Raw genomic sequence first — 89629 nt, 5'->3', positions numbered from 1 at the left:
GATCGGTTTTTACATTATCATTGTGTGGCACTCCTAGATCAAATTACAAGCGCCAGTAATTACAAACCTAAGATGAATGTTTATACCATTGTGGTATTAACCTCTGGCGATAAACATAAAACTGATATATTAATCAATGATTTTAAACCCAGAAAACTGGATCACAGCACTGTTTCAGAAACTGAGCATAAAATTGTGTACCTCTGCCCTAAATATGTAAACGATAAAACCCCTGAACCCTATCAAGAATGGTTACGGCTGATTAATGATAGCTTAGATGAACACATTGAAGAAACAGATTATCAAAACGATACTATTCAAAAAATATTTCCATTGATAGAAAAGAACACCATTAGCCCACAAGATGCTGCACGGATGATAGATGAATATTCTGATGAGCAATACTTAAGTGATGAATGTCATAAAGCAATGAGAGAAGGGTTGAAAGAAGGGGTAAAAGAAGGATTAAAAGAAGGATTAAAAGAAGGATTGAAAGAAGGACTGAAAGAAGGGTTGAAACAAGAAAAAATAGAAAATGCTAAAGCCATGATAACAGAAGGGCTTGATGGGTCATTAATTTCAAAAATAACAGGCATTTCTGAACAAGAATTACAGAACTTATAAAAATAACGGGGGCAGAGTAAAAAAAGAGGTCTGTTAAAAAGTGAGGTAGATTGTAACATTCTATAGAATAAGCATTTATAGTATAATAACGCCTTGATGGATGACATTATTGCTTATCCACCCACCATGTATTGTACAACAGGCCTCCTCCAAATGATTGACGTTGCTCCCCTACGCTACGGCGTTATCTTTAAAAAGTCTTCTCTAAACCCGCCATCTTTACCGCATTTGTTAAAGATATTCTCGGGCTTGAAATCGAAATTGAAAAAGTAGAAACCGAAAAATCATTTTCGCCAGTCATAGGTCATGTCGATAGCCGTTTTGATTTATATGCCGAAGATAAAAAAAATCATCTCATCATTGACATACAACACCGACGCTATCAAGATCACTATGATCGGTTTTTACATTATCATTGTGTGGCACTCCTAGATCAAATTACAAGCGCCAGTAATTACAAACCTAAGATGAATGTTTATACCATTGTGGTATTAACCTCTGGCGATAAACATAAAACTGATATATTAATCAATGATTTTAAACCCAGAAAACTGGATCACAGCACTGTTTCAGAAACTGAGCATAAAATTGTGTACCTCTGCCCTAAATATGTAAACGATAAAACCCCTGAACCCTATCAAGAATGGTTACGGCTGATTAATGATAGCTTAGATGAACACATTGAAGAAACAGATTATCAAAACGATACTATTCAAAAAATATTTCCATTGATAGAAAAGAACACCATTAGCCCACAAGATGCTGCACGGATGATAGATGAATATTCTGATGAGCAATACTTAAGTGATGAATGTCATAAAGCAATGAGAGAAGGGTTGAAAGAAGGGGTAAAAGAAGGATTAAAAGAAGGATTAAAAGAAGGATTAAAAGAAGGACTGAAAGAAGGACTGAAAGAAGGACTGAAAGAAGGACTGAAAGAAGGGTTGAAACAAGAAAAAATAGAAAATGCTAAAGCCATGATAACAGAAGGGCTTGATGGGTCATTAATTTCAAAAATAACAGGCATTTCTGAACAAGAATTACAGAACTTATAAAAATAACGGGGGGCAGAGTAAAAAAGAGGTCTGTTAAAAAGTGAGGTAGATTGTAACATTCTATAGAATAAGCATTTATAGTATAATAACGCCTTGATGGATGACATTATTGCTTATCCACCCACCATGTATTGTACAACAGGCCTCCTCCAAATGATTGACGTTGCTCCCCTACGCTACGGCGTTATCTTTAAAAAGTCTTCTCTAAACCCGCCATCTTTACCACATTTGTTAAAGATATTCTCGGGCTTGAAATCGAAATTGAAAAAGTAGAAACCGAAAAATCATTTTCGCCAGTCATAGGTCATGTCGATAGCCGTTTTGATTTATATGCCGAAGATAAAAAAAATCATCTCATCATTGACATACAACACCGACGCTATCAAGATCACTATGATCGGTTTTTACATTATCATTGTGTGGCACTCCTAGATCAAATTACAAGCGCCAGTAATTACAAACCTAAGATGAATGTTTATACCATTGTGGTATTAACCTCTGGCGATAAACATAAAACTGATATATTAATCAATGATTTTAAACCCAGAAAACTGGATCACAGCACTGTTTCAGAAACTGAGCATAAAATTGTGTACCTCTGCCCTAAATATGTAAACGATAAAACCCCTGAACCCTATCAAGAATGGTTACGGCTGATTAATGATAGCTTAGATGAACACATTGAAGAAACAGATTATCAAAACGATACTATTCAAAAAATATTTCCATTGATAGAAAAGAACACCATTAGCCCACAAGATGCTGCACGGATGATAGATGAATATTCTGATGAGCAATACTTAAGTGATGAATGTCATAAAGCAATGAGAGAAGGGTTGAAAGAAGGGGTAAAAGAAGGATTAAAAGAAGGATTAAAAGAAGGACTGAAAGAAGGACTGAAAGAAGGGTTGAAACAAGAAAAAATAGAAAATGCTAAAGCCATGATAACAGAAGGGCTTGATGGGTCATTAATTTCAAAAATAACAGGCATTTCTGAACAAGAATTACAGAACTTATAAAAATAACGGGGGCAGAGTAAAAAAAGAGGTCTGTTAAAAGTGAGGTAGATTGTAACATTCTATAGAATAAGCATTTATAGTATAATAACGCCTTGATGGATGACATTATTGCTTATCCACCCACCATGTATTGTACAACAGGCCTCCTCCAAATGATTGACGTTGCTCCCCTACGCTACGGCGTTATCTTTAAAAAAGTCTTCTCTAAACCCGCCATCTTTACCGCATTTGTTAAAGATATTCTCGGGCTTGAAATCGAAATTGAAAAAGTAGAAACCGAAAAATCATTTTCGCCAGTCATAGGTCATGTCGATAGCCGTTTTGATTTATATGCCGAAGATAAAAAAAATCATCTCATCATTGACATACAACACCGACGCTATCAAGATCACTATGATCGGTTTTTACATTATCATTGTGTGGCACTCCTAGATCAAATTACAAGCGCCAGTAATTACAAACCTAAGATGAATGTTTATACCATTGTGGTATTAACCTCTGGCGATAAACATAAAACTGATATATTAATCAATGATTTTAAACCCAGAAAACTGGATCACAGCACTGTTTCAGAAACTGAGCATAAAATTGTGTACCTCTGCCCTAAATATGTAAACGATAAAACCCCTGAACCCTATCAAGAATGGTTACGGCTGATTAATGATAGCTTAGATGAACACATTGAAGAAACAGATTATCAAAACGATACTATTCAAAAAATATTTCCATTGATAGAAAAGAACACCATTAGCCCACAAGATGCTGCACGGATGATAGATGAATATTCTGATGAGCAATACTTAAGTGATGAATGTCATAAAGCAATGAGAGAAGGGTTGAAAGAAGGGGTAAAAGAAGGATTAAAAGAAGGATTAAAAGAAGGATTAAAAGAAGGATTAAAAGAAGGACTGAAAGAAGGGTTGAAACAAGAAAAAATAGAAAATGCTAAAGCCATGATAACAGAAGGGCTTGATGGGTCATTAATTTCAAAAATAACAGGCATTTCTGAACAAGAATTACAGAACTTATAAAAATAACGGGGGGCAGAGTAAAAAAAGAGGTCTGTTAAAAAGTGAGGTAGATTGTAACATTCTATAGAATAAGCATTTATAGTATAATAACGCCTTGATGGATGACATTATTGCTTATCCACCCACCATGTATTGTACAACAGGCCTCCTCCAAATGATTGACGTTGCTCCCCTACGCTACGGCGTTATCTTTAAAAAAGTCTTCTCTAAACCCGCCATCTTTACCGCATTTGTTAAAGATATTCTCGGGCTTGAAATCGAAATTGAAAAAGTAGAAACCGAAAAATCATTTTCGCCAGTCATAGGTCATGTCGATAGCCGTTTTGATTTATATGCCGAAGATAAAAAAAATCATCTCATCATTGACATACAACACCGACGCTATCAAGATCACTATGATCGGTTTTTACATTATCATTGTGTGGCACTCCTAGATCAAATTACAAGCGCCAGTAATTACAAACCTAAGATGAATGTTTATACCATTGTGGTATTAACCTCTGGCGATAAACATAAAACTGATATATTAATCAATGATTTTAAACCCAGAAAACTGGATCACAGCACTGTTTCAGAAACTGAGCATAAAATTGTGTACCTCTGCCCTAAATATGTAAACGATAAAACCCCTGAACCCTATCAAGAATGGTTACGGCTGATTAATGATAGCTTAGATGAACACATTGAAGAAACAGATTATCAAAACGATACTATTCAAAAAATATTTCCATTGATAGAAAAGAACACCATTAGCCCACAAGATGCTGCACGGATGATAGATGAATATTCTGATGAGCAATACTTAAGTGATGAATGTCATAAAGCAATGAGAGAAGGGTTGAAAGAAGGGGTGCAACAAGAAAAAATAGAAAATGCTAAAGCCATGATAACAGAAGGGCTTGATGGGTCATTAATTTCAAAAATAACAGGTTTTTCTGAACAAGAATTACAGAACTTATAAAAATAACGGGGGGCAGAGTAAAAAAAAGAGGTCTGTTAAAGTGAGGTAGATTGTAACATTCTATAGAATAAGTATTTATAGTATAATAACGCCTTGATGGATGACATTATTGCTTATCCACCCACCATGTATTGTACAACAGGCCTCCTCCAAATGATTGACGTTGCTCCCCTACGCTACGGCGTTATCTTTAAAAAAGTCTTCTCTAAACCCGCCATCTTTACCGCATTTGTTAAAGATATTCTCGGGCTTGAAATCGAAATTGAAAAAGTAGAAACCGAAAAATCATTTTCGCCAGTCATAGGTCATGTCGATAGCCGTTTTGATTTATATGCCGAAGATAAAAAAAATCATCTCATCATTGACATACAACACCGACGCTATCAAGATCACTATGATCGGTTTTTACATTATCATTGTGTGGCACTCCTAGATCAAATTACAAGCGCCAGTAATTACAAACCTAAGATGAATGTTTATACCATTGTGGTATTAACCTCTGGCGATAAACATAAAACCGATATATTAATCAATGATTTTAAACCCAGAAAACTGGATCACAGCACTGTTTCAGAAACTGAGCATAAAATTGTGTACCTCTGCCCTAAATATGTAAACGATAAAACCCCTGAACCCTATCAAGAATGGTTACGGCTGATTAATGATAGCTTAGATGAACACATTGAAGAAACAGATTATCAAAACGATACTATTCAAAAAATATTTCCATTGATAGAAAAGAACACCATTAGCCCACAAGATGCTGCACGGATGATAGATGAATATTCTGATGAGCAATACTTAAGTGATGAATGTCATAAAGCAATGAGAGAAGGGTTGAAAGAAGGGGTAAAAGAAGGATTAAAAGAAGGATTAAAAGAAGGATTAAAAGAAGGACTGAAAGAAGGGTTGAAACAAGAAAAAATAGAAAATGCTAAAGCTATGATAAAAGAAGGGCTTGATGGGTCATTAATTTCTAAAATAACAGGTTTTTCTGAACAAGAATTACAGAACTTATAAAAATAACGGGGGGCAGAGTAAAAAAAGAGGTCTGTTAAAGTGAGGTAGATTGTAACATTCTATAGAATAAGCATTTATAGTATAATAACGCCTTGATGGATGACATTATTGCTTATCCACCCACCATGTATTGTACAACAGGCCTCCTCCAAATGATTGACGTTGCTCCCCTACGCTACGGCGTTATCTTTAAAAAGTCTTCTCTAAACCCGCCATCTTTACCGCATTTGTTAAAGATATTCTCGGGCTTGAAATCGAAATTGAAAAAGTAGAAACCGAAAAATCATTTTCGCCAGTCATAGGTCATGTCGATAGCCGTTTTGATTTATATGCCGAAGATAAAAAAAATCATCTCATCATTGACATACAACACCGACGCTATCAAGATCACTATGATCGGTTTTTACATTATCATTGTGTGGCACTCCTAGATCAAATTACAAGCGCCAGTAATTACAAACCTAAGATGAATGTTTATACCATTGTGGTATTAACCTCTGGCGATAAACATAAAACTGATATATTAATCAATGATTTTAAACCCAGAAAACTGGATCACAGCACTGTTTCAGAAACTGAGCATAAAATTGTGTACCTCTGCCCTAAATATGTAAACGATAAAACCCCTGAACCCTATCAAGAATGGTTACGGCTGATTAATGATAGCTTAGATGAACACATTGAAGAAACAGATTATCAAAACGATACTATTCAAAAAATATTTCCATTGATAGAAAAGAACACCATTAGCCCACAAGATGCTGCACGGATGATAGATGAATATTCTGATGAGCAATACTTAAGTGATGAATGTCATAAAGCAATGAGAGAAGGGTTGAAAGAAGGATTAAAAGAAGGACTGAAAGAAGGGTTGAAACAAGAAAAAATAGAAAATGCTAAAGCTATGATAAAAGAAGGGCTTGATGGGTCATTAATTTCTAAAATAACAGGTTTTTCTGAACAAGAATTACAGAACTTATAAAAATAACGGGGGGCAGAGTAAAAAAAGAGGTCTGTTAAAGTGAGGTAGATTGTAACATTCTATAGAATAAGCATTTATAGTATAATAACGCCTTGATGGATGACATTATTGCTTATCCACCCACCATGTATTGTACAACAGGCCTCCTCCAAATGATTGACGTTGCTCCCCTACGCTACGGCGTTATCTTTAAAAAAGTCTTCTCTAAACCCGCCATCTTTACCGCATTTGTTAAAGATATTCTCGGGCTTGAAATCGAAATTGAAAAAGTAGAAACCGAAAAATCATTTTCGCCAGTCATAGGTCATGTCGATAGCCGTTTTGATTTATATGCCGAAGATAAAAAAAATCATCTCATCATTGACATACAACACCGACGCTATCAAGATCACTATGATCGGTTTTTACATTATCATTGTGTGGCACTCCTAGATCAAATTACAAGCGCCAGTAATTACAAACCTAAGATGAATGTTTATACCATTGTGGTATTAACCTCTGGCGATAAACATAAAACTGATATATTAATCAATGATTTTAAACCCAGAAAACTGGATCACAGCACTGTTTCAGAAACTGAGCATAAAATTGTGTACCTCTGCCCTAAATATGTAAACGATAAAACCCCTGAACCCTATCAAGAATGGTTACGGCTGATTAATGATAGCTTAGATGAACACATTGAAGAAACAGATTATCAAAACGATACTATTCAAAAAATATTTCCATTGATAGAAAAGAACACCATTAGCCCACAAGATGCTGCACGGATGATAGATGAATATTCTGATGAGCAATACTTAAGTGATGAATGTCATAAAGCAATGAGAGAAGGCGTGCAACAAGAAAAAATAGAAAATGCTAAAGCCATGATAACAGAAGGGCTTGATCTATCATTAATTTCTAAAATAACAGGCATTTCTGAACAAGAATTACAGAGCCTGTAATATTAAAGTATCAGAACTAACGTTGCTGTTCTAACGCATTAGTCCAATAACGTTAGCTATTGGCGAGCATGAAATAAAAGGTTCATTGTAACTACTCAGGTAGTTGTGTAGCCCGTATGTAGCTTGCGGAATACGGGGAGGGGTACTGTTATTCGTTAGGACGCTTTTAAAAATATCATAAAAAATTTTGCCAGACATCCCGTATTCCTCAAGCTACATACGGGCTACAGTAAATAATAACCTGAGTAGTTACGTTACATTAACAGCTGATGGACTCCTCTTGGGAACAAACTATTTATTACCCACTCGCCTCAATTTTTAAAATCATCAGGATTTAAAAAACTATTTTTTGCCGGTTGGCTATCATCTCTGTCAGGGTAATCCTGAGTAAAATGAAGCCCTCTACTTTCTTTACGCTGTAGAGCGCACCGCACAATTAATTCGGCAACAATCACCAAGTTTCGTAATTCTAACAAATCACTACTAATTTTAAAATGGGTGTAGTATTCATTAATTTCTTCTTTTAATAACTCAATCCGCCGCATGGCACGGTGTAAGCGTTTATCGGTTCGCACAATGCCTACATAATCCCACATAAAACGCCGTAATTCATCCCAATTATGCGAGATAACGACCTCCTCATCGGAGTCCGTTACTTGTGATTCATCCCATTTAGGAAGCTTGGTATTAAGATCGGTTAAGGTCGGTAATTGCTTTAAAATAGCGACTGAAGCGCGTTCTGCAAACACCAAACATTCTAATAACGAATTACTCGCCATTCGATTGGCCCCATGTAACCCCGTACAGGCCACCTCACCAATCGCATAAAGCCGAGGGATATTTGTTTGAGCATCCGCATTCGTTACTACGCCGCCACAGGTATAATGCGCCGCTGGGACGACAGGAATCGGTTGCTTGCAAATATCAATCTCTAATTTTAAACAGTGACTGTAAATTGTCGGAAAATGCTGTTTAATAAAGTCAGAGGGTTTATGGCTAATATCTAAATAAACACAGGCTATTCCATGTGTTTTCATTTCATTATCAATTGCCCTTGCGACAATATCACGCGGAGCAAGTTCGGCACGGGCATCATAGTGTTGCATGAAACGTTGACCATTCGGTAAGATAAGGAACGCTCCTTCACCGCGTACCGCCTCACTAATTAAAAAGGAACGAGCATTAGGATGATAAAGACAGGTCGGGTGAAACTGCATAAATTCCATATTACTAATATGACAGCCTAATCGCCATGCTAAAGCAATGCCATCGCCCGTTGAAATATGGGGGTTAGTTGAATAAAGGTAGACCTTGCTTGCTCCACCTGTAGCTAAAACCACAATTCGCGCTGCAATCGCCTTGACCTGCTGATTTTGGGTATCTAAAACATACGCGCCTAAAATACGCGTCTCTTCGGATTTTTTACCTTTATCGGCGGTAATTAAATCAATGGCATTATGATATTCTAAAATTTCAATATTTGAATGTTCACGCGCTCGTTTGATTAACGATAACGACATTGCTTTTCCAGTCGCATCGGTGGCATGAACAATGCGCCGATGAGAATGGCCACCTTCACGGTTTAAATGTAACTCCCCTGATATTTTTTCAGTAAACGCGACCCCTTGTTGCCGTAACCAATCAATACTTTGTTTCCCCTGAGAGACGGTTAATTTTACAATGTCTTTATTACAAAGTCCGCCGCCTGCATTTAAGGTGTCTTCAATATGGGAGTTAAGAGAGTCACTTTTATCCAAAACCGCTGAAATCCCTCCTTGGGCGTAATAGGTACTGCCAGAGATTAAAGAGAACTTAGAAAGAACGGCAACCCGTGTATTATCAGCAAGTTTGAGCGCAAGACTTAAACCTGCCGCACCACTGCCTATAATTAGGACATCAAAAGAATTAGAATTAAACATAGATTAATATAGAAACATTGAAAGTTACGGTGGCTTAATCCGCTTTGTTTAGAGATAATAACGCTTTTTTAAATGATAGCAATTATTTTTATAGAACTTACGCGAATAAAGCGTGTCTATCTCAACATAAAAACGACTGTGTGAAGAATCAATCGAATATAAATAAAATTTTTGATAATGACCTCGTTAAAAAGGTTCAAGAGGGCGATAAATCGGCTTACGACTTATTGGTTATAAAATATCAGCACCGTATCATCCAGTTAGTGAATCGCTATATTAAAGATCCCAGCGAAGCGCAAGATGTTGCTCAAGAAACGTTTATTAAAGCCTACCGCGCGTTAGCTAATTTTAGGGGCGATAGTGCCTTTTATACGTGGCTTTATCGAATCGCTATAAATACGGCTAAGAATTATTTATTATCACGCTCACGTCGTTATAGCGATTATCAGGTGGATGTGCAAGAGGCTGAACAAATCGAAAATGCGCAACAATTACAAGGAATGGATACCCCTGAATCATTACTTATGAATGATGATATTGTGCAAACTATTGAGGCGACTATTGAGGAGCTTCCCGAAGAAATGCGTGTGGCGATTATATTAAGAGAATTTGAAGGGATGAGTTACGACGAAATTGCACAAACAATGGAATGTCCTGTTGGAACAATCCGCTCACGTATTTTTAGGGCGCGTGAAGCGATTGATAAAAAATTAACCCCATTGCTTGATAACGAAAGGTGAGTGTCTATGGATGAAAATGTAAATCAAAAAATATCCTGTTTTATGGATGATGAATTGGATGGTGATGAGGCCTTGAAGTTGTTAAAAAAAATTCAATTAGAGCCTGAATTAAGACATAAATTTAATGATTACCAACGCGTTTCTTACGCACTGAGTTCGAAAAAAAATTTACCGATTAATGATAATTTTTTAGACACGATTCAACAGGGAATTTCAAATGAACCGTTATATTTCCCCTCGGTTAATCATAAGCCCCCCTCTAAAAAAACGTACGGCTCTTATCTTGCCTTAGCGGCCTCCGTTGCCTTAATTGCATTATTGCTATCAAAATTTGTTAATCCTACGTTATTAGACGATACACCTATTTCCCCTACCGTAATAGCGGATATCAGTGAAGCAGATTCACTACCTAAGCCCATTAATTCGCAGGATACGCCTATTTCTCCCCCTGTCATAGCGGCGATCAGCAAAGCAGATAATCAATTAGCGTCATTATCTAAGCCCGTAAATTCGCAGGAGACGCGCTTTAATGATTATTTACAAGCTCACAATACCCGTTTTTATACCCAAGGAAGCGTCAACTTTCAGCCTTATGCTCAAACCGTCAGTTATAGGCAGGATTAAGGTGTTTAAAGTTTGGTTCTGGTTGACCGTGTTATTCGCAACGCCTGTCTACGCAATTGAAAAACCGCCGACAGCCATTGAGTGGCTGACTCAAATGCAACACTCCATGCAATCTCTGAATTATCAAGGGACGGTTGTTTTTTTTAAAAATAATAAATTAGACAGTATGAGCTATTTTCATGCGGTCAATAAGGGACAGGAACAAGAATATTTACTGTCATTAAATTCGCCGATGCGGGAAATACTTAGAAATGAAGGCAATGTCAGTTGTATTTTTAAAGACTCAAAAAAAGTAGAAATTAATCACCTACCGAATAACCGTTCATTTATTATAGATTTACCCGAAAATTTTCAACACCAAGCGGCCTATTATGAGTTTGAATTAAAAAATCAGGCTAAAGTTGCTGGGCTGACGGCTCAAGTTATTGTTATTAAGCCAAAAGATGAATTGCGCTATCTGCGGAAAATTTGGGTTGATCAACAACATTTTATCCCTTTAAAAGCAGAAGTGTATAATCACGCAGGCGCAATAATAGAACAGGTGATGTTTACCGAATTAAAGGTGAAAAAAAACTTACCGTTCGTCAGTCTTAATATCGTATCGGATCATTTAAAAGTCAAACATATTCATCAGTCACATTTACAGACAAGGGATCAATCAAAATTTGTTATTAATAATATTCCCCAAGGTTTTGAGGAAGTTTTTTTTATGCAAATGAAGATGCACGGCTCTAATCAAGCGGTTGAACATTTATTATTAAGCGATGGTTTTTCATCGGTTTCTATTTATCAAGAAATATCTGAAGAAATGATTCCAGCAGGTATTCAATCCGCAGGGTCTATTAACTCGTTGGTTAAGAAAATTAAGGGGTTTCAGTTTGTCGTTATCGGTGATGTTCCCGTAAAAACAATTCAATTAATTGCGGAAGGCATTCGCTTAAAGACTCCTTAAAATAAGGGATAAAGGATTAATAACGTCCGAAAGTCGCCTACAAAATAAAAATAAATTTTGTAGGCTGGGTTAGCTTATTTTTCTTGAAAAATAACATAACCCAGCAATCATTTGCTTGCTTTTAAATAACTATGAACAGGAATGGCGTTTGTTCCTCACTCCAACTTATCGTGCTAAGGGGTATAAATTCCCACATAGCCACCTGAACCTGCAACAGCAATTCGTCCATCGGTTAAGAACTGACAACGGCTCACGGTTTGCGCGCTAATTCCAGAATCCGTAATATTTTTAAAATTAATTCCCCCATCGGTTGACAGCAAAACAAGCCCTGTTCCACTACTGAGTGGTTGTTTTTCCCCGACAGCAACAACGTTATTCCCTTGGGATAATGTGGTGAGACCAGACAACTATCAGCTTGAGCGCATTCTGCGGCGGCCCATAACTGCGGAGGATTAAAGCATAATATCGCGGTAGAACACGCGATAACGTATTGTAATTTAGTCATAATCAATCTCCATTAAATTAAATTAAAATGAATTTTGATTTTAAGGCTAATTTAAGAAAACATGCAACTGATAGTATTATTTTTTTTGTAATTTGGGAACAGCCGCTAATAATTTTTGACTGTACGGATGTTGGGGGGCCTTTAAAACTTGTTTAACAAGCCCCTGTTCGACAATTTTTCCTTGATACATGACCGCGACTTCATCTGCAATTTCAGCAACCACCGCTAAATCGTGGGTAATAAATAAATAACTAAGGCCCTGTTGTTGCTGTAATGATTTTAATAAATTAATAATTTGTGCCTGTACGGAGACATCTAAGGCACTGGTCGGTTCATCACAAATAATTAGTTTGGGTTCAACCGCTAATGATCGGGCAATACAAATACGTTGGCGTTGCCCACCTGAAAATTCATGGGGGTAACGGAGTGCAGAGGATTCGGGTAATTCGACTTGGTGCAGTAACGTACTGACTTTATGATGAATAGCGGATGGGCTACATTGAGGGTGTAAGGCTTTAATTCCTTCAGCAATAATATCACCGACGAGCATTCTAGGATTCATTGATGCAAAGGGGTCTTGAAAAATAATTTGAATTTCAGCGCGTGTTCGGCGTAATGCCTCTCCCTTTAATTCATGGATGTATTTATTTCCTAATAAAACCTCACCGCCTGAATTTGGAATTAAATTTAATAGTGCTTTAGCTAAGGTGGTTTTTCCACAGCCTGATTCGCCGACTAAGGCCAATGTTTTACCGTGTTGCAATTCAAAGCTAACGCCATCAACGGCACGCACAGCATCCACAACCCGTTTGAAAAAACCTTTATGAATCGGGTAATAGACTTTAAAATTTGAAACCGTTAATAGGGGCGGTTGAGCGGGACGGGACGTTTGTAAACAATGATCTAATGACGGTAATACGGCGAGTAATTTTTGCGTATAAGGATGCTGAGGGTGGTTAAATAATTGTTGATTGGTCGCTATTTCAACAATTTTACCTTGCTGCATAACGGCAACGGTGTCAGCAATAGTCGAGACTAAGGCTAAGTCATGACTAATGAGCCATAACGCCATGCCTGTTTGTTGTTGAATGGATTTTAAGAGTTGTAAGATTTGCGCTTGAATCGTGACATCTAATGCGGTTGTCGGCTCATCTGCAATTAATAAATCAGGTTTTGCCGCTAATGCAATGGCAATCATCACCCGTTGTCGCTGTCCACCTGATAATTGATGGGGGTAATCTAATTGCCTCTGTTGCGGGTTTGGCATTTCGACTTGGTTGAGTAATTCTAAGACACGCGTTTTAATTTCAGTGTTGGATAGGGCAAAATGAATTGTTAATACTTCTGAAATTTGGTCGCCAATGGTCATGACGGGGTTAAGGGCGGACAGGGGGTCTTGAAAAATAAGCCCGATACGAGAGCCGCGTATTTTACAAAAATCTAGTTCAGAAAGCATGAGTAGATCTTGCTGTTGCAATAGGATCGTATCGGCTTCTAAATGGACATTTGCGGGTAATAAACGTAATATTGACAGAGCGGTCAGTGATTTTCCAGACCCCGATTCACCAACTAGCGCAAAGGTTTCTCCGTGTGTAATTTCAAAGTTAATGGAGTCAACCACTTTAGTGTTTTTAAACGAAAGGGTTAAATTTTTGACACTCAGTAGCGTGTTTGACATAACTTTTAGGCAATAACGGTTTTATTGGGTTCTATGCGTATTCTCGTGCTAATAAAAGGGCATTGATAAGCACGGCAACCTCGTTAGCTTTGCGGACATCGACATGAATTACGGGCGATGAATTACCGCACTGCTGTAAGTAAGATTGGTAATTTTCAATACTGGGTGTGTTCACTTCATCATAATGCGTAACGCCTATAATAGCGGGATTTTTAGTTAAAAAATTTGCATTTAAATTTAAATAGTAATCCAGCTCATCAAACGGATTTTTATGGGTATTATTAATTAAGATAATAATGCCTAACGCCCCTTGGCAAAGGGTTGCACTCATAAAACTAAAACGCCGATCACCGAGGGTTCCGTATAAGTCTAGTTTTTCACTATTAGGTAGATAGAGCTGTCCGTAATCCATGGTGGAGCTTATGGCTTCTGACGTGTTTTTAGTGGTATTACCAATAGCACTAATGGTATTGATCGCAGTCGATTTACCTGCAGCGATGCTCCCTGTGAACACTATTTTAGTCAGCTCAACTGTATTCATTAATTTGCAGTGTTTAAGGATAGTGTGTCAAAAATACACTGACGTAATTGTCGTAATTTATCAGAGGCAGGGGTAGACTTTATAGTAAGTTGTTGACTGTGATCAATAAGCCCTAACATGTCACAGGCATTATGAAAATTAATGACATCGGTTAATTTTTTTTCAGTATGATCTGCAATTTTGTTTAGGTCAACGGCATTACGGTTCATAAAGGAGGTAATGGCTAAATAATTTTTAGAGGTCGTGATGTATGAAATATCAGGCCAAAACTTCAAATTAACGATGTTATTATTCTTATGGTTTTCCATCAAGCGCCCTTGTGATGGAATGATTGTTGAATACCATAATAAATCATTTAAAGGCATTCTTCCTATTTTTTTTACAGATTGGTTCAGTATTGTTTCGGATATTATTTTAACGTCAATATCCTCAGGGGACATTAAAAATAAACGTGTTAATTCAGATATTTTAAGTTGACAAAAATAACTCTTCTGTTGAGGATATAAAAAAATATCAATATTACACGTGGTTTGACAATGATATATTTCGCCAGTTTGTATACATTTTTGTATGATCCCCAGAAAATAATCTTTGGGTACAAAACATTCATATTCATTTGCGTTATTTTGAAAAGGCTGTTTAGGAGCCACTTTTTTAATAACTTTATCTTCAATTTTCTTTTTAGATGCCTGCTCAGGTTTAGGAATAATTTCAGGTTTAGGTGTACTTGTTGCGTCACTTTTGTCAACAGATGGAGGGGTGACTGTTCTAAGCTTTATTGCAACTTGGTCAAGTAATGAAATTAAGAGTGAGCGTTGGGGTGGTTTATCTGTGTCCGTTAATAACTTCCAGTTGACATCCAAATTCTTTGAATTTATACCATAGGCAATAAGGAGTGCATTGGGGTGAGATAATTGAATTTTATTCCATTGTTCCTGCGTTATATTGGGTGGGCTGCATACAAAAATTATACTTGCAACCTCCTTATCAACAATGTTCCACGTATCGTTAAGGCTCATTTCAGATAAGACTAATATTGCCGTAAATGCAGCTTGTTGTCTAGCATTAAAATCAAAAAGTGCAAGTGTCGTATTTTTTAACATAATAAATTATTATCCGTAGCATTATTTGTTATGAAATTAATCCGCAGGAGAATTGTAAATTGTTTGGATTCATAACAGAACCTTATTAAAAAGAAGGTATTTAGCCTAAATAGACGTGAATTGTCAAGGTTATTTGTGTCATACTTTCTTGTAATATTGTATTTTATAGACAAATTTAAAAAAAATAAGCTTAGTGATAGGATTAATAATCAAATTGATATTAGATTTTTATTAGGTACAGGATAAAAATAGTGTATATAATAAATTGCTTATAAATCAATTAAATACTTGGTTTAAGATCTGTTTTTAATTTTGGTTTACCCTTAAATTTTATGTGCAGAGGAAAATTTATCTTAGGTTAAATTAAACCTCTCGTTTGATTGCCCGCTTATTATTCATCATGAACAGACAAATCTATCCTTTACTGATCGCTCAATTTTTATCCGCTTTTGCTGATAATGCTATTTTATTTACGGTCATTGCCATGGTAATGCAGTCAAATGAGCTAGCTACTTGGTATATTCCTGCTTTGCAAAGCGTTTTTTTAATTGCCTTTGTTGTTTTAGCCCCATGGGTGGGTGCATTTGCCGATAATTATGCTAAACCGAAAATTTTAATTATTGCTAATTTAATTAAGGCATTAGGGGCGGTATTGCTCCTCATTAATATTGAGCCTTTAATCGCCTATTGCCTTGTTGGAGCGGGGGCTGCACTTTATAGTCCTGCTAAATATGGCATTTTACCAGAAATTGTAGACCATGACTTACTTGTAAGGGCGAATAGTTGGATTGAAGGTTCAACTATTTTTGCAATTCTTTTGGGAATGATTGTGGGGGCAAAGGTCGCGGATTATTCAATTTACTGGGCCTTAATCGGGACGATTGCTTTATTTATCTGTTCTGCGGCGATTACTTTATTATTGCCGACAACGATAGCAAAAAAAAGAAACGTCTGGCTCAAAAATAATTCAATTTGGGCAGCAAATTGGCACTTTTTTTGATACCACGCGTTCACGTTTTGCTGTTTTGAGTGCGTCTTTATTTTGGGCGGCTGCGGCAACCGTTCGGGTGATATTAATTGCATGGGCCCCTTTAATCTTGATGACTAAAAATGCCACAGAGATTGCGGAATTAACCTTATTTTTAGCCATCGGTATTATTATAGGCTCGGCGGTTGTGCCTAAACTTATTCCCTTAGAACAATTACGCCGCGCTCGAATTCCAGCCTATTTTATGGGTATTTTTATTATAGGGCTGAGTTTTATGGATACGGTATGGGGTGCGAGAGGATTATTACTCTTAATTGGCATTACGGGCGGACTCTTCATTGTTCCGATTAATGCGGCTTTACAAGAAATTGGGCAGCAAAGTATTGGGAGTGGGGGCGCGGTTGCCTTACAAAACTTTTTCCAAAATGTAGCGATGTTATTAGCGGTAGGCACTTATACTTATGCCGTTACTTTACAGGTTAGCCCTGTGACCGCTATGTTAATTCTTGGGGGGTTAGTCTTTACAGCGACGTTTGTTATTTCATTAAAACTCCCTAAAAACCAATCATAAATAGACTCCCTCTCATAAACTTTATTTATCCCTATGAAACTTGTTGATACCCTTATTTACGCACGTTGGATTGTTCCTGTTACGCCGAATACAAAAACCTTAGAACATCACTGTTTAGTCATTGATAAAGGGCGTATTGTTGATTTATTACCCAGTAAGGTTGCAGAACAGACCTATACCGCTCAAATGGTTGAAAAACTGGAAGATCACGCGCTTATTCCTGGGCTGATTAATTGTCATACCCATGCCCCGATGAATTTAATGCGCGGTATTGCCGATGATTTACCGTTAATGGAATGGTTAGAAAAACATATTTGGCCCTTAGAACAAAAATGGATGAGTGAAGAATTTGTCAGGGATGGAACCGACTTAGCGATTGCTGAAATGTTACGAGGGGGGACGACCTGTTTCAATGATATGTATTTTTTCCCCGAAGTTACGGCGCATCAAGCGATTAAATACGGTATTCGTGCGAGTATTGGGTTAATTTCAATTGATTTTCCCAGTGCATGGGCAGAAAACAGCGAGATGTATTTAGAAAAAGGTCTCGCATTGCACCAATCATTAGTCAATGATCCTTTAGTACGGACTGCGTTTGCCCCTCATGCCCCCTATACGGTGTCGGATGAGCCTTTAAGAAAAATTCGTACACTGGCCGGTCAGCTCAACATTCCAATTCACATGCACGTTCATGAAACAGAGTTTGAGGTGCATCAACAGCAACAACAAACCCAGCAAACCCCGTTGGAACGCTTGGATCAATTAGGTTTATTAACGCCTAATTTTATCGCCGTTCACATGACGCAATTGTCCGAAGAAGAAGCGCATCATTATGCGACGACAGGGGCGCATATTGTTCATTGCCCTGAATCCAATTTAAAACTGGGGAGTGGATTTTGTCCTATTAGTCTCGCCTTATCCGCAGGGATTAATGTCGCTTTAGGCACCGATGGGGCCGCGAGTAATAATGATTTAGATATGTTGGGTGAAATGCGAACCGCCGCGCTATTAGCCAAAGGGGGTACACGAGATGCCAGTAATATTCCTGCCATCACGGCGTTAACAATGGCGACTTTAAATGGTGCAAAAGCATTGGGTCTTGAGGATGAAATAGGTTCGTTAGCAATTGGAAAATCAGCTGATGTAGTTGCGATCAAATTAGATGAATTAGAAACACAGCCCTTATATGATGTGGTTTCCCATATTGTTTATGCGTGTTCACGTCAACAAGTAACGGATGTATGGGTCGCAGGAAAACAACTTTTGAAACAACGACAGTTAACGACTTTGGATATTAACGAATTAAAAGCGAAATTACCCGAATGGCAACAACGGCTTTCCGCATTTAAGTAATTCAGGCTCAATAGGTTAGGGGAGGGTGTTTTTAAATTTAAACGGTTTGTCGCGATAATTTTTATAAGAGACTTATAAAACATGGGGGTTTTACCCTGAATAAATATCAACTCCATGGCTACCATTAATACGCATATCAATTTATACTGAGCGCATTATTATAGAAAATAACATGCTTTGGAGAAAAAAATGAGTGCGACGCTTTCAAATATGATGCCTTTAGGCACAACCGCTCCCCATTTCGAATTACTTGATCCTATCAGCTCTGTAACGCGTAGCCTGCCTTCATTAAAGGGAAAAACAGGAACCGTGGTTATTTTTATGTGTAATCATTGCCCTTATGTTATTCATATTAAGCAACAACTTATTGATATTTCAATGGCTTATGCTAAAAAAGGCATTAATACGATTGCGATTAATGCGAATGACATGGCCAACTACCCACAAGATGCTCCTGATAAAATGGTCACCTTAATGGCGCAATGGGGACATCCTTTTGCGGCCTATCTCTATGATGAATCACAAAAGACAGCTAAAGCCTATCAAGCCGCTTGCACCCCTGATATTTATTTATTTGATGAAACACTGGCTTGTGTCTATCGGGGGCGTTTGGATGCATCAACCCCTAAAAATGATGAGCCTTTAACAGGACATGATTTACGCACGGCTTTAGATAATTTACTCGCTAAAACGCCCATTCCTGACACTCAAATACCCAGTATGGGCTGTAATATTAAGTGGAAATAAAAAGAATAATTGGGAGGTTATTACTTATATTCGCTACACATTGCTAACTGGTTAACTGGTTAGTATTCACATAATTATAATAAAAATAACGTATTTTCATGGCTATTTATGAAAGTATAGATTTGGAGATTTGCATGAATATTGAGGTTTTTAAAACCATAGGACCGAAGTTTGCGATTACAGGCGGGGTTATTGCGGTAATAGCCTATTTTATAAATATTGAGTCATTTCAAACTATTGCGCCCATTTTAGGGATTGCAGGATTAGGGTTTGCTTTTTTTATTTATAAAACAATTCTAGCGTACTCGGCAGGAACAGAAAAAATGAAAGCTATCGCGGAGTTAATCCACGAAGGTGCGATGGTCTTTCTAAAAGCCGAATACAAAATTTTATCTGTTTTTGTTGCCGTGGTCGCATTGCTATTATATATATTCATTAGTCATGCAACGGCTTATGCTTTTTTAGCAGGGGCTATTTCCTCGATGTCGGCAGGCTTTTTTGGTATGGAAGCGGCTACCCGCGCGAATGTTAGAACCTCAAGTGCGGCGAATACCGAGGGAATGGGCGCGGCACTGATGATCGCCTTTGGCGGGGGATCCGTCATGGGATTATCCGTTGCCTCATTAGGTTTACTGGGTATTGGCACTGTTTTTATGTTTATTGACCCCAGTAATATGGAAAGCTATAAAATGCTGAATGGTTTTGCTATGGGCGCCTCTTCAATTGCCTTGTTTGCTCGAATTGGGGGCGGTATTTATACTAAAGCTGCGGATGTTGGTGCAGATTTAGTGGGTAAAGTTGAAGCGGGTATTCCAGAGGATGATCCACGAAATCCTGCAACGATTGCTGATAATGTCGGTGATAACGTCGGTGATACCGCAGGCATGGGCGCGGATATTTTTGAATCTTATGTCGGGTCTGTTATTGCAACGGTTGCTATTGCGGCCTCAGCCACTAATTTTGTTGAAGCTGATATGCAAATTAACGCGATAGCGTTACCTCTTGCCTTTATCGTGGTCGGTTTAATTGCCTCTGCAATGGGCGTTGTTGCGATGCAAAAAATTAAGGATTATAACCCCGCTCATGCGTTAGAAGCGGTTACATGGATTGCCGCAGGATTATTTTTATTATTTGCTTTCCCTATCGTTATTTCGGCAGGCATACAATTTGATTTAGGTGATCGAACTACCTCTGTTTTAGGGCCTTTCTACGCAGTTCTAAGTGGTGTGTTGGTCGGCGTTTTTATTGGTCGCGTGACGGATTACTATACGTCAAAAGCTCCTGTTGAAGCCATTGCACAAGCGTCTAAATTTGGACCTGCAACGAATATTATCGCAGGACTCGGAATTGGAATGCGCTCAGTTGTATTGCCTATCATCGGTATTTCAGCAGCCATTTTATTAGCTTATGAGTCAGCGGGCTTATATGGTATTGGGATTGCGGCAGTCGGTATGTTAGCCACCACAGGCGTTACCATGTCGGTTGATGGTTATGGTCCGATTGCTGATAATGCAGGCGGTATTAGCGAAATGGCCGAATTAGGTGAAGAAACGCGTAAAATTACCGATTCATTAGATGCTATTGGTAATACAACGGCGGCTGTAGGTAAAGGTTTTGCCATCGGTTCAGCGGCATTAACGGCCTTAGCGTTATTTTCAGCCTATGCAGCGGCGGCAGGTTTAGAGTCGATTGACTTATTAAACCCATTAGTCGTAGTTGGTTTATTTATTGGCGGCGCGGTGCCTTTCTTAGTTGCTGCAATGACGATGGATTCTGTTGGTAAAGCAGCTCAAGATATGGTCGAAGAAGTTCGTCGCCAATTTCGTGAAATTACAGGTTTAATGGAAGGAAAGGCAAAACCTGATTCAAGTCGTTGTATTGAAATTTCAACAAAAGCCTCGTTACGTGAAATGATTTTACCAAGTGTTGTAACCATTGTAACGCCTGTTTTTGTCGGCTTTATTTTAGGTGAAGAAGCACTCGGTGGCTTATTAGCGGGTTCATTATTAGCGGGTGTCTTAATGGCCCTGTTTATGGCAAATGCGGGCGGTGCTTGGGATAATGCGAAAAAGCTTATTGAAGGCGGCGCGCATGGTGGTAAAGGTTCCGATGTTCATAAAGCCGCTGTATGTGGTGATACGGTTGGCGACCCTTTTAAAGATACTTCAGGCCCTGCATTAAACATTGTGGTTAAATTAATGGCGGTGGTTTCATTAGTTATTGCACCGTTATTATAATCGTAGATCAAGGGATAAAAATTTCATAACATTCGAAATTTTAGTGTAGGCGGGTTAGATTTTTTTGCGATAAAAAAATATAACCTAGCCTACAAATCCACTCACTTATTTTAGATCATTGTAGGGATTAAAAAACCCTACCTTTAAAAACTACAAACTTCCCTGTTCAGCCATTTTCATAAACTGACTATCAAAGCGTAATTTAATATTACGTTTAGATCCTAGCACTGTTTTATCTGGAAATAAAATACCGACAAAATCAACACTGGCCGCGCCTTGTCCAAATAAACCTTTATCAAAGCTAAATTTTCGTACATGCTCCATTGTTTGTTTGATTTGTTGATTTTCAGCAATCATTACCGCTTGCTTAGGATCAGGAAATAATTTAGTGGTTTTTAGTTGTGATTTAAACTCGGCAACGGTTGCCCCTGATGATTTTGCCATGTAAGTAATCGCCGCGTCCGCCTTTTTACCCCCAGCGGTTAAATGGCCTAAAGTTTCATACCAAGCCCCTACAAGTGCCTTTTTAAAACGTTCATCCGTATCGGTTCTAACCACCATTAAATCTAAAATTTCTCCTGGTGTTTTAGACGAATCAAATAATAACGTCGCCTCTTTGGTATTACGCACTTGTTGTAACGGTGGATTCCACGTTACGGTTACCGCATCAGGCGTTGTAATAAAGATGGAGGCAATATCGGCATCGGAGGTGTTGACTAATTTTACATCCCGCTCCGATAAACCTGCACTGTCTAAAGCGCGTGCTAATAAGTAATGTGAAACGGATAATTCAACGAGCATAATTTCACGCCCTTTTAAAGCCGCTAAACTGTTTATGCCTTTGGCGACAATACCATCATTGCCATTACTGTAATCACCAATAATTAACGCAGTTGAGTCAACCCCACCGACACTAGGAATGGTCAACGCATCCATATTTGTCATCGTACACGCATCATATTGGCCTGCGGTATATAGGTTAATGGATTCAACATAATCATTGATTAAGGTCATTTCAATTTCGATACCGTATTTATCGGCCCATTTTTTTAAAATACCTTGATTATCGGCATAGCCCCAAGCTTCCCAGCCTGTGTAATGAGACCAGCAGGCTTTAAATTTATCGGCTGAAAATGCGGTTGTTGAAACCATTGAGAGGCTTAATAATAAAATTAAACTCGAAAATAATTGACGCATGGGTGACTCCATTATTTGGGTAAAGTTAAGAACGCTCTAAAAGAGTACGTTTTATTTTTTTAATCGTTAATAACATCCAAGCCATAGTAGTGTTCTACTTGTTGACTGCTTTCCATTTTATTAATAATTTCTTGTGATTTTGCCGCAAACTCATCCATTTCTAAAATAGTGGAGGCCATTTTAGGTAGGGCGGCTTGACGAAAGGTAGAAATATCTTTGTACGTGGTTTGAATATCATCAAATGCTTTCTTTAAAACATCCATTGATAATTGAGCAGAGGAGGCTTGTTTATGTATTTCAACGCCTTGAGTTTTTAATTTTTCAGCGGTGGCCCCAATTAATTTATCGGTGGTTTTATTAACCGCCTCAATTTTTTCTAACACAATTTTTTGATTGGCTAAGGCCAAAGACAGTGTTATCGCAATTTGTAAGGCGTTAATGGTTACGCCTAACGTTCTGGAAACGCCTCGAATCAATTCTTTATTATTACGTTTAATAATTTCAATGGTTAATACCGCTTGTTGAGCAACCGCTAATTGCTGTTGTAAATCCATGATTCGTTGTCGTAAAGGAAACATAATTTCCTCTTTAATAAAAATGACTTGAGGGTCATCAGAGGGCAGTTCATTATCGACTTTATCGGTTAACCCCCGATCAACCATTTCGGCAAAAGTGACCGCTTTTTTTAATTTTTCAGCTAAATCGCCCATATATTGCTGGTCATCATTTAAGGTAATGACATCGCGTTTTAATTGATCGCGCCCCTTTTTCTAAACTGTTGACAATATCGCTAATAACGGTATTAGCGGATTGATAGCGTGAAAAATATTCTTCGATCGGAGTGCCGATAAAAGGGAGGGAGGACAGTAGACGACGTAGCCAGCCCATAGAAAAATCAATGTTATTAGGGTCAAGCTCTTCAACCGTGGTGCGTAAATCAATTAATGAACTCGCAACAGGCCCGCCATCATCCCCTGTTTTTGAGAGGACATGAATGGATTGTTTAAGCATATCCGAACGCCTTGCAGCCATTTTTTGGAGTTCAATTCCAATGGTTTCAACGGCGGCAACACTGTTATTTTTTCTTTAATATTATGAGGTTTAATGCCTAATAATTGTTCAACCGAGGCTTGTGCGCGTTGTTGTAGCTCACTATTTTCATCATGAAACGGTTGATTAAGCTGTAATTCATTTTTAACGCGATTGGTATCAAAGACCATTAAGGGCAGGGCGGTTTCAGTTTTGACGGCACTCATAAGCTTTATTCTCCAACTAGTAAGGGATTAGCGTGCATATTGATCGGTACGTTCTGAAAGATGGCGTAACGCTTCCATTGCACTATCAAGGTCAAGATCCGCTCGTCCTTTATTCATTTGTACCGAGGCAATTTTAGCACTGACTTCATCAAGTTCGGTTAAGGCACGTTCATTGGCTAAAATAATCTCAGTGGTACGTTGTTGCTGTTGTTTATATAATGTTAAACGTCTTGTTAAGATGGCTTTTTCTTTTTTTGCCGAGCGGCTGTTATCGGCTTCTAAACTCGCAAGTCGTTGATTTAAATGAACCGTATCTACCGCACTAATGCTTTTAAGTGTTAAAAACACATTGTCCAAATTATCTAAAACAGCTAAATAAACTTGTTCGGCCATGCTCAAATAACGGGCATAGGTCATTTCTGTTGGCGATAATTTAGTACCAAGAATTTCTTCAAAATTTTGGTATTTATTGGCGAGTAACGTTAACTGTTTCATTCCTATGTGACTATCAACTGTATCTACTTTAAATCTCAGGGTAAAGATAAAATTTCTAAAATAGATTTGACAACATATCATAAAAGAACGAACATTTACATACTTTGAATATCCACGACCTACAGGCTGAAACTAACGCCATTTATCAAGAAATCGCTCAAATGGAAAGTAGCGAAGCGCAGGATATTGTCAAAAAAATATTCAATCTTATTGAACGCTTAGCCAGTGATAAATTGTCTTTAGAAACTGAATTACAGCAACTTCGTGACGAGGTTAATCGCTTGAAAGGTGAGCAGGGAAAGCCTGATATCAAACCCAATAAAAATAATAAGGGTGATGATATTTCATCCGAAGACGAACGTAAAAAAGCACAAGTTGACGCGCAAAAAGAAACTAATAACGACACTGAAAATACGGACTCGGATAAGAAAAAACGCCGCCGTAAACCCAAGATCCCACGAGTTAAAATCGACCAAACGCTAAAATGCCTACTCGACAAAACTGGCTTGCCTAGCGACTTAGTATCTAAAGGCTTTGCGGAAGTGGTGATTCAAGACATTGTCATCAAAACCAATAATATTAAGTATCTCCGTGAGATTTTTTATTCACCTTCTGAAAATAAGTATTACCGCGCCCAATTGCCTGAAGGCGTTCGAGGTCAGGGCGAATTTGGTATTGGAATTCGTAGCTTGATTCCCATGCTTAAGATGATGGGCGTGACCGAAAAACCCATGGTCGGTTTTTTTGAAAATATTGGCATTGTGGTGTCGCCGACTTATGTTTCTCAGCAATGGACAGGCGGTTATGACTGGGCGCATCAGGAAAAAAGCGAACTTTATCGCAGCGGTATTCTCAACAGTGATTACGGGCAGATTGATGATACCAGTGCGCGAGTCAACGGTGATAACCACTATTGTCAGGTGGTCTGCAACGACTTGTTTACCGCTTATTTCACCACCAAACACAAAAACCGTTTATCGGTTCTGGACGTGCTGACCGATTATGCGCCACGCCATTATATCTACAATCAACAGGCTCAATCCTTGCTTGACGAGTTCAAGTTAGCTGATAAAGCACGGGCAAAAGTTGATGCTCAAATACCTGTCAATACAGTGATGAATGAAGCGCAATTTAAGTTGCACTTAGCGATCTTAAATACCTTAGGCGTGAGACAGGTAGCGCATGTCACCGAAGCTTGTGCCATTGCCTATTATCAGCAACAAACGGATTTTCCTGTTATTGAAACCTTGCTTGCAGACGATGCGCCGCAATTCAAATTACTGACGGAACATTTGGGGTTATGCTGGGTTCACGATGCTCGCCACTACAAAAACTCCGTCCAATTCTGGAAATACATCAGCAAGCATTAGCCGATTTTCGAGGGCACTATTGGGAGTATTATAAGGAGTTGCTTAACTATCAAAAAAATCCCTGCCCCGATAAAAAGGCATGGTTGTTAACGCGATTTAATGAATTGTTTGCAACCACAAGCGATTATGAAGACCTCAATGATCGCATCGCCAAAACACTGGCGAAAAAGACTGAATTATTGCGAGTTTTGGAGCTTCCACAATTACCACTCCATAACAATGCAGCCGAACTTGGCGCAAGAAGACAAGCGCGTGCGCGAGACATAAGCTTCCAGACTCGAAATGAGAAAGGCACGAAAATCAAAGACAGTTTTATGAGTCTTGCTGAAACGGCTAAAAAACTAGCCGTGAGTTTTTATGATTATGTTTATGACCGAGTTAGTGGTGAATTCAAAATGCCGTCTATGGCGAATCTTATCGCTCAAAAAGCGCAAAGTTTGCAGGTCTGATATTTGTTTTACCCTGAAATTTAAAGTAGATACTATCAACTTGTTGTAATTCCTTTTTAAGTTTAGTCAATTTTTGTTTTTTTTCTCGCTTTAAACGTGCATGAACTTTAGAAAAATAGGCATGAAAATAAACATCACGGCGAGCAAAGAATTGAAAAAACCAATTACCGATTGAAATAACCGTTAGGGTGCTTGATGCAATCAACGGTAAGCTGCCTAAGTTAAAGACAACACCCGAAGCAATGGCAAGAACGCCTGCCACTGCGGAGTATAAAACGAATGGATGTTGGAGTGAATTGGCTAACACGGCTTGATTCACCGCTTGTTGAGAGAGAGGATTGGGTTTCATTAAAATTTATCCGCGACTAAAATAAGTTCAACTCGAGGGAGGCGATAATGATAAGCACGTCGGCTTTCAGCAGGATATTGTGTTAACGGCTGTTCGCCTCCATAGCCGATGGCTTTCATTCGTTGTGCTGGAATGTCATGGGTAATCCTTAAATAACGGGCAACCGCGTCGGCTCTATCCTGTGATAGGATTTTATTTAAGCTCGTGTCGCCGCGTACGGAGGTATGACCTTTCACTAAAATTCTAAAATTAGGGTAATGTTTCAATGTTTTTCCCGCGACATCTAATTGCATTTTATCATTCAAGGTTAAATGATCGGCCCCACTGGCAAAAATAACGGGTCTGATTTTAAGTTTGCCTACATGCTGTAAATTTTGCCATTGCTCGTCCGTAAGCGGCGTAAACTGATGGGTTTCTAGGGCAACCATTACATTCGGTAAGCCTAATTTTTGGTAAACCTCGGCAATAAAGTGACTGCTTATAATGCGATAAGGGTCGTTATTAATTAAAGGGGAGGTGGTTATTGAACCATAATCTATAAAGATAGCAATACTGGCATGAATGGTTTCAATGAGTTCTTGCTCAGGCAAGCCATTAACGGCAACGGTTCCAAACCATTTGTGTGCATTTTCAGTTAATCCTTGCCATTGCACGCCTTTTAATAATGATTTAACGGCTTTGTCTTCTAATTTAGTTAGCTCTTTGACATCGGTTAATAATTCACTTTGATTATCACGATAGTATTTGAGGGTATGAAAATATTCGGTGAGTAAAAGGCTAATGACATCAGGTTTATTCTGGATCATTTCTTTACCTGCCATTAACACATCAACAATGAGTTGTTGCGTTTGCTCGGTACTGAGTAATAAATGAATACCTGTTTGAGCTAGGGCTTTAGATACATCAGGTTGCCACAGAACGGCCGCATCTACGTCTTTATTCAGTAAGCGTTGTAAGGCATCTTCAGACCCTCGGGTTAAAACAGGCCAGTTTTGACGTTGTTTTAAATGATTAATATCAAAATGAACGGCGATGGTTTTGAGTAGGTAATCGGAAGGTGAATTGGGCGTAAAGGCAATTTTTGCGGTTTTATTTTTGCGTAAATCGTCCAGTGTTGCAATTTTATCGGTCCAAGCTAATAAGGCATCACCGCCTTTAGATTCATCTAATACGGCGATAATAGTCCCAGGGTATTGCGTTTTTTGACCATTGATTAAATAGCTATCCACGGTGGCGACCGCCATATCTAAGGATCCCGTATTTAAGGCCTCGAGGCGTTGTTCATAATCGCCTTGGTCTTCAATGCATTCCAGTAGATAGCCTTGTTGGTAAAGACGGCGTTTCATGACAGGGGAGCATAAGGGGAAATAGCCAATCCAGTTGTCGATCCCGATGGTTATTTTGCCTTTGCTAGAACCTGCATCGGTTAATGAAAATAGTTTATTATCTTGCCACTGTGTATGGACGACTTTTGCAATGATAAGGCTTAAAACACCTACAATGAGAAGTCCTAGGGCAAATTTAGTATGTCCTTTCATTCGTCTAACCTAGCGTTTACGTTAATTTTAGATCAATGGGTTATGTTTTTACCGCGGCGATAACGGAGATTTCAACCAGTAATTCATCACGGGCTAAACTCGCCTCGACACAGGCGCGAGCGGGTGAATAGTCTTCAGCAACCCAGTTATCCCAAACGGCATTCATGTCGGCAAAATAGCGCATGTCTTTGATATAGAGGGTGGCTGATAAGATATGTTTTTTATCGCTGCCTGCCTCCTTTAGTAACGTGTCTACTTTTTCCAGCATGGTGCGGGTTTGTTCGCTAATATCGGCGGTTGAATCTTTTGCGACTTGTCCACATAAATAGATCGTTTGATTATGGATGACTATTTTACTCATTCGTCGTCGTTCTGTACCGAGTCGGGTTATATTCATTGTTTTCCTATTTATGCTGGTTTTTTTAAGGGCGTTTATTTTATCAGGAAAGAGAGGGACTTGATTTGAAAAAATTGAAAAAGGTTTAGGGGTTACGTAGGGTGGCTTAGCCTACCCTACGTAACTGATGTTGAAGCTGAAAATTTTGATAAGTTGTAAAGCGCGAGGATTTTTGTATTACGCAAGTTTGATACAGACTACTTGCTAATTATTATGTAATTCTTCTCGAATTGTTTTTTTTATTAACTCAGATAAAGTTAAACCTTGTGAAAATTGGCGTAAAGCATCATTCATCAGTGTTTGATAATTTCCGCCCATTATTTCTGCACGGGCTTTGAAAATGGCTAGGGTATCATTATCAACTCGCATGGTTATTTTAGATTTTTTGTCGTGTTGCGCTTGTAGTTTTGCCAATGCTGGAATTTTTTCAATAGGTTTTGCCTCTTCAAAATCCATGGCTTGGTAGTTGTCGAATAGTGGATCAGAATTGTTGTTCATAGCGTTTTTTTTGTGATTGGTTTGCTTTCCATGCAGAGATTAGGCGAATGGTTTCAGCGCGTAATGTCCAAACAACGATTAATACTCGTGCTTTTGCCCCCATTCCTAAGCTTATAAAACGCTGTTCATTGATGATGTCTTTATCTTCATGGGTTAAGGTGTATGGGTCGAGTAAAACGGCTTTGGCTTCTTCAAAAGTGACTCCTTCGTGTTTAATCGGATTAACAGTCGCTTTTCTAGGATCAAATTCAATTTTCATACTTTATTCTATGGCTAATTGTATAAACCAGCAAGCTTAAATAATAGAAAACAGAAGAAAGGAAAGATTCATTATTTAGCAGTTTTTGTTTCTGACTCCCAAAATTCTAAACCGTCCCCACCTAATTCTTTTGCTAGGTCTTCCAATGCTTCTAATGCTTGAGCATTGCTTATTTTTTTGCGATTTTATATACTTTTCGCCAAGTGTTTAAAGCGTGCTGATTATTTCCATTTTGTTGATAAATATGAGCTAGATTAAATAAACTAGCACATTCACCTGCCTTATCGCCAATGTCTTGGTGGATTTTCAGCGAGTTTTCTAAATAGCATAACGCGGTGTCGTAGTCGCCTTGAGTATTATAAATTTGCGAGATGTTATTCAGCGTAGTCCCTTCACCCGATTTATCGCCAATGTCTTGGTGGATTTTCAGCGAGTTTTCTAAATAGCGTAACGCGGTGTCGTAGTCGCCTCTCACTTGGTAAATCTGTGAAATATTATTTAAAGTTAAAGTCACCCTTTCATTTTTTTTATCCGCTAACTCTCAGCAAAGGTTTAAGTTTTGTTGGTAACATTCCAATGCCTTATCGTAATCAGCTAATGAATTGTACAATTGACCTAAACGATTAAGTAAGTTACGACGGGTTTTACTATCGTCTGCTTCTAATTTGGCCAACAAGTTTTTAAGGTTAATAATCCAGCGTTGTTTTTCCTCTAACGATAATTCACCCACAAACTTTTCATTTGCTGAGTCCCATGTTTGCAGAGCTAAGGAATGAGAACTAAATAATACCCGAAACTTAAAATATATTTTTACCATGAAGAACATGAAGAAAAATCATTAAAACTTCATGTTCTTCATCAATACTTCGGACAGTTTTAAAAAAGATAGCGGTCTTAATTTTATAAGGCATTGATTTTAAAGTGTTTTATATTTACGAGATGTGTTGGTAAATTCTTTTTAAATCAATGGGTTACAAAAACTGTCCGAACTATTGTCATGATTTATATGTTTTATTGCGTAAACCAATGTGTAGTTTCGGGTATTATTAAAATGGCGTTCCTAAATCATCCGTTACATTTTGGGTTTGAACACCGAGCCAACCTTGCGTTACCTGTCCTTTGTTTTTAAGTTGTTCCACAACCTGCATCACAATATTAATGGGAATCGCAAAGGATAACCCCTGATACCCCCCCTGAATGACTGTATATTTGTGAATTGATTCCGATGACATTGCCTTGTAAATTAAATAACGGGCCGCCTGAATTTCCAGGGTTAATGATGACATCCGATTGAATAAAAGGAATCTTATTATGGGTTGATAATTGCCGATTTTTTCCACTAATGATCCCAGCGGTGACGGATTGCTCCAGTCCATAAGGCGAGCCAATAGCCACAACCCATTCCCCTACGTTTAAGGTATCCGCATGACCAAGCGTCACCACGGGTAAGTGTTCAGCTTGTATTTTTAATAAGGCAATATCGATTTTTTGATCGCCCCCGATTAATGTAGCAATAAATTCACGTTGATTTTTGAGCTTGACAACGATAACAGAGGCTTTATTAATGACGTGATAATTAGTCACAATATGGCCTTGCTGAGAAATAATAAATCCCGACCCAATGGTATTAGCCATTAACGCATTATTTTGTTGCAGGGGCGTTTGAGTCAGGTTGACATTCTGCTGTGTGGTGATATTCACGACACTATTACCTTTGTTTTTTACCATTTCAGTAAAATCAGGTAATGCCTTTGAATCTAAGGGGATTAGAATCAAAAAACAGTAAAAAAACAGGGGTATTTTGGGCATGATGATTCCTATCGTGATCGTTTAAAACGGGTCACGATTACGTCAGTAAATAAATCAATATTAAGTGACTTAACAATAAAGTGGCCGTTACTGATTTCCAAAATAACAACAGATTACGCGCGATGATGGGCAGATTTTTCTCGGCACGTAAAAACTGAGCATTGGGTTTGCTTAGATCATTAATAAAGCCAGAATGAAGCGTTCCTCGCCCCCCCTAAATGATGCTTAAGCGTAGTGTGATAGAGCGTCCCTAAAATATTTTCATCGTAGACTCGCATAATCAATACTGACGACAAACGCGGTCGTTTTTCTCATAATGAGGGTGTATATTTGCGGTAAATTTTTAAGTTTAAACATATTTTTTACTATAGAACCATAACAGTGGTTATAATTCTGTCATTTTATTGATTTACTTATCAACAATGCCCGTTCAATTTAAGACCATTGGAATTATCGGTAAACCCAGTGATTCAAGTATTGCAAAAACTTTAATGACGTTATTTCAGTTTTTAAAACAACAACACTATCAAATTATTGTTGCAAAAAACAGTGCGCCATTTATTGATGATCCCTCTATTGATGCTTATCCCATCGAAACATTAGGGGCCCATTGTGATTTGATGATTGCCGCAGGAGGCGATGGGACTTTTTTATTAGCCGCCCGTTGGAGTGCCGTTTACAATGTTCCGCTCATTGGGATTAATTTAGGCCGTATTGGTTTTTTGGTGGATATATCGCCTAAAAAAATGTGTGACTATTTAACCGAAATACTCTTAGGTAATTACAAAGAAGAACGTCGTTATTTTTTGCAAACTCAAATTGTTCGTGATGCGCATATTATTCATGAAGAAACCGCGTTGAATGAAGTGGTTATCCATCGGTGGATAACCCCAAGTATGATTGAGATTGTCACTCACGTTGACGGTAAATTTCTTAATTCACAACGTTCCGATGGTTTGGTTGTTTCTACGCCAACAGGGTCAACAGCCTACGCACTTTCGGCAGGTGGGCCTATTTTACATCCGAGCTTGAGTGCGTTTGTTTTAGTCCCTTTAAACCCTCACACCTTATCAAATTGCCCTATTGTGGTGAATGATGATTGTAAAATTGAAATTAGTTTTTGTCAGTCAAAACAAATTAATGCTCAAGTAACCTGTGATTATCTTGATATTCCCGAGGTCCGCATGAGTGATAAAATTTTAATCAGTAAATCGTCGATGTCTATTAAAATGTTACACCCTCAAGACTATGATTTTTTTGATATATTACGCAAAAAACTTCACTGGAGCAGTGGTCATCAAATTTAAAAAAATGGAATAATAGTCAGGCTATTTACGATTTTTTCGGTGAATTTTTTCTAACTTGGTTTTAATTCGTTGGCGTTTTAAGGCGGATAAATAATCTACAAATAACGTGCCTTTTAAATGATCCATTTCATGTTGAATGCAGACAGCTAACAAGCCCTCAGCCTCTAATTCATAAGGCTGTCCTTCGCGATCTAGGGCTTTAATTTTAATCCGTTCAGCCCGTTGAACTATTTCAAAAAAATTAGGCACGGATAAACAGCCTTCCTCGGATTCTTCAATACCTTCTTTTTCAATGATTTCAGGGTTAATAAGGCATAAACAGGTATCCTTATTTTCACTAATATCAATAACAATTAACCGTAGATGATGATTGATTTGTGTTGCGGCAAGACCTATTCCTTCCGCTTCATACATGGTTTCAGTCATATCATCGACAAGTTTTTTAATTTTTTTATCTACTTTTTTGATAACCGCTGCTTTTTTGCGTAAACGCTCATCAGGGAACTCAAGAATAGGTAAGATGGCCACCAATTTCTCCATAATTATTTTAATACTAGTATTCTATCTGAATTCATCTAGACTTTACATCCAGATATTATCAAATTGAAGAACAATCGAGTTAAACAATGGCATTTTTAAAAAAATTAACAGGTCTAGCAGGGCTACTTTTAAGTCTTACTGTGATCGCAGGTGAAGACCCTGACCTCAAGACGAAAAAAAATACGAAAAAAAATACGAATGCCTCGACAGGCAACTTGTCCAAGCAATCGTCAAAATCATTAACCCCGCGTAATGTTTATCGACGCGAGTTGAAATTATACCCACGTACTCGTATTGAAGACATTGAGGAGGCATTGAAAAAAATCCCTGCTGACGCGATTATGCAGTTTTTAAGTACCCCGAAGGTTGTCAATGATGATGAAATTAATGCCGCGCCCTATGTGATTGATTTTGCAGGTGAACATCTTATTGGGGGAGCTGGAACGCGAGTTTATGTTCGTTCGATATTAACCCCAACAACGCTGGATTATGCGGTGTATCGTAAAGGCGACGCTTATATTAATCCTGACACGAAAGAGTTATTAGGCTATGAAGCCCTTTATATTGCCAGTGCTACGTTACAACGAGAGGGTGATCCTGCTACGTTAATGATAACGAAATCGACGCAAGAAGTGCGACGAGGGGATCGTTTAATGGAGGCGACTAAGCGGCCATCGGAACTTAATTACTTTCCCGAATACCCTAAAAAAATAATAAAGGGAACGATTATTAGTGTCTTAGACGGGGTCTCCCAAATTGGAAAATATAATATTGTCGTTATTGATAAAGGCACGGTTGATGGTTTAAAAGTAGGGCATGTTTTAGATATTTATCAGCGGGGCCGTCTTATTACTGATACGATTAATCAAGAACGTGATGATTCCGTTGTTCAATTGCCTGACGAATTAGCGGGTGCCTTAATGATTTTTCGTAATTTTAAACGAGTGAGTTACGCCTTGATATTAAGAGCAACGCAGGCTATTCATATTTTGGATAAAATTAAAACGCCTGTTGATGACTCCTTAGACTAATAATTCATTTATGAAACACTGGCTTGCATTATTACGCGTCTCTGGCGTGGGGTGTCGTACGTTTTTAAAAATTCTCGATCATTGTCCGCCTGAGGCTGTTTTTTCAGAATCAACACAAGCCCTTACGGCATTAGGCCTTAATAATAAAGTGATTAAAGGGATTCAAAACCCTGACTGGACGCGTGTTGATAATGATTTAGCGTGGCTATCTCAAGAAAATAATCATCTTCTAACTTTAGACAATCCTTTTTATCCGCAGCAACTCAAAGAAATTTCAGACCCCCCGCCCTTATTATTTTTACGCGGTCAAAAGCAATTACTCTCAACGCCTCAAATTGCTATTGTGGGGAGTCGAAACCCCTCTATTGAGGGCAAGCGAATTGCCTTTGATTTCGCCTATAGTCTTGCTAACCAAGGATTTACCATTAATAGCGGTTTAGCCTTGGGAATTGATGCGTGCAGTCACCAAGGGGCCTTAAAAGCCACAGGTAATACAATCGCGGTGGCAGGGACGGGGCTTGACCGTGTTTATCCTGCCGCGCATAAATCACTGGCAACCGAAATTGTAACGTCAGGGGCGATGATTTCAGAATTTCCACTGGGTACAAATGCGATTGCCAGTAATTTTCCACGACGTAATCGGATTATTAGTGGGTTATGTTTAGGATTATTGGTCGTTGAGGCGGCTAAAAAAAGTGGTTCATTAATTAGTGCGCGGTTAGCTTTAGAGCAAAATCGGGATGTTTTTGCTATTCCAGGTTCAATTAATAACCCCTTAGCGAAAGGCTGTAATAGTTTAATTCGAGAAGGCGCAAAACTAGTCGAAACAACGGATGATATTTTACAAGAGCTAAATCAATACAATCAACAACATAGCATTTCTAAGTCAACAAATAATCAATCAGAACTTGACCTAGCCCAGCAAAATCTATTGAATCTTATTATGTTTAGTCCCACATCGGTGGATATTTTAGTTGAGGAAAGTGGCTATTCTGCTGATGTTATCTCTTCAATGTTGCTGATTTTAGAACTACAAGGGCATATTAGTGCCGCACCGGGTGGGGGATATTTAAAAACACACTAACTTAAACCAATACAAAAATAAATTATGTTTGATGTACTCATTTATATATTTGAGAATTATTTAGAAGATAATGTGGATTTATTTCCCAATAGTCACGCCATTAGAGATGAATTACTCCAAGCAGGCTTTGCGTTGCCGAATGTTAATTTAGCCTTTGCATGGTTAGAATCCTTAAATGAAAATGATAAGCGTGAATGTGAAACACAAGCCTTTAGAATTTTTTCTGAATCTGAAAAAAGACATTTGGACTTAGACTGTCGTAATTTATTAATTTTTCTGGAACACACGGGTATTTTATCACCAGATCATCGAGAAACAGTGATTGATCGAGCCTTGGTTTTAGAAAATGAGGTAATTTACTTAGATGAGCTGAAATGGATTGTATTAATGATACTTCTGACTCAATCTGATGATGAAGTTGCCTATTCGAGAATGGAAGACATCGTTTACGATTTATCCCCTGCCTATTTACATTAAAACTGTAGAGTTTAAAACATAATGAGTAAAAACCTAGTTATTGTAGAATCGCCTGCAAAAGCCAAAACAATTGAAAAATACTTAGGAAAAGATTTTCATGTCTTAGCCTCTTACGGTCATGTTCGTGATCTCGTGCCTAAAGAGGGGGCCGTTGATCCTGAAAATAATTTTGCAATGAAATATCAGTTGATAGAACGTAATCAACGGCATGTTCAAGAAATTATTAAAGCCCTTAAAAAAGCTGATACCCTGTATCTAGCAACCGATCCTGATAGGGAAGGGGAGGCTATTTCATGGCATTTGTTGGAATTATTAAAAGAGAAAAAAATACTTAAAAATAAACCCGTTCATCGGGTTGTTTTTCATGAAATTACTAAAAAAGCCGTGACAGAAGCGATTGCCAATCCTTCTGAATTAGGGATTGATTTAGTCAATGCGCAACAAGCACGGCGCGCATTAGATTATTTAGTGGGGTTTAATTTATCGCCCTTATTATGGAAAAAAATTCGTCGTGGGCTTTCGGCGGGTCGTGTCCAAAGTCCTGCGTTGCGGATGATTGTTGAACGGGCTATTGAAATTGAATCCTTTAAAAACCGCGAATATTGGACCATTGATGCTCATGTTACCGCTGAAAAACAAACGTTTAAAGCTAAACTGACGTATCTGGACCGTAAAAAATTATCGCAGTTTTCAATTACGGCGGCTCCCCAAGCTAATGACGCACAGCAGCACTTAATAGAGGCGGCAGACGGTCAATTAACGGTTGCAAAGATTGAAAAGAAACAACGTAAACGTAACCCATCCCCGCCTTTTACCACATCGACCCTGCAACAAGAAGCGGCGCGTAAATTAGGGTTTACCACGAAACGCACGATGATTGTGGCTCAGCAACTGTATGAAGGGATTGAGGTCGATGGCGAAACAGCAGGGCTTATCACCTATATGCGAACGGATTCGGTTAATCTAGCGGCAGAGGCGATCACTGAAATTCGTGAGTTGATCGCCGACACTTATGGCAGTGAAAATGTGCCTAAAGAGCCTCGACAATTTAAAACAAAATCTAAAAATGCACAAGAGGCGCATGAAGCCGTACGCCCTACGTCGGTAAACCAGCAACCAAGCCAAATTAAATCGTCTCTAAGTCCCGAACAGTATAAGCTTTACACGTTAATTTGGAAGCGAACCATTGCGTGTCAAATGACTCATGCGACTTTAAATTTAATGGCCATTGATTTTCATTGTGGGACAGAAACTAATATTTTTAGGGCGACTGGATCTACGATTGCTAAACCTGGGTTTATGGCGGTCTATTTAGAAGGCTTGGATGATGATAAAGAAGATGATGATAAGGAGTATTTTTTACCGTCGTTTAATCAAGGCGATAAAATTCCTTTAAATGAAATCGTAGCCAATCAACATTTTACGGAGCCACCGCCTCGTTACAGTGAAGCCAGTTTAGTTAAATCATTAGAAGAACATGGCATTGGTCGTCCTTCAACCTATGCGGCAATTATTTCAACACTCCAAAATCGTGAGTATGTGACGTTAGAAACAAAGCGTTTTTACCCAACCGATGTCGGGCGTATTGTTAATAAATTTTTAACCGAGCATTTTACTAAATATGTCGATTATAATTTTACCGCTAATTTAGAAGATGAGTTGGATGCAGTTTCGCGAGGTGAAAAAGATTGGGTGCCTTTAATGACCGATTTTTGGCAGCCTTTTAAAGATTTGGTTAAAGAAAAAGATGAAACGGTACAGCGTAAAGATGTAACGCAAGAAGCCTTAGATGAAAAATGCCCAGAATGCAGTCATCCCTTATCTATTCGCTTAGGTCGAAATGGACGTTTTATTGGGTGTACTAACTACCCAGAGTGTTCTTATACGCGCAATCTTAATGATGATGGTTCCGAATCAAGTCAACCTGAAGTTGTTGAAGGTCGAAAATGTCCGACGTGTGATTCGGATTTGATTATTAAAACAGGACGTTATGGGAAGTTTATTGGCTGTAGTAGTTATCCCGATTGCAAACATATCGAACCTTTAGAAAAGCCTGAAGATACAGGGATTGAATGTCCTGAATGTCATAAGGGAAATATTTTAAAACGCAAAGCCCGTTCTGGGAAAATATTTTATTCGTGTGAAAAATACCCCAAATGTAAATACGCACTTTGGAATCCTCCGCTTAAAGAAGCCTGTCCTGATTGTCAATGGCCTATTCTGACGCTTAAAACTACGAAGCGTCGAGGTGAAGAAAAAGTGTGTCCTCAAAAAGTCTGTAAATATGTAACGCCTTATGAGGGGAATTTGGATGAAATTAAGAAAGATGAAGGGGAATCATAACGTTTTAAACAGAAACCTGTGATATTAAGCTGCGCTATCTAAGTAGCGTAGCTTATTAAAAATCGGCTGTTAAGCGAAAATAATAAAACCCACCATTATAACCGTAGGGTGAGGACGTTAAAAGTTGCCCATTTAAAGCATTGCGACTGGGCTGACTATCCAACAGATTATGTACACCAACAGCGACATTAAAATTAGAATGTACTTGATAGCTTAAATCTATATCGGCTAACCATTGACTCTTTAAACGCTGCGCTTCTTCAGAAAACGCGCCCGCTTTAATCAGTTTAATAACACCATCAAACCCCCTGCTTTTGTAATGCGCCATTAAAATTAAACTTTCATTCGGCTGACCAAATTCTAATCGCTCTCGTTCTTTTTCAGAAAAAGACAGGTTATTTCCAGCCGCATCTAAAATAATACGGGATTGAATAGGCCCATCAACTCTATTTTTATTGTAATGATAACGCGCACTTAGTTTTAAATGACCCTTATTTTTAAAATCTAACTCATAATTAGCTCGTAAATCCACGCCTTGCGTTTCAGTATCAATCGCATTAATAAAACCACGCGCAGCCCATAAACCATAAGGTTCTAAAGCAGGGGTTATTTCAGGTGCATTAACAATACTAATATTATCGGACAAAATAATTCGATCAATAATTTGTGTATAAAAATAATCCACACTGACTGAAAAATTTTCAGTGGGTTTATAAATGAATCCCATCGTGAAGTTTTTCGATGTTTCAGGTTTTAACAGTCTTGCGTCTAATGCATTTGCAAGCGGTGAACCCAATGCTATCGTTGCTACTGAATTAATTTCACCGCCATCTATCAAGGAAGACGTTGAATTAAAAAAGGATTGTTGTAATGAAGGTGCGCGAAATCCAGTACTTACTGAGCCGCGTAACAAAATTGAGTCCACTACTTGATACCCCAAGGAAAACTTCCCATTCAAAGTCGAACCAAAATCACTATAATATTCATAACGTCCCGCTAATCCTACCGAGATGCTATCATAAAACTGTGTGTTTAAATCAATATAAGTGGCAAAATTATGTCGATCTTTTTGTGTCGCATTTTCTTGACTAAATCCTGGAAACCCCTGTACTCCTGCCATCGTAGTTTGCCCTGTATTAGGCCCATCTAAAACAGGTACGCCACCGTCACGATAAGAGTCTTCTTCCCCTGCATTTATTTCAAACATTTCATAACGCCACTCAAAACCTGTCGCTATTTTAATAGGCGAGTCCAGTCCTAAATCAACCGATTTAAACAAATCTAAATTGGTCACATGCTGTCTAACACCCAACCCGCCCGCATCAAATGTTGTAGGACTCTTAATCCCTAATGAAGTATTAAGTGAATTGTTAAGAGTATAATCAATATGATTTCCTCCAACAGTATGACTTAAATCCCAATTTAAATTAAAATTTGTTTCGCCTTTCACTCCAACCGTTGCATTATAATCAAAAATAGTCGGTGAAATTAAAGGTAAAAAACCGTTAGGATAAATACTTCTCACATTTCTATTATCTAAAGGACGTCTAAAAAATGCACTTGATTCACTTTCACGATAATTGGTTGTCCCCTGAAGATAAACGATAATATCATCAGATAAAGGCAATTCTGAATTAAGTGCAAATAAAAAATTCTGAGTATTAGGGTCGCCTCTTCGATCATGGCTACCAACTTAAGACGGGACAAAATAAAGAACTAACTGCGATATTCTTGTATCATAGGTTAATGACTAAAAAAACAGAACAACACAGAAAATACGCGCAGCTAGTCACGCAATTATCGCTGAAATTACAACAACAGGCAAGCAAACTGTTCGTAACTTAGCTTCAATTGTTGGTCGCTCAAAAAGCAGTGTGCATCGTCATCGTCAAGCGCAAACAAAGCGAAATCGACATCCTGAATCATCATTATGGGAAACCGAGGCAGGTAGTTCTTGGCAAAGATTAATGGTGTTTTCCGCCTTGTATGTCTTTGGATTAAAGGCAGGCGTAGGTGCAGAGACTTTATCGCTGTTTTTTAAAATGATACGGATTGACACCCATGTGGGCGTATCACCCGACGCACTGCGGACTCAAATCAATAAAATGGAAGTCTTATTGCCTGCAGTTTCAGCAAGAATGCGAAAAAAGTGTGAAAAAACAAACACGTAAAGTTGTTGCTGGGCTGGATGAGACTTTTTTCGGCAACTTTATGATTTTAGTTTTAATGGACTTACGTTCTGGCTATCTTTTGTTGGAAGATATTAGCGATGATAGGTGCTACGATACTTGGTATAAAAAGGTTTCGCCACGATTAGAATCATTAGGCATTGAGGTTAATCATGCGATTAGTGATCGCGCTAAGGCGTTGATAAAAATGGCAGTGACGGGGTTTAAGTGCGAATCGGGGGCAGATATTTTTCATGCTCAACAAGATATGAGTCGCTGGTTAGGCGCGAAAATCGGCAGGCGTGCAGCAAGGGCTGAAAAACAGCGGCAAGCAGCGCAAACCGCAGAGTCTACTGTTTCTAAAACGGCAACGATGCAGAAAATTATTGGACTTAAAACAACACGGATAACGGCTGAAAAAGAGCTTGAAGAAGCCAAAAAAATACAAACAGATTATCACGAAAACTTACAAGGGATTGCGGATGAAGTTCATCCTTTTTCACTCAATGATAGTCGTAGAAACGATGCGGAACAGGTTGAGAAGTTGCTAGAGTTAAGAGCGCGAGCCTTTGAAAAAATAGCGGAAAAACAAGGGATTAACGATCATAAAGGCGTGATGAAAAAGTTTCGTAATCAAATAAAACCGTTAGCGGTATCCATCAGTTTTTGGTGGCTTTGGGTACGCGAAACCTTGCAAAATTTGGGGCTTGATGCGGATACCGAATATTGGTTGACCACAACATTATTACCCGTTGTTTATTGGCATCAGAAAATGGAACAAACTAAAAGCCGCAGGTCAAAGGAAAACTATCGAAAAGCTTGGGAAACCGCGTCTGATAAGCTCAAATCAGACCCATTTAGTGCAAAGTTATCAATCAGTGAAATGCAGCGATGGCTAACATTGGCGGAGCATATGGCAAGGCAGTTTCAACGCAGTTCATCTGCGGTGGAAGGGCGAAATGGCTGTTTATCGCAAATGTATCGCAATGGGCGAGGTTTGAATAAAAAGCGATTAAACGCGTTGACGGTCATTCATAACTACGGAATCAAACGTGAGGATGGCACAACCGCCGCCATGCGTTTATTTGATACCGAGTTTCCAGACTTGTTTTCATGGCTACTGAATGAAATGGGCGAGTTACCGCTTCCTAGAAATAGTCGAAAGCGTGTGTTTTCTAACCCTTTGAAATTGCTGGATGTCCCGTCTTAAATTGGTAGCCTCGATCATTTTGTGTCGGAGGGTTATTATTCCTAATATCCCCCTCAAAGTATTGTTGACGGGTATCTGAAAGGGTACGGTTTGTTGGATTACGATCGCGTAATTCTGCGGTCAAATCAATAAAACCATCTAAGGGTAAGCCTATTCCATAATGAATATCCGTTTGATACAATTCGCCATCACTTTGATACGTTTGCCCCACAGTCGAACTTATTCGGCGTTCTTCTCCACCAGATTTAAGAATGATATTAAGAATTCCTGCAATAGCATCTGAGCCATATTGAGCCGCTGCTCCATCTCTGAGTACTTCAATACGTGCGATAGAAGCTAAAGGAATTGTATTTAAATCACTTCCCGTTGATCCGCGCCCTATTGTGCCGTTGACATGCAATAAACTGCTATTATGAACACGTTTACCATTGATTAAGACTAAAACTTGGTCAGGAGACATTCCTCTTAAGGTGAAAGGACGAATATGATCACTTCCATCACGAATAAAGGGACGTGGAAAATTAAACCCTGGAATAAAACGTTGTAACACTTTACTCAGTTCGGTATAACCCGAATGTTTAATTTCTTCAGCGGTGATGACATCAACAGGGACTTTAGCTTCCAGTAAATCAACCGCCTTTCCACGACTGCCTATACTGGCTTGAGCATCCATTTCCATGTTTAATAAGTCAGCAAGTGAGGTTTCTTCAAGGGGTGGGGTAGGGGGCTTATCTTGTGCAATAGGTGATGTACTGACTAAATAAGTTAAGGATAAGATAACTTTAATAAAAACTAATTTTTTCATTAAAACAACTCAAAAATCAGCCGCTAAACGGGCATAATAAAATCCACCGTTATAACCGTAAGGCGCGCTTCGTGGAAATTCACCATCTTCACTATTACGTTCTGGGTCGGTATTAAATAAATTATGAACGCCGATGGCCACATTGAAATTAGAATGAATTTGATAGGCTAAATCTATATCGGTCAGCCATTGACTATCAGGACGTTCTTTTTGATCAGAAAAGGCCCCAGCTTTAATTAATTTAACTACGCCATCAAAGTTACCTTGCTTATAATGCGCCATTAAGATTAAGTTATCATTAGGTTGACCGAGTTCTAAACGTTCTTTATCTCGATCACTGAGAAAAATACCCGCCCCTTCTTTGCCTAAAATCGCGGGTGAACGGACATCACCTATAATCTTATTGTTATTATAATGATAACCGACGGTGAATTTTAAGTCGCCGTTCTCTTGTAAATCTAAATGGTAATTTGCACGCAAATCAACCCCTTGCGTTTCCGTATCAATCGCATTGCTAAAAAAACGGGAAGGGATTAACGCTAAAATATCGTTATCTATGGAGGTGCTAGAGGAAATATTACGGGAGAAAATAATTCTATTTTTTATTTTGGTGTAAAAATAATCGGCACTCAATGAAAAATTAACGGTGGGTTGATAAATAAAACCGAGGGTAAAATGTTCTGATTCTTCGGCTTCTAAAGAACTTGCCCCTAATTCTTTCGCGACGGATGAGTTAACCCCTAAAATTTCAGCGCGATTGAGACTGCCATTTAAATTGGTTAATGTTGAGGTATGATTAAAATAAGATTGCTGCAGTGAAGGCGCGCGAAAGCCCGTACTTACGGAGCTTCGTAACAAAAGGTGATCATGAATTTGATAGCCAAGTGAAAACTTCCCATTGAGGCTAGAACCAAAATCACTAAAATATTCATACCGTCCTGAAAGATTGAGTGACCATTTATCGGCTAATTCAATCCCTAAATCTAAATAGGTTGCAAAATTGTGTCTATCTCGGTCGAGTACATTCTCTTCTCTAAAACCACCAAACCCTTGCGCACCTGATGAGGCACTATTACCGGCATTAGGCCCATCTAAAATAGGAACATCCCCTTGAATATAGGAAGAGGCTTCGCCCGCATTAATTGCAAAATTTTCATAACGCCATTCAAAACCACCTGCTAATTTGATGGGTTTTTTTAGCCCTAAATTGATGTTTTTAAATAAATCTAAGGTCGTTGTATGTTGCCTAGAACTGAGTCCGCCCGAATCAAATGTTCGTGGACTCTTTGTTCCTAACGAGGTATTGAGTGAATTTTTAACATAATAATCTAACTGGTTTCCACCGACAGTATGACTTAAGTCCCATTTTAGACCGTTGTCTATTTCACCTTTTATACCCGTTGTTGTGGTGTAGTTCATCATCTCAGGGGCGATAATCGGTAGAAAACCATTAGGATAAATGCCTCTAACATTTCGGTTATCCGCAGGTCGTCTAAAAAAAGCCCCCGCCTCACTTTTACGGTAATCCATAGTGGCATGAAGATAAATGATAATATCATCGGATAAAGGCAATTCAGAATTAAGCGCAAATAAAAAGTCTTGTGTATCGGGGTCGCCAAAGCGGTTATTTTGATGGATAGGGTCGTTATTTCTAACATCGTCGTCAAAGTATTGCTGCCGACCATCAATTAAGGCATGATTGGTTCGACTACGATCTCGAAATTCAGCGGTTGCATTAACAAAACCATCCAAAGGCAATGAAATACCATAGTGAATATCGGTTTGGTAAAGTGCGCCATCACCTGAATAGGTTTGACCCATTGTTGTGGTTAGGCGATGCTCTTCACTGCCTGTTTTAAGGATAATATTAATAATGCCCGCAATCGCATCCGACCCATATTGAGCCGCTGCGCCGCCTCTTAATACTTCGACGCGTTCAATGGAACGTAACGGAATGGTATTTAAATCAACGCCTGTTGATCCACGTCCAATGGTGCCGTTCACATGCAATAAACTACTGCTATGAACACGTTTACCATTGATGAGGACTAAAACTTGGTCGGGTGCCATGCCCCTCAACGTAAACGGGCGAATATGATCGGTGCCATCATCATTGGCGGGGCGTGGAAAATTAAACCCAGGGATAAACCGTTGTAACACTTTGCTTAACTCGGTATAACCTGAATGATTAATTTGTTCTGCGGTGACAACATCAACAGGAACGTTCGTTTTTAACAAATCAACCGAGTTTCCACGATTACCCATGGTTGTTTTAAGATCGGTTTCTATGTTTAAGAGTGCTTCTAACGAGGTATTATCTAGTGACTGTTTTAAATTAGGGGCCGTTTTTTCTTCAGCAGCCGATGCGATTACTAGACTTTGTATAACAAGACTCAGTACAACAACGACTAATTTTCTCATAGAACCGATACCTATTTAATAACGTTAGCAATGGCCAGTAGTTTGGAACTTATTTTTAAACCCTGACTAATAGCCGCCTGATTATTAATTTTAAGGCGCACTCTTTGAGCTTGCATATAAAATTGAATAATTCCCTTTTTTCCTGTAAACCCACGCGTTTCACTAATGGTTAATATAGGCTTGTCTTTAACAAAATTGAGTATTTTAGAGACCGCTTTACGTTTTGAAATACTGATAAATAATAAATGGCAGTTAGGGATATTTTCAATATTATTAAAATAATAAATTTTGACTGGCTTGTCTTTGATTGATTTTTCAGTATAGAGTGATTGTAAAAAACCTTTAAAAGTATCCTCACCCAAAACACATAAATTAAACGTCTTACTTTCAGGTTGGATTGCCATAGAGGGCCAAGTAACATAATTAGATAAACGCCCTAAATACATGGCTTTATGATGTTCTCGGTCGACTGCATAAGTAGGTAATGGAAGGCAAAAAATAGGCAACCACAGAACCCACAAGCAAAACACCTTATAAAGGGTTTTTTGCTTAACTCGTGTCTTCAAGAATAAACTCGTTATCCACCACTTATGCACAATTAATCTCTATAAGTCAATCAAATAATAAATAATAGCGAAAATTTAAGAAACAGTCGGTACTTTAATAGCATAACCTCAGGAATAAAAATTAAATTTAAGCTCTGTTTAAATGACCATCTTAAGGTAGAATAAAAAATAGGTAAGTGCATACTTCACCTTTCAGCGTTGCATAATATAAGACTAGAGGATAAGAGCTGCAAAGCATTGCACTTTTACACTAATGATTCACTATTACACCATCTTAAGTTGATAGCCTCTCTATGCCATAGCCACTTAACCTTTACATCCTATCATACACAACTTTAATAAAAAATTAAATAATCTTTTATCGTTTAAATTTTATCAATGGTATTATTAAGCGCATTCTTAATTTTTTTAATCGCAAGCCTTAAGGTATTATTTTTTGGAAAAAATAAATGATCAAGAAATTTTCTGATATTTCAATTCGCACTAAATTAGTTCTCATTTTAAGTTTAACCGCAATAATAGCCTTATTTATTGCAAGTAGTGTCCTCTTTTATACCAGTATTGAAGCGGTTAAAAGAAATGAAATTGAAAATATAAAACAACTTGCGGAGGTCAGTAGTTTTAATATCACCGCTTCGATTGATTTTGGTGATGAAGAAACGGCTTATAAAGTGTTGTCATCACTGGCGGTTAATCCCAGTATTATGTCCGCGTTAATTTACAATTCAAGTAATGAGGTTTTTGTCAAGTATTTTCATGATAAAATTAACCTTGATCAACAACAACAATTAACAAACGCATCACAAGCACAGCTACTTAACTATAATAAAACTGATCTTCCAGCGGAAGAAACTTTATATTTTTGGAAAAATTTTGATGTCATTGTTCCCATTAAAAATCAAACGGAAATCATTGGGCTATTACACATTACGGCTGATACTTATTACTTTAGAGAAAAAGTTAAAAAACTGGGCTATTCCCTATTAATTGTTATTAGTATTACCTTACTGATTATTTTTATCTTTGCTACGTTTATTCAGCGCATTTTTTCAAACCCTCTTTACGCGCTATTAAATATTATGAAAAAAGTATCGGATAATAGCGATTATAATCTGTCTAAAGAAATGCAACGTAATGATGAATATGGTGCATTATTTACGGGTTTCAGTACGATGATGGAAGAAATAAAAACCATTGAGAAAGAATTAATCATTGAAAAAGATAAGGCGAATCAAGCCAATCAAACAAAAAGTAATTTTTTAGCGAATATGAGTCATGAAATTCGTACCCCTATGAGTGCAATTATTGGTTTAAGTGAACTGGCTTTAAAAACGGATATTGACCCTAAGTTACATGATTTTTTGTCTAAAATAAACAGTTCTGCTTCAGATTTGCTGGGGATTATTAATGATATTTTAGATTTTTCTAAAATTGAAGCAGGCATGTTAGCTATTGAATCGAAAGGGTTTAATTTATCTTCTGAAGTTATTGATAACGCACTTAATTTAAGTAATAATCGTGCTTTAGAAAAAAACATCAACCTATACTGTACTATTAGCCCTAATGTTCCTCAATTTTTAGTGGGTGACTCTCTACGTTTAAGACAGGTATTAATCAATTTAATCAGTAATGCGATAAAATTTACAGAACAAGGGGAAGTTATTGTCACCATTAAAAAAGGCAATAGTACCGGTAAAAGGGTTGAATTGATTTTTAATATTCAAGACTCTGGCATCGGCATTACGCCTGAACAAATAAAAAAATTATTTAAACCCTTTACACAAGCGGATAGCTCAACGACTCGCCACTTTGGGGGTACAGGATTAGGACTGGCTATTTGTAAGCAACTGACTGGATTAATGGGCGGTCATATTTCTGTAGAAAGTGACCTCGGTATTGGAAGCATTTTTACTTTTACCGTAAACTTAGGTTTTCAAGATGAACAATCACCTATTATTGTCAAACCTCAAAAAGAAACAACACTTAAACCTGAAAAAATTAATATTTTAGAAAATAGTTCTATTTTATTAGCTGAAGATAATAAAATTAATCAATTAGTGGCCACTGAGTTTTTAAAAGCGGTCGGTATTAAAATTGATATTGCAAATAACGGGAAAGAGGCGGTAACAAAAGCCCTAGATCCTGAAAACCATTATGATGCTATTTTAATGGATGTACAAATGCCTGAAATGGATGGGATAGAGGCTACAGGACTTATTCGTGAACAACTTAAACATATTCCGATTATCGCAATGACCGCTTATGCGATGGATGAAGAAAAGCAGAAATTTATTGATGCAGGCATGAACACGCATGTTCCTAAACCCATTGATTCAAAACTGCTCTACGAATCGTTAGAACACTGGATTAAAAAGTCTTCTCAAAAACAAGTCTAATTGATGCTTAAATAATGGACTACCCACTTAAGACGGGATACTACGGAGTGAGGCTTAACCTCAACTTGTCTCATCTTAAGTGGGTAGTCAAATAACGCAATTGAGTTATTCTAGCTTCATTTGTTTAAGTTGATACCGTAACACGATCCACGCGCCTAGTACGCCCAGTAATGAGGCGATGGAAACTAAAATAAGGCTTTCTGAGAGCGTTAAAAATAAAACGTTATAATTATTATCATAAAGTTTAGATAGGTTTTCCATCGGAGTTTTTAAGACCCACATAATCACCGTGACCATTAACCAGGCAATCATTCCTGCAAAAAAACCATACCAAAAACCAATATATAAAAAAGGTCGCTGAATAAAGGCGTGGGTCGCGCCGACTAATTTCGCAATTAAAACCTCATCACGGCGATCTTCTAATTCTAAGCGAATCGTATTGCCAGTAATAAATAACACCGCAAAACTGAGTACGCAACTCAATAAAAAAACGCCTTGTTGGGCTAAATCCATAATAGATAATAAGCGTTGTAACCACTGCATATCCATTTGAGAAACATCCACCTCATCTAACCGCCCTAATTCATCCACAAAGCGTTGAAGCTCTTCACTGCTTTCTAAGGTGTTTTTGGGTAAGACTTGAATGACGGTTGGAAGCGGATTAGTTGCTAGTGCATTTAAGGCACTGCCAAATCCACTGTAATCTCGAAATTCTGCTAAAGCGGAATCTTGGGTAATTAAATCGACACTTTTTACATTAATGGAAAGTTTGATTTTATCCGCTAATTTCCGCCCCTCTAAATCACTAATATTACCTTTTAAAAATAATGAAATTTGATTGGACGCTTCTAAATTTCCCGTTAATTGCTTAACATTCCCTAATAAAACATAAAAGCAGCTTGCTAACGCGATACTAATGGCGAGTACCGTAATCGTCATTGTGGAGGTAAACGGCGTTTGAGCTAATCGGCCTAAGCTTGAAAATAAGGTTTGAGCATGGAGTCCTAAATAAGCTTGAAATTTTTCAATAATAGGATCGTCTACTTTTTTAATTTGGGGGGTAATCTCTTCTTCTTTTTCTACTTTAGCAAGTTTTTGTAGATGCTTACTTTGTCGTGTCATCATAACCGTACACTCTCCATTAGTTGTTTATTTTGGAGGGTTAATACCCGATATCCCATCCGTGTAATTAAATTAATATCATGGGTTGCAATTAAAATGGTTACGCCAACTTGTTGAAATTGCTCAAATATACGCATTACTTCGGAGGATAGCTCAGGGTCAAGACTCCCTGTTGGCTCATCGGCTAGAATTAATGAGGGTTTGTTAATAACGGCTCGCGCTATTCCTATACGTTGTTGTTCACCACTTGATAAGGCTAACGGGTATTTTTTTCCTTTTTTTAACAAACCGACCTTATCTAAGGCGGCTCTAACACGCCGACCTATTTCTTGATGCCCATAACCTGAAATCACTAAGGGTAACGCGACATTATCAAAGACGGTTCTATCGGGTAATAATTTGTAATCTTGAAAAATAAGCCCTAATTTTCGACGAACAAAAGGAATATGGTGTTCTTTGGTCTCATTTAAATTACGCCCATCCAAGAAAATTTGTCCACGGGTACACGGTTCCATAATGGCAATAAGTTTTAATAAAGTACTTTTTCCTGCGCCTGAATGGCCTGTTAAAAAGGCCATTTCTCCATGATGTAATTGAAAATTTACATCAAGTAAAACATCCCCTGTATCGGGATAACGTTTGCATACTTTATCAAAAATTAACATAGGTTTACTCGTCAGTTACAAATAAGGCATCTACAAAGTGTTTTGCATTAAATTCTTGTAAGTCATCAATGCCTTCGCCAATACCGATATGACGGATAGGTAGATTTAATTGTTTCGCTAAGGCAAAAATAACCCCGCCTTTTGCGGTTCCATCTAATTTAGTTAAGATTAATCCCGTTAAGGTAACGGTCTCATTAAATAATTTAGCTTGTGATAAGGCATTTTGTCCCGTCCCTGCATCTAACACTAATAAGACTTCATGCGGGGCCGTATCATCTAATTTTCCCATAATGCGTTTAATTTTTTCCAGCTCTTGCATTAAATTGGATTTGGTATGTAGACGACCTGCGGTATCGGCAATTAAGACATCAATGCCTTTCGCTTGTGCCGATTGCAAGGCATCAAATACGACTGAAGCGGAATCAGCTCCACTATGTTGTGCAACAACCTGAACATCATTACGCTCGCCCCAAACTTGTAATTGCTCAACTGCCGCTGCTCTAAAGGTATCCCCTGCGGCGAGCATGACACTATGCCCTTGGTTTTGTAACTTTTTAGCTAATTTTCCAATCGTTGTGGTTTTACCCGCTCCGTTGACACCAATCACTAAGATAACAAAAGGCTTGTCCTGTTTAGAAATAACGAGTGGGTGATCACACGGGGTGAGAATGTCTAATAAATCCTTCTTTAACGCTAATAATAAGGCTTCACTGTCCTTAAGTTGATGTTTATCTAAATTTTCGGTTAATTTATTAATAATGTCGGTCGTTGCTTCCACCCCAATATCGGCTAACAATAATTGAGCTTCGATCTTATCTAATAAATCCTCACTGAGTCCTTTTTGTCCGAGCGGTAAGCTGGTTAAAATTCCCCCTAAGCCATGACGGGTTTTTTTCAGTTGTGAGGTTAAGCGTAAATATAAAGGGTCAGTTGAACTGGGTTGAACATCAACGGTAGGCGATTTTTCAATAACCGCATCAACTTGAGGGGCATCAACGACAAAACCATAACGACTATAAACACTGATCGCAATTAAGGGCAACATTAATAAAGCCGCAAAGCTATTATGTGCCATCATAATCCATAGAGGTAAGCCTAGTTTAATACTAAACGTACCCAGACCTAATTCAATGAGTAAAAAGATACTCATTAACAGGCCCGCTTTACGTATGGGCTTTGGTTGTTGAACTGAGGTGACATTCAACATGAGTAATACGAGGACAATGAACGTAATGCCCCCGCCTACTCGATGTAACCAATGGACAGCAAGTTGGGCATCAAATGAGATCACCCCAAAATAATGCGTTACAACCCCGTTAAAAAGATTAAGTCCATTAATAAAATCGGCTTGTGCGGGTAACCACTGTCCTTGACAACGTGGGAAATCGCTACACATTAAGCTTGACGTATTACTACTTGACCAAACGCCTAGTAGAATTTGCACAAATAATAATAGGATCGCAGCATAAGCAAAATACCCCGCGACCGATCGGTTAGTTTGTCGTACTAATTTTGGGTGTGTCTGTAAATACAAACGAAATAACAACCAAAAATTAATAAAGCCTAAACTAATTTCCAACGTGACCGCTAACGGCATCCCCTGCGTTTCTATCGCCCAAACACCGGTAAAAACCTGTAATCCCATTAACAGCATCACCGTAACCACCGTGGTTGCGACTTTGCAGTGATGGGTCTGAGGTCGCCACGCAACAACGATTAATACGAGTAAATTTAAAAATGAAAGGGCCCAAAAATAAGGGAGCTTCCAACTATTCAGTAAGGCAAACGGTTCCGTTGAAACGTTTTGTAAGGTCAATACACTGACATTAACCGCTGTTAAATGAAAATAAGCACTAAAAATACTACTTATTAAAGCCAGCAAACAGGCGAAAAAGGTTATTTTTCTTAACATTTTTTTATTCTCTTAACCAATTTGTGAAATTCTAAGTAATTTTTTAAGGTCGCGTTTAACCGCATAAGGGTCAAATTTAGGGTCATATTGCATCATAATATTGCCTAACGGGTCGATTAAAAATAACATGCCCTCGGCAACCGTTCCTTTTCTAATGGTTTCAAGTTTAGTGATTAATGATGGAGTCGGTTTAATATGCAATAAGCGGGTATCTTCTTGCCACCACGTTTTAGCTAATTGAGGATCACTGTCTTTAAAAACTAAAACGATTCGCCGTACGCGGGTTAAATCTTTATTCAGCATTAAGCGCAATTGTTTCGTTTTATGCATTGCATCGACACACACTAGATTGCAGGTTTTATTAGGAATAATATTCACTAATAACCAATGGCCCGCTAATTCGCTAATGTTTTGTTTAGAAAACTCATCAAATCCTGTAAATTCAGCTCGTTCAGTCGTGATGACAGGCGTAACCAGTTCACCATTACTACTACCCGATCGTACTAAATCGGGATTATTTGATAAGAACCACGCGATACAAAAGGGAATGAAGGTTAATCCAAAAATAATTAAAATCGAGCGTCGATTTTGTTGTTGTTGTTTAGTCATTTATTCGTGTTTTACGGCTATGCCAAAAAAATAAAAAGGTTAAAGTCATGGCCAACCCGAACCATTGTACGGCATAGCCTATATGCTTTTCAGGTGGCATGATAGTCTTTTCTAACCAATAACGGCTATACCCCTGTGTTTCTGTGGGGTCTAATTCCACTTGAAATGAAAATAATTCGTAGCCTAATTTTTGCGCTAAAATATTACTTTCTGCGATTTGTAGCACAGAGGGCCATCCTTTAGAGGGAATTTCAGCCCCTTTAAGTTTTAAACCCACGCTTGGAAAATTATTAATTCTTCCCTTAAGAGCGTACGTATTTTTAATTAAGTCAATGTTAGGTAAAATAGAACGGTCAGGATTGGCGGGTAGCCAACCTCGATTAATTAATACCGCCTTTGTTCCGCCCTTTAAAACGAAAGGGGTCATGATAAAATAGCCCGCTTTACCTTTTACAATTTGATTATCAATTAAAAATTGTTTACTCGTATCATAAACCCCTTCAATGCGAACGGGTTGATAACGTAATGCGTCCAGATTGTCATCGGTCTCAGTGGTTAAATTTAAAACAGATTTTAATTGTTTTTGTTGCCGCTGTAAAAACTCTCTTTTTTCATCGGCACGATTTAATTGCCAAAAACCCAAGTTGAGTAAAAGGATCATCATCAATAGATAAGCGATGATTAAGAAAAAAGACTGATGAATCGTTTGTTTAAATAATTTAAAGTGCATAAATTTTAGATCTCTCTATTGGCAAATACGCCTTAATAATCGAAAATAGTCATTTTACTCAATTTGAACATTTTTTAATGATTACTAAAAGCCTTATTATCATTGCCTTCCTTCTTATCATTGCGAGTTTAGGGACTGCATTTTTTTACATGGTTAAAAATAACGGTCAGGAGCCTTCTGAAAAAACGGCCAAGGCCTTAACGGTTCGTATTGGATTGTCATTAACCTTATTTATTTTAATTTTTATCGCGTATGCAACAGGCCTTATTAAACCTGAAGGAATCGGGGCTAGAATGCAGCATCAACGAACCATGCAATCCATACCTGCATCAACCCCTTAGCATTTGACGATTGAATGAAATAGGGGATATAAATTAATAAAAATTAAGGGCTTAACCTTATTTTTTCGGTTGGGTGTTAGCCAGTATCCTTACTGATAAATAGATAAAGCAGCGATGCGATCATCTATTTTCTTTACCATCAATTGATACGCGGGGCTCTCGATAGAGCCAAAGGTTGTGTTAAAGGCATCATGACTAATATTTTCAGGTAAATCACGAACTTCGGGCATAAATGCACGATAATTTGCAATAATGGCCATTTTTTTTTGTAATTGTCGTGCGCTTTGAGGGTTTTCAGTCGCCGTTTTTCCAAAACGAATGCCCGCCTTATCGCCCGCCAAATCAATAAAACTAAATCCCTGTCCAAATTTAGCATCCCTTAATTCTTTTTTTTTCACCTAAGAGTACGGCTAACGTACTGTTACCAACCGCAGTCAGTAGTGCAGAGGCCATAAAATGTTTTGCCATATCCATCCGTTTATATAAAAAGGTGGCATATTGTAGCTTATGATTTAATTTATTAAAGGGTAAATAACGTTGAATTTCAGATTGGTTAACATAACGACTGACCGCCATAATGACCCATTTGTTTTCATCAATAGCGGTGTCTAAACTTGAGCGTTGATAGGCTATTTTAAATAAAGGTTGTAATAACTGAGCCAGTGAAAGTCGCCATGCGGGGTCATGTTTTTCAATAATAAGATCAATTTGATGTTGATAAAACCTTAAGGCCCGTTTGTTTTCGGTGAGTAATGAGGTGGGTGAACCCTCGTTAGCGGAGGATTCAAAATAATAGGCTAAGGTTAGATAATCGGGGGTTACTTTAATCCGCTTAACCGCTTTTTTTACAAGGGTATAAGGCTCATTAAAAGAGCCATAGTTAGGCACTCTTTGTAAAAAAAATTGCGAAAATTCATCGGCAATGAGGAGCTGACCAATTTGCAACGAATGAAATTTGAATAAACGATTATCTTGATAATTTAATTTAAAGCTAATATTTAAATAATTTCCTAGACTTTTTTTAGGGAGCTGTAAGGAAATTTGAATGGCTAATTCATTACGCGCAAAAACGATATGAGTGGCGATTTCAAAATAACGATTTAAAAAATAATTAAATAAATTATTAAGGTTTTTCTGGCTTAACCGTAAGGTTTTAATGGCTTGTTTACTGGCATTAACTTGGCGAAAAATTGCTTTAAGCTGTCTGATTTCAATGACATCCAGTGGATAGTTGATGACAACCATGGGTTTATCTGTGGTCATTAATAGCCCTAAAACACTACATATAATAATGGGGGCATAAAAACAAAAAAATAATAACCGCAGTAAGACCCGCATTATCAACGATAGCTGAGTTTAAAACCACCCTTCTCTAAATAATCAGCTTCAAGCTCTAAATCGGCATGAGTTAGGGGTAATTCGGTTAACCAATTCTTAGGAAAGATCAGTTTGATTTGTTTTTTGATAACGGAAATTTCAAAACTAGGTAAGGATTGCGTATGTCGATTGCGATGTAAAACCACAGCTAACCGTAAAATAATGGTTAATAACGGGGCATAATTCTTCCACGGCTTGGGTAATTCTTTAAAATAACTGGTGGAAAATTTTTTTCGATGAAGTCTCACTAAGGTCGCTAATAAAATTTGATCTTGGCGTGAAAATCCTGCAAGGTCAGCGTGTTCAATAATATAAGCCCCGTGTGTATGATAACCACTGTGGGCAATATCACAACCAATTTCATGAAGCTCAGTCGCCCAGCCTAAAAATTGTGCAACCATTTTTCGCTCATCCTGTGTTTGTGTGCGATCAAGTTGCTTTAACATGTAATAAACCGTTTTTTTAATATTTAAAGCATGACTTTTATCCACATAATAATGACTGGCTAAGGTTTCTACGGTTTTTAAACGGGTATCATGATTATAAATTCGCCCTAATAAATCATCAATCAGACCTTCTCGCAAGGCCCCTTCTGAAAGAGTCATTTGCTGGATACCTAGCGTTTTAAAGGTGGCATAAATAATAGCCACGCCGCCAACAAAAACAGGTAAACGCTCATCACTTAATTCGGGTAATTTTAAATCATTAACATGGTCACAGGCAGTGATATGACTGACTAATTTCTCTAACCCTATAAGGGTAATTCCATTATTACTCCAGCCTTTCGCGGTGACTACTTTCCCAATCGCTTTTAAAGAACCTGATGCACCAATGGCTTCATCCCATTGCGTATACGAAAAACGTCCTTGATAGGGTTCTAATTTTTGTTCCGAAAATAAAACAGCTTGTTTAAACGCGTGTTCAGAGAGGACGCCGTTCCGAAAAAATTTATTACTGACGGTAACACAGCCCATATTTAAACTTTCTTTGGTTCGAGGGGTATCATTATTCCCAATAATATATTCAGTACTTCCGCCGCCGATATCCATTACGAAGCGTAATTTAGCATTAGAACTTAAACTATGGGCCACGCCTTGATAAATTAAACGGGCTTCTTCTATGCCTGAAATAATATGAATAGGATGACCTAACGCGGCTTCGGCTTTAATCAGAAATTGTCGTGAATTTTTAGCCATTCGCAACGTATTTGTACCGACGATACGCACACTGCTAGGGGGAAAATTACGCACCCGTTGCCCAAAACGTTCTAGGCAAATGAGGGCGCGGGCCTGAGTTTTAGCATTTAGTTTATTATCCTCATTAAGCCCTGAAGCGAGACGAACCATTTCTTTTAATCGGTCAACAGTTTGTAGTTTTCCTTCTTTAAGACTACATACAATCATGTGAAAGCTGTTTGAACCTAGGTCGACAGCCGCAACAATTTCAGGTAATTTTTGAGTCACGGGAATTATCCTATATATCATTATTGAAAAATTAAACTGATAAAATTATAGCGTTAATTTATACTAAACTCATCTACTCTACTATCTTTTTGACAAATGTACGCACTTTCAATAGAAAATTTAACCAAAACCTATAAGAACGGCTTTGTGGCTTTGAAAGGGATTGATCTTGATGTCGAAGAAGGTGATTTTTTTGCATTGCTCGGTGCAAATGGCGCAGGGAAATCAACCACGATTGGCATTATTTGTTCCTTAATTAATAAAACATCAGGCAATGTAAGTATTTTTGGACATGACATTGTTAAGGAAAATAAAAAAGCGAAACTAAATTTAGGCATTGTTCCTCAAGAAATTAATTTCAACCAATATGAAACCGTTGAAAATATTTTGCTTATTTATGCAGGGTATTTTGGTATTCCGCGTAAAGAAGCTAAAATTCGGGCTAAAAAAGCCTTAAAACAAATGCACCTATGGGAAAAGCGCGATACGGTTTCTAGGCGTTTATCTGGGGGGATGAAACGTCGTGTTATGATTGCGCGTGCCTTAATTCCACATCCTAAATTACTCATTTTAGATGAACCTACAGCGGGTGTCGATATTGAAATTCGTCGCTCAATGTGGGAAATGATGGAGCAAGTCAACAAAGAGGGGACGGCCATTATTCTAACAACGCATTATTTAGAAGAGGCTGAGAATCTGTGTCGTAATATTGCGATTATTCATGAAGGAATGATTGTTGAAAACTCCGATATGGCGACGCTTTTAAGTTATATTAACGTTAATCATTTTATTTTAGATTTAGAAAAACCGTTACATAAGACCCCTGAAATTGAAGGTTATAAATTTGATTTAATTGAAGAAAAGGTACTTAGTGTGGCCATTCCTAAGAGAAACTCGTTAAATCAATTATTTGAAGAGTTGTCCACGCATAATATTCAAATAAAAAGCCTTAAAAATAAATCCAATCGTTTAGAGCAGCTATTTATGGATATTGTACAATGAATACATTAATCGCCCTTTTTACGATCGTACACAAAGAAACTCACCGTTTTCTTCGTATTTGGCCGCAAACATTATTACCCCCTGCTATTAGTACCTCGTTATATTTTTTAATTTTTGGGAAATTAATTGGTGATCGTGTCGGTAGTATTAATGGCGTTAGCTATATGGATTATATTGTACCGGGTGTGATATTAATGTCCGTTATTAGCCACGCTTATTCTAATGTTGCCTCTTCTTTTTACGCCGCTAAATTTCAAAGTCATGTTGAAGAGCTGTTAGTTGCCCCCGTGTCTAACTGGGTTATCTTAGTGGGTTATCTGAGTGGGGGAATTCTGCGTGGGTTAATGGTTGGTTGTGTTGTTGCGATGATTTCACTTTTATTTACACAGATTCAGATTCATAACGTAGCTATTATTTTAGTGACTGCATTTTTAACCGCTACACTTTTTGCATTAGCGGGTTTTATTAATGCGGTATTTGCAAATAGTTTTGATGATATTTCCCTGATTCCTAACTTTATTTTAACGCCTTTAAATTATTTAGGTGGGGTTTTTTATTCGGTTGCCATGTTGCCTGAAATTTGGCAGCATATATCGCTTGCTAATCCTATTTTATATATGATTAATAGTTTTCGATATGGTTTTTTAGGTATTAGTGATATTGCGGTTGAATTGGCTTTAGGGAGAACCGTCGGGTTTATTGTTTTACTAACCTTAATTTGCTTAAATTTACTTCAAAAAGGCATTGGCATTAGAGATTAATTGTAAGCTATTTTTGTCTTACAGAAACGCCTGCTTTATCAACAAAGATAGTGAAAAACACACAAGTTTGTGTCTATCAAATTCAAGCATGGCATAAGAATTTTCCTGATTTATTAAACGTCGTTTATATTGTTAATACTTACTTATAAATTTAAGGTGTAACAAAACTATGTCAGAAAAACTATATTCATTTTCAGTAACAACGTCTAATCAGCAAACAATCAATCTGGCTGATTACCAAGGTAAAGTATTACTCATTGTAAATACCGCTAGCAAATGTGGCTTTACTCCACAATATGAAAAATTACAACAGCTTCAAGATAAATATGGTGCAGATAAATTTGTGGTGTTAGCATTCCCCTGCAATCAATTTGGTCATCAAGAACCTGAAAATAATACTGAAATTAATAAATTTTGTCAGTTAAATTATCAAGTATCGTTTCCAGTATTTGCAAAAATAGAGGTTAATGGTCGTAATGCAGAACCTTTATTTACGTATCTTAAATCTCAACAAAGGGGTTTGTTAGGAATAAGCCCTATAAAATGGAATTTCACCAAATTTTTAATTGATAAAAATGGGGCCGTCGTTCAAAGGTACGCCCCTATCACCTCACCAAGCAAACTAACATCTGACATTGACAATTATTTAGCGAGTTAATCATTATGCAAAATGAAAAATGGGTAGTTATCGAACATTTAGCCGGCATTCCGGATATTGATCGCGTCTATAAAAAAGGGCTACCGATTTAAGACGGGACAGATAACAACTTTTGTTAAATACACCATGAAGGACATGAAGTCTTAATCTTCAAGTGCTTCATGCTTTTCATGGTTTTAAAACATTATTACGAGCTGTCCCGCCTTAAGTTGGTAGCCGATACTCAGCAGAACGGGCATGTGCGGTTAAACCTTCGCCACGTGCTAATACCGAAGCAATTTCACCTAAAGTATTCGCACCTTCCTTTGAGCAATTAATTAAACTGGAACGTTTTTGGAAATCATAGACCCCTAAAGGAGAGGAATAGCGGGCGGTACTTGAGGTTGGTAAAACATGATTTGGCCCTGCACAATAATCCCCTAGGGCTTCTGCGGTATAGCGTCCCATAAAAATAGCCCCTGCATTACGAATCTTAAGGCAGAGTTCTTCAGGGTTTTCAATAGAAAGTTCTAAATGCTCAGGAGCAATGCGATTGACGACTTCGGCGGTTTCATCTAAATTCGCGACTTTAATAAAAGCCCCTCTTGTTCCTAGTGAGGTTTTAATAATGGCTTGTCGTTCCATTGTTGGCAGTAATTTTTGAATACTCGCTTCAACCGCTTTAAGATAAGCGGCATCATCTGAAATTAAAATGGCTTGGGCTTGCTCATCATGTTCAGCTTGTGAAAATAAATCCATTGCAATCCAATCAGGATGGGTTTTTCCATCACAGACAATGAGAATTTCAGACGGGCCTGCAATCATATCAATACCCACTTGTCCAAAGACGAGTTTTTTGGCGGTCGCGACGTAAATGTTACCTGGGCCCACAATTTTATCAACCGCTGGAATGGTTTCAGTTCCATAAGCCAATGCCGCGATCGCTTGTGCGCCGCCAATGGTAAAAATACGATCAACGCCTGCTAAATAAGCAGCCGCTAAGACTAGCGCGTTAGTTTCACCGTGAGGTGTGGGAACCACCATAATGAGTTCATTGACTCCTGCTACTTTGGCAGGAATGGCGTTCATCAGTACGGAGGAGGGATAGGCGGCTTTTCCACCAGGGACATAAAGCCCTACTTTATCCAAGGCGGTTATTTTTTGACCTAATACGGTTCCATCCGCTTCTTGATAGTCCCAGCTTTCTAATTTTTGATGTTCTGCGTAAGCAAAAATACGATCCGCTGCTATTTGTAGCGCATTCGCTTCTTTTTTAGGTAAATTATCCCATGCTTGCTTTAAGACTTCCTTAGAAAGCTCTAATTCTGAGGCGGTTTTAATATTACAGTGGTCAAACTGATTGGTATAATCTATAACCGCTTGATTTCCTTGAGAGCGTACTGTGGAAATTATATCTAATACACGCTGATGAATGGCTAAATCATCGGAGTTATCCCACGCTAATAAGGTGTTTAAATTGACAGAAAAATCAGTGTCAGCGGTATCAAGGTGGGTTATGTGTAGATCACTCATAATTTCATCGTTTTTAATGTTTCTTCAAATTGGTCAATAAGCGGTTGAATCATTTGATGTTTCATTTTCATGGAGGCTTTATTAACGACTAATCGTGAGCTGATTTCACAAATTAATTCTTTCGGTTCAAGTCCATTGGCTTTTAAGGTATTTCCCGTTTCGACTAAATCAACGATACAATCAGCGAGTCCAACTAAGGGGGCAAGTTCCATCGCGCCGTAAAGTTTTATAATCTCAGCTTGTATCCCGATGCTTGCAAAATAACGTTTTGCTGTTTTAACATATTTAGTGGCGACACGAACTCGTCGGCCTAATGGCGGCGCATCAACGTAGCCTGCGGTCATCATTTGGCAACGGGCAATCCCTAAATCTAACGGTTCATAAAGTCCTTCCGCTCCGTGTTCTAAAAGGACATCTTTACCCGCAATGCCTAAATCGGCTGCTCCATATTCAACAAAGGTCGGAACATCGGTTGCACGAATAATAACCAAGCGAACATCTTTTTGAGTGGTTCTTAAAATAAGTTTACGCGACGTTTTAGGGTCATCAAGCGGAACAATGCCCGCAGCTTCGAGCAAAGGAAGTGCATCTTTATAGATTCGACCTTTTGAAACAGCAATGGTTAGCATTATTTATCCCTCAAACGATATACGGCGAATAGTGGCTCCTAATTGAGAAAGTTTCTCTTCAATATGGTCGTAGCCTCGGTCAATATGATAAATACGATCAACAATCGTATCCCCTTCAGCCACTAAAGCGGCAAGAACTAAACCTGCGGAGGCTCTAAGGTCGGTTGCCATGACGGGCGCACCCATTAATTTATTAACGCCTGTGCAGGTCACGGTATTGGAGTCAATTTTTAAATCAGCCCCCATGCGTTGCATTTCTTGAATGTGCATAAAACGATTTTCAAAGACGGTTTCTGTGATTAAACCGACCCCTTCGGCTATTAAGTTCAAGGCGGTAAATTGCGCTTGCATGTCGGTAGGAAAATCAGGGTAGGGGGCTGTTGTGACTGAAATAGCGTTAGGTTTTTTACCGTGCATATCCAGACTAATCCAATCCTCCCCTGAGGTTATTTCCGCGCCAGCTTCGCGTAATTTATCTAAAACCGCGTCAAGAAGTGAGGCATCGGTATTTTTTAATTTAACTTTTCCCCCTGTAATCGCGGCGGCAATGAGGTACGTTCCTGTCTCAATGCGGTCAGGTAGAATATCGTAATGTAAATCTTTAACGCCTAAACGATCAACCCCTTCAATGGTTAATACATGAGTGCCAATTCCTGTGATTTTCGCGCCTAATTTATTTAAAAAACAAGCAAGATCGGTGACTTCAGGTTCTTTAGCGGCATTTTCAATAATGGTGGTCCCTTCGGCTAAGGTGGCCGCCATTAAGATGTTTTCAGTGCCTGTGACGGTAATTAAATCAAGGACAAGATGACAGCCTTTTAAACGATCAACTTTTGCATGAATATAGCCATTTTCAACAATAACTTCCGCACCCATTTTTTCCAAGGCATCTAAATGGATGTTAACAGGACGTGAACCAATGGCACAGCCGCCTGGTAAGGAAACGTGGGCTTCTCCAAAACGGGCTAATAAAGGCCCTAACACTAAAATGGAGGCACGCATTGTTTTAACTAAGTCATACGGGGCTTCAAAACTACTCATGGTACTGGCATCAACTTCGACACTCATTTTCTCATCAATCATGAGCTTTACGCCCATCTGACCGAGTAATTCCATGGTGGTTGTAATATCACGTAAATGTGGAATATTACCGATGTTAACAGGCGTATCCGCTAGTATGGTTGCAGCAAGAATGGGTAATGCAGCATTTTTAGCACCAGAGATTTTAAGTTCACCTGAAAGCTGTGCGCCCCCTGTGATTTTCAGTTTATCCATATTGAGATTGAGTGTAGAAGGTTGAAATAAGGGAAGTCTATTCTATCGTAGTTTTAAGACGATGAATTTTCTATTTTACATTTTGATTTAACGTGTTCTAGGGATAGAACGAGAATATGGGGTATAGGACGACAATGTAGAATAACCTAAGAGATAAAGTGTCTTTATCTTAAGGTTTAAAGAAGACTTGAGTTCGTGTAATGATCTTGGCGGAGCGGACGGGACTCGAACCCGCGACCCCTGGCGTGACAGGCCAGTATTCTAACCAACTGAACTACCGCTCCGCGACAAGGTGTGCATATTCTAGGCTATTTATTTTAATCGTCAAGTTTAATTTTTATCCTTAAGCAAAAAAACCTAACTTCAACGGTTTTTTACAACGTTATAAGGCAAGGATTTTAAATAAATAATTTAGTTTTTTAAGACGCTATTTTTTTACGCAATAATGCTGCTGGTATCAATATTATCAAGGGTTGTCCCCATGAGTTTAATCACATCGGTGTAACCTGTTCCGTTATCATCAACCACTAAATAAGTATCACTGCCAACGCTATCAAGATAATATTTGACAGTCCCATCAAGTTTAGTCTCGGCTGCGGCTAACAAGTTGGTTAAATTGATGACTGAGGTTGTTTCTTCAAAATAGTTAGTTGCATTGGCTTTTGTGCCTAAGCCACCAAGGGTATTAAGGCCATTAGTAAAATCTTTAATGACATCGGTTAGCGCGTCTACGGTGGTATCACGGTCATTTCCAGAGGCGGTTAAGGTCATAAAGGTATCGTCCCCTGCATTCCCTGTAAAGGTGTCAACGCCGCCCCCGCCTGTTAATTTATCATTGTTGGTTCCGCCATTAAGAGTATCGGCAGCGGCAGAACCGGTGGCGGTTAATATTCCTGTGAATGTTGCGGCATTAATACTTCCTTGGGCAAGAGCATTTGTGATAGTTAAATCGGTATCCCCCGTAATAACCAGTGTTGAGGCGATTTGATTGATTAAGGTGGTCACCGTATTCGTCACGCTACCACTGCCTTCCCCTAACGAGGATTTTAGGTTGATGGTTTCATAATTTGTTGCGGTTAAGGTGGTTAAATCAGAATTTGATAGATTAACGTTCAATATATCGACACTGGTATTCGATGAGAGCGTTGTACTAAAATTACCCGCCGTTTTTTCTGAGATAATATGAGAAAAACGTATCTACTTTAAATCTCAGGGTAAAGATAAAATTTCTAAAATAGATTTGACAACATATCATAAAAGAACGAACATTTACATACTTTGAATATCCACGACCGACAGGCTGAAACTAACGCCATTTATCAAGCAATCGCTCAAATGGAAAGTAGCGAAGCGCAGGATATTGTCAAAAAAATATTCAATCTTATTGAACGCTTAGCCAGTGATAAATTGTCTTTAGAAACTGAATTACAGCAACTTCGTGACGAGGTTAATCGCTTGAAAGGTGAGCAGGGAAAGCCTGATATCAAACCCAATAAAAATAATAAGGGTGATGATATTTCATCCGAAGACGAACGTAAAAAAGCACAAGTTGACGCGCAAAAAGAAACTAATAACGACACTGAAAATACGGACTCGGATAAGAAAAAACGCCGCCGTAAACCCAAGATCCCACGAGTTAAAATCGACCAAACGCTAAAATGCCTACTCGACAAAACTGGCTTGCCTAGCGACTTGTCTTATTCCCAAGCTCCAGCTTGGGAACGAGAAATCTTAGAAAAGGAAAGGACGACTGCCTTTCCTTTTATGTTTAATTCAAGAAACAAAATAGCTTACATTATTATTTTTGACGCATCTCTGCTTCAGTATCATGAATAACTTGTAAAGAATGTTCTACTGCCGCATTAGCATCGGCTGCTTTTGCTTGTAATACATCCATATTCGCTCGTTCAAATGCCACTCGCTCTTCACGTTCTTGCTCAGGTGTAAAACGTAATAAAAAGGTTAAAAATGATGCAATAGTGACCACAATACCAATCACAAAAAATACTTCATCCCAGTCCATCGCCCCTTTAAATAAAAATCCAGCGGCAACAGCCCCTGCATTTCCACCAGCACCCACCACGCCTGAAACAGCACCCAAGGCTTTTTTATTCATAAAAGGCACTACTGAATACGTTGCTCCTTCTGCCATTTGCGTACATAAGGAAAAAATAATTAAAGTGGGAATCGCCAAGAATAATACACTCATTTGTGAAAATAGCATTAACGCCAGACCTTCTGCAAATAACACCACAAACAACCAATAAGCACGCCCTTTTAAACCCCATAATGAGGCACAGTTATCCGCAAAAATACCGCCTAACGTACGAGCAAAAACATTCATCAAACCAAAACATGCGGCAATCATCCCTGCTGTTACCATATCGACTTCAAAATAATCGTAAAAGTACAGTGCAGCGACATTATTAACGGTTAATTCAATCCCAAAACACGCGCCATAAAGCACAAATAATACCCAGATACGATAATCTTTCATCGCATCAAAATATGTCCCTGTCACTTCTTTCTTTTCAGGTAACAGACCCTTTTCACGTAATTCTTTAAAATTGCCATCGGGTGCATCTTGAGTTAAAAGATAATACGCAATACCCGTAAAGAAAATAACTGTTCCCACTACGACCATTGATGCACGCCATGCAGCAGCATCGGTAAAGCCAAAACCAATCACGAAGGCAGAAAACATTAACGGCACCACTAATTGAGTCACCCCGCCGCCTAGATTTCCCCAGCCTGCACTGGTTGCATTCGCTTGTCCCACCACATTGGGAGCAAACATCACCGAAGTATGATATTGGGTAATCACAAATGAAGCCCCAATCACGCCAATCAATAATCGAAATACTAAAAAGCTTTCAAAACTATCTGCAAACCCAATACAGGCAACAGGTATCGAACCAAATAGCAGTAAATAAGTATAGGCTAATCTTGGCCCGATTCTATCGCATAACCAACCAATAAAAAAAACGCGCAAAGACAGTTGCCGCCACCGATGCAATAATCGTCCACCCCACCTGCTCTTTGGTTAAATGTAATTCTTCTCGAATCACCACCATCATCGGTGCAATACCAAACCATGCAAAAAAAGCAGAAAAGAAGGCAAACCATGTGAGATGGAAGGTTCTAATTTGCACCATTCTGACGTTAAAGAAATTCCCCCAAAGGTTGGTTGCTTTATGTTGTAATTCCACTGCTATACTCCAATAGACTAAAAAAATTTATTTAAACGATTAAATGCTTATCGTCAATTTATCAATATACAATAAATACTGATAAATCAGTAATTCCCGTCCAAGTAATATTTTTCTTATTTAAAAAAAACAATTTTCTTTTAAGTGCAAGCCACTCTTCGGTAAATTTTAACCGACGAAATATCACTAAATTAATTATTTTATATTAATAAAGAATAATAAAGGGGGCAGATACTGTCTTAAAAAGCAACTCTATTTTACTTTTATTTATTAAAAATTAAGCTTATTTTGATTTACTCTTTAAAACCCTAGCTCTTAATTTGGTAATTTATATCAAATGTTTTTTCTGACTTTAAGACACCATAGGACAAAATTAATAATTTTCTCATGACAGCGATTATCGCTACTTTTTTAGGCTTACCATTATTAGACTTGTTCTTCTAAATAAAATATATTAAAATCAATTGCTTATATATACTTGATAACACTCACAATCAGTTGATACAGCCTAATAAATAAACTTTAAATTAAATTATTAAAAATAATAAATAAGCTTTATAATAAATTTCTATAAAAAATAAAAATCAAAGTATAACATGAAAATAAAAGAAATTTTACCAAGAATTTATGATGATAGACAGTTAAGAGCTTTAACAGGATTAAAAACAGAACATTTTATTTTACTATTATCTCTATTTGAAAAGACCCTTATTGAAGATCAAAAAGAAAAACATGAAAATAAAGAAAGAAAATACGGTAGTGGTTTAGATAGCACATTAAAAACACCCGCAGACAAATTATTATTTATATTAAATTATATGAGGTGCTATTCTACTTTCGATCACTTAGGGTTTTCTTTTAATATGAATAAATCATGCGCTCATACTCATGTATACAAATTATTTCCAATTTTAATAAAGACGTTAGATATATTTAATGTTTTACCTGCAACAAGTTTTTCAACCCCTGAAGAAATGCAGCAGGCTTTTGGCGGAGTTCAAACATTGATAATAGATGCTACAGAGCGTGCTGTACAACGCCCTAGTGACTATGAAGAACAAAATGAATTTTACAGTGGTAAAAAAACAGCATACAATTAAAAATACCACTATAGCTTCTTTAGGTCATTTAATTTTATATATTGGGGTTAGTTTTCCGGGTAAAAATCATGATTATGGAATGTTTAAAAAAGAATTTAATCCAGAATTAAATTGGTTTAGTAATTTTAATATATTTATTGATTTAGGTTATTTGGGGTTTAATAATGAATATAAAACTAATTCGGTAAATATTCCTCATAAAAAACCAAATAAATCTAAGCATAATCCAAACCCAACATTAACTGAAAAACAAAAAAAAGAAAACAAAGAGATGAGTCGTGAAAGAGTCATTGTTGAGCATGTAATCGGTGGAATGAAAAGATATAGATGTCTAGTTGACAAGTTTAGAAATAAAAAAGAAGGTGTAAAAGATTTATTTTCTTTTTTAGCGGCTATCCTATGGAATTTTAACATGATATATTAACTTCTTCTTAAAGAACAAGTCTAATAATAAATCCGTGGTTAAGGTTTTAAGTTGACCTTTATGTTTAAATTGAATCGCGTTAATTTTATCCTGATCGCCTAACGCCTTTAATTCACTGACTCCCTCTAAAATAGGAATGCCTGCCCGTTTCAATTCCTGTTGAAAAACCAGACCTTTTATTAAATACTGATAAGCTAATAAAGCCCGAGGTAATTTAGGAAGCGCAGTGATATGGTTCGTGAGCGTACTCATATCCAGTAAGGCTTTTATGTATCTACTTTAAATTTCAGGGTAAAACAAATATCAGACCTGCAAACTTTGCGCTTTTTGAGCGATAAGATTCGCCATAGACGGCATTTTGAATTCACCACTAACTCGGTCATAAACATAATGTATCTACTTTAAATCTCAGGGTAAAGATAAAATTTCTAAAATAGATTTGACAACATATCATAAAAGAACGATCATTTACATACTTTGAATATCCACGACCTACAGGCTGAAACTAACGCCATTTATCAAGCGATCGCTCAAATGGAAAGTAGCGAAGCGCAGGATATTGTCAAAAAAATATTCAATCTTATTGAACGCTTAGCCAGTGATAAATTGTCTTTAGAAACTGAATTACAGCAACTTCGTGACGAGGTTAATCGCTTGAAAGGTGAGCAGGGAAAGCCTGATATCAAACCCAATAAAAATAATAAGGGTGATGATATTTCATCCGAAGACGAACGTAAAAAAGCACAAGTTGACGCGCAAAAAGAAACTAATAACGACACTGAAAATACGGACTCGGATAAGAAAAAACGCCGCCGTAAACCCAAGATCCCACGAGTTAAAATCGACCAAACGCTAAAATGCCTACTCGACAAAACTGGCTTGCCTAGCGACTTAGTATCTAAAGGCTTTTTCGTAGCTTAATTCCCATGCTTAAGTCTCAGGAAAAAAGCGAGCTTTATCGCAGCGGTATTCTCAACAGTAATTACGGGCAGATTGATGATACCAGTGCGCGAGTCAACGGTGATAACCACTATTGTCAGGTGGTCTGCAACGACTTGTTTACCGCTTATTTCACCACCAAACACAAAAACCGTTTATCGGTTCTGGACGTGCTGACCGATTATGCGCCACGCCATTATATCTACAATCAACAGGCTCAATCCTTGCTTGACGAGTTCAAGTTAGCTGATAAAGCACGGGCAAAAGTTGATGCTCAAATACCTGTCAATACAGTGATGAATGAAGCGCAATTTAAGTTGCACTTAGCGATCTTAAATACCTTAGGCGTAAGACAGGCAACGCATGTCACCGAAGCTTGCGCCATTGCCTATTATCAGCAACAAACGGATTTTCCTGTTATTGAAACCTTGCTTGCAGACGATGCGCCGCAATTCAAATTACTGACGGAACATTTGGGGTTATGCTGGGTTCACGATGCTCGCCACTACAAAAAACTCCGTCCAATTCTGGAAATACATCAGCAAGCATTAGCCGATTTTCGAGGGCTCTATTGGGAGTATTATAAGGAGTTGCTTAACTATCAAAAAAATCCCAGCCCCGATAAAAAGGCATGGTTGTTAACGCGATTTAATGAATTGTTTGCAACCACAAGCGATTATGAAGACCTCAATGATCGCATCGCCAAAACACTGGCGAAAAAGACCGAATTATTGCGAGTTTTGGAACTTCCGAAATTACCATTACATAATAATGCAGCCGAACTCGGCGCAAGAAGACAAGCGCGTGCGCGAGACATAAGCTTCCAGACTCGAAATGAGAAAGGCACGAAAATCAAAGACAGTTTTATGAGTCTTGCTGAAACGGCTAAAAAACTAGCCGTGAGTTTTTATGATTATGTTTATGACCGAGTTAGTGGTGAATTCAAAATGCCGTCTATGGCGAATCTTATCGCTCAAAAAGCGCAAAGTTTGCAGGTCTGATATTTGTTTTACCCTGAAATTTAAAGTAGATACCTAAAAGCGTCATGCCTTTTGCTGACGCAAAAGCCCTGCCACTTTTAGCTGCGCGCTGATTTTGGCGTTATGTTCAAGTGGAAAATATGAAAAAAATAGCGTTAGTTACAATTATCGTATTTATTGCTCTGTTAGCAGGTTCTTATTACTATTTTTCTGGCAAAGAATACGTCGTTAGGCTTTCTGAGTCCGACATGCAGAGTAAACTTGAGGCAAAACTACCGCTAACGAAAACCTATTTGTTTATCATTCAAGTAACACTTAAAAATCCTAGAGTTCATCTTGAAAATGGTTCTAGCAGAGTGGATGCAGGATTAGATGTAGTATTTAATATCAATATCAACAAAAGTTCTAAGTCTCTTGCCGGTATACTAGATGTATCTGGGAAAGTTGTCTATTTAGCTGAGAAGGGTCAATTTTTTCTTACAGAACCGATTGTTGAGCATTTAACTATTCAGGGTATTCCTCCTAAATATACAGATAAGACCAATAAAGCCCTTACAAAAGCTTTAGCTGCATATTATAAAAACCATCCTATTTACACTTTGCGTGTAACTGATACAAAACAAGTACTAGCAAAAATGGTACTTAAGAATGTGAGTATTGAGAATCAAGAATTGGTGGTTATACTTGGAATTTAAACATAAGTCGAGTAGCCGCCCCACCTCGCGGCGGGGAAGCCCTCTAAGAACCGTGCGTGCGACTTTCACCGCACACGGCTCAAGCCTTACTAAGCCCCGTTATCCAGAGCCAGCCGTTAAATGTGCCGATACAAAATTCGTATCTGCATCGAGGTTCATCAAGTAATGGACTTGACGATGACAGTTAGGATGTAGCATTACAAGATTGCTCAAAGCATCGCCACCACCGTCACACCGTCTTATAATATGGTGTACATGAATGCTGGTTTCACCCTGAAAACGTATCTACTTTAAATTTCAGGGTAAAACAAATATCAGACCTGCAAACTTTGCGCTTTTTGAGCGATAAGATTCGCCATAGACGGCATTTTGAATTCACCACTAACTCGGTCATAAACATAATCATAAAAACTCACGGCTAGTTTTTTAGCCGTTTCAGCAAGACTCATAAAACTGTCTTTGATTTTCGTGCCTTTCTCATTTCGAGTCTGGAAGCTTATGTCTCGCGCACGCGCTTGTCTTCTTGATTCATCACTGTATTGACAGGTATTTGAGCATCAACTTTTACCCGCGCTTTATCAGCTAACTTGAACTCGTCAAGCAAGGATTGAGCCTGTTGATTGTAGATATAATGGCGTGGCGCATAATCGGTCAGCACGTCCAGAACCGATAAACGGTTTTTGTGTTTGGTGGTGAAATAAGCGGTAAACAAGTCGTTGCAGACCACCTGACAATAGTGGTTATCACCGTTGACTCGCGCACTGGTATCATCAATCTGTCCATAATCACTGTTGAGAATGCCGCTGCGATAAAGTTCGCTTTTTTCCTGATGCGCCCAGTCATAACCGCCTGTCCATTGCTGAGAAACATAAGTCGGCGACACCACAATGCCAATATTTTCAAAAAAACCGACCATGGGTTTTTCGGTCACGCCCATCATCTTAAGCATGGGAATCAAGCTACGAATTCCAATACCAAATTCGCCCTGACCTCGAACGCCTTCAGGCAATTGGGCGCGGTAATACTTATTTTCAGAAGGTGAATAAAAAATCTCACGGAGATACTTAATATTATTGGTTTTGATGACAATGTCTTGAATCACCACTTCCGCAAAGCCTTTAGATACTAAGTCGCTAGGCAAGCCAGTTTTGTCGAGTAGGCATTTTAGCGTTTGGTCGATTTTAACTCGTGGGATCTTGGGTTTACGGCGGCGTTTTTTCTTATCCGAGTCCGTATTTTCAGTGTCGTTATTAGTTTCTTTTTGCGCGTCAACTTGTGCTTTTTTACGTTCGTCTTCGGATGAAATATCATCACCCTTATTATTTTTATTGGGTTTGATATCAGGCTTTCCCTGCTCACCTTTTAAGCGATTAACCTCGTCACGAAGTTGCTGTAATTCAGTTTCTAAAGACAATTTATCACTGGCTAAGCGTTCAATAAGATTGAATATTTTTTTGACAATATCCTGCGCTTCGCTACTTTCAATTTGAGCGATTTCTTGATAAATGGCGTTAGTTTCAGCCTGTAGGTCGTGGATATTCAAAGTATGTAACTATTCGTTCTTTTATGATATGTTGTCAAATCTATTTTAGAAATTTTATCTTTACCCTGAGATTTAAAGTAGATACGAAAAATACTAACATTATAAAAACGCCTGATAAAATACTTAATAAACGACCAAGTAGGATGGTCAAGCTTATCGAGCATAGCGAGATAACGCCTCCAGTCGTTATGCGATTTACCCTCTATTTGCATTAGTCTCGCCAGTATATTGAGTTATAATTTATTTTTTTAGATAAATACGGATAATTATGAATTCAAGTTGGTTAGATTTTTTACGTTCTCAAAAAGCGACTTTTTTAGATGAAGGTAATATTCAATTTACGGAAGGTCCAAAGAACTTAACCCCTGCTCTCTACCCCATTCCACAATTAACTGCGTTAAAGGTCGTAGGTAAGGATGCCTTAAGCTTTTTGCAAGGGCAATTGACCTGTGATATGACTACGTTAAATGCTGAAAATAGTTTTTTTGCTGCATTTTGTAATGCAAAAGGACGAACGATTTCAACGTTGTTGATTTTCAAGGAAAATGATGATTTCTTTTTAGTTTTACCCACGGTATTGCGGGATAAAGTACAGAAGAAATTACAAATGTATGTTATGCGTTCAGATGTTGTGATTCAGGCGATAGATAATGAATATTGTTTGACAGGATTAGCCTGTTCATTTGAGCAACTTAATGATTCGAGTGCGCCAACGAGTGATTTTACCCGTAATCATGAACTGATTAAGTTGCCTAATTCACGTTATTTAATGCTAACTACGGTTGAGAAGAGTATAGAGCGTTGGTGTCAATGGCTTGAAGAGGGTTTACAGGTTCAAAATTCGATTCTTTGGGATTATTTAGATATTTCTGCAGGCATTGCATGGTTAGATCAAAATAGTAGTGAAAATCATATTCCGCAAATGTTAAATATAGATAAGTTTGGGGGGATTAGCTTTGATAAAGGCTGTTATACAGGGCAAGAAGTGGTTGCTAGAACTCATTATTTAGGGAAAGCAAAACGTAGTTTAGTCAGTGCAGAGGCAGCCGTTGAAACTAATTTTGAGGCAGGGAATGTTATCAATCAACAAGGCGAGTTAGTGGGCAAAATTATTAAAAGGTCTGATTTTGAAGGTAAACAAAAATTACTGGTTGTAATGCAAACGGTGAGAGGGGAAATAGATAATTTACAGGTGATCTAGTCGTTGAAAAGCCGACATTTTTTGTCGGCTATAAGGCTTTAAAAACAGTATTCTGATGGTCTGTTTTGTCGGTTTAAACGGATGGTGAGGAGGAGGATAAAAAAGGTTTAAATAATTTAAGCATCGGGGTGGCCCCTGCCATTGCAACCGCATCGACTAAGCAATACCATGCGGCAATTCCACTGGGTGGATTTCCTTGGCTTAATCCTGTTACGGGATCTATGCCAACCCATGCCCATGTTCCAGCTTGCGTTCCGACTAATTCTAGCCATGAGGTAATAAAAAATGCCCCTAGGTAAACCATGGGTGAACGGCCTTTAAATAAACAGACTAAGAAAATAATAAAAAGGACAAGACCAATGGCATCAGCGCGTTCAGTGTAGGGACTCACGCCTCTTATCGCCCATAGTCCGCCAACAATCACCACAAAAATAGATATTTTTCGAGCATAACGTTGAAAAAATCCTGACCGTCCTAATGCAACGGCTGTTAAGTAGACAATGCCATGACCTGCTGGAATGTAGGCGGGGATATTCCGAAAACGATAAATATAACCTTCCATATAAAGGGAGGCAAAGTTTTCACCGAGGGTTGCAAAAATCATTGCAACTAAGACTTGTGTTCTAACGAGTGTATTTTCTCCCCAAAGCATCGTGATTAAGATAGCCCATGCAATAACAGCCATTATTTTTTGATGCGCTAAGGGCGCACTTCCATCATAAGTGAGTGCAATGGTGACACTGATAAAAGTAACGAAGCTAATAATATAATCACGGTAGTTGTGCGTTATAGTAGCGTTAGGATCTGGGAAGTAAGGAAGCATAAATCGTATATTTATTATAGGTCTTTTGAAATAGTGGGTGAGATAAAGCTTAATAGTTATAGGGTGGGTGTTTTTGTATCGTGTTGCTAAAAACCATTAACGGCGTATTATCGTCTAATCAAGCAACGCCTTCAATGTTATATTCGTCTTTTTTAAATGGGATAAGTGTCGCGACGTGATGCTTTGCGTCTTTATTCTATCTTAAGTGGGAGTGATGTTATATCTATACACTTAATTCAATTTCATAGCCTGTAAATTTACGAATATTAATTACTCCGCTATCCAATAATAAATACTGGCCTTTAATCCCTTCTAAATGACCTGAAATTTCGGCCTGTTTATCAAAATTTAACGATTTTACTTTAGTCGGGTAATTAACAACGGGGAATTCAATATCAATCACTTTTTCATCGGTTAAATAAGCGAGTGCATTATCTCCAAATTGATCGTTAAGTGTCTTTAATTCAGAGGCACAGGTCGCTAATAGTTCATCTCGTTTAGCGATTAAATCAACGGGTTCAGGTTTGCTTTTAAGCATTCGTTGCCAACTGGTTTTATCGCTGACATGCTTTGCAATAATAACTTCAATTAAGCCTGATAAATAACGACTTGAAACTTTAAAGATAGGTAAGGCTTGTACGGCTCCTTGATCTATCCAGCGTGTTGGAATTTGAGTGTGGCGGGTAATTCCCACTTTTATTCCTGAAGAATTGGCTAAGTAAACAAAATGAGGCTGCATACAAAATGCATCTCCCCAGTTAGGATCTCTGCATGTTCCTTCGGCATAATGGCATTGCTCAGGTTTCATGATACATAAATCACATTGGGGAAGGGATCGAAAACAGCGGTAGCAATAGCCTTGACTAAAACTTTTTTTGGTTTTTTGGTGACAATGAATACAACTAATATGACCATTATAAACCAGTTTAATGGGCTGGCCGATCAACGGATTTAAATCAACTAATTGTTCGGATAAGGGTAATTGGTATTGAACCGTTGAGGTCAATTCCGTTTTCATTTTAGATAAAATTCCTAGCATTTAGTCCCTCTATGATATTAAAAAGGTGAGTATAATAGCCGTATTTTACACTACTTAATAAAATAATATGTCACCTAAAAACGTTACACTCAATACAGAATCCCCGAATGAAATAGAGGTTATTATTGAAATTCCAGCGAACAGTGACCCTGTTAAATATGAAATTGATAAGGATTCAGGAGCATTAGTGGTTGATCGTTTTATGGGAACAGCGATGCAATATCCCGCTAATTATGGCTATATTCCAGAGACACTCTCTGATGATGGCGATCCTGTTGATGTCTTAGTCATTGCGCCTGCGGCTTTGTTGAGTGGTTCTGTGGTGCGTTGTCGTCCCATTGGTTTATTAAAAATGGTGGATGAGGCGGGGGATGATCCTAAAATTTTGGCGGTTCCTATCGAAAAACTGACACCTTACTATAATAGAGTCCACTCTTATGCGGATATTATGGAAGAAAAGCTCGCCAAAATAGCCCATTTTTTTGAGCATTATAAAGATTTAGAACCTGGGAAATGGGTGAAAATAGAAGGCTGGGGTGATGTTGATGAGGCTAAACAAGAAATTATTGCGAGCATTGCTCGTCATCAATAGAATTTAGTCAGGGATTAGGGTGTGGTTGGCATCACGCCTTATTTATTTCAGTACGTTAAATTGACAAATGTGACCTGATTTGGCTAAACATTCCTCTAACTCTATATCCGTATTTAATAGACTGCTGATTAAGGCTAAATCAAATTGACAAATTTCTTGATGTTTTTGAGCAATATCATGATAAATACAATTACAGGCTTGAATATTTAATTTATTTTCATGAATATTTTCGTGTAATTTCGCTTCAAACCCTAAATCCTCCATCACAGAAAGTAAAAATTCAGTTCGTTCAGGAAGCGTTTTATTCTGTAGTTGGGGTAAAAACTCTTGGGCCACTTGTTCACCTAAGCGATACATATAATGGCTCAGTCTTTCAGACCCCATTTGTTTTTTTAGGCTGGCTAATAAGAGTTCAGAAAACCAAGAGTATTTTTTTGGAAATGAGTTAATACCTTGTTCGGTTAAGCAATAATTACGAACAGGTCGGCCACCTGTTTTATTTAAACGGCCTTCACAAATATAGTTAAGTTGTTGTAATTTTGAAAAATGTTGCAAAATAGCGGTTCGGGAAATAGCTAACGCATTCGCAATTTTATCAACACTTAACCCCTCTCTATTTTCTAGCAAGAGTTGTAAAATTTGACGTTGTCTCTCACTTACTTTATTCATCCATCCTTCTCTAATTAAGATCATTTCTTTTTAATAACATCCAAAACTTAACGATGTAGGGGGGATTAGTTGAGCCTACAGAGTAAAATAAGTAAGTTTTTTGGATGTTAATTAACTAATTTATTTGTTTAAAGAGTAACAGAACCCTTTTGAAAAACCAAATAATATCTTTTATAATATAAATATTGTAAAAGTTAATTTTATCAAGTAAGCTGATGAGGCTAAATTATTTAATGACAATAAGTTAGCCCAATTTTTTTAACTTTAATTAATGTGAGTTATTTATGAGCGATTCTTTATATCAAAAATTAGGCGGTGAAGCCGCTGTGAGTGCTGCGGTTAATATTTTTTATCGCAAAGTATTACAAGATGAAAGTATTAGTCATTTTTTTGACAATACGGATATGCAGCAACAAATGGCAAAGCAAAAATCATTTTTAACAATGGCATTTGGAGGACCTAATAGTTATACGGGTGAAGATATGCGCAAAGGTCATGCACATTTAGTTAAAAAAGGCTTAAATGATGATCATTTCAATGCAGTCGCAGGGCATTTACAATCAACGTTAGAAGAATTAGGCGTTGCGGCTGACTTGGTTGGTGAAGTTATGGCAATTGCTGAAAGTACACGTAACGACGTATTAGGTAAATAAGCTGTTTAATACTCCACACAATGATATTTAAATAATAGCCTCAGTGAATTTATTTGAAAATGTGTGGAGGTTTTTTAATACGGCACATCTATGAAAGGTCTTCAAAATGGCAACTTTCCATTACAAACAACAACAATATGATTGTCGCGAAAATGAAACGGTTTTAGATACGTTACTGAGAGAAAATGTTTCTATTCCTCATGGCTGTCGGCAAGGTGTTTGTCAAAGCTGTTTACTACGTAGTATTGATAATCCCCCCCCTAAACATTCTCAAGAAAATTTAAGTACAAACCAAAAACAGCAAAATCATTTTTTATCGTGCTTATGTGTTCCTGAGCAGGCTATGCAAATAGAGACGATTGATACGTTTAATTTTGAGTATGAATTTCAAGTATTAGCTAAACGAATGCTCAATCACAATACCCTATTATTACGGTTGTCACATGGTAAACAATTTATCTTTAAAGCGGGTCAATTTGTTAATTTAAAAACCCCTGATAATATTATTCGTAGCTATTCTATTAGTAATATTCCTAATGAGCAGGACTATATTGAACTACAAATTCGCTTATTGCCGAATGGACGTTTTAGTTATTGGGTTCATCATGATTTAAACCTTGGCGATAAAGTCCCTGCATCATCAGCACGAGGTCATTGTTTTTATACCATGGAACAACAAGAACAAGGTTTGTTACTCATCGGGACAGGAACAGGTTTAGCGCCTCTTTATGGTATTTTACAGGATGCGTTAGCACAAAATCATAGAGGAAAGATTCATTTATTTCATGGTAGCCGAACAGTAGAAGATTTATATTTAAGCGAAAAAATACAAAAATTGACCGTGAATCATGAAAATTTTAATTATACCGCCTGCATTTCGGGAAATTATGACGATAATTATAAGGATGACTATAGCCAAGGGAGAGCAAATGACATTGCTCTTTCAACCTATACGAATTTAAATAATTGGCGGGTGTATTTGTGTGGACATCCTGAAATGGTTAAGCAAATGCAAACTCAAGTTTTTTTAAAAGGGGCTAACCTTGAGGATATTTATGCGGATGCGTTTCATTTATCCCATTGAATGAGGAAAATTCACACAGGAATAACGTACAAAATATACGTTTAATTTAAATGAATATTATCTTTTTGACTCTGAAAATTTTAGGGGTATAATCAAGGGGTTATCAAAAAAAGTTGTTTAAACAGACTGTACAATAGTCGTTATTTATTAAACGTTAAAATCGGACTATTTACACGGGTTATGGTATGAAATATACATATTTCTACATTTTAAACGCTTTAGGTTTTACATTCTTTTCATTCTATAAAAAATTAAAAAATAGGAGAATAGTTATGAATGCTATAAACAGAACCCACTCTAAATCCCTTTTTGGAAAACTAGGGGGAGAAACCGTCGTCAATAGTATTATTGAAGATTTGTACGATAAAATGCTTGCTGATTATCGTATTAATCGATTTTTTACTAATGAACACCAAAAAGAACAAAGAGTCGCTCTAAAAAGGTTTATAACGGCAAGTTATGGACCTGATGATAGACCCGATAAAGAACGAAAAGCCGTATTAAACGATTTTTTTATGCTGGCATTTTCAAGAAGTAAACGTAAAAGCTTTATTACAGGCTCTGATTTTGGTTTTTTTGGTTTAATTATTGAACAAGATCACCATGAAACTCATCTTTTATGTGAGTCTCATGCGGCCTTATTAAAGTTTATGCCTGATGATTTTCATTATGATGTTGTTCTTGAGCTTTTGAAAGCCAGCTTGCAACAGCTCACGATAGAGCCGTTGTTAATAAACGATGTTTTAAAGGTAACAGAAGGGGCTAGAACATGTGTTTTAGGGCGATAATTTAAATGAGTTGGGTCGGTTTTGTGTCTCTGAATTTGTTGTACACTATAACTATGTGAGTTTACAGGACTCAAGAGACACGAATCATAGTGTCTCTACAATGATGGCCTTATCTTAAGGCGATTAGCTTTTATGCGGTAATTCAACGTCGGTTATAACGCCTGCATCGGGGTTATTAAAAATAGTCTCATCTATTTCATTTTCGCCGCGAGCAACAATACAGGTAACCGTTGCATCACCTGTGACATTAACGGCGGTGCGTACCATATCTAATAATCGGTCTACGCCTAAAATTAAACCGATCCCTTCAACAGGTAATCCGACCTGATTAAAGACCATTGCCAACATAATTAAGCCCACACCAGGGACTCCAGCCGTTCCGATGGAGGCTAAAATAGACATGCCAACAATGGTTAAATAATCACTGACCCCTAAATCAATGGCATAAACATTGGCAATAAAAACAGTGGCAACGCCTTGCATAATGGCGGTCCCATCCATATTAATGGTTGCTCCTAGAGGAATCGTAAACGAAGCGATTGCATTATTCACCCCTAAGCGTTTTTCAACCACTTGTAAGGTGACAGGAATGGTGGCATTAGAGCTTGCGGTACTAAAGGCAAAAATATGGGCTGGGCGCATTTTTTTAATAAAAATAACGGGATTGAGTTTTGCAAAGACGATTAATAAGACGCTAAATGTTCCAAAAGCATGAAGAAGCAAGCACAAAATAACGATACTAAAATAACTAATCATGGGTAAAATTAGGCCAAGACCTTGTTCAGAAAACGTTTTTGCCATGAGAAAAAATACACCAATAGGGGCAAAATCCATCACTAAGGTCACGACCTTCATCATCACTTCATTAAGATTTTCCGCTAATTGATGAAGATCTTTGCCGACTTCACCGCTCATCAGCATGGCAATGGCAAATATAATAACAAAGAAAATAATTTGTAACATATTGCCTTCAGCAAAGGCATTAATCGGATTACTTGGAACGATGTTAATAAAAACATCTGTTAAGGGCGGTGCGGGTTTGGGGGAGAAATTAGTGGTTCCGACGACTTGCTCAAATCCTTTGCCCGGTGCGAGAATAATGGCAACGACTAAGGCCAGAGTAATGGCAAGTGCGGTGGTGAAAATATAAAAAGCAAAGGCTTTAAACCCTACGCGTCCTAAAACACTGACATCGCCAATGCCACAAACGCCACAAATTAATGAAAAGGTGACTAAGGGGACGACTAGCATTTTTAGGGCATTGACAAACGCTTTTCCTACGACATGAAATAAACCTTCCACAAAATAGGTTTGTATAAAGGCCACGTCATGAAAAAAAGCATTAATTAAACTGCCTAAAATTAAGCCAATACCCATTGCAATGAGTATTTTAGTTGTAATTGAGGTTTTTTTTATCATTATTATTCTCCGTTGAAATTGGATTTAATAACAATATTACAATAGAAATGAGCGTTTCATAACCCTGAATTTGCGAATATGGAGTGTATGGGGTTATTTTATTGGGTGGGTTACTAATAAAAGGTTAGATTTTTGGGGAAAACCAAGCGTTATAATTCGGGGAGTTTATCAATGAAGGCTTTAAAGCTGATGTTTTTTTTTGCAACGAGGTCAATGTTTTTTCGATCTAAAAATGGTTCGCTCAATCTATGATAATTGCGACCATTATGTTTTTTAGTCACAGGAATTTTTTTGGGTAGTTTAATGGTTCCTAAAACTTTAAAGCATTCTTGAGTTTCTACTTGCTCTGAATAATGGGCAACTAACCAACATTCAATAGAATGAACGCTCACTGCAAAAATAATTCTTTCTGAATAATATGGATAAAAACCAGTATCATTTTTATCAATCGTTGAAATTAATTTTTCAGTAACATTGTTAATTAAAGTTTTGGTTGATAAAGCACGATTATCACTATCGTAATGAGGGACATTAAAGTGTTCGTTGCCATCATTGGAAACATCGGTGTCCACTTGAATCACCATAAATTCAAAATTTTCTACATCTTCTCGAAAAATATCGGATTCTAAATAGATTAATAAATTTCGCCATCCGCTGAATAAAAACTCTTTATCCAGTTTATTAGCCTCAGCCGCACCCGCCAAAGTAATCGCCTCTAAAATATTACTTTTACCGCAACCATTCTCGCCAATCAAAACATTAAATCGCCCGACTTCCATTTTGAAATCTTGCAACGACTTATAATTTTCAACTTTAATTTCGGTAATCATAATATTTTTGAAACCATCAAGCTAAAGATAACTTTATTTTCTTCCCACCCAACACATGTAAATGCAAATGGTAAACCTCCTGTCCACCGTCTGAATTACAATTAATAACCGTTCTATAACCTGAGTCAGCAATACCTTCTTGTGCCGCCAATTTGGCAACGGTTCTTAATAATCGCCCTGAAAGTTCGGTATCATCTAAATCATTCAAGGTCGCCACATGCTTTTTAGGAATCACTAAAATATGCACAGGGGCTTGTGGATTAATATCCCTAAAGGCTAAAACTGCCTCATCTTCATAAACTACATCGGGTTTAATATCCCCGTTCGCCATTTTACAAAACAAACAATCGCTCATCATATTTTTCCTTTAAAAAGGCATTTTAAACCCTGGAGGCATCGGGATTCCAGAGGTAATATCCGCCATTTTTTCTTTTTTTAATCGACTGACTTTACGCACCGCATCATTAATTGCCGAAGCCACTAAATCTTCTAACATATCTTTATCATCTTCAACCAAGGACTTATCAATCGTCACTTTTCTGACTTCCCGCTTCCCTGTCATGATAATCTTCACCAAGCCAGCCCCCGATTCTCCTGTAATTTCTAAAGCCTCAATTTCTTCCTGAATCTTTTTCACATCTTCCTGCATTTTCTGAGCTTTCTGCATAATATCGCCTAGCGAATTAGTCATTTTTTATTCTCCATTATTAAAAGTAGTTGAAGGATCTATGGGAACAATTGTCCCAGGCATTATTCTTGCATCAAAATTTTCTTTTAACGCATAAACATTTGGGTCACTATTAATCGAATCAACAGCCGCTTGCTGTCGATCTTCCCTTACTTGCTGCTGTTGTATGGCGGGGGTATTAATAGTATGCGCTTGTTTAGCATTAATTTGTAATCGTAATGGTTTTTGATAATAATTTTGTAGGGCAGCTTCCAATTTTTCTTTAGATTTAGCCCCTGCGATGGTGTGTGTAGGGTCTCGTTCTAAATAACAAAAATGCTCGTCTATTTTTATTAAAATACAATTATCAGCCAGTTGTTTGGTTAACCCACTTAAAGCCATAACACGTATCATTTCTGCCCAGTCATTGTTAACCGAATAATTGACAGGCGCGGGCGTGGGATCACAATGAGATTCAGGCACCGTCGGTTCTATTGATGAAAGGGTTTCGACTTCTTTATTCGGGACAATAGGGGGCTGTACTTTTTGTGATACGGTAGAATTAATTACGTTAGTTGATGACGAAACATTAGAAAGTTTTGGTGGGCTAGGTGAACGACTCGTTATAGGTCGAAACGTTAACATTCTTAACATGACCATTTCAAACCCCATGCGTGCATCGGGGGCTAAATCTAAATCGGCTTGTCCTTTCAAAGCAATTTGATAGTATAACTGCACATCTTCGGGCGAAATAAGTTCTGAGAATTCGACCAACATTTGTTTATCAAAAGCGGGATCATTAAAATTAGGAATAACTTGTAATAAAGCAAGACGGTGTAACATCCGTAATAATTGCTCTAACACATCACTAAAATCAACACTTAACGCCGCAATGTCCGCTATTTTATCTAAAATACCTTGACCATTTCCAGCGACTAAAACGCGTAATAAATCATCAATAGGCTGTTGAGAAACCGTGCCTAACATCGTACTGACATCAAGTTGATTAACACGCCCTTGTCCAAAAGCGATGGCTTGATCTAATAAACTTAAGCCATCACGCATACTACCATCGGCGGCACGGGCAATTAAACTTAAGGCAGATAAATCAAATTCGATTTTTTCTTGCTGTAAAATAAACCCCATCTGCTTTTCAATTTGCTCAGGCAATAATTGTTTTAAATTAAACTGTAAGCAACGCGAAAGAACGGTAACGGGAATTTTTTGAGGGTCAGTGGTGGCTAATAAGAATTTAACATGTGGTGGGGGTTCTTCTAACGTTTTTAATAATGCATTAAAACTATGGTTAGAAAGCATGTGAACTTCATCAATTAAATAAACTTTGTAACGACCTTGATTAGGTGCGTATTGGGCATTATCTAATAAATCACGAGTATCTTCGACTTTAGTTCGTGACGCGGCATCGACTTCAATTAAGTCCATGAAACGCCCTTTATCAAAATCACGACAAACAGGACACTGTCCACAAGGATTTGAATCCTGTAGATTTTCACAATTCATTGCTTTGGCTAAAATTCGAGCAATCGTAGTTTTTCCAACACCGCGAGTGCCTGTAAATAAATAGGCGTGGTGTAATCGTTGATGCTGTAGTGCATTGATGAGGGAATTACTAACGTGTTCTTGCCCAACAATTTCATTAAAATTTTGGGGTCGCCATTTTCTAGCGAGAACCTGATAAGTCATGAGAGACTCTGGGGAGATTATAAAAATTGGGTGGAAACTGCGCCAGCTACACCTCGGCACACGAATCTGCTGCTACCGTTGCTTCCTTCCGGGACCTGGCGGAGTTGACAGCGTATCGTTGCGAGAGAACCGACACAGTGACCATAATATTTTCAACAGTGTTCTGATGAAAGATAGTTATTATCTATTATTTAAGTATTTAATTCAAGCTAATTTTAAATTTTTTTTAAACTATAAATAATTAATAATATTTGGAGCTCATAACCGGATTTGAACCGGTGACCTCTTCCTTACCAAGGAAGTGCTCTACCGACTGAGCTATATGAGCAAGGAATTTGGAGCGGGTGATGGGAATCGAACCCACATAATCAGCTTGGAAGGCTGGAGTTCTACCACTGAACTACACCCGCAAAAGAATCTTTGACAAGAAGTAATGGTGGAGGGGGGGAGGATTCGAACCTCCGAAGGCTGAGCCGTCAGATTTACAGTCTGATCCCTTTGGCCGCTCGGGAACCCCTCCAGTACTTAAGTCACTTATTATGACGACTTATTAATATGTTGTCAATATTTTTTTAATTTGTATGTAAGTTTTTTATGGCCGTCTCTATATCACCTGAAACTAATAAGGCTAAAATAGTTTTTATACGGGCAAAAGCGTCATCAATAAACCCCATATCCATTTTTGAAGGGTTAGATAAAACATAGTCAGCAACGTTTTTTTCACTGTTGGGGCGACCAATTCCAACTCGTAAACGGTAAAAATCTTTAGAACTCAAATGCGAAATAATATCACGTAAGCCATTATGGCCTGCATGGCCGCCGCTTTTTTTTAATTTAACGGTGCCTGCAACAAAATCCAGTTCATCATGAACCACTAAAATTTCATTAACATCTAATTTATAGTAGCGTGCAATCTTACCCACCGACTGACCACTATGATTCATAAAGGTATCAGGTTTAAGTACCGTGATTTTGTGTGAACCGATATGGCAGTTTGCAACCCAGCCTTGAAATTTTAATTCTTTTGTCCATGAGCTTCCAGAATCAGCAATCAACTGCTCTAAAAACAAAAACCCAACATTATGTCGGGTTTTTTTATAGTGTTGACCAGGATTTCCTAAACCAACAATTAATTTAATCATTCAAAGGTTACTTATTCAGGAGCGACAACAACGTCTTCAGTTTCTTCATCGTCTTCATCTGCTGCAGAAACACGCGAAGCAATAATAGAGGCGACTGCAAGGTCATGCTCTTCACCTTGTGATAACTCAAGAATTGAAACACCTTCAGGTAATGAAATTTCTGATAAATGGACCGATTCACCCAAATCAAGATGGGCTAAATCAATTTCCAAATACTCAGGAATGACTGAGGGTAAACAAGTAACTTCGACTTCAACCCGTGCGTGGGTTGCAACGCCGCCTTTTTTGACACCGACTGAGGTTGATTCATTGATAAAATGAAGCGGAACATGTATTTTTAATAATTCATTTTCATTGATTCGCAAAAAATCCATGTGTAAAATTTGGGGTCTTGCGGGATGACGCTGAATTTCTTTTAAAATAGCCTTTTCAGGTTTTCCATCGACATGTATATCCAATACATGAGAATAAACTGCTTCATTTTCAAGATGTTTATTCACTTCATTGTGATTTAAAACTAGCATTGCAGGATCTGTATCGCCACCGTAGATGACCGCAGGGACATTACCTTGACGACGTACTGCACGCGCAGAACTTGTTCCTGATTTTTCACGGCTAGTTGCCATAAATTCAAATACGTTAGACATTTTTTTCTCCAAAGCGTGTGTGCCTTAAAACACTTAAATAATAATTAATCAACATAAAGCGAGCTTACTGACTCACTTGCCGCTATTCGACGTATTGTTTCTGCTAGCATATCGGCAACACTTAATTGCCTGATATTTTCTAAAGCTAACAGCTCTTTGCTTAGAGGAATTGTATCGGTAACGATTAATTCATCCAGCTCTGAATTTCTTAAATTTTCGACTGCTTGCCCTGATAAGACAGCATGAGTGCAATAGGCGACAACTTTAATGGCCCCATTTTTTTTTAATGCACTCGCCGCGTGGCATAAGGTTCCTGCGGTATCAACTAAATCATCAATCATCACGCAAGTACGGCCTTCAACATCACCAATAATATGCATAATTTCTGATACATTGGCTTTTGGTCGCCGCTTATCAATAATAGCTAAATCGGCATCATCTAATCGTTTTGCTAATGATCGGGCGCGAACAACCCCGCCTACATCAGGTGATACAACAATTTGGTTTTGATATTTTTGCCGCCAAATATCACCCAATAAGATGGGAGATGCATAAACATTATCGACGGGGATATTAAAAAAACCTTGAATTTGGTCAGCATGTAAATCAACTGTTAATACACGGTCAGCTCCTGCTGCCCCAATTAAATTAGCAACTAACTTTGCGGTAATGGGAACGCGAGCAGATCGTGTGCGTCTGTCTTGGCGTGCATAACCAAAATAGGGCATAACGGCTGTAATTCGTGAGGAAGAGGCGCGTTTTAACGCATCTATCATCACTAGTAATTCCATTAAATTTTCATTTGTCGGGGAGCATGTAGGCTGAATAATAAAAACATCCTTGCCTCTAACATTCTCCTCTATCTCAATTGCAAGTTCACCATCGCTAAACTTCCCAACACTCGCCATTCCTAGGCGTAGGTTTAACTTTTTGACTATGCCTTTAGATAATGCTTTATGTGCATTGCCTGAAAACACCATCAAAGAGGCGTCACTCATCTGAACACTCCTAAAAGGTTTATAGTATAAAGAGTGGCTGGGCCGCCAGGATTCGAACCTGGGTATGCGGAGATCAAAACCCCGTGCCTTACCGCTTGGCGACGGCCCAATAATCGAGAGTCAACGTCAAAACAATGCTAGCTTTTTGTTCAACAACGATTCATTCATCCCCTTGGATAAATAAACCTGCCATTTAGGTTTCAAGGCTTGATACGCATTGCGCGCTGATTCGTATGAATCAAACTGTGCAAACACACAAGCACCTGTTCCTGTAAGTCTTGCTTCTGAATATTCAGACAAGACACTTAAGGCTTGTTCTATCGGTTGATTTAACTTGCGAACAACAGAAAGACAATCGTTTTGTTGTTGTCCTGCAAGAAAGTCGGCTATTGTGATGACTTTGCTATCACGTGTCAAGTTTTCATCTGAAAATATTTCACCTGTGTTGACATGGCAGTCAGGCTTTATGATGACAACCCATTGTTCTGGAATGATTAATTGAGTTAATTCTTCCCCTACACCTTCTGCCCATGCGGAGTATCCATATATAAAAACAGGGACATCGGCACCCAGCTGTAACCCCAGCTTCATGAGCGTTGTTATTGAAAAATTTAATCCCCAAAGCTTATTAAGCACTAAAAGCGTTGTTGCGGCATCGGAGCTGCCTCCGCCTAATCCTCCGCCCATCGGTAGGTTTTTTTCAATGTCAATACCAATGCCGTGTTGATAACCTGAGACTTCTTTTAAAAGCTTTGCCGCACGAATGGTTAAATCGGTTGCCTCGGGAACGCCTTCAAGGGGCGATTTTAAGTAAATTTTATCTTCATCAAGGGGATGAAAGGTTAGCCAGTCACACAAATCCAGTAATTGAAATACGGTTTGTAACGAATGATACCCATCGTCTCTACGCCCTGTAATACGAAGCATTAAATTTATTTTTGCAGGGGCGGGCCATTTTTCGAGCCATGCCGAGTGTATGATTTCTGTCTTTGACATTATAACGTCCACTGATCAATGACTAATTTTAAGCGAGTTTTACCGCGCATTGCTTTTAATTTACGGGGCATCCATTTTTTATTAATTTGTTGCATTTCTCTGTATTGAATAATCCACTTTTCTTGTTCAAAACCATCCGCTAATTGAACAAAAGGTTTATCAGGATGGGTTAATCCTAAGACCCAGTAACGTAAAGACTTGACAGGAATAACCATCCCTAACTGTTGCTCAATAAAATGCGTAATATCCTCTGATTGGGTCACCTTTCCGTCTCCACGGTCTAAGGTCATTAAATTTTCGGTTAAGGTTATTTTTATCGCACTTTGACCTAAAGGACCTGATAACGTTAACGTCTCCTTTTTTTCCAGATGATGCCATTCAAGGGTGGCAGTCCAAGATTCTTTTTTATCAACGATAACTAATCGTCCTGTAAAGCGCCATTTTTTTAAGTCATAAAAATTTTTTCGCTCACTAAGATGATACTTATCTTCAACAGGCTTTACGACCATTTCGGTACACCCACTGATTAAAACAAACAGCGTCATCCATAAAAATGGTTTAAAAGTCGCTATCCTCACTTTATGTCCTTATCTAAAATACGGCTTTTGAATTCTAATAAATGTGGATCTTCAGGCGTTTTTTTCATTTCATCCGCAATCAATTTACGGGCTTTATCTTTTTGATTTAGCTGCCATAGAACTTCGGCTATATGGGCTATAATTTCATGTTCCCCCGTTAATTTCTCACGGGCTTGCTGTAAATATTTTAAAGCGGCTTGAAAGTCTCCTTGTTTGAATTTCAACCAGCCATAACTATCAATGATAACCGCTTCTTCAGGGTTTAAACTGAGTGCTTTTGATAAATAACGTTCAGCCTCCTCATAACGTGTGGTTTTATTGACCAAGGTATAACCTAATGCATTTAAAGCCGCCGCATCGTTGGGATTTTGTTGTAAAATTTTATTTAAATCAGCCTCTAAGGTAATAAGATCATCAAGTTTTTCTGCAATTAAGGAGCGTGCATATAACACTTCACGTTCTGCAGGTGATTCTTTAAGTGCTTTCGTTAATATAGTAAAGGCTTCTTGATAATTTTTTTGGCTATTTTGAAGTTCGGCTTCCAGAATAAAAATACGCATTTTTTTATCAGGATGCTCTTTATGCAGCGTGTTTAAATAAAGCGTTGCTTGATCAAATTTTTCCTGTTTGAACAAGACTGAAATTATCGCTATTGTTGCATCAAGCTTTAGTTTTTCATACTTGATTTTTTTAAAGGCAGCTAAGGCTTCAGAATATTTTTGCTCGCTAAATGCTTTTTTCCCTGAATACATCCATAATCCAGCCTCTAACTCAATCGCTTTTTCCCACTTAGGTTGTAATAATAAGGCGCGGGCTACTTTTTGCTTGGCTTTATCAAAATTTTGTTGCTGTATGGCTAAGATTGTTTGCGATAAAAAAATGGCGGCTTGCTTAGGATGTTGCGTTTCTAAAGCATTGAGTAACTGCTCAGAAAAATCAATATTTTCTTTGGTCTTAAGAGATTTTTGAATATCTAATAACAACCCATTAAAATCAGCAGGGTATTTTTCTAAGATAAAATTCAAATGTTCAATAGCGGCGGCTTGATTCTTCTGATTTAACGCAACGGTTAAAGCAACACGCCGTGCCGTTATATTTTCACTGTCTTTTGCCAGCCACAGATCGACGGCCTCCTCAGTTTTGTCTAAATTTTCTAAAAACAGCGCAATTTGTGCGGTTTTTTCTAAAATTTTGACATCATCTACTTGCTTTGCAACTCTCATATAAGCTTCTAGTGCAATCGCATATTGTTCCCGTTGTAAGGCAGTCTCTGCCGTTAAGATTAAATATAAAACCTCTGGGTCTATAGCCGTTTGCAGATCATCCACTGTTTCTTTAGATTCGAGTACTTTATCTTGTAGTTTAGTCTGCGTGGCCTTAGGTTTCGTCACGACAGTTTGCTCTTTTGGAGAGCTATGACACGCAGTTACAAAGATCAATGATATTGTCGCGATTAATTTTAAAAAGAACACAAATACGCCCTTAAATTTCGATTGAAAGTACGCTATAGAGTAGCAGAAAAAAAACTTAAACTAGATAGTTGATTTATTCTTCTTTGATAAAGTTCAGATATTCCTTAAAATAGACTTCCCTTGACGATAGCTTACGCCTCTTTATATGACCCTGATTGCTATAGGAATTAATTATAATACCGCCCCTGTTTCTATTCGTGAACGTTTAGCTTTCCCTGCTGAAATTTTAAATCAGGCATTGCAACAGTTGTTACAAACGAAAACGATTACTGAGGCGGCCATTTTATCAACCTGTAATCGAACGGAATTTTATTTTGACTCGGATGTTAATGATGAAACGGTTCTCATTAATTGGATTGCCCATAGTCGGCAAATAGATCCTGAAGACTTTACGCCCTATCTTTATAGTTACCAAGGGAATCAACTTATTCGCCATATTTTTCGAGTCGCATGTGGCTTAGATTCGATGGTGTTAGGTGAACCTCAAATTTTAGGGCAAATGAAAACGGCCTACCATACGGCGCATGAAGCAGGTACACTAGGTAAACATTTAGGCAAGTTATTTCAACATACCTTTTCTGCGGCAAAAAAAGTACGGACCGATACTGAAATAGGCTCAAGTCCTGTTTCGGTCGCATTTGCGGCGGTGCAACTGGCTCAACAAATTTTTGATAAACTCAGCGAACAAACCGCGCTTTTAATTGGGGCGGGTGAAACGATTGAATTAACCGCACGACATTTACACCAGCAAGGTATTGGTCGGATTATTATTGCTAATCGAACTTATGATAAAGCCCATAGTTTAGCCGCACAATTTAATGGGTATGCCATCGCGCTCTCCGAATTACCTGAACATTTAGTTGAAGCGGATATTGTGGTGTCATCAACGGCGAGTCAACTCCCCATACTCGGTAAAGGTTTATTAGAAAGTGCGATAAAAAAACGTAAACATAAACCTATTTTTATGGTTGATCTGGCGGTTCCACGCGATATTGAAGCCGAAGTTTCCCAACTGAACGATGTTTATTTATATACCGTTGATGATTTACAACATACCATTGATGAGAATATGAATTCACGTCGGCAAGCAGCAGAACAAGCCGAAGAAATTATTGATACTCAGGTCGAGTATTTTTTGGGTTGGTTACGTTCACAAGGGGCGCAAACGACGATTAAAGATTACCGTTCACAAGCGGATCTTATTCGTGAAGAAATGTTACAAAAGTCTTTATCGCAGTTGAATAAAGGACTGGCTCCCGAAGAGGTCTTAAAACGTCTCGCACACGGGTTAACCAACAAATTAATTCATACGCCCAGCATTCAAATTCGGGAGGCGGGTATTAATGAGCGTCCTGATTTAATTGCTGCGGCGAGAGAAATTTTTAAATTACAAACTTAATCATGAAAGTATCAATTCAACACAAATTAGACCATCTAAGTGAACGCTTTGGCGAAATTGCCGCACTGTTATCCCAACCTGAAGTACAAAGCAATCAAAATAAATTTCGCGCGTTGGGTCAAGAATATGCCCAATTAGAACCGATTGTAACGTGTTATCAACAGTATCAAGAGAATCAAGAAACCATTGAAGGGGCGCAAGAAATGGCGCAAGATAATGACCCTGAAATGCGTGAAATGGCAAAAGAAGAATTAAAAGACGCGGAAACTGAAAAAGAACGGCTGCAACAACAATTACAAATTTTATTATTACCTAAAGACCCGAATGATAATCGCAATATTTATTTAGAAATTCGAGCAGGTACGGGCGGCGATGAAGCCGCTATTTTTTCAGGTGATTTAAGTAAAATGTATCAACGCT

Annotated in this window: 96 protein-coding genes, 5 tRNA genes, 1 other RNA gene and 1 pseudogene (1 of these 103 only partly in view); 43 read left to right on the top strand and 60 right to left on the bottom strand. The window is 38.0% G+C overall.

Annotation, left to right across the window (positions count from 1 at the left end; genetic code table 11):
* The 8 genes from Q9M50_15280 to Q9M50_15245 form a co-directional block, all read left to right on the top strand.
* Nucleotides 1-624, top strand: a 624-nt coding sequence (locus Q9M50_15280; GenBank protein MDQ7091971.1) for a hypothetical protein, incomplete at its 5' end; no start/stop codon positions are given.
* Nucleotides 625-839: 215 nt separating this feature from the next.
* Nucleotides 840-1679, top strand: coding sequence for a PD-(D/E)XK nuclease family transposase (locus Q9M50_15275; GenBank protein ID MDQ7091970.1), 840 nt, complete (start codon nucleotides 840-842; stop codon nucleotides 1677-1679).
* Between the two features lie 215 nt (nucleotides 1680-1894).
* Nucleotides 1895-2698 carry a PD-(D/E)XK nuclease family transposase gene (locus Q9M50_15270; GenBank protein ID MDQ7091969.1) on the top strand — a complete coding sequence of 268 codons (804 nt, stop codon included), beginning with the start codon at nucleotides 1895-1897 and terminating at the stop codon, nucleotides 2696-2698.
* A 95-nt stretch (nucleotides 2699-2793) separates the two neighbouring features.
* Nucleotides 2794-3729 (top strand): PD-(D/E)XK nuclease family transposase, encoded by a 936-nt coding sequence (locus Q9M50_15265; GenBank protein ID MDQ7091968.1) that lies wholly within the window; start codon nucleotides 2794-2796, stop codon nucleotides 3727-3729.
* Between the two features lie 97 nt (nucleotides 3730-3826).
* Nucleotides 3827-4690, top strand: a complete 864-nt coding sequence (locus Q9M50_15260) for a PD-(D/E)XK nuclease family transposase (GenBank protein MDQ7091967.1) — start codon at nucleotides 3827-3829, stop codon at nucleotides 4688-4690.
* 96 nt (nucleotides 4691-4786) lie between these two features.
* Nucleotides 4787-5710, top strand: a complete 924-nt coding sequence (locus Q9M50_15255; GenBank protein ID MDQ7091966.1) for a PD-(D/E)XK nuclease family transposase — start codon at nucleotides 4787-4789, stop codon at nucleotides 5708-5710.
* A gap of 214 nt (nucleotides 5711-5924) precedes the next feature.
* Nucleotides 5925-6692 carry a PD-(D/E)XK nuclease family transposase gene (locus tag Q9M50_15250; protein MDQ7091965.1) on the top strand — a complete coding sequence of 256 codons (768 nt, stop codon included), beginning with the start codon at nucleotides 5925-5927 and terminating at the stop codon, nucleotides 6690-6692.
* 95 nt (nucleotides 6693-6787) lie between these two features.
* Nucleotides 6788-7639: a PD-(D/E)XK nuclease family transposase gene (locus tag Q9M50_15245; protein MDQ7091964.1), complete on the top strand. Its 852-nt coding sequence runs from the start codon at nucleotides 6788-6790 to the stop codon at nucleotides 7637-7639.
* Nucleotides 7640-7950: 311 nt separating this feature from the next.
* On the opposite strand, the gene nadB is transcribed toward Q9M50_15245, so the two are convergent.
* Entirely contained in the window at nucleotides 7951-9558 is a 1608-nt protein-coding gene (nadB, locus tag Q9M50_15240; protein ID MDQ7091963.1) for an L-aspartate oxidase, read from the bottom strand.
* A 140-nt stretch (nucleotides 9559-9698) separates the two neighbouring features.
* Between nadB and rpoE the strand changes: the two genes are divergently transcribed.
* From rpoE to Q9M50_15225, 3 genes are read left to right on the top strand one after another with little or no spacing between them, the layout of a single operon-like run.
* Nucleotides 9699-10298, top strand: coding sequence for an RNA polymerase sigma factor RpoE (gene rpoE / locus Q9M50_15235; protein ID MDQ7091962.1), 600 nt, complete (start codon nucleotides 9699-9701; stop codon nucleotides 10296-10298).
* A gap of 6 nt (nucleotides 10299-10304) precedes the next feature.
* The gene (locus Q9M50_15230) at nucleotides 10305-10922 is read left to right on the top strand and encodes a sigma-E factor negative regulatory protein (GenBank protein MDQ7091961.1); all 618 of its coding nucleotides are present in this window, start codon (nucleotides 10305-10307) and stop codon (nucleotides 10920-10922) included.
* A gap of 1 nt (nucleotide 10923) precedes the next feature.
* Entirely contained in the window at nucleotides 10924-11874 is a 951-nt protein-coding gene (locus tag Q9M50_15225; protein ID MDQ7091960.1) for a MucB/RseB C-terminal domain-containing protein, read from the top strand.
* 173 nt (nucleotides 11875-12047) lie between these two features.
* Here the strand turns inward: Q9M50_15225 and Q9M50_15220 are convergent, their stop codons facing one another.
* The 4 genes from Q9M50_15220 to Q9M50_15205 form a co-directional block, all read right to left on the bottom strand.
* Nucleotides 12048-12281: a hypothetical protein gene (locus Q9M50_15220; protein ID MDQ7091959.1), complete on the bottom strand. Its 234-nt coding sequence runs from the start codon at nucleotides 12279-12281 to the stop codon at nucleotides 12048-12050.
* Between the two features lie 174 nt (nucleotides 12282-12455).
* Complete coding sequence (locus Q9M50_15215) at nucleotides 12456-14057, bottom strand: ABC transporter ATP-binding protein (protein ID MDQ7091958.1); 1602 nt, start codon at nucleotides 14055-14057, stop codon at nucleotides 12456-12458.
* A 31-nt stretch (nucleotides 14058-14088) separates the two neighbouring features.
* Entirely contained in the window at nucleotides 14089-14598 is a 510-nt protein-coding gene (locus Q9M50_15210) for a GTP-binding protein (protein ID MDQ7091957.1), read from the bottom strand.
* Nucleotides 14598-15701, bottom strand: coding sequence for a hypothetical protein (locus Q9M50_15205; protein ID MDQ7091956.1), 1104 nt, complete (start codon nucleotides 15699-15701; stop codon nucleotides 14598-14600). Before Q9M50_15205 ends, Q9M50_15210 begins: the two co-directional genes overlap by 1 nt.
* Before the next feature lie 400 nt (nucleotides 15702-16101).
* Between Q9M50_15205 and lplT the strand changes: the two are divergent.
* From lplT to Q9M50_15185, 4 genes and pseudogenes are all read left to right on the top strand, one after another.
* A pseudogene (lplT, locus tag Q9M50_15200) lies at nucleotides 16102-17260 on the top strand (lysophospholipid transporter LplT).
* Nucleotides 17261-17293: 33 nt separating this feature from the next.
* Nucleotides 17294-18613 (top strand): TRZ/ATZ family hydrolase, encoded by a 1320-nt coding sequence (locus tag Q9M50_15195; protein ID MDQ7091955.1) that lies wholly within the window; start codon nucleotides 17294-17296, stop codon nucleotides 18611-18613.
* 189 nt (nucleotides 18614-18802) lie between these two features.
* Nucleotides 18803-19360 carry a thioredoxin family protein gene (locus Q9M50_15190; GenBank protein MDQ7091954.1) on the top strand — a complete coding sequence of 186 codons (558 nt, stop codon included), beginning with the start codon at nucleotides 18803-18805 and terminating at the stop codon, nucleotides 19358-19360.
* 98 nt (nucleotides 19361-19458) lie between these two features.
* Nucleotides 19459-21597, top strand: a complete 2139-nt coding sequence (locus tag Q9M50_15185; GenBank protein ID MDQ7091953.1) for a sodium-translocating pyrophosphatase — start codon at nucleotides 19459-19461, stop codon at nucleotides 21595-21597.
* Between the two features lie 150 nt (nucleotides 21598-21747).
* Here the strand turns inward: Q9M50_15185 and Q9M50_15180 are convergent, their stop codons facing one another.
* The 5 genes from Q9M50_15180 to Q9M50_15160 are packed head-to-tail and all read right to left on the bottom strand — an operon-like array spanning nucleotide 21748 to nucleotide 24545.
* A complete protein-coding gene (locus Q9M50_15180; protein ID MDQ7091952.1) occupies nucleotides 21748-22794 on the bottom strand; it encodes a putative urea ABC transporter substrate-binding protein in 1047 nt (348 codons plus the stop codon).
* 59 nt (nucleotides 22795-22853) lie between these two features.
* Complete coding sequence (locus Q9M50_15175; GenBank protein MDQ7091951.1) at nucleotides 22854-23504, bottom strand: toxic anion resistance protein; 651 nt, start codon at nucleotides 23502-23504, stop codon at nucleotides 22854-22856.
* A 13-nt stretch (nucleotides 23505-23517) separates the two neighbouring features.
* Nucleotides 23518-23805 (bottom strand): toxic anion resistance protein, encoded by a 288-nt coding sequence (locus Q9M50_15170; protein MDQ7091950.1) that lies wholly within the window; start codon nucleotides 23803-23805, stop codon nucleotides 23518-23520.
* Nucleotides 23736-24050 carry a hypothetical protein gene (locus Q9M50_15165; protein ID MDQ7091949.1) on the bottom strand — a complete coding sequence of 105 codons (315 nt, stop codon included), beginning with the start codon at nucleotides 24048-24050 and terminating at the stop codon, nucleotides 23736-23738. The genes Q9M50_15170 and Q9M50_15165 overlap by 70 nt, the downstream gene beginning before the upstream one ends.
* Before the next feature lie 27 nt (nucleotides 24051-24077).
* The gene (locus Q9M50_15160) at nucleotides 24078-24545 is read right to left on the bottom strand and encodes a hypothetical protein (GenBank protein ID MDQ7091948.1); all 468 of its coding nucleotides are present in this window, start codon (nucleotides 24543-24545) and stop codon (nucleotides 24078-24080) included.
* A gap of 104 nt (nucleotides 24546-24649) precedes the next feature.
* On the opposite strand from Q9M50_15160, the gene Q9M50_15155 reads away from it, so the two are divergent.
* Nucleotides 24650-25915 (top strand): hypothetical protein, encoded by a 1266-nt coding sequence (locus tag Q9M50_15155; protein MDQ7091947.1) that lies wholly within the window; start codon nucleotides 24650-24652, stop codon nucleotides 25913-25915.
* Nucleotides 25846-26364 carry a hypothetical protein gene (locus Q9M50_15150; protein MDQ7091946.1) on the top strand — a complete coding sequence of 173 codons (519 nt, stop codon included), beginning with the start codon at nucleotides 25846-25848 and terminating at the stop codon, nucleotides 26362-26364. Before Q9M50_15155 ends, Q9M50_15150 begins: the two co-directional genes overlap by 70 nt.
* On the opposite strand, the gene Q9M50_15145 is transcribed toward Q9M50_15150, so the two are convergent.
* The 8 genes from Q9M50_15145 to Q9M50_15110 all read right to left on the bottom strand — a co-directional run bounded on the left by Q9M50_15145 (nucleotide 26330) and on the right by Q9M50_15110 (nucleotide 31214).
* Entirely contained in the window at nucleotides 26330-26713 is a 384-nt protein-coding gene (locus tag Q9M50_15145) for a hypothetical protein (protein ID MDQ7091945.1), read from the bottom strand. The genes Q9M50_15150 and Q9M50_15145 overlap by 35 nt on opposite strands.
* Nucleotides 26713-28251: a phosphate ABC transporter substrate-binding/OmpA family protein gene (locus tag Q9M50_15140; protein ID MDQ7091944.1), complete on the bottom strand. Its 1539-nt coding sequence runs from the start codon at nucleotides 28249-28251 to the stop codon at nucleotides 26713-26715. Before Q9M50_15140 ends, Q9M50_15145 begins: the two co-directional genes overlap by 1 nt.
* A 40-nt stretch (nucleotides 28252-28291) precedes the next feature.
* On the bottom strand, nucleotides 28292-28648 hold the full coding sequence (locus Q9M50_15135; protein ID MDQ7091943.1) for a RidA family protein: 357 nt from the start codon (nucleotides 28646-28648) through the stop codon (nucleotides 28292-28294).
* 204 nt (nucleotides 28649-28852) lie between these two features.
* Complete coding sequence (locus Q9M50_15130) at nucleotides 28853-29146, bottom strand: BrnA antitoxin family protein (protein ID MDQ7091942.1); 294 nt, start codon at nucleotides 29144-29146, stop codon at nucleotides 28853-28855.
* Nucleotides 29130-29405 carry a BrnT family toxin gene (locus Q9M50_15125; protein MDQ7091941.1) on the bottom strand — a complete coding sequence of 92 codons (276 nt, stop codon included), beginning with the start codon at nucleotides 29403-29405 and terminating at the stop codon, nucleotides 29130-29132. Before Q9M50_15125 ends, Q9M50_15130 begins: the two co-directional genes overlap by 17 nt.
* A gap of 169 nt (nucleotides 29406-29574) precedes the next feature.
* Nucleotides 29575-29919, bottom strand: a complete 345-nt coding sequence (locus tag Q9M50_15120) for a tetratricopeptide repeat protein (GenBank protein MDQ7091940.1) — start codon at nucleotides 29917-29919, stop codon at nucleotides 29575-29577.
* 27 nt (nucleotides 29920-29946) lie between these two features.
* A complete protein-coding gene (locus tag Q9M50_15115) occupies nucleotides 29947-30222 on the bottom strand; it encodes a tetratricopeptide repeat protein (GenBank protein MDQ7091939.1) in 276 nt (91 codons plus the stop codon).
* A 338-nt stretch (nucleotides 30223-30560) separates the two neighbouring features.
* A complete protein-coding gene (locus Q9M50_15110; protein ID MDQ7091938.1) occupies nucleotides 30561-31214 on the bottom strand; it encodes a trypsin-like peptidase domain-containing protein in 654 nt (217 codons plus the stop codon).
* A 422-nt stretch (nucleotides 31215-31636) separates the two neighbouring features.
* Between Q9M50_15110 and Q9M50_15105 the strand changes: the two genes are divergently transcribed.
* The gene (locus Q9M50_15105) at nucleotides 31637-32521 is read left to right on the top strand and encodes an NAD(+) kinase (protein MDQ7091937.1); all 885 of its coding nucleotides are present in this window, start codon (nucleotides 31637-31639) and stop codon (nucleotides 32519-32521) included.
* A gap of 21 nt (nucleotides 32522-32542) precedes the next feature.
* Here the strand turns inward: Q9M50_15105 and def are convergent, their stop codons facing one another.
* A complete protein-coding gene (gene def / locus Q9M50_15100; GenBank protein MDQ7091936.1) occupies nucleotides 32543-33049 on the bottom strand; it encodes a peptide deformylase in 507 nt (168 codons plus the stop codon).
* Between the two features lie 98 nt (nucleotides 33050-33147).
* On the opposite strand from def, the gene Q9M50_15095 reads away from it, so the two are divergent.
* From Q9M50_15095 to topA, 4 genes are read left to right on the top strand one after another with little or no spacing between them, the layout of a single operon-like run.
* Nucleotides 33148-34092 carry a peptidoglycan-binding protein gene (locus Q9M50_15095; protein ID MDQ7091935.1) on the top strand — a complete coding sequence of 315 codons (945 nt, stop codon included), beginning with the start codon at nucleotides 33148-33150 and terminating at the stop codon, nucleotides 34090-34092.
* Between the two features lie 10 nt (nucleotides 34093-34102).
* Nucleotides 34103-35176 carry a DNA-processing protein DprA gene (gene dprA / locus Q9M50_15090; protein ID MDQ7091934.1) on the top strand — a complete coding sequence of 358 codons (1074 nt, stop codon included), beginning with the start codon at nucleotides 34103-34105 and terminating at the stop codon, nucleotides 35174-35176.
* Nucleotides 35177-35200: 24 nt separating this feature from the next.
* Nucleotides 35201-35653: a DUF494 domain-containing protein gene (locus Q9M50_15085; GenBank protein MDQ7091933.1), complete on the top strand. Its 453-nt coding sequence runs from the start codon at nucleotides 35201-35203 to the stop codon at nucleotides 35651-35653.
* A gap of 21 nt (nucleotides 35654-35674) precedes the next feature.
* Nucleotides 35675-37996: a type I DNA topoisomerase gene (gene topA, locus Q9M50_15080; protein ID MDQ7091932.1), complete on the top strand. Its 2322-nt coding sequence runs from the start codon at nucleotides 35675-35677 to the stop codon at nucleotides 37994-37996.
* Between the two features lie 55 nt (nucleotides 37997-38051).
* On the opposite strand, the gene Q9M50_15075 is transcribed toward topA, so the two are convergent.
* Nucleotides 38052-39623: a TonB-dependent receptor gene (locus Q9M50_15075; GenBank protein MDQ7091931.1), complete on the bottom strand. Its 1572-nt coding sequence runs from the start codon at nucleotides 39621-39623 to the stop codon at nucleotides 38052-38054.
* 247 nt (nucleotides 39624-39870) lie between these two features.
* On the opposite strand from Q9M50_15075, the gene Q9M50_15070 reads away from it, so the two are divergent.
* Together Q9M50_15070 and Q9M50_15065 are read left to right on the top strand one after the other, a co-directional pair.
* Nucleotides 39871-40167: a hypothetical protein gene (locus Q9M50_15070; GenBank protein ID MDQ7091930.1), complete on the top strand. Its 297-nt coding sequence runs from the start codon at nucleotides 39871-39873 to the stop codon at nucleotides 40165-40167.
* A complete protein-coding gene (locus Q9M50_15065; protein MDQ7091929.1) occupies nucleotides 40148-41374 on the top strand; it encodes a DUF6399 domain-containing protein in 1227 nt (408 codons plus the stop codon). Before Q9M50_15070 ends, Q9M50_15065 begins: the two co-directional genes overlap by 20 nt.
* Here Q9M50_15065 and Q9M50_15060 read toward each other — a convergent pair.
* Genes Q9M50_15060 through Q9M50_15050 form a run of 3 tightly spaced genes read right to left on the bottom strand, consistent with a single transcriptional unit; the run spans nucleotide 41340 to nucleotide 45130 of the window.
* Entirely contained in the window at nucleotides 41340-42179 is an 840-nt protein-coding gene (locus Q9M50_15060) for a TonB-dependent receptor plug domain-containing protein (GenBank protein MDQ7091928.1), read from the bottom strand. The two genes, Q9M50_15065 and Q9M50_15060, sit on opposite strands and share 35 nt — an antisense overlap.
* 9 nt (nucleotides 42180-42188) lie before the next feature.
* Nucleotides 42189-44600, bottom strand: a complete 2412-nt coding sequence (locus Q9M50_15055; protein MDQ7091927.1) for a TonB-dependent receptor — start codon at nucleotides 44598-44600, stop codon at nucleotides 42189-42191.
* An 11-nt stretch (nucleotides 44601-44611) separates the two neighbouring features.
* Nucleotides 44612-45130, bottom strand: coding sequence for a YfiR family protein (locus Q9M50_15050; GenBank protein MDQ7091926.1), 519 nt, complete (start codon nucleotides 45128-45130; stop codon nucleotides 44612-44614).
* Between the two features lie 485 nt (nucleotides 45131-45615).
* Between Q9M50_15050 and Q9M50_15045 the strand changes: the two genes are divergently transcribed.
* Complete coding sequence (locus Q9M50_15045) at nucleotides 45616-47562, top strand: ATP-binding protein (GenBank protein MDQ7091925.1); 1947 nt, start codon at nucleotides 45616-45618, stop codon at nucleotides 47560-47562.
* A gap of 105 nt (nucleotides 47563-47667) precedes the next feature.
* On the opposite strand, the gene ftsX is transcribed toward Q9M50_15045, so the two are convergent.
* From ftsX to Q9M50_15020, 5 genes are read right to left on the bottom strand one after another with little or no spacing between them, the layout of a single operon-like run.
* On the bottom strand, nucleotides 47668-48687 hold the full coding sequence (ftsX, locus tag Q9M50_15040; GenBank protein MDQ7091924.1) for a permease-like cell division protein FtsX: 1020 nt from the start codon (nucleotides 48685-48687) through the stop codon (nucleotides 47668-47670).
* Nucleotides 48684-49349 carry a cell division ATP-binding protein FtsE gene (gene ftsE, locus Q9M50_15035; GenBank protein MDQ7091923.1) on the bottom strand — a complete coding sequence of 222 codons (666 nt, stop codon included), beginning with the start codon at nucleotides 49347-49349 and terminating at the stop codon, nucleotides 48684-48686. Before ftsE ends, ftsX begins: the two co-directional genes overlap by 4 nt.
* A gap of 4 nt (nucleotides 49350-49353) precedes the next feature.
* On the bottom strand, nucleotides 49354-51261 hold the full coding sequence (ftsY, locus tag Q9M50_15030; protein MDQ7091922.1) for a signal recognition particle-docking protein FtsY: 1908 nt from the start codon (nucleotides 51259-51261) through the stop codon (nucleotides 49354-49356).
* Between the two features lie 12 nt (nucleotides 51262-51273).
* Nucleotides 51274-51870 carry a hypothetical protein gene (locus Q9M50_15025; protein MDQ7091921.1) on the bottom strand — a complete coding sequence of 199 codons (597 nt, stop codon included), beginning with the start codon at nucleotides 51868-51870 and terminating at the stop codon, nucleotides 51274-51276.
* A complete protein-coding gene (locus tag Q9M50_15020; protein ID MDQ7091920.1) occupies nucleotides 51863-52600 on the bottom strand; it encodes an SURF1 family protein in 738 nt (245 codons plus the stop codon). Before Q9M50_15020 ends, Q9M50_15025 begins: the two co-directional genes overlap by 8 nt.
* A gap of 77 nt (nucleotides 52601-52677) precedes the next feature.
* Between Q9M50_15020 and Q9M50_15015 the strand changes: the two genes are divergently transcribed.
* Nucleotides 52678-52941 carry a twin transmembrane helix small protein gene (locus Q9M50_15015; protein ID MDQ7091919.1) on the top strand — a complete coding sequence of 88 codons (264 nt, stop codon included), beginning with the start codon at nucleotides 52678-52680 and terminating at the stop codon, nucleotides 52939-52941.
* A gap of 89 nt (nucleotides 52942-53030) precedes the next feature.
* Here Q9M50_15015 and Q9M50_15010 read toward each other — a convergent pair whose 3' ends face one another.
* From Q9M50_15010 to ppx, 3 genes are all read right to left on the bottom strand, one after another.
* Nucleotides 53031-53339, bottom strand: a complete 309-nt coding sequence (locus Q9M50_15010; protein MDQ7091918.1) for a hypothetical protein — start codon at nucleotides 53337-53339, stop codon at nucleotides 53031-53033.
* Entirely contained in the window at nucleotides 53311-54204 is an 894-nt protein-coding gene (locus tag Q9M50_15005) for a hypothetical protein (protein MDQ7091917.1), read from the bottom strand. Before Q9M50_15005 ends, Q9M50_15010 begins: the two co-directional genes overlap by 29 nt.
* Before the next feature lie 77 nt (nucleotides 54205-54281).
* Entirely contained in the window at nucleotides 54282-55781 is a 1500-nt protein-coding gene (ppx, locus tag Q9M50_15000) for an exopolyphosphatase (protein MDQ7091916.1), read from the bottom strand.
* 96 nt (nucleotides 55782-55877) lie between these two features.
* Here ppx and Q9M50_14995 point away from each other — a divergent pair, with 96 nt between their 5' ends.
* From Q9M50_14995 to Q9M50_14985, 3 genes are all read left to right on the top strand, one after another.
* Nucleotides 55878-56783, top strand: coding sequence for an ABC transporter ATP-binding protein (locus tag Q9M50_14995; GenBank protein MDQ7091915.1), 906 nt, complete (start codon nucleotides 55878-55880; stop codon nucleotides 56781-56783).
* The gene (locus Q9M50_14990) at nucleotides 56780-57544 is read left to right on the top strand and encodes an ABC transporter permease (GenBank protein ID MDQ7091914.1); all 765 of its coding nucleotides are present in this window, start codon (nucleotides 56780-56782) and stop codon (nucleotides 57542-57544) included. Before Q9M50_14995 ends, Q9M50_14990 begins: the two co-directional genes overlap by 4 nt.
* A 169-nt stretch (nucleotides 57545-57713) precedes the next feature.
* Nucleotides 57714-58202 carry a glutathione peroxidase gene (locus Q9M50_14985; protein ID MDQ7091913.1) on the top strand — a complete coding sequence of 163 codons (489 nt, stop codon included), beginning with the start codon at nucleotides 57714-57716 and terminating at the stop codon, nucleotides 58200-58202.
* 204 nt (nucleotides 58203-58406) lie between these two features.
* Here Q9M50_14985 and hisD read toward each other — a convergent pair whose 3' ends face one another.
* The 5 genes from hisD to Q9M50_14960 form a co-directional block, all read right to left on the bottom strand.
* A complete protein-coding gene (gene hisD / locus Q9M50_14980; GenBank protein ID MDQ7091912.1) occupies nucleotides 58407-59714 on the bottom strand; it encodes a histidinol dehydrogenase in 1308 nt (435 codons plus the stop codon).
* Nucleotides 59711-60343 (bottom strand): ATP phosphoribosyltransferase, encoded by a 633-nt coding sequence (hisG, locus tag Q9M50_14975; protein ID MDQ7091911.1) that lies wholly within the window; start codon nucleotides 60341-60343, stop codon nucleotides 59711-59713. The genes hisD and hisG overlap by 4 nt, the downstream gene beginning before the upstream one ends.
* Before the next feature lie 3 nt (nucleotides 60344-60346).
* Nucleotides 60347-61618, bottom strand: a complete 1272-nt coding sequence (gene murA, locus Q9M50_14970; GenBank protein MDQ7091910.1) for a UDP-N-acetylglucosamine 1-carboxyvinyltransferase — start codon at nucleotides 61616-61618, stop codon at nucleotides 60347-60349.
* 207 nt (nucleotides 61619-61825) lie between these two features.
* Nucleotides 61826-61902, bottom strand: a tRNA-Asp gene (locus Q9M50_14965).
* Between the two features lie 151 nt (nucleotides 61903-62053).
* Nucleotides 62054-62734 (bottom strand): hypothetical protein, encoded by a 681-nt coding sequence (locus Q9M50_14960; GenBank protein ID MDQ7091909.1) that lies wholly within the window; start codon nucleotides 62732-62734, stop codon nucleotides 62054-62056.
* A gap of 162 nt (nucleotides 62735-62896) precedes the next feature.
* On the opposite strand from Q9M50_14960, the gene Q9M50_14955 reads away from it, so the two are divergent.
* Nucleotides 62897-63454, top strand: a complete 558-nt coding sequence (locus tag Q9M50_14955) for a hypothetical protein (GenBank protein ID MDQ7091908.1) — start codon at nucleotides 62897-62899, stop codon at nucleotides 63452-63454.
* Here Q9M50_14955 and Q9M50_14950 read toward each other — a convergent pair.
* On the bottom strand, nucleotides 63417-64610 hold the full coding sequence (locus tag Q9M50_14950) for an MFS transporter (protein MDQ7091907.1): 1194 nt from the start codon (nucleotides 64608-64610) through the stop codon (nucleotides 63417-63419). The genes Q9M50_14955 and Q9M50_14950 overlap by 38 nt on opposite strands.
* Nucleotides 64576-64773: a hypothetical protein gene (locus Q9M50_14945; GenBank protein ID MDQ7091906.1), complete on the bottom strand. Its 198-nt coding sequence runs from the start codon at nucleotides 64771-64773 to the stop codon at nucleotides 64576-64578. Before Q9M50_14945 ends, Q9M50_14950 begins: the two co-directional genes overlap by 35 nt.
* Before the next feature lie 650 nt (nucleotides 64774-65423).
* Between Q9M50_14945 and Q9M50_14940 the strand changes: the two genes are divergently transcribed.
* The gene (locus Q9M50_14940; protein MDQ7091905.1) at nucleotides 65424-65927 is read left to right on the top strand and encodes a transposase family protein; all 504 of its coding nucleotides are present in this window, start codon (nucleotides 65424-65426) and stop codon (nucleotides 65925-65927) included.
* Entirely contained in the window at nucleotides 65890-66351 is a 462-nt protein-coding gene (locus tag Q9M50_14935; GenBank protein MDQ7091904.1) for a transposase family protein, read from the top strand. The genes Q9M50_14940 and Q9M50_14935 overlap by 38 nt, the downstream gene beginning before the upstream one ends.
* On the opposite strand, the gene Q9M50_14930 is transcribed toward Q9M50_14935, so the two are convergent.
* Nucleotides 66325-66603: a hypothetical protein gene (locus Q9M50_14930; GenBank protein MDQ7091903.1), complete on the bottom strand. Its 279-nt coding sequence runs from the start codon at nucleotides 66601-66603 to the stop codon at nucleotides 66325-66327. The genes Q9M50_14935 and Q9M50_14930 overlap by 27 nt on opposite strands.
* 225 nt (nucleotides 66604-66828) lie before the next feature.
* On the opposite strand from Q9M50_14930, the gene Q9M50_14925 reads away from it, so the two are divergent.
* From Q9M50_14925 to Q9M50_14910, 4 genes are all read left to right on the top strand, one after another.
* Entirely contained in the window at nucleotides 66829-67272 is a 444-nt protein-coding gene (locus Q9M50_14925; protein MDQ7091902.1) for a hypothetical protein, read from the top strand.
* Between the two features lie 5 nt (nucleotides 67273-67277).
* A complete protein-coding gene (locus tag Q9M50_14920; protein MDQ7091901.1) occupies nucleotides 67278-68291 on the top strand; it encodes a transposase in 1014 nt (337 codons plus the stop codon).
* Nucleotides 68292-68410: 119 nt separating this feature from the next.
* The gene (locus Q9M50_14915; protein MDQ7091900.1) at nucleotides 68411-68965 is read left to right on the top strand and encodes a DUF1439 domain-containing protein; all 555 of its coding nucleotides are present in this window, start codon (nucleotides 68411-68413) and stop codon (nucleotides 68963-68965) included.
* 56 nt (nucleotides 68966-69021) lie between these two features.
* Nucleotides 69022-69153, top strand: coding sequence for a hypothetical protein (locus Q9M50_14910; GenBank protein MDQ7091899.1), 132 nt, complete (start codon nucleotides 69022-69024; stop codon nucleotides 69151-69153).
* A 126-nt stretch (nucleotides 69154-69279) separates the two neighbouring features.
* Here the strand turns inward: Q9M50_14910 and Q9M50_14905 are convergent, their stop codons facing one another.
* Both Q9M50_14905 and Q9M50_14900 read right to left on the bottom strand, forming a co-directional pair.
* Complete coding sequence (locus Q9M50_14905; GenBank protein ID MDQ7091898.1) at nucleotides 69280-69414, bottom strand: hypothetical protein; 135 nt, start codon at nucleotides 69412-69414, stop codon at nucleotides 69280-69282.
* Nucleotides 69415-69461: 47 nt separating this feature from the next.
* Nucleotides 69462-70508: a hypothetical protein gene (locus Q9M50_14900; protein MDQ7091897.1), complete on the bottom strand. Its 1047-nt coding sequence runs from the start codon at nucleotides 70506-70508 to the stop codon at nucleotides 69462-69464.
* 268 nt (nucleotides 70509-70776) lie between these two features.
* Between Q9M50_14900 and Q9M50_14895 the strand changes: the two genes are divergently transcribed.
* Nucleotides 70777-71709: a folate-binding protein gene (locus tag Q9M50_14895; GenBank protein ID MDQ7091896.1), complete on the top strand. Its 933-nt coding sequence runs from the start codon at nucleotides 70777-70779 to the stop codon at nucleotides 71707-71709.
* Between the two features lie 73 nt (nucleotides 71710-71782).
* Here the strand turns inward: Q9M50_14895 and Q9M50_14890 are convergent, their stop codons facing one another.
* Nucleotides 71783-72532 (bottom strand): hypothetical protein, encoded by a 750-nt coding sequence (locus Q9M50_14890; GenBank protein ID MDQ7091895.1) that lies wholly within the window; start codon nucleotides 72530-72532, stop codon nucleotides 71783-71785.
* Between the two features lie 223 nt (nucleotides 72533-72755).
* On the bottom strand, nucleotides 72756-73571 hold the full coding sequence (locus Q9M50_14885) for a DUF2797 domain-containing protein (protein MDQ7091894.1): 816 nt from the start codon (nucleotides 73569-73571) through the stop codon (nucleotides 72756-72758).
* 67 nt (nucleotides 73572-73638) lie between these two features.
* Here Q9M50_14885 and ppa point away from each other — a divergent pair, with 67 nt between their 5' ends.
* On the top strand, nucleotides 73639-74163 hold the full coding sequence (ppa, locus tag Q9M50_14880; protein MDQ7091893.1) for an inorganic diphosphatase: 525 nt from the start codon (nucleotides 73639-73641) through the stop codon (nucleotides 74161-74163).
* Nucleotides 74164-74205: 42 nt separating this feature from the next.
* Here the strand turns inward: ppa and Q9M50_14875 are convergent, their stop codons facing one another.
* The gene (locus tag Q9M50_14875; GenBank protein MDQ7091892.1) at nucleotides 74206-74856 is read right to left on the bottom strand and encodes an HTH domain-containing protein; all 651 of its coding nucleotides are present in this window, start codon (nucleotides 74854-74856) and stop codon (nucleotides 74206-74208) included.
* A 260-nt stretch (nucleotides 74857-75116) separates the two neighbouring features.
* Here Q9M50_14875 and Q9M50_14870 point away from each other — a divergent pair, with 260 nt between their 5' ends.
* From Q9M50_14870 to Q9M50_14860, 3 genes are all read left to right on the top strand, one after another.
* Entirely contained in the window at nucleotides 75117-75485 is a 369-nt protein-coding gene (locus Q9M50_14870; protein ID MDQ7091891.1) for a group 1 truncated hemoglobin, read from the top strand.
* Nucleotides 75486-75591: 106 nt separating this feature from the next.
* Nucleotides 75592-76569: an FAD-binding oxidoreductase gene (locus tag Q9M50_14865; GenBank protein ID MDQ7091890.1), complete on the top strand. Its 978-nt coding sequence runs from the start codon at nucleotides 75592-75594 to the stop codon at nucleotides 76567-76569.
* Nucleotides 76570-76841: 272 nt separating this feature from the next.
* Complete coding sequence (locus Q9M50_14860) at nucleotides 76842-77357, top strand: hypothetical protein (protein ID MDQ7091889.1); 516 nt, start codon at nucleotides 76842-76844, stop codon at nucleotides 77355-77357.
* Between the two features lie 123 nt (nucleotides 77358-77480).
* Here Q9M50_14860 and Q9M50_14855 read toward each other — a convergent pair whose 3' ends face one another.
* The 16 genes from Q9M50_14855 to Q9M50_14780 all read right to left on the bottom strand — a co-directional run bounded on the left by Q9M50_14855 (nucleotide 77481) and on the right by Q9M50_14780 (nucleotide 87729).
* Nucleotides 77481-78776, bottom strand: coding sequence for a dicarboxylate/amino acid:cation symporter (locus tag Q9M50_14855; protein MDQ7091888.1), 1296 nt, complete (start codon nucleotides 78774-78776; stop codon nucleotides 77481-77483).
* A 149-nt stretch (nucleotides 78777-78925) separates the two neighbouring features.
* Nucleotides 78926-79606 carry an AAA family ATPase gene (locus Q9M50_14850; GenBank protein ID MDQ7091887.1) on the bottom strand — a complete coding sequence of 227 codons (681 nt, stop codon included), beginning with the start codon at nucleotides 79604-79606 and terminating at the stop codon, nucleotides 78926-78928.
* Nucleotides 79607-79622: 16 nt separating this feature from the next.
* A complete protein-coding gene (locus tag Q9M50_14845) occupies nucleotides 79623-79961 on the bottom strand; it encodes a histidine triad nucleotide-binding protein (GenBank protein ID MDQ7091886.1) in 339 nt (112 codons plus the stop codon).
* 12 nt (nucleotides 79962-79973) lie between these two features.
* Nucleotides 79974-80297 (bottom strand): YbaB/EbfC family nucleoid-associated protein, encoded by a 324-nt coding sequence (locus Q9M50_14840; protein MDQ7091885.1) that lies wholly within the window; start codon nucleotides 80295-80297, stop codon nucleotides 79974-79976.
* Nucleotides 80298-80300: 3 nt separating this feature from the next.
* Entirely contained in the window at nucleotides 80301-81977 is a 1677-nt protein-coding gene (gene dnaX / locus Q9M50_14835) for a DNA polymerase III subunit gamma/tau (protein MDQ7091884.1), read from the bottom strand.
* A 37-nt stretch (nucleotides 81978-82014) separates the two neighbouring features.
* Nucleotides 82015-82112: signal recognition particle sRNA small type (gene ffs / locus Q9M50_14830), an RNA gene on the bottom strand.
* 117 nt (nucleotides 82113-82229) lie between these two features.
* Nucleotides 82230-82305: transfer RNA gene (locus Q9M50_14825), tRNA-Thr, on the bottom strand.
* Between the two features lie 8 nt (nucleotides 82306-82313).
* Nucleotides 82314-82387 (bottom strand) — tRNA-Gly (locus Q9M50_14820).
* Between the two features lie 24 nt (nucleotides 82388-82411).
* A tRNA-Tyr gene (locus Q9M50_14815) sits at nucleotides 82412-82497 on the bottom strand.
* 52 nt (nucleotides 82498-82549) lie between these two features.
* Nucleotides 82550-83119: an aminoacyl-tRNA hydrolase gene (pth, locus tag Q9M50_14810; protein ID MDQ7091883.1), complete on the bottom strand. Its 570-nt coding sequence runs from the start codon at nucleotides 83117-83119 to the stop codon at nucleotides 82550-82552.
* Between the two features lie 11 nt (nucleotides 83120-83130).
* The gene (locus Q9M50_14805) at nucleotides 83131-83766 is read right to left on the bottom strand and encodes a 50S ribosomal protein L25/general stress protein Ctc (protein ID MDQ7091882.1); all 636 of its coding nucleotides are present in this window, start codon (nucleotides 83764-83766) and stop codon (nucleotides 83131-83133) included.
* Nucleotides 83767-83810: 44 nt separating this feature from the next.
* Complete coding sequence (locus Q9M50_14800; protein MDQ7091881.1) at nucleotides 83811-84764, bottom strand: ribose-phosphate diphosphokinase; 954 nt, start codon at nucleotides 84762-84764, stop codon at nucleotides 83811-83813.
* 34 nt (nucleotides 84765-84798) lie between these two features.
* A tRNA-Gln gene (locus Q9M50_14795) sits at nucleotides 84799-84873 on the bottom strand.
* Between the two features lie 17 nt (nucleotides 84874-84890).
* On the bottom strand, nucleotides 84891-85760 hold the full coding sequence (gene ispE / locus Q9M50_14790; protein MDQ7091880.1) for a 4-(cytidine 5'-diphospho)-2-C-methyl-D-erythritol kinase: 870 nt from the start codon (nucleotides 85758-85760) through the stop codon (nucleotides 84891-84893).
* Nucleotides 85760-86338, bottom strand: coding sequence for a lipoprotein insertase outer membrane protein LolB (gene lolB, locus Q9M50_14785; GenBank protein MDQ7091879.1), 579 nt, complete (start codon nucleotides 86336-86338; stop codon nucleotides 85760-85762). Before lolB ends, ispE begins: the two co-directional genes overlap by 1 nt.
* The gene (locus Q9M50_14780; protein MDQ7091878.1) at nucleotides 86335-87729 is read right to left on the bottom strand and encodes a tetratricopeptide repeat protein; all 1395 of its coding nucleotides are present in this window, start codon (nucleotides 87727-87729) and stop codon (nucleotides 86335-86337) included. Before Q9M50_14780 ends, lolB begins: the two co-directional genes overlap by 4 nt.
* A 226-nt stretch (nucleotides 87730-87955) precedes the next feature.
* Between Q9M50_14780 and hemA the strand changes: the two genes are divergently transcribed.
* Together hemA and prfA are read left to right on the top strand one after the other, a co-directional pair.
* On the top strand, nucleotides 87956-89209 hold the full coding sequence (hemA, locus tag Q9M50_14775) for a glutamyl-tRNA reductase (protein ID MDQ7091877.1): 1254 nt from the start codon (nucleotides 87956-87958) through the stop codon (nucleotides 89207-89209).
* 2 nt (nucleotides 89210-89211) lie between these two features.
* Nucleotides 89212-89629 carry the beginning of a peptide chain release factor 1 gene (gene prfA / locus Q9M50_14770; protein ID MDQ7091876.1) on the top strand. Its footprint extends 668 nt past the window's final position, so only the first 418 of its 1086 coding nucleotides appear in the window; its start codon is at nucleotides 89212-89214; its stop codon lies off the right edge, out of view.

This window comes from Methylococcales bacterium (assembly GCA_030949405.1).
Taxonomy (GTDB): Bacteria; Pseudomonadota; Gammaproteobacteria; order Methylococcales; family Methylomonadaceae; genus WTBX01.
Note: the sequence above shows the minus strand (reverse complement) of the source record. Positions and strands in the feature narration are given on the sequence as shown.

Bases quoted from the DNA above. Each gene is read 5' to 3' on its own strand.
- Q9M50_15260 (MDQ7091967.1), top strand. From the start codon at position 3,827: ATGGATGACATTATTGCTTATCCACCCACCATGTATTGTACAACAGGC.
- hisD (MDQ7091912.1), bottom strand. From the start codon at position 59,714: ATGAGTGATCTACACATAACCCACCTTGATACCGCTGACACTGATTTT.
- Q9M50_15175 (MDQ7091951.1), bottom strand. From the start codon at position 23,504: ATGGGCGATTTAGCTGAAAAATTAAAAAAAGCGGTCACTTTTGCCGAA.
- Q9M50_14930 (MDQ7091903.1), bottom strand. From the start codon at position 66,603: ATGAGTACGCTCACGAACCATATCACTGCGCTTCCTAAATTACCTCGG.
- Q9M50_14845 (MDQ7091886.1), bottom strand. From the start codon at position 79,961: ATGAGCGATTGTTTGTTTTGTAAAATGGCGAACGGGGATATTAAACCC.
- Q9M50_14895 (MDQ7091896.1), top strand. From the start codon at position 70,777: ATGAATTCAAGTTGGTTAGATTTTTTACGTTCTCAAAAAGCGACTTTT.
- dnaX (MDQ7091884.1), bottom strand. From the start codon at position 81,977: ATGACTTATCAGGTTCTCGCTAGAAAATGGCGACCCCAAAATTTTAAT.
- Q9M50_14920 (MDQ7091901.1), top strand. From the start codon at position 67,278: ATGCTTAAGTCTCAGGAAAAAAGCGAGCTTTATCGCAGCGGTATTCTC.
- ftsY (MDQ7091922.1), bottom strand. From the start codon at position 51,261: ATGTTAAGAAAAATAACCTTTTTCGCCTGTTTGCTGGCTTTAATAAGT.
- Q9M50_15060 (MDQ7091928.1), bottom strand. From the start codon at position 42,179: ATGAAAAAATTAGTTTTTATTAAAGTTATCTTATCCTTAACTTATTTA.
- Q9M50_15055 (MDQ7091927.1), bottom strand. From the start codon at position 44,600: ATGAGAAAATTAGTCGTTGTTGTACTGAGTCTTGTTATACAAAGTCTA.
- murA (MDQ7091910.1), bottom strand. From the start codon at position 61,618: ATGGATAAACTGAAAATCACAGGGGGCGCACAGCTTTCAGGTGAACTT.
- Q9M50_15025 (MDQ7091921.1), bottom strand. From the start codon at position 51,870: ATGACTAAACAACAACAACAAAATCGACGCTCGATTTTAATTATTTTT.
- Q9M50_15165 (MDQ7091949.1), bottom strand. From the start codon at position 24,050: ATGAGTGCCGTCAAAACTGAAACCGCCCTGCCCTTAATGGTCTTTGAT.
- Q9M50_14840 (MDQ7091885.1), bottom strand. From the start codon at position 80,297: ATGACTAATTCGCTAGGCGATATTATGCAGAAAGCTCAGAAAATGCAG.
- Q9M50_15245 (MDQ7091964.1), top strand. From the start codon at position 6,788: ATGGATGACATTATTGCTTATCCACCCACCATGTATTGTACAACAGGC.
- Q9M50_14945 (MDQ7091906.1), bottom strand. From the start codon at position 64,773: ATGGTGCAAATTAGAACCTTCCATCTCACATGGTTTGCCTTCTTTTCT.
- Q9M50_14935 (MDQ7091904.1), top strand. From the start codon at position 65,890: ATGAATTTTACAGTGGTAAAAAAACAGCATACAATTAAAAATACCACT.
- Q9M50_15185 (MDQ7091953.1), top strand. From the start codon at position 19,459: ATGGCTATTTATGAAAGTATAGATTTGGAGATTTGCATGAATATTGAG.
- Q9M50_15115 (MDQ7091939.1), bottom strand. From the start codon at position 30,222: ATGGTAAAAATATATTTTAAGTTTCGGGTATTATTTAGTTCTCATTCC.
- Q9M50_15205 (MDQ7091956.1), bottom strand. From the start codon at position 15,701: ATGTTAAAAAATACGACACTTGCACTTTTTGATTTTAATGCTAGACAA.
- ftsX (MDQ7091924.1), bottom strand. From the start codon at position 48,687: ATGATGACACGACAAAGTAAGCATCTACAAAAACTTGCTAAAGTAGAA.
- Q9M50_15045 (MDQ7091925.1), top strand. From the start codon at position 45,616: ATGATCAAGAAATTTTCTGATATTTCAATTCGCACTAAATTAGTTCTC.
- Q9M50_15195 (MDQ7091955.1), top strand. From the start codon at position 17,294: ATGAAACTTGTTGATACCCTTATTTACGCACGTTGGATTGTTCCTGTT.
- Q9M50_15150 (MDQ7091946.1), top strand. From the start codon at position 25,846: ATGCTGGGTTCACGATGCTCGCCACTACAAAAACTCCGTCCAATTCTG.
- Q9M50_15015 (MDQ7091919.1), top strand. From the start codon at position 52,678: ATGATTACTAAAAGCCTTATTATCATTGCCTTCCTTCTTATCATTGCG.
- Q9M50_14995 (MDQ7091915.1), top strand. From the start codon at position 55,878: ATGTACGCACTTTCAATAGAAAATTTAACCAAAACCTATAAGAACGGC.
- Q9M50_15095 (MDQ7091935.1), top strand. From the start codon at position 33,148: ATGGCATTTTTAAAAAAATTAACAGGTCTAGCAGGGCTACTTTTAAGT.
- Q9M50_15125 (MDQ7091941.1), bottom strand. From the start codon at position 29,405: ATGAAAATTGAATTTGATCCTAGAAAAGCGACTGTTAATCCGATTAAA.
- ppa (MDQ7091893.1), top strand. From the start codon at position 73,639: ATGTCACCTAAAAACGTTACACTCAATACAGAATCCCCGAATGAAATA.
- Q9M50_15140 (MDQ7091944.1), bottom strand. From the start codon at position 28,251: ATGAAAGGACATACTAAATTTGCCCTAGGACTTCTCATTGTAGGTGTT.
- Q9M50_14855 (MDQ7091888.1), bottom strand. From the start codon at position 78,776: ATGATAAAAAAAACCTCAATTACAACTAAAATACTCATTGCAATGGGT.
- Q9M50_14990 (MDQ7091914.1), top strand. From the start codon at position 56,780: ATGAATACATTAATCGCCCTTTTTACGATCGTACACAAAGAAACTCAC.
- Q9M50_15160 (MDQ7091948.1), bottom strand. From the start codon at position 24,545: ATGAAACAGTTAACGTTACTCGCCAATAAATACCAAAATTTTGAAGAA.
- Q9M50_15215 (MDQ7091958.1), bottom strand. From the start codon at position 14,057: ATGTCAAACACGCTACTGAGTGTCAAAAATTTAACCCTTTCGTTTAAA.
- hisG (MDQ7091911.1), bottom strand. From the start codon at position 60,343: ATGCTAACCATTGCTGTTTCAAAAGGTCGAATCTATAAAGATGCACTT.
- Q9M50_15265 (MDQ7091968.1), top strand. From the start codon at position 2,794: ATGGATGACATTATTGCTTATCCACCCACCATGTATTGTACAACAGGC.
- Q9M50_15255 (MDQ7091966.1), top strand. From the start codon at position 4,787: ATGGATGACATTATTGCTTATCCACCCACCATGTATTGTACAACAGGC.
- Q9M50_15110 (MDQ7091938.1), bottom strand. From the start codon at position 31,214: ATGCCCAAAATACCCCTGTTTTTTTACTGTTTTTTGATTCTAATCCCC.
- Q9M50_15180 (MDQ7091952.1), bottom strand. From the start codon at position 22,794: ATGCGTCAATTATTTTCGAGTTTAATTTTATTATTAAGCCTCTCAATG.
- Q9M50_14850 (MDQ7091887.1), bottom strand. From the start codon at position 79,606: ATGATTACCGAAATTAAAGTTGAAAATTATAAGTCGTTGCAAGATTTC.
- Q9M50_15170 (MDQ7091950.1), bottom strand. From the start codon at position 23,805: ATGCTTAAACAATCCATTCATGTCCTCTCAAAAACAGGGGATGATGGC.
- Q9M50_15210 (MDQ7091957.1), bottom strand. From the start codon at position 14,598: ATGAATACAGTTGAGCTGACTAAAATAGTGTTCACAGGGAGCATCGCT.
- nadB (MDQ7091963.1), bottom strand. From the start codon at position 9,558: ATGTTTAATTCTAATTCTTTTGATGTCCTAATTATAGGCAGTGGTGCG.
- dprA (MDQ7091934.1), top strand. From the start codon at position 34,103: ATGAAACACTGGCTTGCATTATTACGCGTCTCTGGCGTGGGGTGTCGT.
- Q9M50_14905 (MDQ7091898.1), bottom strand. From the start codon at position 69,414: ATGAGTCTTGCTGAAACGGCTAAAAAACTAGCCGTGAGTTTTTATGAT.
- pth (MDQ7091883.1), bottom strand. From the start codon at position 83,119: ATGATTAAATTAATTGTTGGTTTAGGAAATCCTGGTCAACACTATAAA.
- ftsE (MDQ7091923.1), bottom strand. From the start codon at position 49,349: ATGTTAATTTTTGATAAAGTATGCAAACGTTATCCCGATACAGGGGAT.
- Q9M50_14800 (MDQ7091881.1), bottom strand. From the start codon at position 84,764: ATGAGTGACGCCTCTTTGATGGTGTTTTCAGGCAATGCACATAAAGCA.
- Q9M50_15105 (MDQ7091937.1), top strand. From the start codon at position 31,637: ATGCCCGTTCAATTTAAGACCATTGGAATTATCGGTAAACCCAGTGAT.
- Q9M50_15020 (MDQ7091920.1), bottom strand. From the start codon at position 52,600: ATGCACTTTAAATTATTTAAACAAACGATTCATCAGTCTTTTTTCTTA.
- Q9M50_15145 (MDQ7091945.1), bottom strand. From the start codon at position 26,713: ATGAAACCCAATCCTCTCTCTCAACAAGCGGTGAATCAAGCCGTGTTA.
- Q9M50_14885 (MDQ7091894.1), bottom strand. From the start codon at position 73,571: ATGCTAGGAATTTTATCTAAAATGAAAACGGAATTGACCTCAACGGTT.
- Q9M50_14875 (MDQ7091892.1), bottom strand. From the start codon at position 74,856: ATGATCTTAATTAGAGAAGGATGGATGAATAAAGTAAGTGAGAGACAA.
- Q9M50_15130 (MDQ7091942.1), bottom strand. From the start codon at position 29,146: ATGAACAACAATTCTGATCCACTATTCGACAACTACCAAGCCATGGAT.
- topA (MDQ7091932.1), top strand. From the start codon at position 35,675: ATGAGTAAAAACCTAGTTATTGTAGAATCGCCTGCAAAAGCCAAAACA.
- Q9M50_14890 (MDQ7091895.1), bottom strand. From the start codon at position 72,532: ATGCTTCCTTACTTCCCAGATCCTAACGCTACTATAACGCACAACTAC.
- hemA (MDQ7091877.1), top strand. From the start codon at position 87,956: ATGACCCTGATTGCTATAGGAATTAATTATAATACCGCCCCTGTTTCT.
- Q9M50_14865 (MDQ7091890.1), top strand. From the start codon at position 75,592: ATGGCAACTTTCCATTACAAACAACAACAATATGATTGTCGCGAAAAT.
- Q9M50_14940 (MDQ7091905.1), top strand. From the start codon at position 65,424: ATGAAAATAAAAGAAATTTTACCAAGAATTTATGATGATAGACAGTTA.
- Q9M50_15230 (MDQ7091961.1), top strand. From the start codon at position 10,305: ATGGATGAAAATGTAAATCAAAAAATATCCTGTTTTATGGATGATGAA.
- Q9M50_15005 (MDQ7091917.1), bottom strand. From the start codon at position 54,204: ATGACCACAGATAAACCCATGGTTGTCATCAACTATCCACTGGATGTC.
- Q9M50_14805 (MDQ7091882.1), bottom strand. From the start codon at position 83,766: ATGTCTAACGTATTTGAATTTATGGCAACTAGCCGTGAAAAATCAGGA.
- Q9M50_15135 (MDQ7091943.1), bottom strand. From the start codon at position 28,648: ATGAATATAACCCGACTCGGTACAGAACGACGACGAATGAGTAAAATA.
- Q9M50_14915 (MDQ7091900.1), top strand. From the start codon at position 68,411: ATGAAAAAAATAGCGTTAGTTACAATTATCGTATTTATTGCTCTGTTA.
- ispE (MDQ7091880.1), bottom strand. From the start codon at position 85,760: ATGTCAAAGACAGAAATCATACACTCGGCATGGCTCGAAAAATGGCCC.
- Q9M50_15085 (MDQ7091933.1), top strand. From the start codon at position 35,201: ATGTTTGATGTACTCATTTATATATTTGAGAATTATTTAGAAGATAAT.
- Q9M50_14985 (MDQ7091913.1), top strand. From the start codon at position 57,714: ATGTCAGAAAAACTATATTCATTTTCAGTAACAACGTCTAATCAGCAA.
- Q9M50_14870 (MDQ7091891.1), top strand. From the start codon at position 75,117: ATGAGCGATTCTTTATATCAAAAATTAGGCGGTGAAGCCGCTGTGAGT.
- Q9M50_15190 (MDQ7091954.1), top strand. From the start codon at position 18,803: ATGAGTGCGACGCTTTCAAATATGATGCCTTTAGGCACAACCGCTCCC.
- Q9M50_14860 (MDQ7091889.1), top strand. From the start codon at position 76,842: ATGAATGCTATAAACAGAACCCACTCTAAATCCCTTTTTGGAAAACTA.